The 104,351-nt window shown below is 69.6% G+C and carries 139 protein-coding genes and 35 tRNA genes (2 of these 174 only partly in view); 105 read left to right on the forward strand and 69 right to left on the reverse strand.

The features are described 5' to 3' along the window. The 8 genes from ABZ671_RS00720 to ABZ671_RS00755 all read left to right on the forward strand — a co-directional run. A protein-coding gene (locus tag ABZ671_RS00720; protein WP_357849049.1) for a hypothetical protein crosses the window boundary here: on the forward strand, positions 1 to 265 show its 3' portion. Its footprint begins 101 nt before the window's first position; only the last 265 of its 366 coding nucleotides appear in the window; its start codon lies beyond the left edge, outside the window; it ends in the stop codon at positions 263 to 265. A gap of 123 nt (positions 266 to 388) precedes the next feature. After that, positions 389 to 1,201 (forward strand): hypothetical protein, encoded by an 813-nt coding sequence (locus ABZ671_RS00725; RefSeq protein ID WP_357849052.1) that lies wholly within the window; start codon positions 389 to 391, stop codon positions 1,199 to 1,201. After that, positions 1,198 to 1,599, forward strand: coding sequence for a hypothetical protein (locus ABZ671_RS00730; protein ID WP_357849055.1), 402 nt, complete (start codon positions 1,198 to 1,200; stop codon positions 1,597 to 1,599). The genes ABZ671_RS00725 and ABZ671_RS00730 overlap by 4 nt, the downstream gene beginning before the upstream one ends. Positions 1,600 to 2,016: 417 nt before the next feature. After that, the gene (locus ABZ671_RS00735; RefSeq protein ID WP_357849058.1) at positions 2,017 to 2,454 is read left to right on the forward strand and encodes a hypothetical protein; all 438 of its coding nucleotides are present in this window, start codon (positions 2,017 to 2,019) and stop codon (positions 2,452 to 2,454) included. Between the two features lie 99 nt (positions 2,455 to 2,553). Then, entirely contained in the window at positions 2,554 to 3,492 is a 939-nt protein-coding gene (locus tag ABZ671_RS00740) for an HNH endonuclease (protein WP_357849062.1), read from the forward strand. Continuing rightward, positions 3,377 to 4,888 carry a phage terminase large subunit gene (terL, locus tag ABZ671_RS00745; RefSeq protein ID WP_357850569.1) on the forward strand — a complete coding sequence of 504 codons (1,512 nt, stop codon included), beginning with the start codon at positions 3,377 to 3,379 and terminating at the stop codon, positions 4,886 to 4,888. The genes ABZ671_RS00740 and terL overlap by 116 nt, the downstream gene beginning before the upstream one ends. A gap of 14 nt (positions 4,889 to 4,902) precedes the next feature. After that, positions 4,903 to 5,103 carry a hypothetical protein gene (locus ABZ671_RS00750; protein ID WP_357849065.1) on the forward strand — a complete coding sequence of 67 codons (201 nt, stop codon included), beginning with the start codon at positions 4,903 to 4,905 and terminating at the stop codon, positions 5,101 to 5,103. After that, on the forward strand, positions 5,100 to 7,151 hold the full coding sequence (locus tag ABZ671_RS00755; protein WP_357849068.1) for a DUF935 family protein: 2,052 nt from the start codon (positions 5,100 to 5,102) through the stop codon (positions 7,149 to 7,151). The genes ABZ671_RS00750 and ABZ671_RS00755 overlap by 4 nt, the downstream gene beginning before the upstream one ends. A gap of 9 nt (positions 7,152 to 7,160) precedes the next feature. Here ABZ671_RS00755 and ABZ671_RS00760 read toward each other — a convergent pair whose 3' ends face one another. Next, positions 7,161 to 8,426: a DUF559 domain-containing protein gene (locus ABZ671_RS00760; RefSeq protein WP_357849070.1), complete on the reverse strand. Its 1,266-nt coding sequence runs from the start codon at positions 8,424 to 8,426 to the stop codon at positions 7,161 to 7,163. A 250-nt stretch (positions 8,427 to 8,676) separates the two neighbouring features. On the opposite strand from ABZ671_RS00760, the gene ABZ671_RS00765 reads away from it, so the two are divergent. Continuing rightward, positions 8,677 to 8,910 carry a hypothetical protein gene (locus ABZ671_RS00765; RefSeq protein ID WP_357849073.1) on the forward strand — a complete coding sequence of 78 codons (234 nt, stop codon included), beginning with the start codon at positions 8,677 to 8,679 and terminating at the stop codon, positions 8,908 to 8,910. Between the two features lie 120 nt (positions 8,911 to 9,030). Here the strand turns inward: ABZ671_RS00765 and ABZ671_RS00770 are convergent, their stop codons facing one another. Then, positions 9,031 to 10,143 carry an RNA-guided endonuclease TnpB family protein gene (locus ABZ671_RS00770; protein WP_357849076.1) on the reverse strand — a complete coding sequence of 371 codons (1,113 nt, stop codon included), beginning with the start codon at positions 10,141 to 10,143 and terminating at the stop codon, positions 9,031 to 9,033. Between the two features lie 101 nt (positions 10,144 to 10,244). On the opposite strand from ABZ671_RS00770, the gene ABZ671_RS00775 reads away from it, so the two are divergent. The 26 genes from ABZ671_RS00775 (at position 10,245) to ABZ671_RS00900 (ending at position 32,431) form a co-directional block, all read left to right on the forward strand. Then, positions 10,245 to 10,571 (forward strand): hypothetical protein, encoded by a 327-nt coding sequence (locus ABZ671_RS00775; RefSeq protein ID WP_357849079.1) that lies wholly within the window; start codon positions 10,245 to 10,247, stop codon positions 10,569 to 10,571. Positions 10,572 to 10,574: 3 nt separating this feature from the next. After that, the gene (locus ABZ671_RS00780; RefSeq protein ID WP_357849082.1) at positions 10,575 to 11,900 is read left to right on the forward strand and encodes a hypothetical protein; all 1,326 of its coding nucleotides are present in this window, start codon (positions 10,575 to 10,577) and stop codon (positions 11,898 to 11,900) included. A 440-nt stretch (positions 11,901 to 12,340) separates the two neighbouring features. After that, the gene (locus tag ABZ671_RS00785; protein ID WP_357850572.1) at positions 12,341 to 12,625 is read left to right on the forward strand and encodes an endonuclease VII domain-containing protein; all 285 of its coding nucleotides are present in this window, start codon (positions 12,341 to 12,343) and stop codon (positions 12,623 to 12,625) included. A 58-nt stretch (positions 12,626 to 12,683) separates the two neighbouring features. After that, positions 12,684 to 13,847 (forward strand): phage protease, encoded by a 1,164-nt coding sequence (locus ABZ671_RS00790; protein WP_357849085.1) that lies wholly within the window; start codon positions 12,684 to 12,686, stop codon positions 13,845 to 13,847. Positions 13,848 to 13,849: 2 nt separating this feature from the next. Continuing rightward, entirely contained in the window at positions 13,850 to 14,206 is a 357-nt protein-coding gene (locus tag ABZ671_RS00795; RefSeq protein WP_357849088.1) for a capsid cement protein, read from the forward strand. Positions 14,207 to 14,323: 117 nt separating this feature from the next. Continuing rightward, entirely contained in the window at positions 14,324 to 15,253 is a 930-nt protein-coding gene (locus ABZ671_RS00800; protein ID WP_357849091.1) for a hypothetical protein, read from the forward strand. Continuing rightward, entirely contained in the window at positions 15,253 to 15,765 is a 513-nt protein-coding gene (locus ABZ671_RS00805) for a hypothetical protein (protein ID WP_357849094.1), read from the forward strand. Before ABZ671_RS00800 ends, ABZ671_RS00805 begins: the two co-directional genes overlap by 1 nt. A gap of 75 nt (positions 15,766 to 15,840) precedes the next feature. After that, positions 15,841 to 16,119 carry a hypothetical protein gene (locus tag ABZ671_RS00810; protein WP_357849097.1) on the forward strand — a complete coding sequence of 93 codons (279 nt, stop codon included), beginning with the start codon at positions 15,841 to 15,843 and terminating at the stop codon, positions 16,117 to 16,119. A 2-nt stretch (positions 16,120 to 16,121) separates the two neighbouring features. Next, on the forward strand, positions 16,122 to 16,673 hold the full coding sequence (locus ABZ671_RS00815) for a hypothetical protein (protein WP_357849100.1): 552 nt from the start codon (positions 16,122 to 16,124) through the stop codon (positions 16,671 to 16,673). 53 nt (positions 16,674 to 16,726) lie between these two features. Further along, complete coding sequence (locus tag ABZ671_RS00820; RefSeq protein ID WP_357849103.1) at positions 16,727 to 18,019, forward strand: hypothetical protein; 1,293 nt, start codon at positions 16,727 to 16,729, stop codon at positions 18,017 to 18,019. 92 nt (positions 18,020 to 18,111) lie between these two features. Then, positions 18,112 to 20,778, forward strand: a complete 2,667-nt coding sequence (locus tag ABZ671_RS00825; protein ID WP_357849106.1) for a hypothetical protein — start codon at positions 18,112 to 18,114, stop codon at positions 20,776 to 20,778. A 26-nt stretch (positions 20,779 to 20,804) separates the two neighbouring features. Next, on the forward strand, positions 20,805 to 21,272 hold the full coding sequence (locus ABZ671_RS00830; protein ID WP_357849109.1) for a hypothetical protein: 468 nt from the start codon (positions 20,805 to 20,807) through the stop codon (positions 21,270 to 21,272). 16 nt (positions 21,273 to 21,288) lie between these two features. Then, entirely contained in the window at positions 21,289 to 21,672 is a 384-nt protein-coding gene (locus ABZ671_RS00835; protein ID WP_357849112.1) for a hypothetical protein, read from the forward strand. After that, positions 21,672 to 22,070, forward strand: coding sequence for a hypothetical protein (locus ABZ671_RS00840; protein WP_357849115.1), 399 nt, complete (start codon positions 21,672 to 21,674; stop codon positions 22,068 to 22,070). The genes ABZ671_RS00835 and ABZ671_RS00840 overlap by 1 nt, the downstream gene beginning before the upstream one ends. 110 nt (positions 22,071 to 22,180) lie before the next feature. Beyond that, positions 22,181 to 23,170 (forward strand): HNH endonuclease signature motif containing protein, encoded by a 990-nt coding sequence (locus ABZ671_RS00845; protein WP_357849118.1) that lies wholly within the window; start codon positions 22,181 to 22,183, stop codon positions 23,168 to 23,170. 69 nt (positions 23,171 to 23,239) lie between these two features. After that, positions 23,240 to 23,575: a hypothetical protein gene (locus ABZ671_RS00850; RefSeq protein WP_357849121.1), complete on the forward strand. Its 336-nt coding sequence runs from the start codon at positions 23,240 to 23,242 to the stop codon at positions 23,573 to 23,575. Positions 23,576 to 23,661: 86 nt separating this feature from the next. After that, positions 23,662 to 24,231 (forward strand): hypothetical protein, encoded by a 570-nt coding sequence (locus ABZ671_RS00855; RefSeq protein ID WP_357849124.1) that lies wholly within the window; start codon positions 23,662 to 23,664, stop codon positions 24,229 to 24,231. A 99-nt stretch (positions 24,232 to 24,330) separates the two neighbouring features. Further along, complete coding sequence (locus tag ABZ671_RS00860; RefSeq protein WP_357849127.1) at positions 24,331 to 24,573, forward strand: hypothetical protein; 243 nt, start codon at positions 24,331 to 24,333, stop codon at positions 24,571 to 24,573. Positions 24,574 to 24,575: 2 nt separating this feature from the next. After that, complete coding sequence (locus ABZ671_RS00865) at positions 24,576 to 24,989, forward strand: hypothetical protein (RefSeq protein ID WP_357849130.1); 414 nt, start codon at positions 24,576 to 24,578, stop codon at positions 24,987 to 24,989. Next, positions 24,982 to 25,251: a hypothetical protein gene (locus tag ABZ671_RS00870; RefSeq protein WP_357849133.1), complete on the forward strand. Its 270-nt coding sequence runs from the start codon at positions 24,982 to 24,984 to the stop codon at positions 25,249 to 25,251. The genes ABZ671_RS00865 and ABZ671_RS00870 overlap by 8 nt, the downstream gene beginning before the upstream one ends. Beyond that, positions 25,244 to 25,678, forward strand: a complete 435-nt coding sequence (locus ABZ671_RS00875; protein ID WP_357849136.1) for a hypothetical protein — start codon at positions 25,244 to 25,246, stop codon at positions 25,676 to 25,678. The genes ABZ671_RS00870 and ABZ671_RS00875 overlap by 8 nt, the downstream gene beginning before the upstream one ends. Before the next feature lie 35 nt (positions 25,679 to 25,713). Beyond that, positions 25,714 to 25,962 carry a hypothetical protein gene (locus ABZ671_RS00880; RefSeq protein ID WP_357849139.1) on the forward strand — a complete coding sequence of 83 codons (249 nt, stop codon included), beginning with the start codon at positions 25,714 to 25,716 and terminating at the stop codon, positions 25,960 to 25,962. A gap of 15 nt (positions 25,963 to 25,977) precedes the next feature. Further along, the gene (locus tag ABZ671_RS00885; protein ID WP_357849142.1) at positions 25,978 to 29,856 is read left to right on the forward strand and encodes a hypothetical protein; all 3,879 of its coding nucleotides are present in this window, start codon (positions 25,978 to 25,980) and stop codon (positions 29,854 to 29,856) included. Further along, a complete protein-coding gene (locus ABZ671_RS00890; RefSeq protein ID WP_357849145.1) occupies positions 29,853 to 30,605 on the forward strand; it encodes a hypothetical protein in 753 nt (250 codons plus the stop codon). Before ABZ671_RS00885 ends, ABZ671_RS00890 begins: the two co-directional genes overlap by 4 nt. A gap of 22 nt (positions 30,606 to 30,627) precedes the next feature. Further along, on the forward strand, positions 30,628 to 31,746 hold the full coding sequence (locus tag ABZ671_RS00895) for a DUF5047 domain-containing protein (protein WP_357849147.1): 1,119 nt from the start codon (positions 30,628 to 30,630) through the stop codon (positions 31,744 to 31,746). Position 31,747: 1 nt separating this feature from the next. Next, positions 31,748 to 32,431 carry a hypothetical protein gene (locus ABZ671_RS00900; RefSeq protein WP_357849150.1) on the forward strand — a complete coding sequence of 228 codons (684 nt, stop codon included), beginning with the start codon at positions 31,748 to 31,750 and terminating at the stop codon, positions 32,429 to 32,431. Between the two features lie 37 nt (positions 32,432 to 32,468). Here the strand turns inward: ABZ671_RS00900 and ABZ671_RS00905 are convergent, their stop codons facing one another. After that, positions 32,469 to 32,996 carry a hypothetical protein gene (locus tag ABZ671_RS00905; protein ID WP_357849153.1) on the reverse strand — a complete coding sequence of 176 codons (528 nt, stop codon included), beginning with the start codon at positions 32,994 to 32,996 and terminating at the stop codon, positions 32,469 to 32,471. A gap of 131 nt (positions 32,997 to 33,127) precedes the next feature. Here ABZ671_RS00905 and ABZ671_RS00910 point away from each other — a divergent pair, with 131 nt between their 5' ends. The 8 genes from ABZ671_RS00910 to ABZ671_RS00945 all read left to right on the forward strand — a co-directional run bounded on the left by ABZ671_RS00910 (position 33,128) and on the right by ABZ671_RS00945 (position 37,861). Continuing rightward, entirely contained in the window at positions 33,128 to 33,694 is a 567-nt protein-coding gene (locus ABZ671_RS00910; protein ID WP_357849156.1) for a hypothetical protein, read from the forward strand. A gap of 66 nt (positions 33,695 to 33,760) precedes the next feature. Next, positions 33,761 to 34,915, forward strand: coding sequence for a hypothetical protein (locus tag ABZ671_RS00915; RefSeq protein WP_357849159.1), 1,155 nt, complete (start codon positions 33,761 to 33,763; stop codon positions 34,913 to 34,915). A gap of 78 nt (positions 34,916 to 34,993) precedes the next feature. Continuing rightward, complete coding sequence (locus ABZ671_RS00920) at positions 34,994 to 35,296, forward strand: hypothetical protein (protein ID WP_357849162.1); 303 nt, start codon at positions 34,994 to 34,996, stop codon at positions 35,294 to 35,296. Further along, entirely contained in the window at positions 35,293 to 35,814 is a 522-nt protein-coding gene (locus ABZ671_RS00925) for a hypothetical protein (RefSeq protein ID WP_357849165.1), read from the forward strand. The genes ABZ671_RS00920 and ABZ671_RS00925 overlap by 4 nt, the downstream gene beginning before the upstream one ends. A 5-nt stretch (positions 35,815 to 35,819) precedes the next feature. Continuing rightward, on the forward strand, positions 35,820 to 36,263 hold the full coding sequence (locus ABZ671_RS00930; protein ID WP_357849168.1) for a hypothetical protein: 444 nt from the start codon (positions 35,820 to 35,822) through the stop codon (positions 36,261 to 36,263). A gap of 88 nt (positions 36,264 to 36,351) precedes the next feature. Further along, entirely contained in the window at positions 36,352 to 36,627 is a 276-nt protein-coding gene (locus tag ABZ671_RS00935) for a hypothetical protein (protein WP_357849171.1), read from the forward strand. Beyond that, on the forward strand, positions 36,627 to 37,445 hold the full coding sequence (locus ABZ671_RS00940) for a hypothetical protein (RefSeq protein WP_357849174.1): 819 nt from the start codon (positions 36,627 to 36,629) through the stop codon (positions 37,443 to 37,445). Before ABZ671_RS00935 ends, ABZ671_RS00940 begins: the two co-directional genes overlap by 1 nt. Positions 37,446 to 37,486: 41 nt before the next feature. Next, complete coding sequence (locus ABZ671_RS00945; protein ID WP_357849177.1) at positions 37,487 to 37,861, forward strand: hypothetical protein; 375 nt, start codon at positions 37,487 to 37,489, stop codon at positions 37,859 to 37,861. A 792-nt stretch (positions 37,862 to 38,653) separates the two neighbouring features. Here ABZ671_RS00945 and ABZ671_RS00950 read toward each other — a convergent pair. The 7 genes from ABZ671_RS00950 to ABZ671_RS00980 form a co-directional block, all read right to left on the reverse strand. Continuing rightward, a complete protein-coding gene (locus tag ABZ671_RS00950; protein WP_357849181.1) occupies positions 38,654 to 38,947 on the reverse strand; it encodes a hypothetical protein in 294 nt (97 codons plus the stop codon). A gap of 451 nt (positions 38,948 to 39,398) precedes the next feature. After that, positions 39,399 to 40,604, reverse strand: coding sequence for a helix-turn-helix transcriptional regulator (locus ABZ671_RS00955; RefSeq protein WP_357849184.1), 1,206 nt, complete (start codon positions 40,602 to 40,604; stop codon positions 39,399 to 39,401). A gap of 171 nt (positions 40,605 to 40,775) precedes the next feature. After that, positions 40,776 to 41,150, reverse strand: coding sequence for a hypothetical protein (locus ABZ671_RS00960; protein WP_357849187.1), 375 nt, complete (start codon positions 41,148 to 41,150; stop codon positions 40,776 to 40,778). A 12-nt stretch (positions 41,151 to 41,162) separates the two neighbouring features. After that, on the reverse strand, positions 41,163 to 41,552 hold the full coding sequence (locus ABZ671_RS00965) for a hypothetical protein (protein ID WP_357849190.1): 390 nt from the start codon (positions 41,550 to 41,552) through the stop codon (positions 41,163 to 41,165). 393 nt (positions 41,553 to 41,945) lie between these two features. After that, the gene (locus ABZ671_RS00970; RefSeq protein WP_357849193.1) at positions 41,946 to 42,338 is read right to left on the reverse strand and encodes a hypothetical protein; all 393 of its coding nucleotides are present in this window, start codon (positions 42,336 to 42,338) and stop codon (positions 41,946 to 41,948) included. After that, positions 42,335 to 42,520, reverse strand: coding sequence for a hypothetical protein (locus tag ABZ671_RS00975; protein ID WP_357849196.1), 186 nt, complete (start codon positions 42,518 to 42,520; stop codon positions 42,335 to 42,337). The genes ABZ671_RS00970 and ABZ671_RS00975 overlap by 4 nt, the downstream gene beginning before the upstream one ends. Positions 42,521 to 42,562: 42 nt before the next feature. Further along, positions 42,563 to 43,309, reverse strand: a complete 747-nt coding sequence (locus ABZ671_RS00980) for a metal-dependent hydrolase (RefSeq protein ID WP_357849199.1) — start codon at positions 43,307 to 43,309, stop codon at positions 42,563 to 42,565. 63 nt (positions 43,310 to 43,372) lie between these two features. On the opposite strand from ABZ671_RS00980, the gene ABZ671_RS00985 reads away from it, so the two are divergent. Then, positions 43,373 to 43,648, forward strand: coding sequence for a hypothetical protein (locus tag ABZ671_RS00985; RefSeq protein WP_357849202.1), 276 nt, complete (start codon positions 43,373 to 43,375; stop codon positions 43,646 to 43,648). Here ABZ671_RS00985 and ABZ671_RS00990 read toward each other — a convergent pair. From ABZ671_RS00990 to iscB, 6 genes are all read right to left on the reverse strand, one after another. Next, complete coding sequence (locus ABZ671_RS00990; RefSeq protein ID WP_357849205.1) at positions 43,641 to 45,848, reverse strand: hypothetical protein; 2,208 nt, start codon at positions 45,846 to 45,848, stop codon at positions 43,641 to 43,643. The genes ABZ671_RS00985 and ABZ671_RS00990 overlap by 8 nt on opposite strands. A gap of 14 nt (positions 45,849 to 45,862) precedes the next feature. Beyond that, positions 45,863 to 47,656 (reverse strand): hypothetical protein, encoded by a 1,794-nt coding sequence (locus ABZ671_RS00995; protein WP_357849208.1) that lies wholly within the window; start codon positions 47,654 to 47,656, stop codon positions 45,863 to 45,865. Positions 47,657 to 47,836: 180 nt separating this feature from the next. After that, positions 47,837 to 48,094 (reverse strand): hypothetical protein, encoded by a 258-nt coding sequence (locus ABZ671_RS01000; RefSeq protein ID WP_357849211.1) that lies wholly within the window; start codon positions 48,092 to 48,094, stop codon positions 47,837 to 47,839. Then, positions 48,091 to 48,216 carry a hypothetical protein gene (locus ABZ671_RS01005; RefSeq protein WP_357849214.1) on the reverse strand — a complete coding sequence of 42 codons (126 nt, stop codon included), beginning with the start codon at positions 48,214 to 48,216 and terminating at the stop codon, positions 48,091 to 48,093. Before ABZ671_RS01005 ends, ABZ671_RS01000 begins: the two co-directional genes overlap by 4 nt. 18 nt (positions 48,217 to 48,234) lie before the next feature. After that, entirely contained in the window at positions 48,235 to 50,052 is a 1,818-nt protein-coding gene (locus ABZ671_RS01010) for a hypothetical protein (protein ID WP_357849217.1), read from the reverse strand. Then, positions 50,049 to 51,347 (reverse strand): RNA-guided endonuclease IscB, encoded by a 1,299-nt coding sequence (iscB, locus tag ABZ671_RS01015; protein ID WP_357849219.1) that lies wholly within the window; start codon positions 51,345 to 51,347, stop codon positions 50,049 to 50,051. Before iscB ends, ABZ671_RS01010 begins: the two co-directional genes overlap by 4 nt. 507 nt (positions 51,348 to 51,854) lie before the next feature. On the opposite strand from iscB, the gene ABZ671_RS01020 reads away from it, so the two are divergent. Continuing rightward, entirely contained in the window at positions 51,855 to 52,172 is a 318-nt protein-coding gene (locus ABZ671_RS01020; RefSeq protein WP_357849222.1) for a hypothetical protein, read from the forward strand. Further along, positions 52,169 to 52,945 carry a Helicase associated domain protein gene (locus ABZ671_RS01025; protein WP_357849225.1) on the forward strand — a complete coding sequence of 259 codons (777 nt, stop codon included), beginning with the start codon at positions 52,169 to 52,171 and terminating at the stop codon, positions 52,943 to 52,945. Before ABZ671_RS01020 ends, ABZ671_RS01025 begins: the two co-directional genes overlap by 4 nt. A gap of 60 nt (positions 52,946 to 53,005) precedes the next feature. On the opposite strand, the gene ABZ671_RS01030 is transcribed toward ABZ671_RS01025, so the two are convergent. The 28 genes from ABZ671_RS01030 to ABZ671_RS01165 all read right to left on the reverse strand — a co-directional run bounded on the left by ABZ671_RS01030 (position 53,006) and on the right by ABZ671_RS01165 (position 66,942). After that, a complete protein-coding gene (locus tag ABZ671_RS01030) occupies positions 53,006 to 53,515 on the reverse strand; it encodes a hypothetical protein (protein WP_357849228.1) in 510 nt (169 codons plus the stop codon). Then, positions 53,512 to 54,255 carry a hypothetical protein gene (locus tag ABZ671_RS01035; RefSeq protein ID WP_357849231.1) on the reverse strand — a complete coding sequence of 248 codons (744 nt, stop codon included), beginning with the start codon at positions 54,253 to 54,255 and terminating at the stop codon, positions 53,512 to 53,514. Before ABZ671_RS01035 ends, ABZ671_RS01030 begins: the two co-directional genes overlap by 4 nt. Continuing rightward, complete coding sequence (locus ABZ671_RS01040) at positions 54,252 to 54,524, reverse strand: hypothetical protein (protein WP_357849234.1); 273 nt, start codon at positions 54,522 to 54,524, stop codon at positions 54,252 to 54,254. Before ABZ671_RS01040 ends, ABZ671_RS01035 begins: the two co-directional genes overlap by 4 nt. A 9-nt stretch (positions 54,525 to 54,533) precedes the next feature. Continuing rightward, positions 54,534 to 55,256: a hypothetical protein gene (locus ABZ671_RS01045; protein ID WP_357849237.1), complete on the reverse strand. Its 723-nt coding sequence runs from the start codon at positions 55,254 to 55,256 to the stop codon at positions 54,534 to 54,536. Next, positions 55,253 to 55,945 (reverse strand): NUDIX hydrolase, encoded by a 693-nt coding sequence (locus ABZ671_RS01050; protein WP_357850575.1) that lies wholly within the window; start codon positions 55,943 to 55,945, stop codon positions 55,253 to 55,255. Before ABZ671_RS01050 ends, ABZ671_RS01045 begins: the two co-directional genes overlap by 4 nt. 170 nt (positions 55,946 to 56,115) lie before the next feature. After that, positions 56,116 to 56,511, reverse strand: a complete 396-nt coding sequence (locus ABZ671_RS01055; RefSeq protein WP_357849240.1) for a hypothetical protein — start codon at positions 56,509 to 56,511, stop codon at positions 56,116 to 56,118. After that, positions 56,508 to 57,119 (reverse strand): hypothetical protein, encoded by a 612-nt coding sequence (locus ABZ671_RS01060; protein WP_357849244.1) that lies wholly within the window; start codon positions 57,117 to 57,119, stop codon positions 56,508 to 56,510. Before ABZ671_RS01060 ends, ABZ671_RS01055 begins: the two co-directional genes overlap by 4 nt. Further along, on the reverse strand, positions 57,116 to 57,826 hold the full coding sequence (locus ABZ671_RS01065) for a hypothetical protein (protein ID WP_357849247.1): 711 nt from the start codon (positions 57,824 to 57,826) through the stop codon (positions 57,116 to 57,118). Before ABZ671_RS01065 ends, ABZ671_RS01060 begins: the two co-directional genes overlap by 4 nt. A gap of 38 nt (positions 57,827 to 57,864) precedes the next feature. Further along, complete coding sequence (locus tag ABZ671_RS01070; protein WP_357849249.1) at positions 57,865 to 58,266, reverse strand: hypothetical protein; 402 nt, start codon at positions 58,264 to 58,266, stop codon at positions 57,865 to 57,867. Positions 58,267 to 58,285: 19 nt separating this feature from the next. Then, entirely contained in the window at positions 58,286 to 58,834 is a 549-nt protein-coding gene (locus ABZ671_RS01075; protein ID WP_357849253.1) for a hypothetical protein, read from the reverse strand. Next, complete coding sequence (locus ABZ671_RS01080) at positions 58,831 to 59,136, reverse strand: hypothetical protein (RefSeq protein WP_357849256.1); 306 nt, start codon at positions 59,134 to 59,136, stop codon at positions 58,831 to 58,833. Before ABZ671_RS01080 ends, ABZ671_RS01075 begins: the two co-directional genes overlap by 4 nt. A 1-nt stretch (position 59,137) precedes the next feature. Beyond that, positions 59,138 to 59,332, reverse strand: coding sequence for a hypothetical protein (locus ABZ671_RS01085; RefSeq protein WP_357849258.1), 195 nt, complete (start codon positions 59,330 to 59,332; stop codon positions 59,138 to 59,140). A 127-nt stretch (positions 59,333 to 59,459) separates the two neighbouring features. Next, positions 59,460 to 60,206, reverse strand: a complete 747-nt coding sequence (locus ABZ671_RS01090) for a hypothetical protein (protein WP_357849261.1) — start codon at positions 60,204 to 60,206, stop codon at positions 59,460 to 59,462. A gap of 201 nt (positions 60,207 to 60,407) precedes the next feature. Then, entirely contained in the window at positions 60,408 to 60,863 is a 456-nt protein-coding gene (locus ABZ671_RS01095; protein WP_357849264.1) for a hypothetical protein, read from the reverse strand. Between the two features lie 5 nt (positions 60,864 to 60,868). Further along, positions 60,869 to 61,273, reverse strand: a complete 405-nt coding sequence (locus ABZ671_RS01100; RefSeq protein WP_357849267.1) for a hypothetical protein — start codon at positions 61,271 to 61,273, stop codon at positions 60,869 to 60,871. Between the two features lie 71 nt (positions 61,274 to 61,344). Further along, positions 61,345 to 61,533 carry a hypothetical protein gene (locus tag ABZ671_RS01105; RefSeq protein ID WP_357849270.1) on the reverse strand — a complete coding sequence of 63 codons (189 nt, stop codon included), beginning with the start codon at positions 61,531 to 61,533 and terminating at the stop codon, positions 61,345 to 61,347. Positions 61,534 to 61,628: 95 nt separating this feature from the next. Beyond that, positions 61,629 to 61,922: a hypothetical protein gene (locus ABZ671_RS01110; protein ID WP_357849273.1), complete on the reverse strand. Its 294-nt coding sequence runs from the start codon at positions 61,920 to 61,922 to the stop codon at positions 61,629 to 61,631. A gap of 1 nt (position 61,923) precedes the next feature. Further along, on the reverse strand, positions 61,924 to 62,334 hold the full coding sequence (locus tag ABZ671_RS01115; RefSeq protein WP_357849276.1) for a hypothetical protein: 411 nt from the start codon (positions 62,332 to 62,334) through the stop codon (positions 61,924 to 61,926). Between the two features lie 10 nt (positions 62,335 to 62,344). After that, complete coding sequence (locus ABZ671_RS01120; RefSeq protein ID WP_357849279.1) at positions 62,345 to 62,512, reverse strand: hypothetical protein; 168 nt, start codon at positions 62,510 to 62,512, stop codon at positions 62,345 to 62,347. 6 nt (positions 62,513 to 62,518) lie between these two features. Then, positions 62,519 to 62,785 (reverse strand): hypothetical protein, encoded by a 267-nt coding sequence (locus ABZ671_RS01125; RefSeq protein ID WP_357849282.1) that lies wholly within the window; start codon positions 62,783 to 62,785, stop codon positions 62,519 to 62,521. A gap of 160 nt (positions 62,786 to 62,945) precedes the next feature. Beyond that, on the reverse strand, positions 62,946 to 63,560 hold the full coding sequence (locus ABZ671_RS01130; RefSeq protein ID WP_357849286.1) for a hypothetical protein: 615 nt from the start codon (positions 63,558 to 63,560) through the stop codon (positions 62,946 to 62,948). 19 nt (positions 63,561 to 63,579) lie between these two features. After that, positions 63,580 to 64,008, reverse strand: coding sequence for a hypothetical protein (locus ABZ671_RS01135; RefSeq protein WP_357849288.1), 429 nt, complete (start codon positions 64,006 to 64,008; stop codon positions 63,580 to 63,582). Between the two features lie 42 nt (positions 64,009 to 64,050). Then, complete coding sequence (locus tag ABZ671_RS01140; RefSeq protein WP_357849291.1) at positions 64,051 to 64,440, reverse strand: hypothetical protein; 390 nt, start codon at positions 64,438 to 64,440, stop codon at positions 64,051 to 64,053. A gap of 93 nt (positions 64,441 to 64,533) precedes the next feature. Beyond that, positions 64,534 to 65,130 (reverse strand): hypothetical protein, encoded by a 597-nt coding sequence (locus tag ABZ671_RS01145; protein ID WP_357849294.1) that lies wholly within the window; start codon positions 65,128 to 65,130, stop codon positions 64,534 to 64,536. Between the two features lie 22 nt (positions 65,131 to 65,152). Next, positions 65,153 to 65,392 carry a hypothetical protein gene (locus ABZ671_RS01150; protein WP_357849297.1) on the reverse strand — a complete coding sequence of 80 codons (240 nt, stop codon included), beginning with the start codon at positions 65,390 to 65,392 and terminating at the stop codon, positions 65,153 to 65,155. Beyond that, on the reverse strand, positions 65,392 to 65,754 hold the full coding sequence (locus ABZ671_RS01155) for a hypothetical protein (RefSeq protein WP_357849300.1): 363 nt from the start codon (positions 65,752 to 65,754) through the stop codon (positions 65,392 to 65,394). Before ABZ671_RS01155 ends, ABZ671_RS01150 begins: the two co-directional genes overlap by 1 nt. Positions 65,755 to 65,813: 59 nt before the next feature. Next, the gene (locus ABZ671_RS01160; RefSeq protein ID WP_357849303.1) at positions 65,814 to 66,185 is read right to left on the reverse strand and encodes a hypothetical protein; all 372 of its coding nucleotides are present in this window, start codon (positions 66,183 to 66,185) and stop codon (positions 65,814 to 65,816) included. A gap of 127 nt (positions 66,186 to 66,312) precedes the next feature. Further along, a complete protein-coding gene (locus ABZ671_RS01165; protein WP_357849306.1) occupies positions 66,313 to 66,942 on the reverse strand; it encodes a hypothetical protein in 630 nt (209 codons plus the stop codon). A 103-nt stretch (positions 66,943 to 67,045) separates the two neighbouring features. On the opposite strand from ABZ671_RS01165, the gene ABZ671_RS01170 reads away from it, so the two are divergent. After that, entirely contained in the window at positions 67,046 to 68,308 is a 1,263-nt protein-coding gene (locus tag ABZ671_RS01170; RefSeq protein ID WP_357850578.1) for an RNA-guided endonuclease TnpB family protein, read from the forward strand. Between the two features lie 49 nt (positions 68,309 to 68,357). Here ABZ671_RS01170 and ABZ671_RS01175 read toward each other — a convergent pair whose 3' ends face one another. From ABZ671_RS01175 to ABZ671_RS01275, 21 genes are all read right to left on the reverse strand, one after another. Continuing rightward, positions 68,358 to 69,683, reverse strand: a complete 1,326-nt coding sequence (locus ABZ671_RS01175) for a hypothetical protein (RefSeq protein ID WP_357849309.1) — start codon at positions 69,681 to 69,683, stop codon at positions 68,358 to 68,360. Positions 69,684 to 69,811: 128 nt separating this feature from the next. After that, positions 69,812 to 70,969, reverse strand: a complete 1,158-nt coding sequence (locus ABZ671_RS01180; RefSeq protein WP_357849311.1) for a hypothetical protein — start codon at positions 70,967 to 70,969, stop codon at positions 69,812 to 69,814. Between the two features lie 134 nt (positions 70,970 to 71,103). Continuing rightward, entirely contained in the window at positions 71,104 to 71,670 is a 567-nt protein-coding gene (locus ABZ671_RS01185) for a hypothetical protein (RefSeq protein ID WP_357849314.1), read from the reverse strand. Then, complete coding sequence (locus ABZ671_RS01190) at positions 71,667 to 72,161, reverse strand: hypothetical protein (protein WP_357849317.1); 495 nt, start codon at positions 72,159 to 72,161, stop codon at positions 71,667 to 71,669. Before ABZ671_RS01190 ends, ABZ671_RS01185 begins: the two co-directional genes overlap by 4 nt. A gap of 113 nt (positions 72,162 to 72,274) precedes the next feature. Beyond that, on the reverse strand, positions 72,275 to 72,763 hold the full coding sequence (locus tag ABZ671_RS01195; RefSeq protein ID WP_357849320.1) for a hypothetical protein: 489 nt from the start codon (positions 72,761 to 72,763) through the stop codon (positions 72,275 to 72,277). After that, complete coding sequence (locus tag ABZ671_RS01200; RefSeq protein WP_357849323.1) at positions 72,760 to 73,107, reverse strand: hypothetical protein; 348 nt, start codon at positions 73,105 to 73,107, stop codon at positions 72,760 to 72,762. The genes ABZ671_RS01195 and ABZ671_RS01200 overlap by 4 nt, the downstream gene beginning before the upstream one ends. Positions 73,108 to 73,141: 34 nt before the next feature. Further along, the gene (locus ABZ671_RS01205) at positions 73,142 to 73,345 is read right to left on the reverse strand and encodes a hypothetical protein (RefSeq protein ID WP_357849326.1); all 204 of its coding nucleotides are present in this window, start codon (positions 73,343 to 73,345) and stop codon (positions 73,142 to 73,144) included. Between the two features lie 104 nt (positions 73,346 to 73,449). Next, a complete protein-coding gene (locus tag ABZ671_RS01210) occupies positions 73,450 to 74,091 on the reverse strand; it encodes a hypothetical protein (RefSeq protein ID WP_357849329.1) in 642 nt (213 codons plus the stop codon). 203 nt (positions 74,092 to 74,294) lie between these two features. Beyond that, complete coding sequence (locus ABZ671_RS01215; protein ID WP_357849332.1) at positions 74,295 to 75,176, reverse strand: hypothetical protein; 882 nt, start codon at positions 75,174 to 75,176, stop codon at positions 74,295 to 74,297. A 165-nt stretch (positions 75,177 to 75,341) separates the two neighbouring features. Beyond that, positions 75,342 to 75,950 (reverse strand): hypothetical protein, encoded by a 609-nt coding sequence (locus tag ABZ671_RS01220; protein WP_357849336.1) that lies wholly within the window; start codon positions 75,948 to 75,950, stop codon positions 75,342 to 75,344. 150 nt (positions 75,951 to 76,100) lie between these two features. Continuing rightward, positions 76,101 to 76,415 carry a hypothetical protein gene (locus tag ABZ671_RS01225; RefSeq protein ID WP_357849338.1) on the reverse strand — a complete coding sequence of 105 codons (315 nt, stop codon included), beginning with the start codon at positions 76,413 to 76,415 and terminating at the stop codon, positions 76,101 to 76,103. A gap of 48 nt (positions 76,416 to 76,463) precedes the next feature. After that, positions 76,464 to 76,769, reverse strand: coding sequence for a hypothetical protein (locus tag ABZ671_RS01230; RefSeq protein WP_357849341.1), 306 nt, complete (start codon positions 76,767 to 76,769; stop codon positions 76,464 to 76,466). Between the two features lie 40 nt (positions 76,770 to 76,809). Then, positions 76,810 to 77,187, reverse strand: coding sequence for a hypothetical protein (locus ABZ671_RS01235; RefSeq protein ID WP_357849343.1), 378 nt, complete (start codon positions 77,185 to 77,187; stop codon positions 76,810 to 76,812). A gap of 5 nt (positions 77,188 to 77,192) precedes the next feature. Continuing rightward, entirely contained in the window at positions 77,193 to 77,435 is a 243-nt protein-coding gene (locus ABZ671_RS01240; protein WP_357849346.1) for a hypothetical protein, read from the reverse strand. A 118-nt stretch (positions 77,436 to 77,553) separates the two neighbouring features. Continuing rightward, positions 77,554 to 77,775, reverse strand: coding sequence for a hypothetical protein (locus ABZ671_RS01245; protein ID WP_357849349.1), 222 nt, complete (start codon positions 77,773 to 77,775; stop codon positions 77,554 to 77,556). Continuing rightward, a complete protein-coding gene (locus tag ABZ671_RS01250; RefSeq protein ID WP_357849352.1) occupies positions 77,775 to 78,269 on the reverse strand; it encodes a hypothetical protein in 495 nt (164 codons plus the stop codon). Before ABZ671_RS01250 ends, ABZ671_RS01245 begins: the two co-directional genes overlap by 1 nt. Continuing rightward, complete coding sequence (locus ABZ671_RS01255) at positions 78,266 to 78,409, reverse strand: hypothetical protein (protein WP_357849356.1); 144 nt, start codon at positions 78,407 to 78,409, stop codon at positions 78,266 to 78,268. The genes ABZ671_RS01250 and ABZ671_RS01255 overlap by 4 nt, the downstream gene beginning before the upstream one ends. Before the next feature lie 329 nt (positions 78,410 to 78,738). Beyond that, the gene (locus ABZ671_RS01260; protein WP_357849359.1) at positions 78,739 to 79,203 is read right to left on the reverse strand and encodes a hypothetical protein; all 465 of its coding nucleotides are present in this window, start codon (positions 79,201 to 79,203) and stop codon (positions 78,739 to 78,741) included. Continuing rightward, complete coding sequence (locus tag ABZ671_RS01265) at positions 79,200 to 79,445, reverse strand: hypothetical protein (RefSeq protein WP_357849362.1); 246 nt, start codon at positions 79,443 to 79,445, stop codon at positions 79,200 to 79,202. Before ABZ671_RS01265 ends, ABZ671_RS01260 begins: the two co-directional genes overlap by 4 nt. A 98-nt stretch (positions 79,446 to 79,543) precedes the next feature. Continuing rightward, positions 79,544 to 79,870: a hypothetical protein gene (locus ABZ671_RS01270; RefSeq protein WP_357849365.1), complete on the reverse strand. Its 327-nt coding sequence runs from the start codon at positions 79,868 to 79,870 to the stop codon at positions 79,544 to 79,546. Positions 79,871 to 80,022: 152 nt separating this feature from the next. Continuing rightward, positions 80,023 to 80,568 (reverse strand): hypothetical protein, encoded by a 546-nt coding sequence (locus ABZ671_RS01275; protein ID WP_357849368.1) that lies wholly within the window; start codon positions 80,566 to 80,568, stop codon positions 80,023 to 80,025. A gap of 154 nt (positions 80,569 to 80,722) precedes the next feature. Here ABZ671_RS01275 and ABZ671_RS01280 point away from each other — a divergent pair, with 154 nt between their 5' ends. From ABZ671_RS01280 to ABZ671_RS01350, 15 genes are all read left to right on the forward strand, one after another. Then, positions 80,723 to 80,965 carry a hypothetical protein gene (locus ABZ671_RS01280; RefSeq protein ID WP_357849371.1) on the forward strand — a complete coding sequence of 81 codons (243 nt, stop codon included), beginning with the start codon at positions 80,723 to 80,725 and terminating at the stop codon, positions 80,963 to 80,965. 131 nt (positions 80,966 to 81,096) lie between these two features. Beyond that, the gene (locus ABZ671_RS01285; protein WP_357849374.1) at positions 81,097 to 81,699 is read left to right on the forward strand and encodes a hypothetical protein; all 603 of its coding nucleotides are present in this window, start codon (positions 81,097 to 81,099) and stop codon (positions 81,697 to 81,699) included. Positions 81,700 to 81,839: 140 nt separating this feature from the next. After that, positions 81,840 to 82,607, forward strand: a complete 768-nt coding sequence (locus ABZ671_RS01290) for a GIY-YIG nuclease family protein (protein ID WP_357849377.1) — start codon at positions 81,840 to 81,842, stop codon at positions 82,605 to 82,607. Positions 82,608 to 82,637: 30 nt separating this feature from the next. Beyond that, on the forward strand, positions 82,638 to 83,213 hold the full coding sequence (locus ABZ671_RS01295) for a hypothetical protein (RefSeq protein WP_357849380.1): 576 nt from the start codon (positions 82,638 to 82,640) through the stop codon (positions 83,211 to 83,213). Between the two features lie 13 nt (positions 83,214 to 83,226). Continuing rightward, entirely contained in the window at positions 83,227 to 83,562 is a 336-nt protein-coding gene (locus ABZ671_RS01300) for a hypothetical protein (RefSeq protein ID WP_357849383.1), read from the forward strand. 25 nt (positions 83,563 to 83,587) lie between these two features. Continuing rightward, entirely contained in the window at positions 83,588 to 84,334 is a 747-nt protein-coding gene (locus ABZ671_RS01305; RefSeq protein ID WP_357849386.1) for a helix-turn-helix transcriptional regulator, read from the forward strand. Continuing rightward, positions 84,331 to 84,564, forward strand: a complete 234-nt coding sequence (locus ABZ671_RS01310; protein WP_357849389.1) for a hypothetical protein — start codon at positions 84,331 to 84,333, stop codon at positions 84,562 to 84,564. Before ABZ671_RS01305 ends, ABZ671_RS01310 begins: the two co-directional genes overlap by 4 nt. Beyond that, positions 84,561 to 84,803 (forward strand): hypothetical protein, encoded by a 243-nt coding sequence (locus ABZ671_RS01315; protein WP_357849392.1) that lies wholly within the window; start codon positions 84,561 to 84,563, stop codon positions 84,801 to 84,803. Before ABZ671_RS01310 ends, ABZ671_RS01315 begins: the two co-directional genes overlap by 4 nt. Continuing rightward, positions 84,800 to 85,474 (forward strand): hypothetical protein, encoded by a 675-nt coding sequence (locus ABZ671_RS01320; RefSeq protein WP_357849395.1) that lies wholly within the window; start codon positions 84,800 to 84,802, stop codon positions 85,472 to 85,474. Before ABZ671_RS01315 ends, ABZ671_RS01320 begins: the two co-directional genes overlap by 4 nt. Positions 85,475 to 86,109: 635 nt before the next feature. Further along, positions 86,110 to 86,436 (forward strand): hypothetical protein, encoded by a 327-nt coding sequence (locus tag ABZ671_RS01325; RefSeq protein WP_357849398.1) that lies wholly within the window; start codon positions 86,110 to 86,112, stop codon positions 86,434 to 86,436. A 167-nt stretch (positions 86,437 to 86,603) separates the two neighbouring features. Next, positions 86,604 to 87,140: a hypothetical protein gene (locus ABZ671_RS01330; RefSeq protein WP_357849401.1), complete on the forward strand. Its 537-nt coding sequence runs from the start codon at positions 86,604 to 86,606 to the stop codon at positions 87,138 to 87,140. A 23-nt stretch (positions 87,141 to 87,163) separates the two neighbouring features. Continuing rightward, entirely contained in the window at positions 87,164 to 87,595 is a 432-nt protein-coding gene (locus ABZ671_RS01335; protein WP_357849404.1) for a hypothetical protein, read from the forward strand. Further along, positions 87,592 to 88,377 (forward strand): tRNA(His) guanylyltransferase Thg1 family protein, encoded by a 786-nt coding sequence (locus ABZ671_RS01340; protein WP_357849407.1) that lies wholly within the window; start codon positions 87,592 to 87,594, stop codon positions 88,375 to 88,377. The genes ABZ671_RS01335 and ABZ671_RS01340 overlap by 4 nt, the downstream gene beginning before the upstream one ends. A gap of 230 nt (positions 88,378 to 88,607) precedes the next feature. After that, the gene (locus tag ABZ671_RS01345) at positions 88,608 to 88,877 is read left to right on the forward strand and encodes a helix-turn-helix transcriptional regulator (protein WP_357849411.1); all 270 of its coding nucleotides are present in this window, start codon (positions 88,608 to 88,610) and stop codon (positions 88,875 to 88,877) included. Further along, positions 88,874 to 89,455 carry a hypothetical protein gene (locus ABZ671_RS01350; RefSeq protein WP_357849414.1) on the forward strand — a complete coding sequence of 194 codons (582 nt, stop codon included), beginning with the start codon at positions 88,874 to 88,876 and terminating at the stop codon, positions 89,453 to 89,455. The genes ABZ671_RS01345 and ABZ671_RS01350 overlap by 4 nt, the downstream gene beginning before the upstream one ends. 66 nt (positions 89,456 to 89,521) lie before the next feature. Here the strand turns inward: ABZ671_RS01350 and ABZ671_RS01355 are convergent, their stop codons facing one another. Next, a complete protein-coding gene (locus ABZ671_RS01355; RefSeq protein ID WP_357849417.1) occupies positions 89,522 to 89,776 on the reverse strand; it encodes a hypothetical protein in 255 nt (84 codons plus the stop codon). Positions 89,777 to 89,840: 64 nt separating this feature from the next. Between ABZ671_RS01355 and ABZ671_RS01360 the strand changes: the two genes are divergently transcribed. The 7 genes from ABZ671_RS01360 (at position 89,841) to ABZ671_RS01390 (ending at position 91,512) form a co-directional block, all read left to right on the forward strand. After that, complete coding sequence (locus ABZ671_RS01360) at positions 89,841 to 90,065, forward strand: hypothetical protein (protein WP_357849420.1); 225 nt, start codon at positions 89,841 to 89,843, stop codon at positions 90,063 to 90,065. A 338-nt stretch (positions 90,066 to 90,403) separates the two neighbouring features. Beyond that, positions 90,404 to 90,475, forward strand: a tRNA-Trp gene (locus ABZ671_RS01365). A gap of 234 nt (positions 90,476 to 90,709) precedes the next feature. After that, positions 90,710 to 90,781 (forward strand) — tRNA-Ala (locus tag ABZ671_RS01370). A gap of 228 nt (positions 90,782 to 91,009) precedes the next feature. Beyond that, positions 91,010 to 91,082, forward strand: a tRNA-Phe gene (locus ABZ671_RS01375). A gap of 52 nt (positions 91,083 to 91,134) precedes the next feature. After that, positions 91,135 to 91,209 (forward strand) — tRNA-Glu (locus ABZ671_RS01380). A gap of 140 nt (positions 91,210 to 91,349) precedes the next feature. Continuing rightward, positions 91,350 to 91,420: transfer RNA gene (locus ABZ671_RS01385), tRNA-Gly, on the forward strand. A gap of 6 nt (positions 91,421 to 91,426) precedes the next feature. Then, positions 91,427 to 91,512 (forward strand) — tRNA-Gln (locus tag ABZ671_RS01390). A 121-nt stretch (positions 91,513 to 91,633) separates the two neighbouring features. Here the strand turns inward: ABZ671_RS01390 and ABZ671_RS01395 are convergent. Beyond that, positions 91,634 to 92,137: an Lsr2 family protein gene (locus ABZ671_RS01395; protein ID WP_357849423.1), complete on the reverse strand. Its 504-nt coding sequence runs from the start codon at positions 92,135 to 92,137 to the stop codon at positions 91,634 to 91,636. Between the two features lie 129 nt (positions 92,138 to 92,266). On the opposite strand from ABZ671_RS01395, the gene ABZ671_RS01400 reads away from it, so the two are divergent. From ABZ671_RS01400 to ABZ671_RS01535, 28 genes are all read left to right on the forward strand, one after another. Further along, positions 92,267 to 92,354, forward strand: a tRNA-Leu gene (locus tag ABZ671_RS01400). Positions 92,355 to 92,466: 112 nt separating this feature from the next. Further along, positions 92,467 to 92,541, forward strand: a tRNA-Thr gene (locus tag ABZ671_RS01405). A gap of 182 nt (positions 92,542 to 92,723) precedes the next feature. Next, a tRNA-Gly gene (locus ABZ671_RS01410) sits at positions 92,724 to 92,796 on the forward strand. Between the two features lie 75 nt (positions 92,797 to 92,871). Further along, complete coding sequence (locus ABZ671_RS01415) at positions 92,872 to 93,315, forward strand: HNH endonuclease (protein WP_357849426.1); 444 nt, start codon at positions 92,872 to 92,874, stop codon at positions 93,313 to 93,315. Between the two features lie 40 nt (positions 93,316 to 93,355). Then, positions 93,356 to 93,429: transfer RNA gene (locus ABZ671_RS01420), tRNA-Gln, on the forward strand. Positions 93,430 to 93,434: 5 nt separating this feature from the next. Next, a tRNA-Leu gene (locus ABZ671_RS01425) sits at positions 93,435 to 93,507 on the forward strand. Positions 93,508 to 93,512: 5 nt separating this feature from the next. Beyond that, positions 93,513 to 93,586 (forward strand) — tRNA-Thr (locus ABZ671_RS01430). 90 nt (positions 93,587 to 93,676) lie between these two features. Then, positions 93,677 to 93,753: transfer RNA gene (locus ABZ671_RS01435), tRNA-Met, on the forward strand. Position 93,754: 1 nt separating this feature from the next. Continuing rightward, positions 93,755 to 93,832 (forward strand) — tRNA-Leu (locus ABZ671_RS01440). 173 nt (positions 93,833 to 94,005) lie between these two features. Beyond that, a tRNA-Ala gene (locus ABZ671_RS01445) sits at positions 94,006 to 94,078 on the forward strand. Positions 94,079 to 94,179: 101 nt separating this feature from the next. Further along, positions 94,180 to 94,254: transfer RNA gene (locus ABZ671_RS01450), tRNA-Asp, on the forward strand. A 4-nt stretch (positions 94,255 to 94,258) separates the two neighbouring features. After that, a tRNA-Ser gene (locus ABZ671_RS01455) sits at positions 94,259 to 94,346 on the forward strand. 1 nt (position 94,347) lies between these two features. Then, positions 94,348 to 94,421 (forward strand) — tRNA-Ile (locus ABZ671_RS01460). A 4-nt stretch (positions 94,422 to 94,425) separates the two neighbouring features. Beyond that, positions 94,426 to 94,497, forward strand: a tRNA-Arg gene (locus ABZ671_RS01465). Positions 94,498 to 94,667: 170 nt separating this feature from the next. After that, positions 94,668 to 94,741: transfer RNA gene (locus ABZ671_RS01470), tRNA-Pro, on the forward strand. A gap of 5 nt (positions 94,742 to 94,746) precedes the next feature. After that, positions 94,747 to 94,818 (forward strand) — tRNA-Pro (locus ABZ671_RS01475). Positions 94,819 to 94,823: 5 nt separating this feature from the next. Continuing rightward, a tRNA-OTHER gene (locus tag ABZ671_RS01480) sits at positions 94,824 to 94,910 on the forward strand. A 1-nt stretch (position 94,911) separates the two neighbouring features. Beyond that, positions 94,912 to 94,983, forward strand: a tRNA-Lys gene (locus tag ABZ671_RS01485). A 4-nt stretch (positions 94,984 to 94,987) separates the two neighbouring features. Next, positions 94,988 to 95,059: transfer RNA gene (locus tag ABZ671_RS01490), tRNA-Arg, on the forward strand. A 5-nt stretch (positions 95,060 to 95,064) separates the two neighbouring features. Beyond that, positions 95,065 to 95,136 (forward strand) — tRNA-Arg (locus ABZ671_RS01495). A gap of 42 nt (positions 95,137 to 95,178) precedes the next feature. Further along, complete coding sequence (locus ABZ671_RS01500; protein ID WP_357849429.1) at positions 95,179 to 95,508, forward strand: hypothetical protein; 330 nt, start codon at positions 95,179 to 95,181, stop codon at positions 95,506 to 95,508. 56 nt (positions 95,509 to 95,564) lie between these two features. Further along, positions 95,565 to 95,637, forward strand: a tRNA-Lys gene (locus ABZ671_RS01505). Positions 95,638 to 95,639: 2 nt separating this feature from the next. Beyond that, positions 95,640 to 95,715, forward strand: a tRNA-Met gene (locus ABZ671_RS01510). A gap of 2 nt (positions 95,716 to 95,717) precedes the next feature. Beyond that, positions 95,718 to 95,789 (forward strand) — tRNA-Val (locus ABZ671_RS01515). A 10-nt stretch (positions 95,790 to 95,799) separates the two neighbouring features. Further along, positions 95,800 to 95,871, forward strand: a tRNA-Glu gene (locus ABZ671_RS01520). Positions 95,872 to 95,876: 5 nt separating this feature from the next. Continuing rightward, positions 95,877 to 95,949: transfer RNA gene (locus ABZ671_RS01525), tRNA-Asn, on the forward strand. A gap of 76 nt (positions 95,950 to 96,025) precedes the next feature. Further along, positions 96,026 to 96,097: transfer RNA gene (locus ABZ671_RS01530), tRNA-Val, on the forward strand. A gap of 20 nt (positions 96,098 to 96,117) precedes the next feature. Then, positions 96,118 to 96,191: transfer RNA gene (locus tag ABZ671_RS01535), tRNA-His, on the forward strand. A gap of 317 nt (positions 96,192 to 96,508) precedes the next feature. Here the strand turns inward: ABZ671_RS01535 and ABZ671_RS01540 are convergent. Then, positions 96,509 to 97,096: a hypothetical protein gene (locus ABZ671_RS01540; protein ID WP_357849432.1), complete on the reverse strand. Its 588-nt coding sequence runs from the start codon at positions 97,094 to 97,096 to the stop codon at positions 96,509 to 96,511. Between the two features lie 109 nt (positions 97,097 to 97,205). Continuing rightward, on the reverse strand, positions 97,206 to 98,441 hold the full coding sequence (locus ABZ671_RS01545) for a hypothetical protein (protein WP_357849435.1): 1,236 nt from the start codon (positions 98,439 to 98,441) through the stop codon (positions 97,206 to 97,208). 71 nt (positions 98,442 to 98,512) lie between these two features. Here ABZ671_RS01545 and ABZ671_RS01550 point away from each other — a divergent pair. From ABZ671_RS01550 to ABZ671_RS01585, 8 genes are all read left to right on the forward strand, one after another. After that, positions 98,513 to 98,585, forward strand: a tRNA-Arg gene (locus ABZ671_RS01550). A gap of 8 nt (positions 98,586 to 98,593) precedes the next feature. Beyond that, positions 98,594 to 98,683 (forward strand) — tRNA-Cys (locus tag ABZ671_RS01555). A 193-nt stretch (positions 98,684 to 98,876) separates the two neighbouring features. Next, the gene (locus ABZ671_RS01560) at positions 98,877 to 99,791 is read left to right on the forward strand and encodes a hypothetical protein (protein WP_357849438.1); all 915 of its coding nucleotides are present in this window, start codon (positions 98,877 to 98,879) and stop codon (positions 99,789 to 99,791) included. Beyond that, positions 99,770 to 99,844 (forward strand) — tRNA-Cys (locus ABZ671_RS01565). The genes ABZ671_RS01560 and ABZ671_RS01565 overlap by 22 nt, the downstream gene beginning before the upstream one ends. A gap of 198 nt (positions 99,845 to 100,042) precedes the next feature. Beyond that, the gene (locus ABZ671_RS01570) at positions 100,043 to 102,625 is read left to right on the forward strand and encodes an MXAN_6230/SCO0854 family RING domain-containing protein (protein ID WP_357849441.1); all 2,583 of its coding nucleotides are present in this window, start codon (positions 100,043 to 100,045) and stop codon (positions 102,623 to 102,625) included. A 140-nt stretch (positions 102,626 to 102,765) separates the two neighbouring features. Next, positions 102,766 to 103,017: a hypothetical protein gene (locus ABZ671_RS01575; protein WP_357849444.1), complete on the forward strand. Its 252-nt coding sequence runs from the start codon at positions 102,766 to 102,768 to the stop codon at positions 103,015 to 103,017. Continuing rightward, positions 103,014 to 103,550 carry a hypothetical protein gene (locus ABZ671_RS01580; RefSeq protein WP_357849448.1) on the forward strand — a complete coding sequence of 179 codons (537 nt, stop codon included), beginning with the start codon at positions 103,014 to 103,016 and terminating at the stop codon, positions 103,548 to 103,550. The genes ABZ671_RS01575 and ABZ671_RS01580 overlap by 4 nt, the downstream gene beginning before the upstream one ends. Then, positions 103,550 to 104,351, forward strand: the 5' portion of a protein-coding gene (locus ABZ671_RS01585; RefSeq protein WP_357849451.1) for a DUF6884 domain-containing protein. 455 nt of this gene lie beyond the right edge of the window; the window shows 802 of its 1,257 coding nt (coding positions 1-802); its start codon is at positions 103,550 to 103,552; its stop codon lies off the right edge, out of view. Before ABZ671_RS01580 ends, ABZ671_RS01585 begins: the two co-directional genes overlap by 1 nt.

Below are 104,351 nucleotides of genomic sequence, written 5' to 3' on the forward strand. Positions count from 1 at the left end.
CGCCTCATACGGTCACTCTGGTGGCTCCGCCGGGATCGCCATTCACCAGCTGACCACCCTGCTTCAGCACGGCAACCTGTCACCGCTGACAGATGACCCCGACGAGTGGCATGACGTCTCCGAAATGTCCGGCCATGCGCTGTGGCAGAACCGCCGCAACTCGGAGGCGTTCAGCACGGACGGCGGCAAGACCTTCTACCTGCTCAGCGAACGCGACGGGGACAACCGGCCTGTGCACACCAGCCGATCCCGTACGGCCGCCTGAAAAACGGCGGTGCCGGGCAGGCCCCCCGACCCGCCCGGCACCCGAACGATCCCCCCGAACCCCCATGGTCTAGGTGATCACCGCCCAGAGTAGCCGCACGCTGCCCCGCAGGAGATCAACCCCATGACCGACACCACCCGCCCCTGCATCTCCGACACCCACTGCAAGGGCTACGACCGCACCACCCGGCAACCCGCATGGACCGGCAGCCACCGCGACCCCTACTGCGACCCGTGCCTCGCCGCCGCCAGCCGCGACCTCGGCACCCTGCTGTACGACTGGCTCGACCTCGAACAGCAGCAGATGCCCACCCTGTCGCAGGCCCCGTCCGGGCAGCCCAACCGCCACCGCGACCCGCCCATGCCCCTGCGCGGCGCACCGGAGGCGTTGCAGCGGGAAATCCACCACGCCCTCACCACCTGGGAAACCGAGGTCCGCGCCGTCTGCCGGCTCGCCGACCTGCCGGCGCTCACCCGCCAAGGCCCGGCCGTCCAACGCGCCATCACCATCCTGCGGCCCCGTATCCGGCTCCTCGCCGCCCTACCCGCCACCGACGTGTACCCGACCGGGTGTGAGGACCAGCCCACCGCGGTCACCGGCTGGGAGGCCGTTCAACACCTGCAACGCCTGCGGGCACGCGCACGGGCCATGCTCGGCTGGACCCACCGTTCCCGCTGGGTGCCCGGCGACTGCTGGGCGTGTGACGGCCGGGACACCGACGACCTCGACGGACCGTTGTACCGGGCCGAACCCCGCTACGAGGGCGACGAGTCGCTGGTGTTCTGCGACCGCTGCCAGCAGCACCGGTCGGAGGCCGACTACGACACGTATCTGCTCACCCTGCGCTGGCCGGGCGCCCCCGACCCCGCCGATGAGCAGGCCGACAACCCTGAGCAGGCCGGGGACACCCCGCAGCCGGCGGAGACCACCCCGTGATTCCCGACTACGACAAGCAGACCAACCCGCGCTGGCCCAACCACCTCGACGGGCCCACCCAACGCGCCCGCCGCGTCGCCGGCATGTACCGGGCGCACCTACGCGCCGCCCGCCCCGACCTGAGCGACCAGGCCGACGAGACCGCCGCCAGCTTCGGCGAGACATGGATGCTCGAACGCCCGGAGATCATCGAACCTGACCGGGAGTTGACGACCGCCGAAGCTGCCGCCCTGGTCAACGTCACCCCCCGCACCATCCGCGACTGGGCGTGCCTCGACCGCCGCGACGGGGAGGGGAAGGTGCTCCCCCGGTTCGGGAAACGCGGCCGGGAAACCGTCTACCTCGCGGGGAAAGTCCTCGAAGCCGCCGCCCTCATCCGCGCCCGACACACCCGATAACCGACCCCGGCTTGCACCGACGTGACGCCGCCCGTTACATTCGCGCTGAATCCGTCTGCCCAAATCCCGCCTGACCTGCCGGTTCGGCGGTTCACCCAAACTTCTTACAGGCCCGCCCGACCCCACGGTCCGGCGGGCCTTCGCCTGTCTCTGCCCACGACCCACCTCCCCGGGCGGGCCGGGGCCTCTGGTCGCAACGCCCAAGCGAGACGGACCTCTTCAACGAAACGAACCTCTATGGCGAACCCAAATCCCAACACCACCGGCCGCGACAATGCGCCTAGGTGCAGCAAGCTGCGGCAGCGCGACCGCCAGCCCTGCCGAGCCTTCGCCGTCCGGGGCACCGAACCGCCTGCCTGCCGCAAGCACATGGGTAGGGCCGTTGTGGCGATACGTGCCGAAGAAGCAGTCCGGAGCGTGGTCGTCAACTGGGGGCTCGGCGACACGCATGTAGATCCGGGTGAGCTGCTGCTAAGGCTCGTGTCGCAGTCCGCCGCCCGTGCTGCCGCTTACGCCGCCGAACTGGAAAGCATCGTTGCCGAGAAGGATGGCAAGCTGCGGAAGGCGCTCACCGGCGACACCTACACGGTCACCGCCGAAGGTGACCCGGTGAAGACCGGCGAGTATGTCCGAGCTATTGCGAAGCTGGAAGCCGACGAGCGCGACCGGGCTGCGAACTTCGCCGCGAAGGCGGTTGCGGCGGGCATTGCCGAGCGGCAGGTGCGGCTTGCCGAACGGCAGGGCGCGATGTTGGCCGAGGTGATTCGCCGGATCTTGGGCGATCTCAACCTGACGCCGGAGCAGTCGGCGCGGGTGTCTGAGGTGGTTCCGCGCCACCTGCGGGCGGTCGCGTAAGGCGCTGACCTGGTAAAATCGGACAGACATAACGAATAGGGCCCGGCGGGTGCGCTAACACCCCCGGGCTGTGGCCGACCTGATGGAAGCAGGATCGACATGGCGAAGCGTACCCGCAGGTGCGTGGATTGCAAGACGGACATCAGCAACCGGGGCAACAAGTCGACCCGGTGCAAGCCGTGCCAAGCGGCGCTTAGGGATCAGCGTGAGCGCTTGGACCCCAGTCGCGCTCGCTGCATTGACGACGATGGCACATGCTCCCCGTCTCGACTGAAGCGCGGACGCTGCTCGCGCCACTACTACACGGCGCGGCGAGACAACGGATGGCAGATCCCCCAACAGCCTCGCGCCTGCGCCGCTTGCGGCGTGGTCTTTACCCCGGTGCGCAGTGACGCTGTCTGCTGTTCGTCAGAGTGCAACTGGCGTAAGCAGGACGCACGACGGCGGGCGGTCCTGCCTGCACGCAGTTGCACCACGTGCAGGGCTTGGTATGCCCCGCGACGCTCAGACCAGAAGTACTGCGGGACGGATTGCATCCCCAACCCACGTGTTAGGGCTCATCGCAAATGGGCGCAGGCGAACCCGGGGAAATTCTCGAACGCCTGCAATCGGCGCCGGGTCCGGCTTGAGGCCAACCCGTTCAGCGTCGGGGTCTCCGATAGAGACTGGCGACGCTTGGTTAACCGGTACGGCGGCCGATGCGCGTACTGCGGAGACAAGCCTGACCGCGTCGCGATGGACCACGTTGTTCCGCTGGCCCGGGGCGGCCGTCACGCCATCGGCAACGTGCTGCCCGCCTGCCTGGAGTGCAACTCGGCGAAGCGTGACCTTCTGCTGGCTGACTTTCGCCGCAGGGAGGTTGTGAACGCACCTCGGCGGCGTGCTGCGAAGAAACGACTCGCGGAACGCTTCGGAGGTGAACGTGGCGTCGCCGGCCGCCATCGCTTCGAACAACTCGCCTTGGGAATTCGCTGCGAGCCTGTTCGAAGGGCGTCCCCGCAGGTGGGCGTCACCGCTGGACATGGCGCAGGATCTTGATCGGACGATCGTTCGGACGCCAGCCCTCAACCTGATCAACGACACGTTGGTGAAGCTTGCCGACGGCACGATCGACCGGCTGATGGTCAGCATGCCACCGCAGGAAGCGAAGTCCACCACGATCTCGCGGTGGTTCCCAGCGTGGGTTCTCAGTCAGGTCGACGCCTCTACTCGCTGTATCATGATCTCGTATGCCGACGAGATCGCCAGGCGGTGGGGCGCTGAGGTTAAGCGCGACTTCGAGACGTTCACCGGCGACGACGGGGGGCCTGACCTCGGGGTGCGACTGCGGTCGGATTCCCGCGCTGCGGGGCGATGGCAGGTGGACGGCAACCGGGGTGGGATGTTCGCTGCGGGCGTGGCTGGTTCAAGTACCGGCCGCGCCTGCGACCTCATGATCATCGATGACCCAATTAAGGATCTCGAACAAGCGCAGTCCCTCACCTACCGCGAACGGTTCCAGCGCTTCTGGCAAGGCGTAGCAATCCCCCGCCTCGGGCCAGACGCCCGCGTGGTTCTGGTGCAAACCAGATGGCACGAAGAAGACGCTGCCGGGTGGCTGTTGCAGCACGAGGGCCGCAAGGAAAACGGCGGACGCTGGACGGTCATTAACATCCCCGCACAGGCCGAGGACGGCGTGCCGGACCCGCTCGGTCGTCGGCCCGGCGAGTACATGATCTCAGCGCGCGGCAACCGCGACTGGGAAGGCATCAAGCGGTCTGTTGGCCCGTACGTGTGGGCTGCCCTCTATATGGGTCGTCCCGCCCCTGCCGAGGGTGGCCTGTTCAAACGGCTTTGGTGGCGCTACTACACCCGTTTCGGGGACCGCATCACCCTCGGCACCCAAACCGCGGACCTGCGGGATTGCTGGCGGTTCGCGACGATCGACCTGGCCAACTCCACCCGCACCTCAGCCGACTACACCGTTATTGCCGCGTGGGCGCGCACCATCTCCGGCGACCTCGTGTTGTTGGACATGGTGCGGGCGAAGATCGGCGGCGAGCGGCACTTCGAGCACGCCCGACCCCTGGTGGAGCGGTGGCGGTTGGACACCATCTTTGTGGAGGGGTCGCAGTACGGGACGACGCTGGTGCGGGAGGCCGCCAACTCGGGAGTGCCGATCACCGCGATTCAAGCCGAGACGGACAAGTTCTCCCGTGCCCTGCCGTACTCGGCGTGGGTAGCGTCCGGGCGGGCATGGCTACCTGCCGGCGCGTCATGGCTCGACGTTTGGCTAGCTGAGCACGCCTCGTTCCCGGCCGCCGCGCATGACGACATGGTTGACACGGGGAGCCTCGCGACCAGGGTGGCGATCACCCAGCCCGCCCCGCCGCCGCCGGTTCCGCCGCCACCGCCGGACCCGGACGACATCGACTGGAACAAAGTCGAACTGTAGGCAGGGGGTGACCTGTGGCCGCCCACGACGCCGAGCGCATCGCCCGAGCTTTCCACGAGAGCTACGAGCGGCAGGCCCCCGAGCACGGCTACCGGACCCGCGAGGCCAGCGCGAAGCCGTGGGCGCAGGTGCCGGCGAACAACCGCGCGCTCATGGTCGCGGTCGTGGACGACCTGCTCCGGCGAGGCGTCATCACGCCGGGGGGTGACTGGTGAACGCCCCTACCCGCCTGCTCGGCATGGTCGACGACGCGCAGTACGGCAGCATCGTCACCGACGTCTACGAGCACATTCCCGAACTGCTGTACCCGGCGTCGGTCTGGGTGTACGCGAAGATGCGCCACGACTCCCGGCTGGCCGCCGTCCTCGCCGGCTACAGCTTGCAGATCCGGCGGGCGCAGTGGCAGCTCGACGGCACCGGCTGCCGGCCCGAAGTCACCCAGCTCGTCGCGGACAGCCTCGGCCTAGACGTTGTCGGGAAGGACGACGGCACCGGCCACAAGCTGCGCGGCGTCAGTTGGAATGACCACCTCCGGTCGGCGTTGCGGTCACTGACGTTCGGCCACTACCCGTTCGCCATGCAAGCCGAAATCGGCGACGACGGGCTAGCCCGCCTCGCCGTCCTCGCCGAGCGGCTACCGGCGACGATCACCGCGATCCACGCCGACCCGGCCACCGGCGCGCTACTGGGCATCGACCAGCAGCACACCAACGCCCGGGGCACACCGCAGATCCCCGCCAACAAGCTCGTCTTCTACTCCCGCGACCGTGAGGGCGCGGCCTGGCAGGGCACGTCGCTGCTGCGGGCCGCGTACGCGCCGTGGTTGTTGAAGCGCGAAATGATGCGCGTCAACGCCATCGCTAACAGGCGGTGGGGTGCCGGCGTGCCGGTCATGGAAGCCCAGCCGGGAACCAACCCGTCCCCGGAACAGTTCGCCGCCGCGCAACGCATGGCCTCCGCCGCCCGCGCCGGGGACCAGGCCGGCGCGGCAGCCCCGCCCGGCTTCGTCCTGAAGATCGTTGGCCTGTCCGGCAACATCCCCGACACGCCCGGCTTCATCCGCCTCCTCAACCAGGAGATCAGCTCGTCGGTGCTGATGCCGCACCTCGACCTCGGCACCAGCGAGACCGGCGCCCGAGCCCTGGGTGAAAGCTTCGTCGATAGCTGGACTCTCGCCTTGGAAGCCGAAGCCGAGGCCATCGCCGACACCATCACCCGGCAAGGCGCGGCACGGATCGTCGACTGGAACTGGGGCACCGACGAGCTATGCCCGAAGGTCGTCGTGTCCGGCATCGGGTCGCGGCGGGAGATCACCGCCGAGTCCCTGCAAAAGCTCCTCGCCGCCGGTGCGCTGTCGGTTGACCCGAAGTTGGAAGAGTGGGTGCGGCGGGAGTACCGGCTACCGCAACGCGACCCGGACGCGCCCCGATCCCTGCCGGCCGGACCACCGGCCCGTCTTCCTGACCGGCCCGCCACCCAGGAAGAACCGCCACCGCCCGGCGAGGAAGTAGCCGCCGCCGCACCAAACGGCGTCGACTATCAGGCCCTCGACACCGACTACGCCCAAGCCGTCGAGCAAATCACCGCCGGCTGGGAGACAAAGTCCGGGCCGCTGGTTACCGCGATCGCCGCCGCCGTAGCCGCCGAGGCTGCCGGCGGGGCGTTGGCCGGGCTCGCCGCCCTGGCCGTCCCACCCGCCGCAACCGCAGCCCTCACCGCCCTGGTGACCGGCGGACTACTCGACCTCGCCGTACTGTCGGCGCGACGCGCAGCCGCCGAAGCCGCCCCCATCGCCAAGGTCCGGGTCACCCTCGACAAGGCGACCCGGCAGCGGGTCACCGACACCGCCAACGCCACCGTCAACCTGATCGTCGCCGGCTACCAGTCCGCGGCGACCCGGGTAGCGATCGGGCAGGCCGGCACAGGCAGCACCGTCGAACAGGTCCGCGACGCCATCACCACGGCCCTCGCAGACCTGTCCCGGGCGAAAACGTCCGGCCTGGTTGCGGGCAACGTGTCCGCTGCCGCCGGCACCGTGCAGGGGGCAGCCCGCGAGCAGGTGTTCGGTGACCTACCCGACGGCACCCGGTTCCGGGCGCACGAAGAAGCGGAAGGCCCAAATACGTGTAAACCTTGCCGCAAGGTAAACGGCAAGACCTACGGGTCTCTCGCCGAAGCTCTCGCGGATTACCCTGCCGGCCGTTACCGCCTATGCCTCGGAGGAAGCCGCTGTCGGGGCTTCCTCATACCGGTTACGGCGTAAACCGTCCTTTCACCTCAGGCGCGGCTTCGCCCACAGATGTCCTCGACGGATGCGGCAGATGACCTGTGGTGCCACACCGTACCGCTCGGCAAGGTCGCGTCCCCGCTCGGCGCTGGACCTGATGGTTGCCACGTCTTCCGGGGAGAGCGGCAGCCGGTTCACCTTGGGCTGGCGGACGGGTCCGGGCACATGCGCCCAGGTCTTGCCAGTGAGGATGTTGTAGATGGTGGAACGACCAACGCCGTAGCGGGCGGCGAGGCGCGTGGACGGCTCGTTGCTGCGCCGAATTTCGGCAACCTGTTGCGCTGACAGAACGGCGCGGTGGTTTCGTTCTCCGCAGGGTCGCCCGTTGGGCTGCCGGCCAAGATGCGTCGCACCGGTTGACATTTGCCTCGCTGGTTGAAGCAGTTGCAGGAGATCCGCGGGCGGCAGTGGGCCGGCGAACACCTGGTAGGCATCCAGCCGTCGCCGGATCACCGCCGGGAACGCGGGTGACACGATCTCCGCCTCGGTGATTCTCCAGACCGACAGTCCGCGTCTGGTCAAATCGCGGTTCTTGCGGCGGTCAACGTCGGGGCGCAGACGGTGCCAGTAGTCGCCGTCCGCCTCGACCGCGATGCGTTGACCGATGAGGAAGTCAGCGGTCCAGCGACCAACCTTTGCTTGCGGCTGGTACGCCACACCGTAGTCGTCTAGGTTTCGCCTCACGATGCTTTCGATCGTGGTTTCGGCATTCGATGCTCGGTAGCATTCGACCGAGCAGTATCGACGGACCGTCGCCTCACTGGGCGTGGTTCTAAATTTCCGCTGGCAGTGCAGGCAAGTGATATGGACCGGCGGGCGTCTACATTCCTCGGAGCAGTGACGCCTCGTCTCATGCTGGGAGCGCCGGAAGGCTCTGCCGCACCTCGCGCATGTTTCGTCTCGTCCTCGTGATCGTGAGCAGGCGCGTGAGCAGTGGGTGTACCGGCCCGACATGGAGACGGCAACCGCGAAGGTCTTGCCGCACGCTGGGCACGTTTTGGAGATCCGGTTGAGCGGGGGATGCATCCTGGACCGCAGCTCAGGGTCCTTGAACTTGCATGCCTTGTTGCAATAGACCGCCCTTGTCCGGTTGCGTTTAAGCATAGGTTGTCCGCAGGTCTTGCATGGCCGTGGCGGAAACTTGTTCAGCATCGCTCGGCGTGAGGCGCAAGACTTGCACCTTGTCGCGGTTGGCGTCTTGATGGCGGCACCACAGTCGCCGCATCGGTGTTTGGGCGTAGACTCGCCCATGTCGGTCCCCCTCCTGGGATTCGGCCGGTCCCGGGGCGTTGCAGCGCCGCCGGGACAACTAATAGCTAATTCTACCGCCACTTTGGGCGGTTCCCCGTCTGCTGATAAGCACTTCCGTCGCTTGTCTTGCGATTTGATTCACTGATTGCAAAGGCGGTGACCAATTGTTCGGCTTGGGCCGCTACCGGGCGTGTGAGGGCGGGATCCGCTGCCGGGGCTTCTACTACCCGGTCACCGACTGATGGCCCGGGTGGAGATCACCACCGGCGGTCACAGCATTGTCATCGACGCGGACGGCCCCCTCGATCAGGTCGCCGACAAGGCCCTGCACCTGTGGGATCGGACCCGTGACCCGCGCCTGGACCGGGTGACCGCCACCGGCTTCTCCGCCGTCCTCGAACGCGCCGACGGGCCAACCTACGCCCCCGAGTACGACGGCACCCTCCACCACCCCACCGAGCAAGAGAGGACGGGTGGCGGTTGACATCCTCCTCCGCCCCCTGAAGGGCGGGGATTCCTCGGTTGCCCGAGGAGATTCCTGCTTCATCGGGCCGTGCCATCACCGCTTCCGCGGGTCGGGTCTTACCGGCCCTCCACAGGCGTTTTACCTCTCCGCCAGCCCGGCGGCGAGGATGTTCTTAGCGGCGTTGACATCCCGGTCGTGGGCTGCCCCGCAGTTCTGGCAGGTCCACGACCGGACATTAAGCGGCATGACCTGAGTGATCCAGCCGCAGGCCGAGCAAGCCTTGGACGACGGTAGCCACCGATCAACGACGATCACCGTTCGCCCATACCAGGCGGCTTTGTACTCCAACATGTTCCGCAGTTCCGACCAGGCCGCGTCGGAGATGGCGCGGGCGAGCTTGTGATTGCGGAGCATGTTGCGCACGCTGAGGTCTTCGATCACGACCGTTTGGTTCTCGCGGACGAGTCGAGTGGTCAGCTTGTGCAAATGGTCTCGCCGCCGATCGGCGATACGGACATGAATCCGGGCCACCTTCAGTCGTGCCTTGGCCCGGTTCGCGGAGCCCTTCTCCTTGCGGGACAGGTCCCGCTGCGCCTTGGCGAGCTTGCGCCGGTCGGAGCGCTCGTAGCGAGGGTTGGTGATCTTCTCCCCGGTGGAGAGTGTGACCAGGGCGGTGATCCCCGCGTCCACGCCGACATCGCCGTCAACAGGCGGAAGCGGCTTGACGGTGGGATCCTCCACGAGCAGGGACACGAACCAGCGGCCGGCAGTGTCCCGGGACACCGTGACCGTGGACGGTTCCGCCCCCTCGGGCAGGGGCCTCGACCACACGATGTCCAGTGGGCTGCTCATCTTGGCCAGCGTGAGTCGGCCGTCACGCCAGCGGAACGCTGACCGGGTGTACTCCGCCGACGCCCGCGACTTGCGCTTGGACTTGAACCTCGGATACCGGGATCGCTTGTCCCAGAAGGCAGCGAACCCGGCCTGAAGGTGCCGCAAGGTTTGCTGCAACGGCACCGACGACACTTCATTGAGGAACGCCAGTTCGCCGGACTGCTTCCACTCTGTGAGCCAAGTCGACGACTGCACGTACGTGGTGTGCTGCCTGGCAGTCGCCCACGCCCGGGTACGTGCCTCCAGCGCCCGGTTGTAGACCAGGCGGACGCAGCCGAACGTCCGGTTCAGGTGCTCAGCCTGCTCAGGGGACGGATAGAAGCGGTACTTGTATGCCCGCTTCACCACCTCCGCCATACCTCACATCCTATCACCCGTTTATGTAAGACAGCCTTTGAGGGGAGGGAGCGGTGTTGGCTTCGGCCCCCAGACCACCGAACTGCGATGCCGCCACTCGGATGAAGCCGACCGTCGGACGCATCGTGCACTACACGTCTTTCGGCACCCCCGGCGGCGAGTACCGCAGCCAGTGCCGGGCCGCCATCGTCACCGAGGTCGGCCAGTGGGTCACCGTTGAGGAAACGGACGGCTACAGCCGCAGCGAGGATCGGCCGATCCGCCGCTTGGAGCAGTGGTTCTACGACGACGCGGTGGCGTTGACGGTACTCAACCCCACCGGCCTGTTCTTCAACGGTGCCGGCCCGGTGGCCTGCCGCCACGACGAGCCCCGCGACGGTCACGACCCGGCTGGCGGCACCTGGCACTGGCCGGAACGGGAGGGGTAACGGATGCCCGGAACCGTTGACATGGCCCGCTGGGACGGGGTGGAGCTGATCCGTACTGGCAGGTGGAGCATTTCCACCGGCCAGTGGGATGCCTCCCGCGAGGATCTGGCCGCCGCTGTGGCCGCCATGTCCTGCCCGGCGATCGGCAAACCGATCATCAAGATTGGGCACACGGACACCCGGTTCACCCCGGGTGACGGGGAACCGGCGATCGGCTGGTACGAGAACCTGCGTGTCGCCGACGGCGGGCACACCCTCATCGCCGACCAGGTCGCCCCGGCCTGGCTGACCGACGTGCAAGCTGCGGCTTGGCCGAACCGGTCCGTTGAGGGCACCTACAACGCGCGGTGCGGTCTCGGCCACACCCACCCGTTCGTGTTGACCGCGGTCGCGTTGCTCGGTGTCACCCCGCCGGGGGTGTCGACCCTCACCGCCTTGCACAGCCTCGACGATGTGAAGGCCCTGTACGGGATCGCCGCCGGCCGGGAACCCGCCGAGGGTGAGGTGCGGATCGTCGCAGCGGTGGGCGCCACCGACGACGCCGGGGACGAGGGCGAGGACGATCCGCCGGTGCACACCGGGGCGATGGTCGCCCTCATCCCCACCGAAGCCGACGCGCAACGCCTCGCCGTCGAAGGCGGGGAACCGGTCGACGAGCTGCACGTCACCCTCGCCTACCTCGGCACCGCCGCCGACATCACCCCGGCCGACCGGCAGGACATCATCGCCGCCATCGCCGCCGGCATCGACGGGATGCCCACCGTGCAGGCAGACGCGTTCGCCGTGTCCCTGTTCAACCCCGGCCGCACCGACTGGGATCCATGCATCGTCCTCGGCATGTCCGGGTCGGACCTGGACGTGGTGCACGAGCTGGTGTTAGACGCGGTGGCCGGGGTCAACGTGCCGGATCAGCACAAGCCGTGGCACGCCCACCTCACCCTCATCTACACCCCCGACTCGGGCCGGATCACCGACCTGATCGACCGCACCGGCCCGGTCGTGTTCGACCGGCTGCGGATCGCGTTCGCCGGGGAGCACATCGACATCCCGCTCATCCCACCGAATCCAGATGACCAGTGGGACGACGACGGCGAGTCGGTGGCGGCGGGAATCCCCGGCCACAACCAGTTCAAGCACTACTGGACGGAAACACCCGAGGGGCTGGCCAAGTGGGCTGACCACCCGCACCCGTGGACGTCCCTCTACAAGCACCTGCGTAAGCACGTCGACCCGGAACGGGCGAAGCGCATCGCTTCGTCGTTCTTCCATGCGGTGTTCGGGTTCTGGCCTGGCTCACGAAAGGGCAAAAACCCGGTGGGGCCGGGATGAGGCCTTTGGCCATTCGATAGAATTGCCTTATGCCAAAGGTGCTGAATCCAGCCGTCGGCGGGGCGAAGCGTTGCAGCAAGTGCGGCGAGACCCGCCCGGTGGCCGAGTTCTACGCCCACCAACGAGGCGACGGATTCAGTTCACACTGCAAACCCTGCGTTAGGCAGGCCGCGCGAAAGCCGGCAAGGGTCATAGACCCCGTGCCATGCGCGACGTGCGGCAGCATGTTCACACCCAGAAACCGCCCGGAGATCGCTAAATACTGCACCGAACGGTGCGGGCAGACCGGGAGGCGACGTCGAGACGGGCAACGCCCGGCGACGCCGGCCGTGGTGGACGGCAAGAAGCGCTGCAACACCTGCGGCGTCTGGAAACCGGTGTCCGACTTCACGCCACGCAAGAACCGGGGTGGCGCACCGATCTCGGATTGCCGCCCCTGCATGGCCGTTCGCGGTAGGAAGTACAACGCGAGCGAGCACGGGCGTAACCGACGGTACGCGCTGAGGTATGGCGTGACCGTCGAGTGGTACGAAGCGAAGCTCAAAGAACAAGATGGCCGCTGCGCCATTTGCGGAGCGCGACCCGAAAAGCGTCTCGCCATAGACCACTGCCACGTAACAGGCAAGGCGCGAGGACTTCTCTGTTTCCTGTGCAACAGTGCACTTGGTCGTTTCGAAGACGACCCGGCGAGGCTAAGAAGAGCTCTCGCCTACTTGGAGTCGTAACCCCGGCCCTGACTCCGATTACCGCAACCCGCCACAACCCGAAGGGAGGTGGCGGGTTTTGCGTACGCCTAAACCGGACCTGAAAAAGCTGATCCGGGCGAGCTGGGAATCCGCCGCGCCTGAACAGAAGCTCATCAGCATCGGAAACGACCTGGATCACCTGATCGCCGAGGACAGCGCTGGCCGCCGCCGTGTCGTCCCCATCGGAGTCGGCGCGGACATCCATTTCGGCGATTCGGTCGAGGCCGCAACGGACGGAGACAACATGCCCAACCCCAACCCGTCGCTGGCGGAACGGATCCACCAGGCGTGGAACGCCACCAGCCCGCCGGAGCAGCAGTGGATCGTCGAGGCCGCCCCTGACGAGGTGATCGTCATGGACAACACCGACCGCAGTTTGGTGCGGGTACCGGTGACCATCGACGACGACCAGATCTCGTTCGGCCCGCCGCAGAAGGTCCGCCCGGCCTACGTGCCCGCCGACGACGGGCAGGTGGCCGCGTCGCGGCTGGTGTTCGCGTCGGCGGACGAGTCCCGGCCTGCCGTGGAGCCGGCGCCGCCGGTCGACCCGCCGCCGTCCGGGCCGCCGCCGGTCCACACCCCGGCGCCGCCCGCCGACCCGGCACCCCAGACCGACCCGACCCCCGACCCGGCCGACCCCGGTCCGACCGGCAACCCCGACCCCGCCCCCGACGGCGGGGACAACCCCACCGATCCCCCGGCCGCCGAGCCGGAGCCCAACACCGAACCGAAGGGAGAGGACCCTGTGTCCACTCTGAGCAACGACACGCGCTCGCGGCTCGGCCTACCCGACGACGCCGACGACGACGCCGTCCTGGCCGCCATCGACGACCTGAAGGCCAAGGCCGACAAGGTGAACGCGGCCACCGCCGCGACCGCCGCGACCGACGAGATGAAGGCCGAGATCAGCCGCCTGTCCGGTGAGCTGGCCGGCATCAAGGCGGCGGCGGCGGCCGACACGAAGAAGGCCCTGTTCGAACACGCCGTCCGCACGGGCCGCATCAAGCCCGCCACCCGGGAGAGCTGGGAGAAGCGGTACGACAAGGCCCCCGACGTCATCACCGACATCCTCGCCTCGCTCGCCCCGAACACCGAGTTCCCGACCACCGCCCCCGGCTACACCGGCCAGGAGGCCAGCGCGGAAGAGCTGGAAGACGCCGAAGCCGACAAGCTTTTCGCCTACAACGGAAAGGCCAACTGATCATGGGCGACTACTCCCCCCTGTTCCTGCCCGGCAAGGCGATCACCATGACCGCGTCGGCGGCCGTCACCGGCGGCCAGGCCGTCGAGGTCACCGGCAACATGCAGGTCGGCCCCGGCGCCGCCGCGTCCGCGAAGATCATCGGCCACGCCGGCTACGACGCCCCGTCCGGCGGCGAGGTGACTGTGTACGGGCGCGGAACCGTCCACGAGGCCCCCGCCAGCGGCACGATCACCGCCGGGGCGTCGGTCGTTGCCGCCGCCACCGGCAAGGTCGCCGCCGCCGCCGGCTCGGAACCGGTGCTCGGTGTCGCCCTGACCGCGGCTGCGAGCGGCCGGGTCCTCTACATGGAGTTCTGACCCTCCACCACCTGAGCGGCTAGCCGCTCCCCAGCTTTCTGCTACCTCGGGCCCCACGCCATGCGTGCGGGCCTTTTCTGCGTGCCCGGAAACCGGGCATCCGCGAAAGGACGTGACATGCCCGGAACTTTCCCTCCCAACCCTCCGACTCTGTCCGGTGATCTGCTCACCATTCACCGGCTGCTTCAGTCGCCCCGGCAGGTGTCCCGCCGGCTGCGCACCCTGAAGGATCTGCGGTTCGTCTCGGACCTGATCCTCACCGGGCGGCTGCGCTCGTCCGGCGGTGCCGTGCTGGCCGAGCAGTCGGAGCCGCTGCGCAACGCACGCGACGCCCGCAGCATCGCGCCGGGTGCCGAGTACCCGCGTGACGTGCCGGGCACTGGCACGGCGATCCTCGCCGCCGTCCGCAAGTGGGGCCAGGCGGTCCGGTTGACCGACGAGGAGATCAAGCGCAGCGTGTACGGCGGCCAGGTCGTTGACCGGGCGCTGCGCAAGAGCGTCAACACGGTCATCTCCAAGGTTGACCAGCTGACCTTGTCGGTGGTGGCGGCCGAGGTGACCTCGACCCAGGCTGCGAAGGCAGCGTGGGACGCGTCGACGGCGAGGATGTGGCGGGACATCGCCCTGGCCGCCGCGAAGATCAAGGGCCGCAACGAGGGCTACGTGCCGGACACCCTCCTGATGTCCGACACGAAGGCCGCGCTGATGATGTCGGACGAGATCATCGCCCAGTTGCGGCGTCGGGAGACCCTGGACAACCCGATCTACACGGGTGAGCTGGACTTCATCGGCCCCTACAAGATCGTCACCACTGTCGAGGCGAACCTGCCCACCGACGACGTGTGGCTGTTCGACTCCACCCAGCTCGGCGGCATGGCCGACGAAGCCGAGCAGGACCCCGGCTACGCCACCAACGACAACGGTGTGCAGGTCAAGACCTTCCGCATCGACAACCACGACGCGTGGGACATCCAGGCCCGCCGGCTGACCGTGCCGATCGTCCAGGAGCCCTACGCGGGTATCCGCATCACCGGGACGGCCTCCTGATGGCCGGTCGCTACCGGGTGGTCGGCGTGTGCGCGCCGGCCACCACGGAAACCCCACACGGCATCGCGATCACCTACCACTACCAGGGCTCCTACCTGCCGGCCGCCGCCACACCGGAGGAGATCGAGCATCTGCTGTCGGTGCGGCTGATCGAGCGGGTCGACGCGGATGCACCGTCGGTGCCGGAAGGCGACGACGGGCCCACCGGCGGCGACGAGCAGGTGCCGTCCGAGGACAAGGCCACCGGCGGGGGCGGGGAACCGTCCGCGCAGGAGGAGACCCCCGGCGAGGGCGGGGAACCGGTCGAGCCGGATGAGGCCGTCGCCGAGCAGGCCGAGCGCCGCAAGGCGGCCCGCGAGAAGCTGGCCGCGATGGGCGGCAAGGCCCCCGACGGTCGGGCATCCCACGACGTGCTCGTGGAGTACCTGGCCGCCCAGGGCGGGAGCTATGACGACCTGATCCGCGCGGAGAAAGCGGACCTGGTCGAGATGGTCAAGTCCCGGCAGGGCTGACCCCACTGATGTCCGGCCGCCCGCTACGGGTCGGCGGGCGGCCGGACCCCCACCCCCGTTTGATCGGAGGTCGCCGTGGCGGGTAACCCGCAGCACGTGGTTCTTGTAGCCAACACCGAAAAATTCGTCCACTTCGATGTGAATGCGGGGATGGTGGAAGTCACCAACCTCGACGGCACCGCAGAGGTGTACTTCACCACCAACAACACCTCGGCCACCGTCGCCGGTGAAGGCTGCCACGTCCTCCCCGCCGCCATCAGCTCCCTCGAAATCCCCGACGGCACCGACGGACGCAGCTCGGTGGTACGCCTGCGCTCCACCGGCACCCCCCGCGTCTCGGTCAGGGTGTGGTGACCGTGGGAGCCCGCACCATCTACAGCACCAGCAACCCGCCACCCGTAGCGAAACTCGCCCCCGGCCAATGGCGCACCATCTACGGCTCCATCCCCGGACAAGCCTCATACCCCTCCGGCACCGAACGCGCCAGCCTGATGTTCCTGCCGGCCGGGCTGCGGTTGCAGGCCATGGCCGTGTGGTGCGCCGCCGCCGCCCAAACCCTACGGTTCGGCATCCGCGCCGACGAAAACCGGGGAGCCGGCACCCTGCTCCTCGACACGGGGCCGCTACCCGCCACCGGTGTTGTCATCGCGGCCATCGACTTCGTCGTCCCGCCCGGCCCCATCACGGGCACCCCACTGTGGCTGTCCGTCACCCCGCAGGGCGCGGCCGTGACAATGGCAACCGTGAACGTCGCGTCGGAGTGGCGGGACGCCCCCACCGCGCAACTCGTGGTCGGCGTCCGAGGCTGCCAAGCCCAAGCGGCCGGGCAGGGCCCACTACCCACCACGTTCGTCACCACATCCAACGTGGGCGGTGGCGCCCCGATCGCGGTACAAGCCGCCAACTAACCCTGCCCCTTCCGGCCATCACCAGCCCGCCCGGGTTGATCGTTCACCTTTACATGAGCAGCAAATTGAGCGGCGGCGTCGGCGTCTGCCTCCTGCTGGCCTGCGCCGCGTTCGGCCCCTACCTCGCCGCCGGTGTCCGCACCGAACAGGTAGCGGTCTACGGGGTGGCGCTGCTGGTCCTGCTGTCGATGGTGTGGGCCACCCGCCTACGGCACGCCACCGGCACCGCCCAGGCCGTCGTCCTGCTGATGGCCGTGCAGATCGCGGCGGCCACCGTCGGCATGATCGGCGTCGGGCAGGTGCAGACCATCAGAGCCCCCGGCTCCGCCGTCTCTGGGTTCGACAACCTGCTCCTACCCGTCGCCGTGATCCTCACCGTCGTCACCCTCGTCAACCCGGGCAGGCGACGCGCGGCGCTCAACACGGTGTGCACCGTCGCGGCGGTCGCCGCCTGCACAAACGCGGCGCTCGCCTGGCTGTCCACCACCACCGACCTATCCGCCTGGCTGTCCCCCTGGTGGTCGCACGGCGGCGACCTCGCCGAAAGTGTGCAAGCCAAACAGTCCGAGACCGGCCGCTATGCCGGCATGTTCGTGCAGCCCGCCGAGGCCGGCGAGTTTTACAGCATCGCCCTCATCGCGGCCGTGTACCGGCTGCGGAACCACGCCGCCCTGCTCACCGCCGCCGCAGCCATCATCACTGTCGGCGGACTCCTTGTCGCATCGAAGGTCTTCTTGTTTGTTGGTGCACCCGTCGCGGTCATCCTGATGTTGGCGATGCCCTCCCGGCGCGGTGCTCGCTACACGATGCTGGCCGCCGCCTGTTACGTAATTGCGGTAGCCGCGATTGCGGGTCACCTGGACTGGCTCGGTGTCACCCTGCCGGCGCAGTTCATGGACGACGGCGGCGACCTGAACCTGTTCACAGCGGGCCGGTTCGGGTCAGCGGGGCCGGCAACCGTCGTGACCGGCTGGAAGCTGGTCACCACCTACTCCCCGATCGTCGGGTTCGGAGCCGGCGGCCTGTGGCTCCCGTACGACAACGGCTGGCTAGAGGCCGCAGTCACCGGCGGCCTGCTCGGGGCCGCCGCCTACACAGGCGTGTTCGTCGCCCTGATCGCCGGCTGGTGGCGGTCCCGCCGCCCCGCCGCCACCGCAGAATCGGCGCTCGCCGCTGGGCTGATCGCCGTAGCGGTCGGCACATCCCTCGGCCTGCCGGGCACGACCGCTAACCGGGTCGCGACGGTGCTGTGGCTGCTGCTGGCCCTGCTGCTGTTCGTCAAGCCCTGCCCGGATGGTGCGCCGGGCCGTCACCGCCTACCGGGCCGGGCTGCGGCCGGCGGCTAAGACCCGCCTCTTTCTTCCCTTTCACCGGCCCATGAGCCGGCGCGTAGTCGTGCGCGCCGGCTCCTCGGCATGAACCGAACGGAGGGGAACGCATGGCGCGGTTGACCGGCCCTGACGAGTCCTGCCGGACCGTCTACCTGCGCGACGGGCGTGCCCGCGCCGCCGGCTTCAAAGCCACCCTGTACGTCGATGTCGACTGCATGATCCCGGCAGACGACATCCTCGACCTCGACGGGCAGCCCATCCCCGGCGCGGTCGTCGAGGTCGACGAGTACAGCCGCCTACCGCTGGTGCTGTACCCCGACGGGGTCAAGGCGCTCTACACGACGGTCGCGGACGGGCCGGTTGTGGTGCTGCACGCCGCCTCAAACGAACGGCTGGCCGGCCTCGAAGAGTTGGCCGGCTCCATGCCGGACCCAACAACGGTGATGACGGGGGACCGGAACCTGGCCGAGCTGGCTGACCGGGCATCGGCCCGCCTCAACTTGGGATTGAGTGAGGCGGCCACCAGGGACATCGGCGCGGGTGCTGGCACGATCGCCGCTGGCGACGACTCCCGCATCGTCGGAGCCGCGCAACGGGAGCTGAACCTGTCGGATGTGGCCAGCCCGACACTGGCCCGCGCCAACCTGGGGCTCGGCAACGTCGACAACACTTCCGACGCTGCTAAGCCGGTGTCGGCGGCCACGCAGGCGGCCTTGAACGGTAAGGCCCCGCTCAACAACCCGGCGTTCACCGGCACGGTCACCGGCGTCACCAAGGCACACGTGGGGCTCGGTGCCGTCGACAACACCGCCGACATGGACAAGCCCGTCTCCACCGCCACCCAGGCCGCGCTGAACGGTAAGGCCCCGCTCAACAACCCCACGTTCACCGGCACCGTTTCTGGTGTCACCAAGGCGCACGTTGGGCTCGGCAACGTGGATAACACCTCCGACGCTGCTAAGCCGGTGTCGACGGCGCAGGCCACCGCGCTCGCCGCGAAGCTCACCCGCGGTGAGACGTGGGTGTCTGTCACCGATTACGGGGCGGTCGGGGACGCCCAGTACCTCGACCAGCGGGGCACCGGGGCGTGGGGGTTGGCGAGTTTCGTGCCGCAGGACCCGGCCACGTACGGCCGGTGTTTCACCAATTCCGTTTTCACCGTGCCGGCCACGGACAACACGGCCGCGTTCCGGAGCGCGTGGGACGCGTTGATGGCATCGGGCAAGTTCTCGTTCACACGGCGGGACATCCTCACCGGATATCGCGGGTCCCGGCTGCGGCTGCACATCCCGGCCGGGGCGTACTACATTTCCGACGCGGCGGCTCTGTTCTCGTTGGAGCGTGCCGCCCCGTCAGGCACACCGGTCGGTTTTGACATCACTGGCGACGGCAATTTCAACACGATCCTGTATGTGCGGATTACCGGCAACGGCCCCACCGACTACCTGTTTTATGACAACAACTGGGGTAACGGGGTCAAACTATACGGGCTGACAATCGTCGGTGTCACCGGTAATGAGCGGTTCATTTACCACACGTCGAGCGGCAACTCGAAGCGGTGGAAAATCGACTCATGCACATTCAAGGACTACAAGCAGTTCTTGCAAATCGCCGGTGGTCTAAACGCCGACAGGTGGACCCTCACCTCCTGCACCTGGTCTACCGCCGTAGCCGGTGCGAACCTCCTGACCAACCTGACCAACCCGCAAGCCGTCGGCTTCGACTTCCACTCTCCGAGTATTGTGCACTCAAACGGAGGCAACGTCTTCGATATGGGTGCGGGCGGCCACCTACGAATCTTCGGAGGAACAACCGACCTGTGGGGGAAATCCGCCAACGGTGCTGCCGGCCGATTCGCATACATCCACGGCGATGGGTCCACCCTCGGATACCAAACCATCCCAGCGATCACCGTCAATAACCACAAGTTCGAACTCCACGAAGACGCCGGCCTCGTAGACATCAACTGGAACCAGATCATATTCCGCGACTCCAGCGCCTCACTGCACGCCTCAACCCGCTGGGCCAACGGCCTGAAACACCACATCGCGGCCCGAGGGCGGGGGCAAGTATGGTGGGAAGGCGGCATGTTTAGCGACATGTACGTTGGCCTGTCCGTTGCCGGTGATTGGCCAATATCGACCAAAGCGGCAGTAACAATCCGAAATGCCATCCTTGAAATCCCCGACCTCATCGCCACCCGAGTCGGCTACTACCTCGGATCTGACGGAGACGGGCTAACCACCGACTTCCTCACGACCGTCGGCACCGGCTCCGGTGTCGGGATCGGCCGGATGATTGTGGAGGGGTGCATCCCGTACGGGGCCTCCTACAGCGGAAACCCGTCTACACACATCGCGGTCAACGGCAGCCCGTACGCCGCTCGTTCCTGGTATGCCCGGCCGGCGCAAATCCAACGGCTCATGCACCGGTACGGGTCGGCAATCCAGTTCGGGCTGCCGGCCGAGGGGCAAACGGCGGTCGTGCAGATCCCACCCGGCTGCCACCTTGTGCGGGTGGGAATCGTCAAGCAGGGCACACAGTCCGGCATCGGCAGCAACAGCCGCACCTGGAAGGTATCCGACGGCAACGGCACCGCCCTGGCCACGCTCACGGCGGTAGGCACCGCCTACCACGTGCAGGCCACCTCACCGGAAATCAACCGGACCGTCGTCACCGACAACGACCGCACATTCACCTTGTCCTGCGACCCGGCCATCCCGTCCAGCGTGGGAACGGGCGCGGAAGGCTACTTCTGGGTCGACTACATCTGACCCGACCGTGACGAGGAGGTCATGCTGTGCCGATCCCCGCCGGCCTGGGCAATGCCGAACTGCCCGACTGGGCGCCCGTGCGGGAAAACGTCGCCGACTACGTCCCCCACCGCACCCTGAAGAAGACCACGGCCACGACCACCGCCGGCCAGGACGTGTACGGGCTCACGTTCGACGGGACGACCCGGCCGACCGGTAGTGCGGTGGACCGGCTCATCCGCGACGGCATCACCTACGTGACCGGCCGGCTTCCTGCCCTGCCGGCCGGGCAGGAAGCCACCGCGGGTCTGATCGCCACCCTGTACGCGGCGTCGGCGGTCGAACGGTCCTGGCCGCATGATGACCAGTCGTTGCAGCGGGCCACCGACATGGAGAAGCGGATGGAGAGCCTGATGGCCGGGCTGGTCGAAGCGGCCGGGCCGTCCCGGGGCGACAACCTGCTACCCGCGTGGTCGTTCCCGACGCCGGCCCCTTGGGGCGACGACCTGCTCTAAAAAGGGGGGTGGCGTCGTGTCGGTGCGAGTGAAGGTGCGGGTCAGCCAGGCGGGCATCACCGCGATGATGCACCAAGAATGGCTGTACGAGGAGCTGGAACGCCGCGCGGACCGGGTCATCGCGGTAGCTGCGGCGACCGCCCCGAAACGCTCCGGTGACTACGTGCGCCGGCTCCGCAAGGAACGCATCACGGGGGCGCGTACCGCCGGGGTTCGGGTGGTTGCCGGGGCCGACCACTCCCTCATCCTGGAACGGGGCAGCCGCCCCCACATCATCGAACCGAAGCACGGCGAGGCACTGCACTGGCCTGGCGCGCACCACCCGGTCCGGCGGGTCAACCACCCGGGCACCCCAGCCATGCACATCCTCCGCAACGCGCTCCGCGCGGCGGGCGACTGATGGCCGGCTACGCGGACCCGGAGCTGCTGGTATCCCAGTGGCTTCACGAGCGGCTTGACGGCTGCAAAATGTGGGCCGATCCCGAGCTGCCGCCGGACTGGCCGTTCACCGCCCCGATCGGGCATGTGCAACGCGGCCCGGGTGAGGGCGACACGGTCCTCACCCTGGACTCGGCGCTGTTGGATATCGACTTCTACGCCAAGAACGCCGACCACGCCCGCCAGATGGCGGGGCGTGCCCGCGACGAGCTGCGGCTGCACCTGCCCGGTCACACCTGGCCGAGCGGGGTGACCGTCAGCGCGGTCGGCACCGTGACGGCCCCGTTCTGGGCGCCGGACCCGTCGGTCTACAAGCGGTCTGCCACCTACCGGGTCGTGTTCCACGGCCTCGTGCAGTAACCCGCTGACCTGCGGCAACACGTAGAATCGGACATGCAAAACAAAGATGCCCCGAACGGTGCGCGAACACCGCCGGGGCCGCCGACAACCCGACTGCACCGGGAGCCGACATGGCTGAACGTACCATCACCGTGGTCTGCCGCGACTGCGGCACCACTTTCGACCACATCACCCGCAGCAACAGGCCCAAGCTGCTCTGCGCCACATGCGTCAGAGAAGCGCAGCGCAAAGCCACACGCGAACACAAACGCCGCGAGCGGGCAGCCGCCAGGGTCGAGTACAAGGACTGCCCCCACTGTGGTGTCGAGTACGACAAGCCACGCAAGCGCCCCGGGCGGTGCGCGGGGTGCCGCAAGGCGCACCTACGGGAATACCTAAAGCAGTACCGCGTCGCGCACGCCGGCCAGCCTCGCCAGTTCTTCTGCACCATCTGCGGGGCGAAGATCAACCGGGCGGGCAACAGCGGAAAGCCGCTCTACTGCCCCCCGTGCGCGGAGACGGCGGCACGGTCCGCCAGGCTTCGAGCGGAGGCCAAGCGGACGGAGCGGCGGGCCGCGAAGCTGGCCACGCACTGCTACCACTGCGGCGACGAGCTTCCGCGTCCCTACTATCCCGGCAAGTACCCGGCACGGTGCTTCACCTGCAAACGCCAGCGGCATTACGCCTACAAACGCGCGGCGACGGCTGAGGGCAGGGCGACCGCGAGGTGCACCAACTGCGGGTCGCCGGTGGAGCCCGGTCGTAGGGGCCAGCGGCTCGCCCGGTGCTCAACGTGCCGGCGCGTTCGACGGCTTGAGCAGCAGCGGGCGTACGCCGGGATGCACGGCCACTTCCGCCGGGCTCGGATACGAGGCGCGGACGCGGAGAAGTTCACCAAGGAATCGATCTTCGACCGCGACGGGTGGCGGTGCGCGCTCTGCAACCGCAAGATCCAGCGACGGTTGAAGCACCCCCACCCGTTGAGTGCGTCACTCGACCACACCGTCCCGCTCTCGCGGGGCGGTACGCACACGAGGGCCAACGTCCGCGCTGCTCATCTTCGCTGCAACCTCAAGAAGCACGCTCGGATTGAGAACGTCCAGCTCATGCTGTTCGGCTGACACCACCCCACACATCGAATCAACCCGGCGCGCACCGCCGGGCCTTTGTCATGCCCGGAGGAACCATCCATGGCGCGAACCATCGTCCCTGTCGTCGATGCCCGCAAGGCCGGCGTGGCTATGGCCGCCGAAGCCGCCGCAGACGTCGCCAACGGCAACTTCATTCCCAATGACGGGAAGACGCTGCTGATCGCCCGGAACGGCAACAGCGGCTCGACCGCCCGCACCGTCTCCATCGTCGTCACCGGTGCCATCGACGGCTTCACGGCGGCCCCGCGCACCGTGTCAATCCCCGCGGGTGAGACGTGGGTTCTCGGCCCGTACGAGGTCGTCAACTACTCCGGCACGCTCCAGCTCAATGGCGACCACGCCGAACTGAAGTTCCAGGCCGTCCGCCTGCCCTGACCCTTCCGTCAGACCCGGACCCGCACACGTCCACCGACCCGGCATCGCCTGCCGGGCGCTTCACCATGCCCAAAGGAGAGTGACCCATGGGGGTCAACACCCAGGCGATCCGGGCCTACCAGAACGGCTTGGTCGCGGTCAGCGACTATGGCTCCGGAACTGTCGCCTTGCCCACGAATGGCACGTCCGCCCTTGACGCCGGCATCTACAAGGAGGTCGGCGCGATCACCTCGGATGGCATCACCGAGGCCACGTCGCAGGACACGAACGACATTTTCATGTGGCAGGGCAACGCGCTCGCCGCGTCGCTGCCGGGCGACTACACGAAGACGTTCCAGTTCGCGGCCATGGAAACCACGCTCGTCACCCTCGGGTTGCAGTTCCCCGGGTCGACGATCACCCAGACCGCCGAGGGCGTCACGATCGCCGAGAAGCCGCCCGTGCGTGACCTGCGCACCTGGATCCTCCACGGTGTCGACGGCACGAAGGGTCAGCGGATCGTCATCCCGCTCGGTCAGATCTCCGAGCGCGGGGACGTCGTCTGGTCCAGCCAGGACGTGACGGTGTACCAGTGGACCGTCAAGGCATTCATTGACGGTAGTGGATGCATTGCGTACCGCCACTACGTATCGGCGGACCTTGCCCTGGGTGACTGACCCGGGGCTCTCGTTCTGGTGCTGGCGGGAGTCCGTGCGGGTCGCCCGCCAGCACCTTCCCCACTTTCCTGTCGACCCGCACTAATCGAAAGGACCCGCATGATCACCGCGAAGATCGTCTGCCAGAGCAAGACCGAACCCGGCCCGACAACCCGGGCAGCGGAGGGCGAGGACAACCGCCACGTCATCGTCACGTTCGTCCCCGACTACGCCGACGGCCGCAACAAGGAATGGGCGCTCCACACCCCGGGCCTGTCGCTGACGATGGGTCTCAGGGGCTCGGTCGCCGACCAGTTCCAGCCCGGCAAGGCGTACACCCTCACGTTCAGCGAGGAGGCCTGAACGTGGCTGACAACAGCGCGCACGGGCTGACCGCCGTCATCACCGAACGGCGAGCGTCCGCGCCGCCGCAGGTGCAGCAGGACCGGGCGGAGGCGGTACACCGCCTCGACCGGCTCGGCATGATCGACGCCGCGCAGGGACACACCCCCGACAGTGTGGTGGTCGGCTACGACCTCACCATCGCCGGCATGACCCTGCCGGTCCTCGCCTACGAGGTGGCGTCGACCGAGCTGGGCCCGCAACTGACGGTCACGATGGCGGTGGATCAGGTGACCGTCGGGGGGCCGACCGCCCCCCCAACCGTTGGTGGCCGCCCGTTGCGGCCGGTGCGGGTGTGGGAGCCGCCGGCCGTGGACCCGCGCGCCGACATCCCCGGCTGGCAGCCCGACGAGCAGCCGGAGGCGAGCCGTGGCTGACCGTCCCGCCGGTGCCGTCATCGAGATCATCGAACGGCGCACCGAACCGAGCAACCCCGACCACGCGGCGGCCGACACGATCGTCCCGAACGAGATCCGCCTCAACGGGCAAGCCCTGCTCACCCCGACTGGCCATCCGGTGACGGTCCACGAGATCGCACTCCGCGAACGGGACCTGGTGCTGGTCACCCTGACCCTGTTCGCCAAGCGTGTCGTCATCGGCGTCGAGGAACCGCAGGAGGAGGTGACCGGCCGTGGCTGATGAGTTCGACGACGAGGGTTTCGACCTCGACGCAGCGTGGGCCGAAGAGGAGCGGGAGCCGTTCAAGTTCCGGTGGCGGGGCGTGTGGTGGGTCGTCCCCCACCTCGGCGACCTCGACTGGCGTGCCTCGTCCCTCGCCGACGAGATGGACGTCGACGCCATCCGAGAACTGTTCGACCTCGCGCTCCCTGACGAGCGTAAGGAGGAGTGGAACCGGGTCAAGCAGCCCGCGCCCGCGATGGTCCGCCTATTCAAGGAGTGGACGATGCACTCCGGTGAGGAACCGGGGGAAACGCAGGGCTCCGTGGACTCCTCGCCGAGCACGGGGCCTGCATCGAAGCGGACCTCCACCGCTACCACCAAATCCGGCTCCGCAAAGCCCTCTTCGGCCCGCCGGAAGACCGGTACACCGCGCGGGAACTCCTGACGTTCATTCGGCGGCTGCCCCGCGACTCCGCGCTCATGCGGAAGCTACGCGGGGACGCCGCCGACTGGGACCTGAATGCGGTGCTGCTGGCCCGGATCGACTACCGGCTAGCCGGCGCGAACTGGCAACGCTCCGGCGGTAAGGGCGGCAAGCCGAAACCGTTGGAGATCCCCGGCGCCCGCCGCACCCGACAACAGGCGGCGAAGCCCGCCCAGTCGGGTGAGGACATTGCGCAACGGCTCCGCAACCTGGGGTTGATCCCGCCCGGCGACGCCAAGCAGTAGCGGGGGAGGTCGACTGTGACCTCCCCCGTTGTTGGCCGCGTCTCTGTCGAGATCAACGCGTCCGCGAAGGGCTTTGCCCGTAGCCTGCGCACGGAACTGATCCGCGAGTTCAAGGGCGCCGGCCTGGACAAGGCGCTCCAAGACGCCATCGGCAAGCGGAAGATCAAAATTCCGGTTGAGCCGGACTACGACCACAAAGCCCCCCGGCCCGTACCGCAGGACAACACCCGGGACAACCCCGACCTGCTGATGCGCGCCTTCCGGCAGGACGTGGACCGGCAGCTCCGCGCCCTCGCGAAGCAGGCCGTCACCATCCCCGTCCGCCCGGACACCGACCGGCTCCGCGGTGACCTGGCCACCGCGCTCGGCGACATCGAGCGGCGGCTGAAGGCCAAAATCCCCACGGAGCCGGGTGACCGGCGGGAGTACGAACGGTCCCTGCGGTCGCAGGTTGAGGACGTCGCCCACCGGGTGAAGATGACCCTGCCCGCGCCCACCTTCCAAAAGCCTGTCCGGCCGCCGAAGGTGCAGGTCGAGGTCGACCCGGTCATGTCCGCCTTCCAGGCGACGGTGCGCCGCGAGATCTCCGCCCTCGCCAACCGGGCGGCGAAGATCCCCGTCGAGGCGGACACCAACGGTTTGCGTACCCGGCTGGGCGCGCAGCTCGCCGAAATCCAGCGGCACGCGAAGATGCAGGTGCCGACGGAGCCGGGCGCGCGGGCCGCCTACGAGGCCCGGCTGCGGGCGATGCTCGCCGCCGTCCAGCGGTCCATCCCGCCGATCCGCTCCGACGTCAAAGTTGATGTTGACCGGTCGGCGTTGCGGGCGGCGTTGACCGGGCTGTCCGGGCTCGCTTCGGCCGCCCGGATGGCGTCCCTCGCCGCCGGTGGGCTCGCCGGCATCGGCGCTATCGCCGGTGCCGGTGCGGCTGGTCTCGCCGGTCTCGCCTCGGCCACGGCCGGGGCCGTGCAATGGCTCGGCGCGCTCGTCACCGCCGCCGTGTCCGCCTCCGGTGCCCTGCTCATCCTGCCCGGTGCCGCTGCTGTCGCCGCGTCCGGTATCGCCGCGCTCATCGTCGGCTTCAAGGGCATCGGCGACGCGTTGAAGGCGTCCGGTCAGGCCGCCACCGGCGGCGGCGGTGGTCGGGCGATCGTCGACACGGCCCGGCAAATCGCCCAGGCCGAACGCGGTGTGGCCTCCGCTGAGCGCACCTACCAGGCCGCCCTACGCGACTCGAAGAAGGCACAGGAAGACCTCAACCAGGCCCGCAAGGACGCCGTCAAGCGCATCGAAGATCTTAACCGGTCCCTGCGGCGTTCCCAGCTCGACGAGCGCGAAGCCGCGATCCGGCTGCGGGAAGCCCGCGAGGAACTGGCCCGCGCCGAGGAGAGGGGCAACGACCCGCGTGAGATCGAGCGGGCGCAACTCGCCTACGAGGAGGCCGCGCTAGCGGTCGAAGAGGCCGCCGCTCACACCAAGGATCTGAAGGAAGAGAACGACGACGCCGTCAAGAAGGGCGTCGAAAACTCTGACCTGGTGCAGGCCGCCCTGGAACGGCAGCAGCGGGCCGCCGACCACCTCGCTTCCGCTACGGAAGGGCTCGCCTCCGCTCAGGAGGCGTTGGCTGCCGCGCAGAAGAAAGTCAACGCCGCTGGTGGCGGCGGTGGGGTCAACAAGTTCGCCGAGGCCATGGCGAAACTTGCCCCCGCCGCCCAGGCCGTGGTGCGGGCGATGATCGCGCTTCGGCCGGCGTGGGAGGCCGTGCAGCGGTCCGTGCAGCAAGCCCTGTTCGCGGGGGTTGCTGGCGACCTGACACGGCTGTCCGACTCGGTCCTGCCGACCGTGAAGACCGGGCTTGTCGGTGTCGCCGGGGTGCTCAACGGGCAGATGCGCGCCGGCATGGCCGAACTGTCCACGCGGTCCAGCAAGATCCGGCTCGCGGAGATTTTCACGAATGCGAAGGCCGCGCTGGACGGGTTGACGCCGGCTGTGCGCCCGTTCACCAAGGCGCTGCTGGATATGTCTGGTGTCGGCTCGGAGGTCACCGCCGACCTGACCCGCCAGTTCGGTGGCTTCCTGTCCCGCGTCTCGAAGCAAATGTCGGACATGGCCGCCTCCGGGAAGCTGAAGGAGATCATCGAGAACGGTGTTGCCGCGCTGAAGGCGATCGGCAGGGCCGCCCTGGATCTCGGCGGGATCTTGAAGGGGATCTTCTCCGCCGCCGACCTGGGCGGCGGTAACGGCGGCCTGTTCGGCTGGCTGCACCGACTCAACGAGCTGATCAACTCGATGGCCGGGCAGGGCGTACTGCGGGACCTGTTCGCCGAGCTTGGCCGCATCGGTGACGCGCTGATGCCGGTACTGCTGGCGTTCGGTCGGGCGTTGGTGCCGGTGTCCAAGGCCATCGGTGATCTTGCAGTGGCGTTTGCGCCAGCCCTGATCACACTGCTCGGGTCGCTCGGCGGCGCTCTGGCGTCCCTCGCCCCCGGGCTGATCTCCCTCGCCCCACTGGTGTCCACCCTCGCAGCAGGACTACAGCCCCTCGCGGACATCCTGGTCGGCCTGGTGCAATCCGCCGCGCCAGGCATGAACGCTCTCCTCGGCGGGCTCGTGGATGGGCTGAAGCTACTAGCCCCGGTCGCCCCGATCGTGGGTAAGGCCCTCGGTGACCTGATGCAGGCCCTCGCCCCCCTGCTGCCCATGATCGCGTCGGGGTTGGCGAGCGGGCTCACCGTCGCCGCGACAGCCCTGTCCACCCTGTCCGCCGAACTTGGGCCGGTCATCGGGCAGATCTCGACCATGTTCGTCGGGGTGATGAAAGAGCTACTACCCGTTCTGATCCAGTGGGGAGTAACCGTCCTGCCCATCGCGGCGAAGGCCGGCGTAGCCCTCGCCAAGGCCATCGCACCACTAGCGCCGGTCCTGGCCCAGATGGCGGCGCAATTCGCCGGGAAACTCGCCGAATACCTGCCCAAGTTCGCCGCCACCATGGCCAAGCTTGTACCGATCATCGCCGAGGTGGCGATGCAACTCGGTAAGGGGCTCCTAGACGCGCTCCTCATGCTCGCCCCGCACCTGCCGGAGATCATCGACGCGGGCCTGCAACTGTGGCTCGCGTTCGCGCAACTCCTGCCGGTCCTGCTGCCGCTACTGCCCCCGCTGGTCCAGTTGGCCACGCTGGCGATGAACGCCGCGTTGCAGTCCGGTGCGCTGCGCGTCGTCCTCGGCGCGCTGACCGGCGCGCTCAACGTGGCCGGCAGCGCGGTCCGGTTGATCACGGGTTTCATCCGTGGGCTGCTCAGCCCGGTCGACACGGTACGGGGAGCGATCGGCCGGATGGGCGACGCGTTCCGCGATGGTGCCAGCCGGGCCGGGCAGGCAGTGCGAGACCTGGCCGGGCACATCGGAGGCGCGTTCGCCAACGCCGGCAAGCTGCTGTACCAAGCCGGCCGCAACATCGTGAACGGGCTGATCAACGGCATCCGAGACATGTTCGGGGCGCTGCGCGACGCAGCCGGCCGGATGACGGGAATCATCAGCGACTTCCTGCCGCACTCCCCCGCCAAAACCGGCCCGCTGTCCGGCTCGGGTAGCCCGTACCTGTCGGGGCGGTCCATCTCCCAGATGGTCGCCTCCGGTGTCACATCCAACCTCGGCGTCGCCAAGTCCGCTGCGGCGGACCTGGCGGACCGGTTCGCGATCACTCCCCCACCGCTGACCGGGCTCGCCGGTCTGGCCGGGCTGGACCTGCCCGACGGGGGCGACCACCCAACCCAGGTGGAAATCCCCATCTACATCGGGGACGAGGTGGTGCGGGTGGTCCGCACCGAGATCAGCAGCAGTAACCGGGGCATCCGGCGGCGGGCGACGGCGGGATCGGGGGCACGGCGATGACCATGACCCTCGCCTACGACACAGGGTTGTCGCGGGTGCGGGTGTCCGTGACCGGCCTCGCCGGGGTGACGACCGTCGAGCGGTCGGCGGACTTGGTGCGGTGGACGACGGTTCGGGGTGGGGTGTCCCTCACCCCGACCGGCGGCACCATCAGCATCGACGACTACGAGTTCACACCTGACGTGGCGAACACGTACCGGGCGTCGGGGCAAACCGCCACGATCACACCCGCCATCGACAGCGTGTGGATCAAATCGTTGGCCCGGCCATTCTTGAACCGGCCGGTGCGGGTGGTCGGCTGGGACGACACCACCAGGCCCGCCCGCGCCGGGGTCTTCGACATCATCGGCCGCAGCATGCCCGTCGCGGTGACCGAGGTACGCGGCTCCCGCCGATGGTCGATCGACATCCTCACCCTCACTCGCGACGAGGCCACCGACATCGACATGCTGGCCGCGTCCGGAGACACAGTCCTGGTGCAGGTGCCGTCCACATGGCCGTCACGCGGCGGCTACGTCGCCATCGGCGACACCACCGAAGCGCACCCGCAGCGGGGCAGCATCGAACGGCTGTGGACGCTGCCGCTGACCGAGGTCGCCGCGCCCGGCCCCGACGTGGTGGGCGCCAGCTCCACCTGGCAGACCGTCATCAACGGGTACAGCCGGTGGCAGGACGTCATCACCGCCAAGCCGAGGTGGGCGGACCTGCTGGAACTGGTCGGCAACCCGACCGACGTCATCGTCTCCTAAACCAGGGTGCGGGGGTGACCGGGTGCGGCCCGTCTCCGCGCGTTTTCTGCGCACCGTCCGGGGCAGCCACGAAGTCGTGTGCGAAGCCCGAGTTGTGTCCCCCGGGCAGACCGGCGTCAACCCGACCGGCACCCTACTCAGTCTGCTCGACGGTGATGTGGAGATCGACGGCACCGCCGACATTCGTTCCACCATCGACATCACCATCAACGGGCGTGGCATGTGGCCCACGCAGGCGTCGTCGCTGCTCACCCCGTACGGCAACGAAATCCACGTCCGCCGGGGTATCCGCTACGGTAACGGCACCACCGAATGGGTGTCGTTGGGCTATCACCGCATCAACACTCCCGCCCAGGAGCAGGCACCCGACGGGCCGATCCGCGTCGCCGCCACGGACCGCATGTGGGGGCTCATCAAGGGCCGGCTGGTCAACCCAATTCAGTTTGGGCCCACCGCGACGCTCGGGTTCATCGTCTCCACCCTGGTCCGCGAGGTGTACCCGTCGGCGGTCATCGAGTGGGACGACAACACCAGCCTCATCCCACTGTCCCGGTCACTGACGGCCGAGGAGGAACGGTTCGAGTTCCTGGCAGACTTGGTCCAGTCGGCGGGAAAAATCTGGTACTGGGATCACCGGGGCGTGCTGGTGATCCGTAAACCGCCGCAGACCACCAACCCTGCGTTCACCGTCAGCCACGGCGCGGACGGCGTCCTGGTCGAACTGTCCCGGGAACTGACCGACGAGGAGGTCTACAACGGGGTGGTGGCGACCGGGGAGGCCGCGGACACCGCCTACCCGGCGCGGGCCGTGGTCGTGGACACCAACCCGCAGTCACCCACGCGGTGGGGAGGCCCGTTCGGGAAGGTGCCACGCTTCTACAGCAGCCCGTTCCTCTACACGGACACGCAGGCGCAGGCGGCGGCGGCGGCGATGCTGACCCGGTCCCTCGGCCTGCCCTACAGCGTCGACTTCAGCATGGTGCCCAACCCGGCGCTGGAACCGTACGACCCGATCCTCGTCACCTATCCCGGCCGGTCGGAGACGCACGTCATCGAGCGGTTGACGGTGCCGCTGACCGCCAGCGAGCCGATGACCGCGTCAACCCGGGAGCAAACCCTTATCGCGCTGGGGGTGATCTAGCGTGCGGGGCGACGACCTGGTACCGCTGTTGACTGCCCCGGATTCGACGCCGGGCCTGGGCTACCGGCAGGGCGTGGTGCTGGCCTGGAATCCGTACACGACGGAGAACACGATCGATGTCGCCGGTGCGGTGATGACGAACCTGTCGATCCTCAACACCAGTGAAGCGTTGCTTCTGGCCCCCGGCGACGTGGTGGGGATTCTGACTGCCGGGCCGTCATGGTGCATCCTCGGCCGGCTCACCATTCCCGGCACAGACGCGGCAGCAACCGCGATGCGTGCGGTCAGCGACCAGATGGTCTCCGACACCAACGAGTGGTTCGATAGCCTGACCGCCCCGACCGGCGGGTACGTCGACCTAGCCCACGTTGGTCCGCAGGTGACCGCCACGATCAGCCCCGCCCGGAAGGCGCTGGTGCTGATCGGCGCCCGAATGTCCGGCAACTCCCCACTGGCTGCGTCGATGTCTTTCCGAGTCAGCGGAGCCAGCAACATCAACCCGGCGAGTTGGCGTGCAGCGGACGTGTCGATCTTGGCTGGAGGGGTTTGCACACCCGCCAGGGCCGTCTACTTGACCTCTGCGAATGGTTTGCAGGCAGGCCAGAACACGTTCACCGCCAAATATTCAGTCACGAATGGCACAACCCTGTTTACCGACCGGACGATGGTGGTCTGGCCCATGTGACCGCCCTGCGTGCCGGGACGCGATGACTTGGGCGGGGCTAGGAGATGGGTATGACCGTAATGTTGCGGTCGGCCGCTACCAGGGCGTGCTCACCGGACGCGGCCGATCGGTACTTCGCGGTGAAGGTGTTGACGCCGGGCCGCAACCCGTCCGCTGTCGTCAACAGGATCACGAACGCGCCTCGATAGCCGTGGTCGTGACGCAACGCCCGCATGTCCGATGCCCTGACAGCTGACGCCCCGCTGACCTCGAAACTCATGCCGCCCTGGCCGCCGCCACCGTTCAGGTGCGCGGAAAGGATCACCAGTACCCGGGCTGGCGGGTCAACGTTCACGGTGACGGACGGTCCCGGGGTGCGCATGTCCACGTACGCGTTGCCGGTGTCGCCCACCTGCTCGATGTCGGCCACTGTGGCCGATCCGGTATGAGCCTGCACCACCCGGGCCGTCGGTGCGTCGGCCGGTTGCGGCTTGGCGGCGGTGCGCCCGCCGATGGTGACCCCGGCGGCCAGTCCGATGGCGATGCCAGCGGCGGCGGCGATCGCCCACTTCCCCGGGATGGTCACAGACCCGCCCTGCCCGTGGGCGTGTGTCGACCACCCCACCGCACCCGAACCCACAGCCCCTTTCGCATTACGTTCCGTGTCGGTTTGCATCCGGCGAGCGTATCGGACCCGTACCAAAACGGAGGAAACCGTTGGGCACCACACCCACCTATGGGCTGCGCTACCAGGACGTCACCGACCCGCCCAACGGGCCGCTGCTGGGCCGCAACCTCGCCGAGGACGTTGAGGCGCAGATCAAACGCATCGACGCGGCCAAGCCGCCACAGTCGCGGCGGGCGTACAGCGTCACGACGCAGACGAACATCGGCACCGCCGACGTGGCATCGCTGACCTTGTCCGGCATGGTTTTCAAAGCCGGGTGGGCGTACCGGGCGTCCGTGCGGGGCATGGTGTACGGCACCACCAACGCGCAGGTCCATTTCCGGCTGCGTAAAAGCAACGCGTCCGGCGCGGACTGGGGCGAGTACGGGCGTGTCACCTGCACCGGCGCGAACCCCGGCAACGGGGCGATGGTCAGCGGCTCTCTGATCCTGCTGCGGTCGGCCGGCACGGACCTCACCACGGATGTTGCGCTGGTCGTGTCCGCGTCCACGGGTACCTGCTATGTGTTCGCGGGCGCGACGTCGCCGCGTTACCTGCTTTTGGAGGCGGTCGGGCCTGCCGCCGACTACATCGGTCTCGGCGTGGATGTGACCTGACCGCCTTGCCGTCCGCGCTTCGAGTCCGCGCCGGGGACGTCCCGGTCTAGTGAGGAGAAAAGATCCATGACGACGCTGTACGCGGACCTGTCCCACCACGACTGGGGGCGTGCGAAGGGCGAGCTGGACTGGGCGGCCATCCGCAAGGCCACCTCGCCGGTGCTGTGTCTGCGGGTCACCTACGGCGACCCGAACGGTTTCAACCCGGCCAGCCCGCACGCCGCCGAGATGGCGCGTGGCGCGAAGGCGGCAGGGTTCGACACGATCGGCGGCTACCACAACCTGATCAAGGGCGATCAGGCCTCCACCAACCGGCAGGTCGACTACCTGCGCCGCGCCCTCGACGGTGCCGGCGCGGTGTGGGCGATGCTCGACGTCGAGCGGTACCCGGAGCTGGTCGCGAACGGGCTGTGGCCGCGCTGGGATGACGTGCGCCGGTTCGTGGACCGCTGGCACGCGGTCGACAAGCGGGTGTTGGCCGTCTATCTGCCGCAGTGGATCTGGTCCGGGCATCTCGGCAAGCCCGACTTGCGGGGGCTGCGCGGCCCCCTGGTGGCCAGCAACTACGGCACCAACCCGGCCAGCTCCCCATCCGGGGTGTACTCGGCCCGGGGCGGGGACAGCGGGCCGGGCTGGGCCGCGTACGGCGGTGTCACCCCGTCGATCTGGCAGTACGGCTCCAACATCAACTGCCCCGGCGCGTCGAAGCAGACCGACGTCAACGCATTCCGGGGCAGCCTCGCGCAATTGCGGGCGCTGCTCACCGGACCGGTCGCCGGACCGCCCGCCGGGCCACTCACCGGCCCACCTCAGAAGGAGAACGACATGCCCACCGCCAAAGAGATCGCGCAGGCCGTATGGCGCTACGACCCGGACGACGCCAAGGACCCGTCGGCGCTGGTCAACCCGCCGTGGAGGAGCGACGCGAAGACCAACCCGACCGTCAAATACAGCTTCGGTCTCGGCGATATCTGGAACCGGGTGCACGACCTTCAGGAGGGTCAGGCCGCCTCCCGGCTGCGCGACGAGGCGATCCTGCGGGCGGTCACCGGCGGGGCCGGCGCGGACCAGCTCCTCGCCGAGATCCGGGCGGTCGGCGCCCGGGTCGACGACCTGGCCGAGCTGGTGCGCGCCGCCCAACGCGGGGAGCTGGCCGCCGACGAGGTGGTGCGGCTCATCGGTGAGCGGCTGACCGCCCTCACCACCCGGCAGCAGACCTGACGCGGCGTCCAACGCGCCGTAACTGAACCAACCGAGACCCCCGGGGGCGTGATGTGCACCCACCAATGGCTTATCCCGGTGACGATCACCTCCCACCTGCTGATCGCCGCCTCCTACTGGGCGATCCCACTGCTCGTACTGCCGTACCTGCACCTAACCAAGCCGGTCAACAGGCTTGGCGTGCTGTTCCTGCTGTCCGGGGGAGCAACACACGTAGCGGCAACAGTGGACTTCGGAAGTCACGCCTGCTCAATGTGGTGGACGCTGCTACGCGCCGGTCACGCGGTCATGATGGTCGCGTTCGTGATCGCGTTTTGGCGTCTGCTGCGGGCAGCGTCCCGGCTGCGGCGCGGGGAGGGGACGAGCGGGAGCAACCCGTGACCGGGCCGGGACCGGCCGCCGGCCTCAACGCGCTCGACCAGTTCGCCGCAACCCTGGACGCGCTCGACGCTCACCTCACGGCGGCGGGCACGGCCATGCGACGGTCGGAGCACAACCGGCTGTCGCTGCTGCACCTGCACGCCGCCGCCGCGGCGGTCGTCGCCCCCCTGTTCGCGAGCATCGGCCAGGCGGGTATGCAGGGCCCGTCGTGGACGATCATTCGGCACATTCCTGCCGCCCCGTACAGTCTCGCGGTACTGCTCGGCGTGGGCGGTGTGATCCTGGGCGTCGCCACCTGGTTCCGGCACCGGTCCGCCGAGATGGTCGGGTTGGGACTGCTACTGGCCTGGTATGTGATCATCGCCGGGTCGTTCGGCGGCGCGGTGCTGCTGTGGCTGGCCGACGGGTCCCCGCCCGGCCCGCGTCCGCCCGCCTACCCGGCGGGGGTGTACGCCCACCTGGCGGTGATCATGGCCGTGCATTTGCGGACCCTGTGGCGGATGCGACGGCCCCGGTGACGTGGATGCACATCGCCGTCCGGGTGATCACCATCGCCGGCCCGTGGAGCGACGCCGCCGTCATCGCCGTCCCCCTAGCCACCGTCATCGCCACACTGATAGGAGGCGTCGGCACATGGCTGGTGCGCCGCCAATCCCGGTCGACAGACGCTGCCGCAGTCCGCAAATCGACGGCGGAAACCACGTCGATTGAGGTGGCTACGGCGCGGGAGCTTATCGCCGAGGTGCGGGGGATGCTCGACCAGCAACGCGCTCACTATGAGCGGCTGGTCGCGGGTATGCAGGGCGAGATCAAAGGGTTGACGGAGCGGGTCGCCACGAACGAGGAGCAGCAGCGGGCGTTGCGGTCCGCGTTCGCCGCGCATGAGACGTGGGACCGGGATGCGGTGGCGCAGTTGCGCATGGCCAGCCCGGATTGGCCGGATCCGCCGCCGGTCAGCCTCGATTAGCTGCTGCGCCGCCACAGACGGCAAACCCTGAAGCCCCGGCCAACCATTCAGGGCTTGGCCGGCTCCCTTGAATCAGAGAGAGACCCACATGTCCGTGCCCATCATCCGATCCGTCACCGCCTACCCGGACACGGTGCAGCGAGGCCAGGCCGCGCAGGTCACGATCGACGCGGTCGACCCGGACGCCCGGGTCGTCACCCTCACCGGCCGGGTCAAAGACCCGGCCGGGCATGAGGCGACCGCCGTCACCGTCCTCACCGTCGGCAGCGGCCCGCTCACCTACGAACTCACCACGGACGATCCGGCAGTCAAGATCGTCGCAGACCCGGCGGCACCCGGCCAATTCACGGTCGTCCCGGTCTGATGGGCCGCCCGGTCACCCTGACCGCCCGGGTCAGCAACCAGGCCGGGCACACCGCAACCGCCGCCGCGCGGATCATCCTGCCGCTGCTGGTGGGCATGGACGCCCCCAACGGGGCCGAGTGGGCAACCGCAGTCAAGGACTACTCGGGGATCACCTACAGCCGCGACTTCGGGTCGCCGACGACGCTGACCGCGCTCGGGGCCGGCAAGTGGGTGCCCCTGCCGCGCGGCGCGATCATGCACGTCTCCTGGAAAGGCGACACCGACCAGCTCCCCGCCTGGCTGAAAGGCCTCGACCGGCCGGTCTACCTGACCTGGTATCACGAGCCAATGGGCAAAGTGGACCCGGCCACCTACCGGGCCATCGCGACCCGCATGGGGCAGGCCATCGCCGCCCACCCCAACCGCAGGTGGGTGCTCGGGCACGGGCCGATCGTCACCCGCTACTGGCTGGACGAGGGCAAAGGCAACCCGGCCGACTGGGCGTACCCGGGCATGACCCACTACGGCATCGACTGCTACTCGCAGGACACCGGAAGCTACTGGCCGGCGGCCCGCATGTTCGGGACCGCGTTCGCGAAGGTGCGGGCCGCGTTCCCCGGTATCCGGCTGCTGGTGCCCGAATACGGGCTTGTCCGCACCACCGGCGACACGAGCGGCGCCGGCCGGGCGCAGGCGATCCGCGAGCACATCGGCTGGCTGCGCCGGCAGGACGACCTCGAAGCGGTCGCCTACTTCAACAGCTCCGTCTTCCCGCAGTTCGTCCTGTCCCCCACCTCACCCGAGGCGCAGGCGTGGCGGGACATGCAGGCCCTCTGACCTGCCTCACCAACCCGCCCATCATCCGAAGGAGTGAGCCCATGGGCTCCGTCGACATGCCCGAACTGCCCACCTACCTGCTCACCCCGAGCCTGGCCGGTGTCCTGTCCATCATCCTGACGTTCGTGCTGCCCCTCGTGGCCGCGCTGTTCATGCGCCGGTCCTGGTCCGCCGGGTCGAAGGGCCTGGTGCTGCTCGCCGTCTCGGCCGTGAAGACGTTCCTGGAAGCGTGGCTCGCCGCAGTCAACACCCACGTCGGGTTCAACTTCGCCGGGGCCGCCTACGCCACCCTCGTCACGTTCGGTGTGGCGGTGGTCGGCTACTTCGGTTTGCTGCGGGACACCAGCGTGCAGCGGGCCGCCATCACATCCGGGCCGGTCAGAGACCCGGCCGTGCCGCCGAGCCGGCTGGTCTAGCCGGCCCGCCTGAGCTGGTGCCGCTGCTTCCTCCCCAGGGAGCGGCACCAAACCGAAGTGCCCCACCCCCGACCGGGGGTGGGGCACTTCTTCGCGTTGTTCAAGGCGTCGGCTCGGCCCGTAGCTCGGCGTCGGCGCGCAGTCGGCGCAGCGTCGGGGTTCGTCGTCGCAGCGGCGGTGCCGGGCGGCGAGGGTCCGCCAGTGCTCGAAGTCCACGACCGTTGGTACCCTGATCGTGCGGGTGCGATGCCGAGAAGCGCCGCCGGCCGGAGGACAGCGAAGGGCCACCCGCGCTAGCTCCCAAATGAATCACCGAGGCCCGGCATGGGGTGGGGCCACGGCGCACCAGGGCTCCCGTGCCGGCCCGCGCCAACCCGGGGCGCGTGAGCGCCCAAACCGTGCCGGCGGTGGGTCCGGTGCCCTGCTGCGGGGCAACGAGCAGCCGGACGGCCCGCTCTCCTACGGGAGGGCGGGCCGCTTTCGTCATGTCGAGGCGCGACCGCCTATGCCACACACTCGCCCGAATCGCCCGACTCGTCAGGCGGTAGGCCGCCGCCGCTTCTTCCTGGGCACCGGCGTCGCTACCGTGGCCGCACTCCCGCCGTCCGGCCCGCAACCCGGCTCCACGCAAACGCATTTACCGCCGTACGGCTTCAACTCCCGATCCCCTATACAACGGTGCCGACCACCAACCTCAGGCATCGCGCAGCCCATGCACCGGCCCGACTCCCCCGGCCGCATTGACCTCACCTCGGGTGGGGACACCGGAAAAACCCGATCAGCCACGCCCCGTCACCGTGCCCATCCGACGATCCGGGCGCGCAACTGCCCCTTCGGCTGCGGCGGCAAATCAACCAAAGCCCGCGCATACAGCAGGTCGAGGTAGAACAGCAGACCGGGCCGGTCACCGGAGTACGCCTTGACCAAACTCGCGCGGGCAGCCGCGCATGGCCACTCAACGTCCTGCCCGCACCCACGGCACCACCACAGTCCGGGGGACGGCAGGTGGTCGTCGCCGATCCGGGTTTCGAGCGACTTGTAGGCGCGGGCCGCAGCAGCCGACAGGCGTTCCTCCCGGGTGGCCACTACTGGTCCCGGTCGAGCTGGCCGGGGGTGATGATCGGGGCCACCGTGGGAATCGGCGGCGGGCCACCCCAACTGGGGTCGCTGGTTTCGGTCTGCTCGGGCGGGCAGGCGCCACCGCGATGGGGGTACGCGGTTGCCGGTCCGGTCTGGTCGATCTGCGGTCCCGGCTCCGCCTTGCGTCGCCGTCGGAATGGCCACACCGCGTTCCCCCTCCACCAGACGACCCGCGCCCCGGCCGGGGCGGGGGTGGGCGGCGGCGGTGTCGCTCACATCGCTGGAAACGGAAACTCACCGCCGCCGCCCGCTACGGGCTGCTCGGCCGTCGATGCGGGACGGGGGGCCCGCACCGGCAAAGCCGGGCATCCGCATACGGACCGTAACGAGGCGGGCGCGATGCGAGTGCCCCACCCCGGGGCAGTACCCCGGGGTGGGGTAGTCGGCCGGAAGGGGGTTAGGCGATCCCGACCCGGCCGGCGAGCAGCCGCAGATCCGCGCGGGTCGTCGGCGTCTCCCGGGTCAGCAACTCCCGCACGATCGAGCGCATCAGCAGATTCAGGCGGGACTCCTCCGGCACGTCCCGGTCCGCGCGCAGCAGCATCGTGATCGCGGCCAGGTCTTCCCGCCGGGACGCGTAGGCGCGGGCCAGATGCGTGTAGTGGGAGTGCCTGCGCTCCACGGACGGAGACGCGGTGACGTCGACCCGTTCGCCTACCCGGATGGTTTCCCCGTGCCGGGACAGCTCCAACGCGGCAGCCGTCCGGTGAATCGCGGTGTTGGTGGGGCCGAAGAACAGCCAATGGTGGGTGGTGTCCCCCGTGCGGGCGGCGATCCGGTCGGCGGCGTCGAGCATGTCCCGGGCCCGCCGCTCATCCCGTAGCCGGGCGTGCTGGATAGCCGTGAGCAGGTGCAAACCACCGAGCGTGGACAGGACCACCGGGTCGCCGGGCAGGCCGCCGCTGGTGATGTCGGCGATGGCCTCGGTGCACACGTCGATGGCCTGCTCCGCGTGCCCCCGATTCGACAACACCTGCCCCAAATTCCACGCGGCCGACGCCCGGTACGCCGGATCGTCCGTCTCGTAGGCGGCGGTCAGGGCGCGGTCGGCGGCGATGGCCGCCAGGTCGTTGGCGCCCACCCGCTTCGCATAGGACCTCACCAGCAGGTACAGGTCGGCCGTCGCCCGTTGGGCTTCGCGCCGTTCCTGCCCGTCCAGGCCGGCGACCGCGGCTCGCGCCGCGTGGATCAGCCCGGGAAGGACCGGGGCGGTGTGCGTGTACCGGTGTGGGGACTGGTGCCAGGTGGCCCAGGCCAGGTGGACGGCGGTACGCAGCTCGGCCGCGTCGGGCGGGTCGACGGTGGGGCGGTAGGCGAGCATCGCCGCCCGCAGCGCCGGCACCGACTCGTGTTCGGCTGGATCATCGGGGAGTAGGCCCATGGGCAGGCCGGTGAGCCGTTCGAGGTCGCGGACGCCGAGGACGCGGGCGATTTCCAGCCAGTCGGCCAGGCTGCCGGGTGACCGTTCGCCGGACTCCCATTTGCGCCAGCAGCCGACGCTCTTACCGATGAGCGCGGCGGCGGCGTCTTGGGTGAGGCCGCGCCGCCGTCGGTACATTTTGATCCGCCGGCCGGGCGGCATGGGGTCGGTGTCTGGGTCCATGGGTACCTCCCGCGCGAGGTGTTGTCTTCGACGGTACGCCGGTAACGTCAACGAGCAAGGGGGTCCCCCGGGTCGTCGTCGGTGTCCCACGGGTCGAATCCGCCCCGCGCCGACGTGCCCTCGTATCCAGCCGCCGCTGGATCACGGCCAGCTCGTCTCCGTGCCCCACGGTCACCGTTCCCCGAGGGCCTTCAGCAGACTCATCCGGTCGATGCCGGCCCGCTCAGCCGCCTGCTTCTTGTACCCCCGCCGACCCTTCGGCGGGTTGTCCCGCACCAGCATCACCGCCATCCACGTCGCGGCAGCGAACGCCTCGCGTTCCCGGCTTCGTGCGTCGATCAGCGCCCGCCCCGCCTCTTCCGGCGTCGTCTCCCCGAGCAGGTATTGCACGACGGCGTATAGGGCCGCGTCGCGCTGGTCCTGCTGGTCGGGGTGGGGGTACATCTCGGCGATCGGCGCGACCTCGGCGGCCACCCGCTCGATCTGCTCGGCGGTCAGCTCGTCGGCGGCCGGGCCCAGCCAGGCCATCAGCTCGTCGCTCTGCATGGTGCTCTCCTGTCAGTCGTCGAAGGCGGGGGTGTCAAGGAAGCTCGCGAGGAAGGCTTCCTTCTCGTCGAGCAGGGCGAGGAAGTCGTCTCCGACCGGGGTGACCGAGATGATCGCGGTCGGCCGGACTAGCAGCTCGTACTCCCCGTCGACCGGGCGGGCGTCGGCGATCTCGTCTGCCTCGACCTCGACGATGACCCAGCCGCCGTCGCGGACGTTCAGTGCGCCGGCCATGCCGCTCATCAGGTACTCGGCGAGGTCGTCCAGGTCGGCGCAGACCGACACGCCCTCGCGGGTGAGTGCGGTGTTGCCGTTGTAGGCGTGGGAGAACTGGTAGCCGGGGTCGAGCAGTTCGTTGACGTCGCGGGCGGCGGTCTGGACTCGGTAGTAACGCTCGCTCATGTAGACGAGCCTACACGACTCGTGTAGATCCGTCTACACGAGAGGCGCAAAAGTCGCGTCATCGGGTCTCTCTCTGACAGGTATTTGACGACACCGGCCGACCTCGTTGACCCTTCCAGCCGCAAACCGCTACCGTCACACCCATCCCCGCCGACGCGGGGGTGAACCAGTGGCCCAAGTTTGGCCACACCTTCCCCACACACGTGGGGGTGACCCATCGCTGAGCACCCGGTGCGTGACCGGGCACAGCTTGTCCCCGCCAATGCGGGGGTGCACCACCCCCGACCCAACGGGTCGGGCTCCGTTGTGACGATGCAGGTCGCGCGACGTTTGCGCAGCACGGACAACGCACCCCCGACCCATCAGGGCCGGGGGCTCCGTCGTCTTCGGGGGTCAGAACGCGAGAACCGGACCGCCGCCAGCAAGCCCCGCATACAAGCCGGGCTGCCCGGTGAGCACGTCCACCCCGAGGTCAATCGCCGCGAGGACGGCGGAGGCCGCGTCGAACCGGCCGACGGTATCGCAAGTGACCGCGAGAGCACGCCACGATCCCGGGTCGGGTGCGATGACCACCGTGATCGGGTGGTTGACGAGCAGGTCCAGCCGGTCCGGATCGGCGGTCACCCGCTTCGCTTCGGCCAGGCACAGGACAGGCAGACCGACAACACAGCCAGGCTCGTCGGCGACCTCGGCGATGATCTCACCCACGGCAACCGATCCGCGCGTGAACGCGAGGACCGCAGAGGTGTCGAGGACGACTTTGACGGCCGGTTCGTCGTCGGTCACGCGGCGCGAGCCGGCAGACCGAGCTGGGTACGCAGGGCGGCGTCCAACTCCGGGGTCCACCGCTCACGGGCCGCGCGCAGCCGTTCCCGGGCGCGTTCGATGCCCTCCGGGGTGACGACGATGCCGGCGGCGGCGAGGATGTCGTCGCCGGTCGTCTCGGTGTCGGGTCGCTGATCGGCCATACCCGGCAGGATACCCCCGGACCGGGCCGCGCGGGTGGCCTATCAGCCGGCGGCTAGGTAGCCGGCGCAGGCGAGCCCGCACACCACCAGCCCCCACCACACCACCCGCTCGCTGGTGTGGCCGGTGCTGAACCGCAGCGCGTGAGGTATCCCGAGGTGGGTCCACCGGCAGCCCCGCACGTACCAGGGCCAGGCGAGCGGCACACCAGACAGGGTGCACCCGTCCCCCAATGTGTGGGCGAGGGTGCCCCACCCGGCGGGCACACCAACCCACCACCACGACACCGGGGCGGGGGCGAACGCCGCTGCGGCTGCCGTGACCAGCACGGTGACCGCGAAGGCGACGTGCCGGCGGCGTTGCCGGTAGGGCAGTACCGCCCGGACCGCTAAACCCGTGCCGATCCACACGACGGTGAGCCCGCCGGCTGGTCCGGCCAGCCACCCGGCCACGCCGGCCAGCACACCCACCAGCACCGCGAACACGCCCGTGTGGGTCAGGCCGCGGTGGCCGCCTCGGGGCGGGCGGGCCGCGCAATGCCGGCATGATCGGCCGAGCAGCCACCCCGACAAGGCCTGCACCCCCTCGGCGGTGACCTGGGTGACCGGGCCGAGGGTGTGGGCGATCGTCGACTCCGGATGATCAATGTCGGGGATGAGAGCCGTGCCGGCCGCGACGACCGCGCCCACCGCCACCGCGTACCCCGACGGCGGGCAACCAGCTGCAGCGAGCCCAGCGCAGCCGGCCAGCCAGCCGGCCGCCCCGCTGACCGCGTGCGTGCGGCCTAGCACACCGACACACCGGACGGAAGGAACATGATGCGGAAAGTCGCACCTATCTGCCACACTCCACCCATGACGACAGTGACGTGGGACCGCGACCAGGACCGCCAGCGGTGGCTGGAACGGTTGACGGCTGCCGTCACCGAGGCCACCGACAGCGGCGCCACACCCGATGAGGTGGCCGCCGCTGTCGACGCTGGCACGCTGGCGGCGGCCGAACGCGCCCAGATGCGCGCCGGTGTCCCCGTGCCCCGCCGCCCTGCCGCCGAGGCTGACCGGCCGACGTTCGTGCCGGAGCCCGGGTCGGCGCTCGCCGCCCTCATGCGCCGCACCGGCCAGCTCATCTGATCAGCCGGTAGTAGGGGCCGCGCTGCCCCGAGTCGTCCCGTTCCACCTCGCCGCGGTCGCGTAGCGTCGCCAGGATTTGGCCGCTGCGCGACCGTGTCACATCAACGCCCGTTTCCTCGGCGATCCGGCGGCGGATCTCCGCGTCGGTCAGCCACTCGTCGCCTGCCTGCCGCAGCACCATCAGGATCAGCTCCTTGGCGGTGGTCTGCGTGCCGTCAGTGGTGGCCACCGGCACCAGGTCCGTGCCCGGCGTGGCAGGGCGGGGGGTGGGGGTGAACACGTCCAGGGGGCCGACCTCCCGTTGACGCTGCGCCGGCACCACCGGGGCCGGGGCGTGGCCGGCGGCGGCCATAGCCGGCTCCGGCTCCCGACTGCGGTCGAACTTCCGCGTGTCAAGAAGCCACTTCTCCAGATGTGTTCCCGGCGCGGCTACGGTCGGCTGGTCGGGGACATGCTCCCGCTCCACCTCGTCGTCGTCGAAGTCGACCTCTTCCCCGCGCAGCTCGGCGAGCTGGCGGGCGGCCCGATCCCAGCGGCCGGCATAGGCGCGGCCTTCCTCCACGTCCCGCATCACCGGGTGGCGGGCGATGTCGGCGTGGTCGCGGGGGTCCTTACCGCCGAGCACATCCCGCACGGTCACCCGGGCGGCGACCTTCTGCCCGCGCTCGTCCAAGTCGGGGCGCAGGTGCGCGGTGGCGATCGAATGCGCCTCGATCATTTTGGGGGTGACATTGTCGGTCTGGGTGATCACCGGCCCTTCCCCCGCCTCGGGGAAGTTCACGTACATCCTGCCGTTGGGCATGGGCCCCTTGCAGCGGGGTTCCGCGCCGAGAACGTGCCCGTACTCCTCTGGCAGCGCCATGCGCAGGCACACCATCACCGCCATCGCGGTCTTCAATGCGCGGTCGAGTAGGTCCGAGGTGCCTCGCAGGACCGACATGACGACCCGGCCGCCTTCGGCGCGGCCGATCTGCGCCGCTTTCGTGATGCCCATCTTCACCAAAACGCCGATGAGCGTCGCGGCCTGGGCGACCTCTGCGCCCTCATCAGTGATGAGGATGATCGCCGGCAGGTCTTTGTCGACGGGCAGGACGCTGCTGTTGGCGGCCTTCTTCCTCCGCCGTGCTTCCGGGCTGACCTTGCGGTCTTTCATGACGGCCCGGAACACCGCGACCATGACGGCCGCCTCGTATTCGTCGTCGGCGACCCAGTCGACCACCGGCTTGACGGCGAGGCCCTTCGCCCACATCTCCACCCACGGCCAGCCGACGCCGCCGCCGTTGAAGTCGATCACCCAGACCAGGGCGTTGACCCACCGGGCCATCCGCATGATCACGCGGTGAAGGAACGTCGTCTTACCAGCGCCGGTCATCCCACCGACCAGCATCGACTTTTCCCGCAGGTTCGCGGTGACGTAGCCGCCCTGCGGTAGCCGGGACAGCTCGATGTCCTCGTTGATCGACGAGGGAGTGGTGTCCTCGCGCGCCTCCCGGTACTCGGTGAGGCAGTCCCGCAACATCACTTCCAGGACCACGATGCCCTGATGCGATCCCGGCTTCGCCCGCACCGTGCAACCTAGCGGGAGCTTCGCCTTTTCAGCGATGGTTCCGCTGCCGGTGTCGAAGCGGTTGAAGTCCAAGTCATCGGGGATTTCGGCGTAGACCCACTCGCCGTCCTCCGGCACGTCCCACGGCTTGACCCGCAGGACAGTCACCGGTCGTTTGAGTGCGCGGCGCAGCACATCAGCCCACCACGCCTCACGGGATGTGGGGGCAGGCGGGACAGCCGGGGCGGCCTGTTGCTGCGGCAGGCCCCGGACGATCCACTCGGCTGGTGCCAGCCACCGCTCGAACACGGCGACAGCAGCAGCACCGGCCCCGAGGAGGATGACGGCGGTCCACGACCAGCCGGCGGCGGTGATGTACGACGTCCAGACGCCGCCGAGCACCGCGGCTACCGCCCGGTGCACGGCGGCCCTGCCCCGTTCGCCCATCACGCTGGCCAGGGCGGCGAGGACAGCGGAGAGGAGGCCGGCGCCCAGCGGAAGCGTCCACGCCCACCCGATCGCCCCCGACTCGGCACCCTTCCATAGCAGGTATGCCGCGAGGAGCACGATGACCGTCCAGGCGATCACCCACCGGGCACCGCCGTGACGGATCAGCACCCGCTCCGGTACGACCTGCCGCCTCTCAACTGTCATCGTCATCGGGTGCCTCAGCTGTACTGCTCGTTGTAGGCGACGTCGGCGCGCTTTTCCCGGTGCACCCCGCCACGGAGGCCAGCGGCGCGGTCCCGATCGTCCGAGTGTCGGCCGTCAAACATGGGTCCCACTGTGTCCCCCTCCGAGGCCGCCGCCACAAGTTCCGCCACCACCTGCTCGTAGTCGCTGCGCGCCTTCTTGACCCTGGACCTGATGGCATCCACGGCGGCGACTACGGCCTTGTCGGCGGGCAGATCGTTCTCTCCCACGTTGTAGAGGTTGTCCAGAGTTCGTTCGACTGCCGCGAGGTGATCGCCCTTCTGATTCATGCCGGTGACCACCTCTCGGATGACCTCTCCGAGGGGGGACAGGCCAGTTCCCCATGCCTGGAGGCTGATGTCGCTGTAGTCGCTCATGCTGTGGTTCCTTCCTTGTTGGCCCCCGGTCGGGGGCGTGGCCTTGGCTGGTTCGGGGCGTTGCTCGCGCCGGTGGGGTGGGTGGTCTTCTTGCCGGCCGCTGCTCGGCCGGTTGTGGTTGTGGCTGGCGGGCGGGGGTGTGCCTGGGGCTGCGGTCGGGCGGGCGCCTGCGGTGGCGGGTGGGCGTGCGCCCGGGGTGGCTGCCGGGCGTGCGCCCGGGGTGCCCGGCGGGCGGGCGGGGTTCGTCGGGTCGGGCTTGCGGGTGTTGGCGTTCCGGGCCGGTGCGGGTGCGGGTGCGGCGGGGCCGGGCTGGCGGCCCGCGTCGTGGTCGGTGTCGTCGTCGGTGCCGCGGTTGCGGCGGTCGTGGAAGCCGTCCAAAAAGTCGCGGCCGGCGCGGCGCATGAACCCGGGCCGCTTCTCCTGCCCGCCGCCGGTGCCGCCGCTGTTGGCCGCGGTGGTGTTCTGCTGGCTGCCGCGTCCGCTGCCTCCCCGGCTGCCCCGGCGGGTTTTGCGTCGGCTGGTCGATGAGTCACCGCCGCCGCCCGTACCGCCGCCGCCGTCGTTGCTGCCGCCTCCACCGCCTCCGCTGCCGGGGCGGCGCAGGAACGCCGGAACCCGCAGCCGGAACCGGCCGCCGTCCGACCCCCGCCCGCCGCCGCCACCGGCAGGGCTGCCGCCGCTGGTCGTACCGGTGGCGGACCCGCCGCTGCCCTGCCCGCCGCCGGGGCCTCGGCCGCCGCCGAGCCGGTTACGCAGTCCGCTGAGCAGGCCGCGCAGCCCGCCGTGTGGGGCGCGGTGAGCACCGCCACGACCGCCACCGTCGCCGCCGCCGTCGCCGCCACCGGTGCCGCCGGTACCGCCGGCTGGTCCGCCATGGTCGCCGCCACGGGCCCGCCGCCGCAGGCGACCGAGCAACCCGCCACGGCCACCAGCACCGGCACCGGCACCGCCACCGGCACCGCCGTCAGCCCCGCCACCGGTGGTGTTGGTGCCCGCCGGCCCGCCGTCGCGCCGCCGCCGCAGCCAGCCGAACAAGCCGCCAGCCCGGCCGCCGTCCTTACCGCGCCGCCGCTCGGCCCGGCGGCGGATGGACTTCCCGGCCCGCCGCCAGGCGAGCGCGGCCCCGAACAGCAGCCCCAGCAGGGCCAGGTTCAGCCCGACCGCCGTCAGCGGCCCGAAGGTGAGCAGCACCCACAGCTGACCGCCGAGCAGGATCAGGCCGGTGGTGACGAGGACGTGCGTCGTCAACACCTTCGCCATGATTTTCGCGACGAGGGGGTGGACCTGCTTGACGCGCACCTTCGGCTCGGGACCGCCCGGGGTCGGGCCGGTCGTGACGGTGTGCGTACCGGCCGCCTGAACTGTCGTCGGCGCGGCGGCCGGACCGGTCACGGCACCCCCAACCGGCCCCGCAACGGTCACGCTCGGTGACACGTCAAGAGGGGTTGACGTCAAGGGGTCGACAGAAGAGGGAACACCCCCCGTTGAGCGCTGGGTGTCCGCCTCAGCCCCCGCGTCAAGTGGGGTTGACGCCCACCGCGTCAAGAGGCTGCCGATACTCACAGTTACCTCCTAGTGGAACAGGCTGGTGAGCCAGCCGAAAACGGTCCTGAACGCGTCGATGATCCAGTCGGCGGTATGTGCGATGGGCCCGTTCGTCCTGGCGATCAGCACACCGAACAGGATTGCCAGGGCGACACCGAGCAGGGACGGACGGGCACGCCACCACCAGATGACGACGGCAACCAGGCCGATCGCAGCGATGACGCCGGTGCTGATCCCGGGCGCGTGCGCGGACGCCTTCCCGGCGGCGAGCATTACCCCGGTCATCGGGCGAGTTCCCTGGCGATGGTGCCGGTGATGGCCCCGGTGAGGATCGCCGAGACGAGGACGAATTCCCAGCCCACCCCGGCGATGCGCTGCCGGAGCGTGGGCCTACTGGTGACAGACATGGGTGGTGCCTCCTTCGGTCAGTGGTGCAGTGCAGTGCCGTTGGTGCCGGACAGGGCCGGCTGCTTCGGGTCAGAGATCGGGACGGCCGGCAGCGTGCGCGCGGTGTGCTTGGCGCGGTGGGCGAGCCACCGGCGGATCGTGGGCGCGGCCACCCCCGCCTCGGCGGCGGCTTCGTCCTGGGTGCGGCCGGCGTCGACCGCCGCGAACGCGGCGAGCTGATCCGGGTCCCACGGCGGTTCGGTCGGCCGCCGCCGGCTGGTCGGGCTACCGCCACGACTGTCGGTCGTGGTGCCGCCGCGACCGGCCGCCACCCGGCCGCCGCCGCCGCTGATTGCGGCGGGTGCGGCGGCGGTTTTCGCGGCGGTGCGGGCCGCCGCGATGGCGGTGTCCCGCTCGGCGGCGGTCCGGGTGATGGCGGCGGTCAGGTCGGCCCGCTGCTGCTCGGCGGTGGCGGTCGCCTCGGCCAGCCGGCGGCGAACCTCGGCGGCCTCGGCGGCGGCCCGGTCGGCGGCTTCCCGCGCGGCGGTGATCTCGGCGCGGGCCTGGCCTGCCTGCTCGCGGGCAGCGGTCAGGTCGGCGTCAAGCCGGTCGGCCCGCTCCCGCAGCATCGCGGCGGCCTGCTCGGCGGCGGACACCTGCCGGGCGGCGTCGAGGCGGACCTGACCAAGGGTGGCGGTCAGGTCGGCGGCCTGCCGTCCGGCTACGGTGGCCTGCTGCTCGGCGACCTGCCGGGCGGCGCGCTCCCGCTCGGCCTCGTCGGAGGCGGCCTCGAACAGGGCGGCCGTCTCGGCGAGCTGCCGGCCGACTGTGTCCAGCTCGACCCGGGCGGCGTCGAGCTTGGCAGCCGCGTCGGCGCGGACCTGGTCCAGCTGGACGGCGGCCTGCTCCCGCACCCGGGCCAGCTCGGCGGCCGACGTGTCCCGCAGGTCGACAAGGGTGGCGTCGATCTGCCGGACACGCAGCCACGGGTTGACCCGCGCCCACCCGACGGCCGGTACCCCGCCCGCAAGCCGGTCGACCTGGTAGCGGCGTACCCGCTTGGCGCGGCGCACCGTTTCGAGGTGCGCGACGGCGTGACGCACGGACCCCCACCAGGCGACCTGCTCCGGGGTGGCGTCGGCGGGCAGCGGCCGGGGCGGGTGGTTCTCCCACGCCAACCATGCGCACGCGGTGTTCGGGAGGTATGTGATCCAGCGGAGGCCGAACGGCGGCCGAACGCGGGGGGCGCGCTTGGCGGTGGTCGACTGGAACAGGTCCAGCAGTTCGTGGAGGACACCCATGGACACGAGCGCGAGGTAGCCAAGGATGACGGCTGCGGCGATCGAGCCGGCGGTCCCGTCGAGGCCGTGCCAGAAGCCCATAGCCGACGACATGAGGGTGGACGACACCACGATTCGGAATGCGCGGCCGGTAGGGCGGCCGACCAGCGCTGCGGTGAACATGAGCACGGCGAAGACGACGGCGGTGCCGTCGAGGGCGGCGAAGATCAGCCATTCCCGGCCGCCGTGCCAGTGGACGGTGTCTCGGGTGAAGCCGAGGACGTTGATGCCGGACGCGGCGAGGATGCAGCCCCACAGGGCAGCGGCGAGTACGACGGCGGCAATGAAGAGGCCGCCGAGTTTCTGCCCGGTCTTCGGCGGGTTGACCTCGTACGCCTTCATGAGCCGGTGCCGCATGACGGCCAGGACGATGAACAGGCTGATGGCGGTGGTGAGCCACGCCCAGCCGGGGACGGTGTTGAGTGCGCCGGTGATCGCGGGTAGCGGGTTCCATCCGGCGGCGGGTGCGGGTTCACCCGGCACGCCACCCGGCATGAGGTCGTCTACCACGGTCACGATCGCTCCTGCTCTCGGGTGTAGGCCCATCCGTCGGCGCGTTGCAGCAGCCGGACGTGCCGGTGATTGATGCCCTGTACAAGGGCGTGGCTGGTGCGGATGTTGAAGCGTCCGGTGGTTCGTACAGCGACCCGACCAATGTGCCGGCCCTTGTTCTTGCCGGCTGGCACGACGGCGCGTACTAGGTCGCCGGTTTGGAAGCCGCGCACGGTTTTAACTCGGGGTAGCCGCAGCCGAGGGAAGCCGTGTCGGTCGTAGCATGTGCGGGCGTACCGGCCGCGTCCGGTCGCGGTGGCCACCAGCACCCGCCCCGGGCAGGACCGCACAGCGGTGAGATTCCCGACGTGTAGGGCGTCGAGGGTGTGGGTCTTTGGTGCGCCGGTCTGGTGCCGGTTCCACTTGGTGCGCCCACCGGTGGCTACCTCAACCGGCAGGCCGGTGGCGGCCAGCGCTTGCCACAGCGCCCGCCGGGTTGTCGACACGGCCGCGGCGTCTCGCAGCGGCAGTTTCGCTTGGCGTCGGATCCGAGCCAGCACAGCGGGCCGGTCCGCAAGGAAGACGTCGACCGGGGTGGCGCCCTTTGCCTGGTTACACGGGACACAGGCCAGGGTCAGATTCGACACCCGGTCCGAGCCGCCACGGGCACGCGGCACAATGTGGTCGATGTTCAGCGGCACCCCGGCTACGCCGCAGTAGGTGCACTTGCGTCCCCACTTGGCCAGCAAATACTCGCGGACCTCGTACCCGTGCAGGGTGCCGTGCTGGTACTCGACCCCGGCGATGTTCGGGTTCTGCATGACCTGGGGGTCGAACGCAACCCGCTCAACGTGGACCTTGCAAACGGGTGCCCAGCAGCGCAGCCGGTCGACCCAAGCCATGGTGTTGTCGACCCGGTGCCGTAACGACGGCGCTAACCACCCGTCCGACTTGCGGCGGTTCATGAAGCGGGGTGCGCGGTAGCGCAGGTTCCGTGACCGGCGGCCACGGCGGGCCGCAGCGCGGGCGGTGAGCCTGTCACGAATCTGCCCGCCCCGATGGCGGACTTCGATCGCGAACAGGCCGGTCCGAACCGTGTTGTCGGCGCGGAAGACGGCGATGCCGGTGAACTTCGAACCCGGGTCGATGCCGAGCTCAACCCCGTCCACCTGCGAGTCGGCTACCTCACGGTCCCCGAGTCGGATCACGAACGGGGTGTGCCGGTGTACCACCGCACGGCCGGCGGCGAGCAGCTTCCGGGCACGGGCCGGGGTGCAGGGCTGTAGCGGCCGGTGGTGTCGGTCGACAACGAACACCACCGGATGGGTGTGGGCCGCAAGGCCCTCGCCGGTTCCCGCCGAAGCGGGTTCCGGGTGACGCCGGCCTAGGCCGGTCTCCCCTCGCCCATGTTGCGCACCGGCTGCCTTGCGGCGTCCGTGTCCCGTTTCGTGGCTTCTCGGGGCCGTGTCTGCTGACGCGGATTCCAGGGTCCGGGGCTGAGGAAGCACCCCGGAGTGGGTCTTCTGACCTGTGCGCAACGTAGATCCCTCCCTTCAGAGGTTTCTGGGGCTGGTCAACCGCCACGACGAACCGAGCACGCCCGGCCTACGGGGCCGAGAGGTTGACCGGCGTTCCTCCTTCTCGCACTCCACCGTAGCAGGGTTTTGGACAGTCGGGCTAGTCGGTACAAGCGGGCGTGTCGGGATGTTAGGGTTGGTCGGTATACCGTAAGGAGGTGAGTTGCCCTGACGTCCATGACCGCGCCTGCATTCCTCGCCCTACCCCCGGCCGTAAGATCACGACCAACGGAGACGAGGGGGTGGCGTGTGGGCTCGGACGATCGGGTCGATGAGCAGCAACAGGCCGAGATCGAACGCCGCCTGCACCAAGGCGAATGGTTGAAGATCGGCGAGCTGATGGTGCTGTTCGCCAACCCGAACGGGAAGCCGCCAGCCCGGTCGAGCGTCGACCGGTGGCTCACCAGCGGGGCCAGGTTCGGGAAGAAGCGGGTGCAGATCCGCTACATGTACGACCCGTCCGGGGAGCGGATCGCCCACCCCGAGGACATCGCCGTCGTGCTCGCCGAGTCTCGGAAGATCCGCTCAGCGGACTACCCCGAGGGCATCCCCGACACACAGTCATGACCTCAGACTGGGACGTCGGTCTCGCAGCATTGCAGGACTACGCCGCCCGTCGCGGCTGTCGGCTGCCGGTCAGGCACCCGCTCGCTGGCTGGCTGGCCCGGCAGCAGCAGCGGCGGGACCTGGACGACGAGCAGCAGGCAGCGCTCGCGACCGCCGTCGAAACCTGGGAGCGTCTGCCGACCGCGCGGTGGATGAGCGACTACCGCCGGCACACAGCTGTCCTCGGTGACCTCGACGGGCACACCGTCCGCGAGGTGCACGCAGCCCGGCAGTGGATGAACATCCAACGCGAGCGGGTGAGTGAGCTGCCGGCCGGGGCGGTCCAGCTGCTTCCCCCGCCGCCGGCGTCCGAGGAGGATTCGTGGCGGGACCGCGTTGCGCTGGTGTCGCATTCCCTGGCCGGGGGGATCTTGTCGCACGCCGACCGGCGGTGGTTGAAAGAGCAGCACCGTAACCGTGATCGGCTCGCCGGCTGGCAGCAGGACATGCTGCCCCGCCTACCGTCGCCGGCTCGGCAGGCTCACCGCCGCAACACGGTGGGGATTACCAGCCGGAACGCGGCCCGGACACAGGCCGCCGCCGGCCGGACGGCCGAGCAGGCGCGTGCCGCCCTGGCTGCCTCGACCTGCCGTGCCGAGGACGAGCAGGTGCTACGGGTGCGGGTGGAGCATCCGGCGGCGAGTTTGCGGGAGCTGGCCGCCATGCTCGGGATGACTAAGGACGCGTATGGTGCCGCGCTGCGGCGGGCGTTGGCGGGTGCGGATCGGACCTGACCCCCGGGCAGCAGAATGCCGGCCACCCGCTCGGGGTGGCCAGCATCGTCGTCTCTGCGGTCAGCGGTGGAAGAAGTCTCGCCACGTCCAGCGGCGCGGCGGCTCCATGCCGGCGGCGAGGAACCCGGTCGGCTGTGGTGCGGGGGTGTCCAGCCAGGCCGGCAGGTCGGGCACGGCGGTGGTGAACGGCTGCCACTCCCCGAACATGACGTGGCGGGACACGGTCCGCGCCGCCGTGGCACCAGGTTGGTTGCCGTACAGCCGGCCCCGCGTACGAAGGTCGGCTTCCGCCCGGCTCTCGGCCGGCTCGTACTCGAACCGCCCGTCCTCCCACTCGTAGCGGGTGCCGAAAACGTTCCCGGTCTCGCCCCACGGCCCGTACTCCTCGTTCCGGTACACCACGGCGGCGGTGCCCGGGAATGCGCGGTTGATCCGGTCGGCGTCGTAGATCGCGGCGAGCAGGTCCCGGCAGGGCTCGTAGACGCGCTGCCCGTCCGGGGTGGTCACGACGATGCCGAAACCAACCGTCGCCGTGGTGGTGTCCGCCGGGGTGATGGTCATGCCGTTCACGACGGCTCCCCCTGGTAGATGTCCTGCCCGCAGTCGTGGCCGGTCGGCGTCTTGAAGTACGTTTCGAACTCGGCCTGGCTGTTCGTCAACACCGCCTCCGCACCCGCGACCGGCGACCCGCCGAAGTAGGTGCACATCAGCCGTTGGCCGCCGGTAGCCAGACAGCGGGCCTGCCCGCAATGCTCCGCGTGCGCGGCGCCGGCCTTGACGTTGCAGCCGCCGCACTGCGGGGCGTGGTCGGTCACGGTGGGCAGGACGGCCGGGTCGGCGGTCACGCCGAGCGCGGTCAGATCGATACGGGTGTACTCGCCCACCTCGACGCCGTCATCGTTGGCGCGACTCATGCCGATGACCTGTGCGATGAGCCGGCCGTCTTCCCACACCACCGCGAGAGCGCCCCGCCCGCCGCCGCCGACCGGCCACCAGAAACCGGACAGTGCGGCGGCCGGGTGGTCGTCGGGCACGTTCAGCGAGTGCGTCGACCGCCACAGGTCCCGGTTACACACGGCCTCGGCGGAGTGGACGCTGTTGTCGGCGTTCCACTGCCACGGGGACTCTTTCAGCAGGAACCCGACGTAGGTTCCGGTTCGGTCGGCGGCGGCCATCGCCGGGTCGATGCGGCGGGCCTGGTAGACGGTGCGGACCGGACGTTCGGGCAGGTCCACGGACAGGATGACGTACCGGCCGCACAGGCTCCGCCACACACCGGGGGCGCTGTTGGCCCAGATCAGCTCGGTCATACCTCGTCCTCCGCCGGCTCAGACAGCAGTTGGTAGTTGATGACGACCACGGTGCCAGCCGGGTAGTCCATCGCTTCGGCGATGGTGACTCCGAACTGCTGGGCGGCCTCGAACGTGGTCACCCGGGTACGGGTGCCGACCGCGTGGTTACCGAATCCGACGGGTCCGAACCTGCCGCCCTGGGCGTAGGCCACGAAGTACACGTAGGGGAACTCGCCGTCCTGGCCGGGCTCGTTGGTCTGGTTGGTCTGCTCGGGCTGGTCGGTCATGATGCCTCCTCAATCGATGTGGTCGGGTTGGGGTGTTCCTGTCGTCGCGCACCTGCTGCACAGGGCGGCACTGTTGCTGAACACGGCCAGCCGGCCCACCCCCTTACCCGCGCCGCAGCCGGTGCAGCCGCGACCGGCCCGGGGAAAGACCCAGGCGACGACCCTCGGGTTTGTCGGCCCGTGCGGGGTCACCGCGGCTTCTACCCCGTCCGGGCCGACGTGCCGGCAGCCGATCTGCGCGAGCGCGTTCCGCAGATCGGGGACGGTGGTCCAGCCGTTCGCCGACGGACTGCCGCCGGGGGCGGGGTCCCACGCCACCCCGGCCGGCGGGTACCGGTGCCGGCCGGTCTTAGGCCGGGGGGCGGTGGCGAACAGCCGCCAGTGGTAGCCGTCGCGGGATGCCGTCGCGGTGAGATCGGTGCGGCTGCCGCTCTTCTCCACCCGCACCCGGGCCACGGTGAGGGCTTCGCACCAGCGCAGGAACTCGACCGGCGAGTAGGCGAGGACCACGCTGATGGTGGCCGCGTGCAACACGAACGGGCCGAGCGGGTCGGTGATGTCGTAGCCGTCGGCTCCGAAGTCGTACACCTTGCCGCCGCTGGTGCCGGTGACCTCAATGTGCCCGGCCCGGAGCCCGTGGCGGGCCATCAGGACGGTGGTGTGCTGCCAGGCGTCGAGGACGGCGCGGGTTTCCGGGCCGCTGGCGATGTCTAGGTGCTGGTCGTAGCTCATGATGCGTCGCCGAGGGTGTCGCCGAGCATGTCCCGGTGGGCGGCGAACACCCGGCCGCCGAAACTGTCCGCCAGGTAGCGGACCAGCCCGTCGTAGGTGTCGGCGTAGACCCAGGCGGCGCGGCGGGCGTCATCGGCACCAGCCACGGCCGGGAACTGGCCGGTCGGGTATCCGCCGAGGTGGGTGCTGGACAGGACGGTCACCATCCACGCCTCGTCGGAGGCGCGCGGGTCGGGCACATACCGGGCCGGGTAGGTGGACCACGAGCCGCCCACGGTGAGGCCGGTTTCCTCGGCCAGTTCCCGGCGGGCCGCGTCGAACGGGTCCTCGCCCGGGTCGACGTGGCCGCCGGGCAGCGCCCAGCCGTGCCCGTCCGAGCGTTCCACCATGAGCAGCCAGCGGCGCCCGTCGGGGTCGGTGAGGGTGACGAGGGCGTCGGCGCAGGCGGCCTCACCCCAGTGGCCCAGCTCGTTCCGGCCGTACCGGACGCCGGTCGGGGCGTTCGGGTTGACCGGGCGGCCGTCGACCACGCGGAAGGGGATGAGCGCGTGGGCCTGCCGTTGCGTCCAGTCGATGAGGGTGGGGTCGGTTGTCGCGTCAGCCCAGCCCTCGGCGACGCCCCGGCCGAGCACATCCGGGTGGGTGTATTCCCGGGCCGGGCAGTCTTCGGTGACCGCCGAGCCGTAGATGGTGTTGCCGCAGCGCAGGACGGCCCGGCCGCAAGCGGTGCAGGTGTACCGCTCATTGCCGGTGGTGTCCTCGACGACGGTGTGGCCGCGCTGCTCGGCGAGGCGGACGGGTTCCCGCTGCCAGGCCAGATCGGCGGCGTACTGGTCGTCGAGGTGGGCGGCGAAGTCACTCACCGGTCGACCCCCTCCTCGCCGAGCAGTGCGGCCAGGATGTCGTCGGCCTGCTGGTACGCCGGCTGCTTGTCGACGTGCTCGGGCCGGTTGTCCCACGCGTCGGCGCGGCCGGCCCGCTGCGCCAGCTCGGTGCCGGCGAGGTGCAGGTGCCGGGCGAGCCGGTCCCGGGCGGTCCGCATGTCCAGCAGCCGGAACGGCTCCACCTCCGGCGCGTCATACACGTCGACCTGTGCGCCCCGGCGGATCAGGAACACCGCCGCGTCGGACTCGGCGAGCTGGGACCGCAGGTAGTCGATGACCGACTCATCGCCCGTGAGCCCGGTCGACCAGCCCGCACTGCTCTCCCCCTCGTAGAAGCCCTGAACGTCCCACCGTTGTCCTTCATTCGTCATGACGACGGCTCCTCATCCGCGATGCTCGACAGTTCGAGGTGGTAGATGGTGGTACTGCCGGTCGGCACGGCGGTGGTGGCGTCGACCTGCCGTAGTTCCCCGTCCTCGGCGAACAGGACGCCCGGGGTGAGGGCGGAGACAGGCACAGGTGCCCCGGCGACGGTGACCATGTGGCCGCCGTCGTAGATGGCGCAGCCGTCCCCTTCGGTGTGCTCACTACTGGTACGGCGGCGGTTCTCTGCCTGGTCGGCGCAGTTTCCGCAGCGGCCCTGCTCCGAGCCGTCGGCGGTCTGGTCGTACACCTCCCGGCAGCCCCGGCACACCGCCGGTTCCTGGAAGCCGTCCAGCCGGAGGTGAAGGTCTGTGCACGGCCCGGCGATCAGGGTCATGCGTGGACGCCGCTGCGACATGACGTCGGCCTGGTGGAGGGTGACCTCGTCGCCGAGGTCGACGTCCAGGGCGGTGCCGCCGATGTCGCGGATGGTGTTGATCGCGCTGGTGAGGTCTGCGTCCGGGGCGATGTGGAAGGTGACGATCATCGGGACGTCGATGGTGAACGCCAGGTCGTCATCGACCAGGGCGAGCGTGTGAGTGGTGGGGTCGGTCATCGGTCGGCCTTCTCACGGTCGCCGTAGGCGATGGCGAGCACCTGATCTACGGCGTCCAGGTATCGATTCCGGTCCGCCGCCCACTCTTGTCCTCGGCCGCCGTCGGTGAGCACCCATGCGGAATCGGCCAGCTTGTCCCACGCTGCCGGGTCGCGGCCGTCACGGACCCACAGTGCCTTGGCGGCATCTTCGCGGATCTGCTGCTGGTCCGGGCCGTAGTCGAAGGCGATCACGTTTTCGGTGCACACGCCGTCTCGGTTCCATGCCCGGATGACGAGCTGGTCGTCGCGGGCCGGACCGTCGCCGGGCAGACCACCGGTGATGGTCACCGCGGTCATGTCCCGGCGCCGCTCATCCCAGCGGTCGGCGATGCTCTTGCCGGCGTGGAACCTCCTCCGCTCGTCGCGTTCGGTGTCGTTCTCCCCCGCGTGGGCGGCGAACCCGAACCCGGTCAGGAGCATGTTGCCCGGCTTGAGCCGCACCACGAGTCCCTTCCCGCGGTCGCTGGACCACGGGTCGATCCGGTGGACGGTGAGACCTGCCGCCACCTTCGGTGGGCTGTCGACGTACGTGAGCCGGTCGGTGAGGGTGATGCGCCGGCCGTGGGAGAGCAGGTTACGCACGCGTTCGGCAATCGGGTCGATGGTGTCGAGGGCGACCATGGCGTGCAGGTGCCGCTCGCGGAGGATCCGATCGGTCGGGCTCATGTCACAGCTCCTTCGAGTTGAAGCGGTAGGGGTTGCCCTCATTGCCAGTCAGCAGGGCGCGGGCGGCAGCCTGCACGCGTGTCTTCCGCGAGCTGTTGGCCGGGCAGTGCGGTGGCCAGCCGGACGGGCGTGGCGTCGTGTGCCTGCTCCATTGCCGTGTCGAGGCCTGCGGCGGCGGCGATCGAGTGGCAGGCAACCGCGACGTATTCGGCGACGAACTGCCGGAGCTGCGGGTCGGGGATGAGTGCCCACGGGCCGTTTTCCAGGATGCCGGCGATGGTTTCTGCCGCGTCGGCGAGCTGCTTCTCCGCGAGGGCGAGCCGGGCGTCTTCCGTCTTGTCCTGGTGGGCGAGGGCGGCGCGGACGGCGTACAGCATCCCCATCGTGTCGGCGGAGCCTCGTTCCCACGCGTCGAGGGCGGCCTGCTCGGCACCGTTCAACGGTTTACGGCACATCGGGTCAGCCCTTCAACGGTTGGCCGTCGCGGATCTTCCGCCACGGGCTGGTCAGCTGGTAGTCGTCCTCGTAGCGGACGGTGGTGCGGTGCATGACTGCGGTGCCGGTGACGCCGTACGCCTCGCGGGTCGGCTCGTTCATCGAAGCGACGTGGGTGGCGATGCTGTCGGCGATGATGGCCGCGTGTTCGGCGTCGCCCGCCGACTGATACCGGGTCGTGCCGTTCCTGATGACGGCGGCCGACCATTCTTCGGTGACCTCGGTCGGTTTGTCGGTGCGGCCGGTGCGGAGCCGGGCGGCGTACTCGGCTTCTCGCTGGACGGCGTTGCGGACGTCGGCGTCGTACTGATCGATCAGGCCTGCGAGGTCGTCGGTGTCCTCGACTGGGCAGCCGGCCCGGCGCAGGGCGTCGCGGGCCTTGCCGATGATGCCGGCCGCGCTCTCGACCAGGTTGGCGAGCTGCCGTACGTCTCCGGTCCTGAACTGGTCGGGGTTGGCGCGGAACCGGGTGACCAGTTCCCAGGTGGCGTGGGTGTCGACGGTGACGGTCACTTCCCGCCCTCCAACGCCTCGGCCTCGGCGAGTAGCCGGGCAGCCTCGGCGCGCTTCTCGGCGGCCTCCGCCTGGCGGGCGTCCATCTCCTGCTTGTACGCCTCAACGTCGGCCAGGGTCGGGGCGACACCAGCCCGGAAGCTCTGCCCGCGCATGAACGCGTTGCTGTAGACCTGCTTCGCCCCGAGCAGTTTGAATGCCCGTGCCTCGGCGATGTGGCTGTCGCCGACGCTGTCGCTGTCGAGCTGGCCGTCGATGTAGAGCGCGGCCCAGTCGTCGGCGTAGTGGATTTCCAGTTTCATGTCACTGTTCCTTCGCAGTTCTGGTGGGGACGCGGGTCATGGTGCCGCCTCGGGTGAGCACGTCATCGATTTCGGCGTCGGTGAACGTGTCGTCCGCCTGGTTCACCCAGTAGTCGGCGCGGGCTTTGGTGATGGTGGTCCAGAACGTCTGGATCTCCGTGCCGGGTGGGAACTCCTTCGCGGTTTCAGGTGCCATGACCCGCGACCTCCTAAATTCGATAGCTTTTACATCTACCAACATACGGCATGGATGCCCCCACGTCCACGAAACACACACGACCGGCCAGCCCGAAACTTCACCCAGCCACCCCGGCGCCCCGCCCTCAGCCGGGGTTCAGCTCGGCGTGCGCCGGGTCATGCGTGTAATCCGAGTCGCGGTCGCGGACCCACCGGTCCCCGCCCTCATGCCGCAGCCGGAAGTTGCAGCGGTGCTGGCCGTGCCCGTCCGGGCAGGCGTACGCGCCGACCGGCACCGCCATGTCCTCCCCGGCCGCGACGCGCAACGCCCGCAGCTCATGCAGCGCGGCCACGGTCTCGGGGTCGCCGTGGTAGGTGATCCGCTGCTGCGACCGCCGGTAGTGGTCCTCGACCGCTACCCGGTCCGCCGCGGTGTAGTAGTCGGCGCTCGCGACGCTGCACCGGTATGCGGTGCCACTCCCACCGCCCATGCCGCCGACGGTCATCTCTGCCCCGCACACCCGGCACGGGCCAGGCTCAACCGGAGTGTGCCGGCCGATCAGCAGCGACAGGTCGACCGGGGACATGCGGTTGTCAGGCACGGTAAACACGCTCAGGGCGGCACGGGCCCGGACGATGATCTGGTTCAAGGTCACGGTGCGGCGGAGGAGAGCACCCGGCCCGGCCGGCTCGTCCAACATCACCAGCCATTCGGCGAGCGCACGCAGCGGTGGCGTGTTCCCGTTGGCCAGGTCGGCGGCACGGATGATCTCGGTCATGTGGGCCAGGTTGTCGACGGTGAGACCGGTGCCGTCAAGCCAGCCGTTGCCGGCGAGCGCTTCGACAGCAGGGTCCGGGTGGCCCGCACCGTCGGCGTCGGTTTGGTCAGCCACGGTCGGCCTCCTCGCCGTCGTTGCAGGTGCAGTCGTTGAGGATGCGCCCGCAGTCGCCGCAGTACGTGGGGCTGCCTTCGCCTCCGCATGTGGAGCATTCCCATCCGGGGGAGGATTCGCCGTCCCCGTTGCAGTCTGGGCAATCGCCGCTCGGGGGCTCGCTGGTCGTGCCGGTGATGGTCTCTTCCGTATAGCGCATGGTCACTCCTCCTCCGGGAGTTTTTGGCCGGCGAGTAGGCCGGCGTCGGAAAGGTCACGGGCCATCCGCTCGGCCGTGGGCGGGTCGTACCGGCAGGCGAGCACGGCGGCTGCTTCGTCGAGCAGGCCAGCACCGGCACGGGTGCCGCCGGTGAGGTAGCCGGCCCGGTGCAGGTCGTCGGCCGCCCCGTAGGCGTGATCCTGGCGGCGGGTGCCGTCGAGGTGGCGGGCGAGGATCGCGGCGGCACGGCCGACGGTCAGGTTGGCGAGGGTGCGCCGGCCGTGGTCGGTGAGGTGCCGGGCGGAGTAGGCACCGGGCGACAGGAGCCCGCACCGGACCAGGGCATCGGCGGCTTTCCGGTCGGCCGGGGACATGCTCTCGGTGACGTGGATGAGCCCACGGTTGTCGGCGGCCAGGGCGAGCAGTCCGGTCTGCCGGTCGGTGAGGTGGACGGTCACGGCGTTCACCGCAGGGCCTCGATCCTCTTGCGGGTGGCGGCGATGGCCTGTTCCACCTCGGCGAGCAGGGCCAGCGCGGCGTCCACGTCCGTGACCTGCGTGCGCTTGCCGGTCAGAGTGGTGCCGATGGTGCGGCCCAGGTTCCGCAGGCGGATACCGGCCCGGGTGGCGACCACCTCCGGGTCGTCCACCCGCCGCACGCGGGCGCCGACGGTCGACCAGGTGTCGCTGGTCTTGCCGAGCTGCTTGCCGTCCCGCACCCGCCAGCGGGTGTCGTTGTCGAGGACGACCTGCGTGGCGGTGGCGTGTTTGACGGTGCGCAGCTCGACGCCAGTGCCCCGGCCGGCGTCGGTGTGCAGGACGGCGACGCGGGTGCCGGGGGTGGCCCAGTTGAGATCATTGCTGGTCATGGTGCTCATCTCCGAGTCTCTGGTTCGGGTCGGGCATGGTGCCCCGGCCGTGCGGCCGGGGCGGGGCCGGGTCAGGCCCCTGTGGTGGCGATGAACGCCTTGGTGAACCAGCGCGCCCCGTAGCAGGGCAGGGTGATCAGGTAGCGGGTGCCGAGGGTGGGGCCGTTGTCGATGACGTCGATTGTGCCGGTCATGTTGGCGGCGAAGCCGCGGGTGATGGTGACGGTCTGGCCGGTCTGGAAGGTGGTGGTGGTGGTCATCGGAACCCCTTAACTCGGTAGCGCTTACAACTACCAATGTAGGCCAAGAGTCCCCCCACGTCCACGACATCTACCAAATTCCCCCGCCCCGATTTTCAGCCCGCCACCACGTCGTGCTCGGCGAGCACCATCCGACCCGCCTCGGTCAACTCCCACACCTGCGGCGAATAGATCGACCGCCCGGTGGCCCGACCGGTGCGCGCAAGCCGAGGCTCTGCGGTGGCAAGGTCGTTGCAGGTGCGGGTGACGGTCTTGTCCGACCCGCCTGCCCTCCGGTGCACATCCCGCGTTCTCTCGCCCTTCCCCCAGCCCCGGTGCCGCTTCACCTCCCCGGCAGCGATCGCGCGCATGACGGCAAGACGGGTGGCGGTCATCTTGAGCGGCGCCATGTCACTCCCCATCCCCGGCGGCCGGGTCGACCCAGCGGCGGGCGGTGACCTGGTGGCCGGAGTTGGTGCGGCGTACCTGGGCGGTGTCCCAACCGGCGACGAGATAGCCGACGCGGACCTGCTCCGGGTCACGCTCGTCGTTGTGGCCGACCGTCGTGCTGTCGGTCTCCATCCGCTTGCCGATCAGGTCGGGCCGGGCCGGCAGGGTCGCCCCGGACACGCGGACCGACGTGTGAGCCATGAGGTCCATGACCTGCCCGGCGGTCAGGTCAACCTCGACGAGCGTCAGCCCGGACATGCGGTCGGTGACGGTGAGGTGTCCCCGGCGGCCGGTGTGGCTGTTGTAGGGGTAGGAGAGCTGGACGGAGACGTCACCGGGGACGGGCTCGCGGTCGAAGTCGTCGGCGGTCATGGCTGGCCCCTTACTGGTGGTCGCGGATGGCGGCGGTGCGGACGGTAGCGCGGGTGCGCTGCCGGCGGGGCCGGCTGTCGCGGCGGCCGGCGGCGTTGGAGCGGCGGCGTTCCTGGTCGGCGCGCACGTACGCCGGGTTCGGACCCATGTTCGGGATGGTGTTGGTGGTGGTGGCCATGACGGTTCAGTTCCCCTCGGTGTGCAGGATGCGGGCGGGCGCGGCGACGATCGAGGAGACGGGCGTCAACACCCACCGGTTCGCGTAGTCACGCGGCAGCCGAGCACCGAGGTCGTAGCAGACCATGTCCCGGCCGGCGAACACGACGTATTCCGGGTTCGTCGCGGTCACCGTGACCACCAGACAGTCACCCTCGTCGGCGGCGATGGTGCGGCCGGCGGCCCACTTCCGGTCGTTGGTGCGGATGTTGACCTGGATGGCGGTGGTGTTCACGGGTGCCCCTTAACTCGATAGCGCTTACATCTACCAATCTAGCCCATGGCCGGCCCCACGTCCACGACATCTACCAAATTCCTTACCCGACCCCAGTCCAGGAACCTATGCGTGGCCGGGGCGGGGCGGTGGCAACGGCGAGTACGGGCCGGTCAATGAGTCAGACCTTCCCGTCGGGAAACAGCCGCCGGGCGAGCCACCACAGTCCGCCCATCGTCGCGACGAGTAGGACGGTGAGACCGAACAACGCCACGGCCCCGACCATCAGCCCGGTCTCCCCGGTCACGGCGAACAGGACGACACCGGCAATGAACGCGAGCGCGTACAGGCCGGTGATGACGAACGCGCCCTGCTTGATGTCGTTGTCGATGCGGTTCTTGGGTTCGGCCGACCGTGCTGCTACCTGCGGCACCGAGCCAGCCCGCCGGGCGCGTCGGGCCCGACCACGGTCGGCTTCCCGCAGGATCGCCCGCGTCCTGTCGCTACCCGGGTCGCCGCCGCTGGCCAGGTAGCGGGTTTCCATCGACTCCCCCTCGCGCGGCATCCGGCCCGCCATATCAGCTGCGGTATCAGCGATTTCCCGGGCCGTGAGGCCAACCGCGCGGGCCACCTCTTCCACCTCGCCAACGGCGGGCGCGTACGCGGAGGTGAGTGCCTGCACCTCCTCGGGGTCGAGCACCCGCCCGGACGGCAGGGTGACCTGGCCGCCGAGGAAGTTCGCACCGGCGAGCATGCGCAGCGCGGCCACGTCGCGCGGGTCGAGCTTTCCGTCCATGGCGCTTCTCCTTCGGATGTCAGTCGGTGAGGCGGTTCTCGACGGCCTGCCGGATGATCACGAACACATCGTCACCAACCGACTGGTCTCGGGCGACCAGGCGCAGGATGTCGTCGCCGGTGATCGGGGTGAGCGGGTCGCACACCCGCTGGTGCACCCAGCACCGCCAGTCGCCGATCCCCGCGCCGGTCCACAGGTGCCACACGCCGGTGATGGGGTCCTGCCACCAGTCCCGGCGGGCGGCCGGCGTAGGGCGCATCCGGTCGGTGATCTGCCGGGCGTACCAGCCGGAGGCGATCCGGCGGCGGGCCTCAGCCTGGGATGCCTCGGCGAAAGCGAGCTGGGTGGGCAGGTGGACGATCCGCCACGGCATGTACCCGCCGACACGCTGCAACGTCCACTCGCGGTCGCGGAGGCGGATCAAACGTCCGGGCTGGCTGGCGGCCATGGCGGGTCTCCTGTCCGGGTCAGCGGGTAGGCAGGGCAGCGGTTAGCGCGTCGCGCGCCGGGCGATCGTGTCGGCGGACGGGGCAATCGGGTGACAGGCGATGCAGACGCCATCGCGCTCGCTCTCGAAGAGGCCGGTCCGAACCTCGCCGACGTCCTCGGGGTTCATCAGCTTGCCGCACTTGCAACGGCGCTTGGCGGCCGTCGCCACGGTGAGCCCGGCGGCCGGGACGCCTCGAAGGGTGGCGTCCAGGCGGGCGAACGATGCGGCCCGTGCCGCCCGGAACTGGGCGGTGTAGTCGGCCGGGGGGGGGGGGGCGCACTCGGCCAGGATCTCCTGCGGGGTGCGGCAGGGGACGTCGGCGGGGTGGTACTCGCCGCACTCGTCGCACTCGGCCGACTTGGCGGCCCGGGTCTGGTACTTCGTGGTCATCTCGAACCCCCAAGTTGGTAGCACTGACATCTATTAAGATAGGCCATGATTGGGCCCGCGTCCACGACATCGCCAAATTCCCCAGGTGTGTCCTCAGGCCGGCACCGGAGCCTTCACGTACAGGTCCCGGTACTCAGCCCGCGACCACACATCACAACCCGGGTCCTCGCGGAACTCCCACCGCCACCACACCGCCCCCGACAGGCGCACACTCCCGAAGATGTCCACCGGCGCCGACGGCTGGTAGCCGGCCAACGCCTGCACCACCAGCGACGCGTCACGGTCAACCCTGTCCCGGCGCGGCAGGTACACGACCACGCCCTTGCCTCGCCGCAGCCCAACCGACGACGTGGCCGCCTTACACCCCAGCCCGGCGGAGATCACCACCGGCAACACCTTCGCCACCACGGCCCGCACGTCGGCGAAGTCCGCGCACCCGATGTGCAGCTTGTGCCCCGACCACGAATCCGGGGTGGCCAGCGGCTCCCACGCCCGGGTCGGCATCGTCTCGGCCAGGTCGTGCCAGGTCCGCAGCTCCGACACCGCCGCGTCCACGATCCCGCCCACCTCGACGTCGGTCAGGTCGGCCGGGTCACCCGGGGCCGCGATGTCGGCGGCCAGCTCGGTACCCCGGCACTCCCACCACTCTGGGGCGTCCGGGCCGGCGGTGATCGTGGGCTGCATGACCATTCGGGGCCACCTCCTCACAGGGCTATCGGGTCAGCTCGTCGATCTCGCAGCGCATCTCCGCGCCCACGTCCTCCACCAGACGCCGCGCACGGTCCGCGACCAGCTCCCCGCAACCGCGGACCTTCGCCCGCGCGTAGGCGGCTGCGCCAGCATCGGCGGTCGCCTCGGCGAGGCTGCGGCTGCCGGTCCAGCGGGCCACGATCGCCCGTTTGACGGCGAGTAGGGCCGGGCCGGGCATGTCGTGCAGGTTCCGGCGGGCCATCACGAGGCCGTGGCCTGGTGTGGTCCTGCCGGCGCGGGGTGGGCGAGCGCGAGGCGCAGGGCGGCGGCGGCGTGGTCCAAGGCCGGGCCAGCATCGGGGCAGGAAGCGCGGCCGGCGGCGCGGGCGGCAGCGATCAGGCCCATGCCGAACTCGACGGCGATGCCCCGCTGCTCGCCGGTGACGTCGGCCAGGTCATCGGCGACCACGGGCGCGGGCATCGGGGCATAGCCGAGATAGGCGCGGATGGCGTGAGCGGTGATCTGGCGGGCCGCGTTGGTGGTGCTGCCGGCCTCGACAAGGAGGGCGACGAGGTTGTAGCCGACGGCGGTCTGCATGGCGGTGAAATCGGCGGTGACGGTCATCGTGGGTTCCTCCGTGGTCGGGTTGGGCCGCCACCCGGCCGGGTGGCGGCCGGGTGGGGTCAGTCCTGGCCGGGCCGATAGGAGCGGGGGTGCACGCCGCCGAACTGGGTGCCGTTGATGGTCACGTCACCCCAGCCGCTGCCGTTGTTGGCGTCGTTGAGCAGGTCGGCGAGCTGGGCGGCGAGGGCCTTGGCCTGCTTGGTCTTCTGCGGGCCGTAGGGCTCCTCGTCGGGGCCGAGTACCCACGCGGGGTCGACGTTGGTCACGGCGATGTCGACCGACCAGCCACCGGCGAAGGAGTGGGCGCGGACGCTGACCTTGGCGTTGTCGGGGAGGGTGAGGGTGCCGTTGGTGCGGGCGGTTTTGATGGCGGCGCGGGTGGTGGTGGCGATGGCGGCCCAGGGGGTGGGGGTCTTGGTGGTGGTGGTCATGACGTCCTCCGTAACTCGGTAGCTCCTACAACTACTAAGTTACCGTAGGACGCCACCCACCACCACAACATCTACCAAATTTGCTCGGCGTGTCACCCGAACAGGCGACCACCCCGGCCGGAGTGCGCTACAGCGTCACCCCGGCCGCGATCACCACACCCGCAGCCCGCCCATACTCCCGGGCCTCCGCCTTCGTGATCTCCCCAGCGAACGCCAACGCGTTCACCACCGCCGGCATGTCACGCGGATGCTTCCGCCGCAGCTCCACCGCCTGGGCCAGCAGCCGCGCGTCGAACTCCGCCGCCGGCTCGCCCGGCCGCACCTCGACCGTCACCACGTTGCCGCGCCGCCGCACCGGCCCGCCCGCAGCCTGCGCCTGAACGTCCACCCGGCGCACCCCACCACGACCGCCGATCCCATCGCCCTTCTGCCGGCGGGGATGCCGCTCGAACCACTCCTCGATCTGCTGCCCCCGCTCCAGGTCCCACCACGGGGCTTTCCCCACGTAGCCGTCCTCTTCCGGGAACGGATCATCGGCGTACTTGCCCCGCCTGGTCCCGCCCGACTTCAGCGGGATCTCCTCCCGCGACTCGAAACGGTGCTGCGAGATCGTTTCCGGGCGCATCGACTCGACGCCCTGCACCCTCGCGCCAATCGCGGCAACGTCGGAGCGGGTGAGGAACGGGCGGTCGGGCATTTCGGCTCCCTCGGGGAAGTCGTCGGTGTCGCCCGCACGATACTCGGTAGTGCTGCTCACTGCGGTTGCCTCCGGGTGTGTTGTGGGCACGTTAACGGCGTCCCCGCCGGGATTGCTCTGCCGTTCAGGGCGGCGAGGAATAGTGCCCGTGGGTGTTTCAGCCATGATCGTCCTTTCTGGTAAGATTTGCGGTGTGAGGTCGGCGTACCGGTGCCGGGCGTACCCGACACCCGAACAAGCTGCGGTGTTGAACCGCACGTTCGGGTGCGTGCGCGTGGTGTGGAACCGCACCCTCGCTGCCCGGCACGCCCGCTATCACGCCGAGGGCAAGTCGACCTCCTACGCGGAGACGGACCGGGCTCTCACCGCTATGAAGAAGCTGCCCGAGCTGGCATTCCTCAACGAGGTCAGTGCGGTGCCGTTGCAGCAAACCCTGCGGCACCAGCACACGGCCTTCACGGCGTTCTTCACCAAACGCGCCAGGTATCCGCGCTTCAAGTCTCGGCACGGCCGTCAGTCGGCGTCCTTCACCCGGGCGGCGTTCCGTATGCGTGACGGGGCGTTGACGCTCGGCAAAACCCCCGGCGTGCTGCGGTACGTGTGGTCGTGGCCCGACGTGGACGTGACCACCGTCGACCCGACGACGGTCACCGTGTCGCGTGACCCGGACGGCCGCTGGTTCGTCACCTTCGCCGTTGACGTCGAGGCACCCGCCGCACCCGAACCCACAGGGCAGGTTGTCGGCGTCGACCTGGGGTTGAAGGATTTCGCGGTCCTGTCCCAGCCGGTACCCGGTCTGACCGACGATGAGGGCCGGATCGCCCACCCGAAACACATGGAGCGCCGGGAACGGCGGCTGAAGCGGTACCAGCGGATGATGGCCCGCAAGCAGCGGGGTTCCGCGAACCGGGCCAAGGCCAAGCGGAAGGTCGCCCGCGCCCACTCCCGCGTACGTGACGCCCGCCGGGACTTCCTCCACAAGACCAGCACCGGCTTGGTGCGCCAGTTCGACGCCATCGCGGTCGAAGACCTGAACGTGGCCGGCATGGTCCGCAACCGGTCCCTGGCCAAAGCGATCTCCCGCACGGGTTGGGGCGAGTTCCGCACCTTGCTCAGCTACAAGGCGCACCGCGACGGCCGGCACCTCGCCGTCGTGGACCGCTGGTATCCGTCGAGTAAAACCTGCTCGGCGTGCGGGCATCTGCTCGCCAAACTCTCGCTCAGCACACGTCATTGGACGTGTCCGGGCTGCGGCACCCTGCACGACAGGGACATCAACGCCGCTAAGAATCTTGTTGTCGCCGCCGGGCTGGCGGAGACGGTAAACGCCTGCGGAGCGGACGTAAGACACGGGGGACCTCCTTCCGTGCGGTCTGCGGTGAACCAGGAACTCTCTCGGGTGACCGGGGGATCCCCTTCTAAGTAAGGGGCGATGCCAACTCCGTGTGTGTTGTCGCGCGCGTGACCGGGGGTGTTCAGGTCGTTGGGGCGGCCGGCGGCTGGTCACCGGCCCGCCGGTCCGTGGCGTCTAGCACGGCCAGGACGTCGGCCAGGCCACTGTCCGGCCCTGTCACGACCGCCGCCCGGTGCAGGGTGTCCATCCGCCGTTTGATCTCGTCCAGCGCGGCGTCCGACGCGCGGCGGGCACGGAAGTACCGGCGGCCCTCGTTCGGGTTGAGGTGCTGGGCGCGGGCCATCTCGTCCCGGCAGATCACGGCCAGCTGCACCAGCGTGGCGTCGGCGAGTACGACGTCCCGGCCGTCGACCCGGACCACGGTCGGCGGCTCCTCGGCCGGGCTGGACTCCGTCTCGTCCGCGGCTTCGGCGGTGTCGTCGAACTTGTCCCGGTAGACCGCGTCGTCGGCCTCGGCCGCGTCGATGTCGTCGGCCTCGGCCTGCTCGATCTCCTCCGCCTCACGGTTGCGGCGCACCCGGTCTTCCGCCTCCTCCCGGGACAGGCCGGCGCGCATCAGCCGCGCCGTGTCCAGCACGTCCAGGCAGTCACGGCAGGTCACCCCGGCCCGCTCGGAGGCCACCCGGCCGGTCAGGGTGCAGACCGCCTCGCCGCAGGCGGTCTCGCCCTCGCGGGTGTCCCGGGCGTAGTGGCACGGCACGGTCTCGTCGACCACCCGCACCTCATCCGCGTACCGGACGTGCGGGTTCGACAGGTGCTCGAACCGGAGCACCACCGTCGGGTCGGGTGCTGTGCGGGTGACGCCGATGACGGTCGCCCGGTCGCCCCGCAGCCCGTCCCCTTCGGCGACGGCCACGACCAGGGCGCCCACCCCGAACTCGCGCCCGTCCACGTCCCGCACCACGGCCGGCGGCTCGACGTGTTCGACCACCGCGGCCTCGTCGTCGGCGTCCGTGCCGGCCCGTCGGGTGTCCCCCGCCGGGGCGGCCTGCGGCTCCCCGTCGTAAGGGGCCTCGCGGCGGGCGAACTTGCGCAGCTCGGCGGTCAGCTTCTCCCGGTACGCGTCGTAGGCGGCCCGGCAGCCGGCGTGGGTGACCTTGTCGATGTTGGTGGCGGTCTTGGTCTGCTCGGTGACCTTCTCGCCGCAGACGGCCTTGCCGTCGACACCGAACCCGGTGTGCAGGTGCACCGGCACCTCCCGGCCGATGGCACGGATGCCGGCGTCGGTGGCCCGGTGGTACGGGAAGCTCTCCGTCTTTTCGACCCAGCCCTCACGCTCACAGACGGTGTAGCTGGCCTGGTTGCTGCGGACGCTTGACCTGGTGCCGTCGTGGAAGTAGGCGATCATGGCGGCCTGGGCGGGTGTGGGCTTGGCGGTGGCGGTCACGGCGTCCTCCGGCTGATTTCGGTAGCGGTTACAACTAGCACGATACGGGACGGGGGCCGGGCGAGCAATAACATCTACCAAGTTTGCGGTAGAGAATTGCCCACCCGACCCCCCAAGGGCCGCGCCCCTCAGGCGAGCACCTTGCACCGCGTCAACACAGTCGACTTCGCACCCTGGTACTCGTCGTGCTTCTTCACGGTGCCCTTGATCCGGTGGACCGCGCCGGCCGTCTCACCGAGCGCGTCGTTCGAGGCGAACCACTTGTAAACCCGCTTGTCGTCGCCGACCAGCGTGTAGATCATCGTCGTACCCCACCCGCCGGGGATCGGCCGGATCGACTTGACCCGCACCGTCAGTTCCAGCCGCTCACCGGGGGTGCCGACGTGCTCGTTGACCAGCTCCTCGGCCTCCTGGCGGCGGATCAGGTCCCGCTCCATGGCACGCGCCCACGCCTGCGGCGCGGAGGCCAGCAGGCCGACGTTGCGGGCGCCCGCGGTCTCGGCACCGGCGACCGCCTTCATGTTGTGGACGTACTCGGTGTCACCCGAGAAGTCGTCGCTGAGCAGCCAGTCGCGGATGATCCGGGCCTGCTCGGCGGACCGCTCGACGTAGGGGCGCAGCTTGTCGCCCAACTTCCGGTCACGCTCGCTGCGCGGGTTGGGGTCGAGCACCGCCATCACGACGGACCGGGTCGGTGTTCCGTCGTAGCTGCTGGCCGGCACGAACCCGAAGGCCTGAATGGCGGCCCAGGCGACGGCGAGGATTGTGTCGATCGTCCAACGCTTCTCGTAGTACCCGCCGCCGGCCAGGAGGTGGTCGACCTCCTCCTGAACCTCGTCGGTTGAGAGGAAGACCGGGCGGCCGATCCAGCCGAGGAAGTCTTTGATGCAGGTGCTACCGACCTGGCGCTGCTCGCCGGCCTCGTCGCGCACGAGGTAGGTGCCTTTGCGGTGCCGCTGCTTGCGGCAGTGGTCGCACCAGCCTTCGCGGAGGCCGTCCCGGTCGACTTTGTCGACGCCGGGGGCGGTGCGGACGATCAGTCCGGCTTCTGCGTCGAAGTCGAGGGTGGCGATGAACTTCCAGCCGGCGTAGCTGGGGGCGTCGCCGGTGATGGTGGTTTCGTACCAGATTTCTTCGATCTCGAAGCCGAGGGCGTCGGTCTTCTTCTTGGTGACCTTCTCGGCCTGGACGTCGAGGCGACCGGTGAAGCCTCGCTTCTCAGCGCGTGCGTTGATCTTTGCGATCTTGTCCTGGGTCGCGACCAGTTCGCCGTAGGTGATCAGCATGACTGCCCCCCGATATCGGTAGCTCTTACAACTACTAAGTTAGGCCATGGGCGGGCACCTGTCCACGACAACTACCAAATTCCCCCCAGAAGTTCCCCGCAGGCACACCCCACCACCCCCGACCCCCAGGACGGTCACCCCCGCACCCTGCGCACCGCAGCCTCAGCGGCAGCCCGGCGGGAGCCGAACGCTCGACCCGGCATCGCAGGGTGAGTGAAGAACACCTCCCCCACCGCCTGACGCTGCCGGTGCCCCAACCGGTGCGACGCCGCCCGGTTGGCCCGCTGCTCGTCGGTGTACCGCTGGAAGTGCCGCACCGTCCGCCGCATTTCAGCCCGGACTGCGGCCGGGTCCAACCCCGGCGGCGTGGGTCGCCCGATCGCAAGGTCGAACCGGCCGCACCCGCAGCCGTCCACACCGCACTGCCCGTTGCCCACCCCGGGCGCATGCGAGTAGTCGGCCAGGGTCGAGGCGTGGGAGGCGCACAGGTGCCGACACCGGCACACCCGAAAGTCGTTGTCCTCGATCCACTCCCCCGGGCCAGCCGGCGGGCCGGTCTGCCAGGCCAGCCACCGGCCGGCGGTGTACCGGTGGCAGATCAGCACCACCTCGCCCGTGGCCTGGTCGCGGATCTCCACCCGGTCGGCGGGCAACGCGTCGCCCAGCTCGTACCGGGCTTGCGCCGGCGCTGGGGCGGTCATCCGGCCTGCACCAACGCCCGGCAGCCGGAGTGGACGTAGCCGTGTGCTTCCCGGCCGCGTGCGCTCCACCGCTCGTACCGCACCCACTCGTCGTCGGCGACCGACGGGCAGGCGCACCACCTGGTCGTCTCCGCTGCGCGGCCGTCTGCGGTCAGGGTGGCCTGCTCGTGTGCACCGAGCGCGGCACGCCAGGCGTCGGAGCCGGCCGGGCCTGCGGCGTTGGCCCGCTGGGACGTCTCGGCGGACCAGCCGCCGTGCATCTTCACCAGCCCGTCCGTCGTGGTGCCGAGGTCGGCGGCGAGGATGCGGCGGGCCTGGGCGACGTGCAGCGGCGCCCACTCGCTGCCGTCGCGGACCTCGATGGTGTGCAGCTCCCGGCAGTGGCCGCTGGTCTCGATGTTGGCGGCCCACGTTCGGGCGGCGGCCTCGCTGCTGAACTCCCGCGTGTAGTCGGCGCAGACGGCGCGGTGGGTTTTGGTGGTGGTGCTCATGTTGACCCCCTCCGAAGGACGGTAGTGGTTACAGCTATCAAATTACCGGATGGGGGTGCCTCGGACCAGCGAAACGCCGAACACCCCGACCAAACACCGCCACCGCGCAGCGCTCATGCGTCACGTCCGATCAGGCGGGCATGGATACGGTCACGGACAACCGACAACCGCACACCCAGCGACCGGACACCACCGACACCAGGTATCCGGTGGTCGGGGTCGACCGCCCACGCCTCATCGAGCAGCGCGGCCACCTGGACGAGGTCACCGGCCTGCAATGCCTGCTGCGCCTCGTCCACGATCCCGTCGACCCGAACGGTGCGAGCCTCCGCGTCGGCCTTGGCCTGCTCCGGCGACCGCTCAACCACGGCCGGGTCCTCGTCGATCACCTGCGCAACCGCCTTCCACACCACGCGCCAGTCGTGCCGGTCGGCCAGCCGCCGGCCAAGCTCCCCTTCGGCGAGGTAGCGGGCGACGTCCGACCGGGAACCACCGATCAGTGGTGAGGCGAAGATGCCCGGTCCGGTGTCGGCGACGGCGTTACGTACCCGCTGCTGGTCCTCGGGTGACATGCCGGCCAGCGTCGACGCCGGGGCGGTCATGCCTGCCCCCGGTGGCCGCACCGGTACAGGGTGTCGATGGTCGCCCACGACTTGCCGGACCGGTAGGCGCGGGCCGCCGTGAGGGCCTTGTCGTAGTTGCCCCAGCCCGGTTCGCAGGCGACGGCGTACACGTCGACGCCGAGCTGCCCGGGGGTGGTGGGGTTGGTGATGCGCTGCCCGTCGTTGTCGAGGGTGCGGCGCACCACGTAGCCGGCGGTGTTGGTGGTCGAGTGGCCGTCGCACCGGAGGGCGTCCCCCTGGTCGGTGGGGGTGTAGTCGGCCACGGTCAGGTCGCCGATGCGCTGGGCGCGAACGTCGGGGTCGTGGATGAGTGTGGCGGTCATGGGTGTTCCCTCCTCGGGGTTCCGGTGCGGGCGGCTAGTTGAGCTGGAACAGTTCCCGGCCTTCGCAGACGGCCACGACGGGGCCGGTTTCGAGCTGGACCATGACCTGGCCGATGGGTCCGCGCGGGAGGACCGTGGCCAGCCGTGCCGGGCCGGTGCCGGCGTTGCGGAAGATGACGGTCATGCCCGGGTTGAGGGTGTGGGGGTTGGCCCTCTTGTGTTCGGTGGTGGTGGTCATGACGCCCTCCGGCAGCTCGGTAGCTCTTACATCTACCAAGATACCGGCTGAGGGTGGCCGGGACCAGCGAAACCACGAAACCCGACCCAAATCGTCCGAACAGGTCAGCGACCCTCAGCCGTCAGCCGCGCCCGCTCCGGGCACGGCACCACCTCACCGCACACACACCGGCCGTCCAGCTCGAAATGCTGCTCCGGACGGGTGCGGTACTGCTCGACCCGCCGGTGCCGGGGGTAACCGGCGGCCGGGGCGTGCTCCCACACCAAGTGGGACACGATCGACCAGGCGGCCGAGCCCCGGCGGTCGCAGTAGTCGATCGCCTTGCAGGTGAAGGGCTCGCCGGGAACACCGTTGTGGAGTCGGGGATCAACCCGGTCGAACGGGTCGCCGGTGTCGTCGGGTCCGTCGCCACGGAACGCCGAGTGGCATACGTGGGCCGACCACAGGCCGGCGTGCTCGCCCACGGGGCCGACCTTGCCGGTCCACCCGAGTGTCCGGCCATTGTCCGCGCGGACCACGTTCCACCCGCCGCCCCATTCCCGACGGGTGAAGCGGACCAGCAGCACGACGTCCCGCGAGGGGACAGGGCTCGGGTCGAATCCGACCAGGGCCAGGATGCCGGCCGGCAGGGCGGGCGGTGGGGTGTCGTGCGGGCAGTGCCCAATGTGGCACAGGTGGCCGGCGTGCTCGGCGTTGAGCTGCGCCTGTAGCTGCCGGATGGCGGGCTTGTGGGTGAGGCGGGCCATGGTCTTTCTCCTCGCGGGTCGGGTCGGTGGTCAGGAGCGGCGTTCGTGGTCGGCGCATTCGCGGCACAACCAGCCGCCGATGCGGCCGATCCAGCGGCACCACTCGGTGAGGCGGCAGCGGTCGCACTGGCGGTTCTCGCTACGGGGCATGACGGTCTCCTTGGGTCGGGTGGCCCGCCCCGGGTGGGGCGGGCCGGGGTAGGTCAGCGGCCGAGCTTCTTCTTCGCCTTCACCTCGGCGGCGGCCAGGATGTCGTCCGCCTGCTCGCCGAGCTTGGCGGCCAGGGCCTCCGCGATCTGCCGCGCGTGCCAGCGCCGCCCGTCGCCACTGTTGCCGCCCCGCTCGGCGTACAGCGCCCAAAAAAGGTGGGAGCCCATCGCGATCTGCGCGGCCCGCACTGTCCGCAGCGTGTCTCCGTCGACCCTCAGCACCGCCCCGTCGGGGGCGCCGATCAGCTTCGGGTCGGTCAGGCGGGCGGCCTGCTCGGCGGCAGCCTTGGCGGCCTTGGTGGTCGCGGCGGCGGCCCGGTCCCGAACGGTCCACTCGACCGGCGCGGCCGGGAAGCAGACGGTGCACAGGATGTGCGCGTGGCGGTCGAAGCGGGTGATCGCCTGCTCCATCGTGAGGCCGGACAGTTCGGGGTTCCAGCCGAAATCGGTGCGCAGGCCTCGCTTGTTGCAGGTCTGACAGGACATCGAGGAGTGGATGTGGCCGCCGTTGTTCTGGACGGTGAAGAACCGGGACCAGCCGCCCCGGCGGTTGAACTCGGCGTTCAGGACGTCGGCCTCGGCCTCGATGGCGGCGAGGGCGGTGACGGCGGTGTCGTACTTGGCGGCCATGTCGGCGAAGGTCTTGCCGTACATCACGTTGTACTCGTCGCCCCGGTTACGGCAGGCGGCCAGTGCCTCGGCGGTGGTGGCGGGCCACTCCTTGCGGGTGCGGGTGACGTAGTTGGGGCGCTCGCCGAGGCCGTAGTGGAGGCCGACGACCGCGATCTCGACTTTCTGCTCGGCCTGGTTGGCGCGGCGGTAGATGTCGGCGAGCTGGGTGTCGATCTCGACCGGGGTGGCGGTGGTGATGTCCATTGCGAGCCTCCGTGCTCGGTAGCGATTACATCTAGTAAGTTACCGGCTTAACCCCACCCTGTCCACGACATCTACCAAATTTTTCCCGCGTGTTTCCCCCAGGCACGACGAAACCCCCGAGCAGCGCCCGGGGGTTTCGTAGGTGCGGCTCGCCGGCCACCCGCATCACGCGAGGTGCAGCCCCCACTCGTTCGAGACACCGCCGTAGAACCGCTTGTCGAAGTAGTCGGTCTGGACGTCCGACCCGTCATAGTTGTACGAGTCCATCACCTCCTTGATCGCGCGGGCGAACGCCTGCAACGCGGGCGTCGGCACCAGGCGGTACCGGCGGTCGATGTAGCTGTCATCCGGCTCCTCGGTCCAGCCCCACTCGTCGGGGATGTTGGTGAGCCGCACGTCGATTGAGTTGCCGTGCCTGGTCCGGACGCTGACCTTGATCCCGGTCGGGGCGTCCCCGATCGGGTCGGCGACCTTGACGGCACCGGGGGTGGCGGTCATCTTCGCGAGCTTGCGCGCCAACTTCACCTCAGCGCGGATCAGCTTCGCGATGTCGGTGAGGGGCAGGTGGCGGGTGCCGGCGTACTTCTCGCCGTACCAGCGGTCATACGGGGTGTAGCTGCTGCCGGCCACGGCGGTCTGCTCGGCGAGGAGCTTGCGGAAGCGGTCGAGCATCCGCTGTGCGGCGGCGCGCTCGTGTTCGGGGGTGGTGGCGCGGTTCGGGTCGGCCAGGGTTTCGAGTGCTGCGATCTTCGCGCGGATGGTCTGAACGTCCATGCCAACCCCTTAACTCGGTAGCGGTTACATCTACTAACCTACCGGCCGCGATCGACCCCGTCCACGACATCTACCAAATTCGCCCGGCATGTTCTCGCGCGCAGCCGAGCCCCCGGGCAGCACCCGGGGGCTCGCGGTGGCGCAAGAAAGTCAGCAGCTCGCGAGGCCGAAGAACAGCCACCCCGCGATGCCGGTCGACCCGTCGGCGGCAACGGCAATGGCCCCGGCCGGTCCCCACTTGTCGCGGATGCGCGGGTCGTCATCCCGCACCAGACGCGAAGCCAACGCCTCGGCAAGTTCGCGTGGCGTGGGCTTACCTTCGATGACGATGTAGTCGTCCTTCTCCGCGAGGGTGCCGGTATATCCCCGGTGGCCGTACTCGTGGCGGGCCTCTTCACAGGCGTCGCGGAACGCCTCGGCCGGGTCGGCTCCGTCGGCGTACTGCTGGAACTCGTCTGCACCCACTGGGCACCTCCTGTGCTGGTTGCGGTTGGACTGCGTGGTCGGTCAGGGTCAGGCGGCGGCGAGGGCGTCGCGGTAGGCGACGTCGAACGGGATCACGCCCATGGCGGCCTCGTAGTCGTCCTGGGCGCGGGCTGCCCAGTAGCCGCGGTCTTCGAGGGCCCGCGCGGCGGCCAGCTCGGCGCGGTAGTCGGCCTCGGCGGCGGCCTCCTCCTGGTAGCCGATGATGTGGCAGTCGCGGACGGCGGCGACGTCGAAGTGGCGGGTGACCTCGTCGGGGTGGTGGTTGCCGCAGCGGACGCCGGTCGTGGTGATGGTGGGGTAGCCGAGCCAGTCGCAGGCGGTGGTGTAGTCCATGACGCCCTCCGTTATCTCGATAGCGCTTACCTCAATCAAGTTACCGGCTGTCGGGTGGCCCGTCCAGCGAATCCCCGAAACCCGGCCCCGCGTGTCCCGCACACCCCGGACACAACTGCCCCACCCACCCCTCCATCGCAGCCTCCGCCACCGCCTCCTCCGCCGTCTCGAAATGCTCCCCCTCACCACTGCCAAACGGGACCTCGCACAACGAGCACCACAACACCAGGCACGGCCGGTCAGCCCGGTACGGCAACGGCGGCTCCTCCTCCAACCGCCCCGCCAAAACCCACAAGTCGGCGATCGCCGCGAAGAACTGCGACCCCTCCCCGCCCACGCTGTGCTGCTCCTCCGGCCCGTCGTCACCGTCCTCGACAAGGAGCAGCCAACACGGTTCGGGCAGGGATCGGACGGTCACAGCGCTCAGCCCTCGTCGACCGTGACGGCGTCCCAGGCGACCGTCATCGTCTGCCCGTGCCGGCGCACCGTCGCCTCGGCCGGGGTGGCGTCGACCGCCCACCAGCCACGGCCGGCGTTCGCGACGGCCAGCATCACCGGCTCCTGCCGGTCGAGGGCGGCGCACACCCGGTCGGCGGTGGTGGGCGCCGGGGCCGGTCTGCTGCGGCGGTGGCGGGTGCGGATCAGGGTCGTGGTCGGTGCGGTCATCAGAGTCCTCCTCGTTGCGTGGTTGGTGGTGCACGGCGGCCAGGGTTGGCGGTCGTGCGACGGATCGGTGGCCCCCGGCGCAGGCTTTGCGCCGGGGGACCGTGGCCGGTCGGGGTCGTTAGCGCCGTGCCCTGCGACGCCACACCGGGTCGAGCGCCAGGTAGCCGACGATCCCGGCCGCGAAAACCGGCAGCGCGCCGGGAACCTGCCAGGTGTCGACGTGGATGGTCAGCAGCGACAGGCCGGTGGTGAGCTGCACGAACAGCAGCAGCACGCCGAACAGCATCACGGCGGCCGACACGGCGGTGGCGGCCCGCAGGAGCCGGGTGGCCAGGTCCATCACCGGCCACCCCCGATCCCGGTCAGGGCGGACGCGGCGGCCCGTGCCCCGACTACCGGGGTCACCGCCTCCCGCAGCTTCACGATCAGTTCCGGGTTGCGGGAGCCGGCCGGGTCGGCGGCGATCTGGTCCAGGACGCACCCGGCGGCCAGCTCGATGCTGGGGGCTGCGGGGTGCCGGCGGATGCCGTGCGCGGCCGACCAGTCGGCGTCCGATAGCGCCCGGTACAGGTTGGCCTCGTACGTGAGGGACATCCGCACGCTCTGCTTCTCGTCCGGCAGCCACCGCACGCCACCGTCTGCCTGTTCGGTGGCGATGGCGATGCATGTGGTGGCGGTCGCCAGGTTCAGCAGCGTCCGTGACCGGTCGGCCGGGCGGGCGGTGCGGGCGAGGGTGTGCCGGAAGCGGCGGGCGGCGGTCTGGTGGATGTTCAGCCGGTAGCGGGTGCGCCGCTGCTGGACCCGCCGCCGCCACCAGCCGGTCAGGCCGGTCACCGCTTCTTGCCCTTCGCGGCGTCGGCGAGGGCCTGCCGGGCTGCCTCGACATCCTTCGCGGCCTGCGGGCCACCGATCGCCTCGGCGAGCTTCTGCGCCTCCTCGTACTCCTTGCGGAGCCGTTCGATATCTTGGGCCATGGCTGGCCCCCCTTTCGGGTTGGTCGGCCACCCCGCCGGGCGTCGCAGTCGCCGATGTGCGGGGTGTCCTCGTGGTCGGGGACAGCGGGGGCGGCCGGGGCCGTCGGAAGCTTGTGGCCGCCCCCGCGCGGGGCTACTTCGTGCTGGTCTTGGCGTTGGCCTTGGCCGCCTCGACCGCCCGGGACGGGGACAAGTCGCCGTACGACTTGCCGCTCTGCCGGGGGTCGGTGTTCTGCTGCTTGCTCATGTGGGCCTCCATCACGGGTTGGGTTGGTCTGTGTTGACCCCGCGCGGGCCGGGAAAGCTGGTTCCGGCCCGGCGGGCTCACGTCACAGGCCGTGGGTGGCGGCGATACCGGCGGCGGCACCGGCGGCGAGGAGGAACACCACTCCCGCCAGCCTCCCGACTAGCCGGCGCAAGCGACGCTTCCGCCGGTAGGCGACGATGTCCGCGCTGGCCCGCATGTAGCCGGCCCGGTAAGCGGCGGTGTTGACGGCGTCCGCGCTGTGGATGTCCCGCAGCGCCCGCGCCTGGGCGAGGGCGTCCCGGCCGGCGTCGGTGAGGGCCAGCACCGGCCTGCCGTCGGGGTCGGCGGCGCACACGCCGTACCCGGCGTGGATGGCGACCCGCGCCCACCAGTGCATGTCGAGCGTCCACCGGCCCTGTACGGCGGCCACCTGGTAGCTGTCGGCGGCGGCGAGCAGGGCGGCGAGCTGGGGGCGGACCCGGCCGGCGGCGGCTTCCCGCCCGTCGGCGCAGATGCCCCGCGCGATGAGGTTCACCGCGGTCATCACGCCCACGCCCCTTCGAGCCGCGACGCGGCGATGGCGGCGGTCTTGGCGGTGTGCCGGGACGGGCGGCGCATCTTCTGCCGGCGAACCTTCGGCTCCCTGTCGACGGTGTCGTTCAGCTCGTCCCCGTCTGCGGCGGGCTCCGGCTCGTCCCCGGCGGCCGGGACGATGACCAGCTTCGGCCGGCGGGTCTCACGGGCGGCGGTGCGGTTGGTGCGGCGGGCGGTGACAGCGAGAGCAGCCATGACAGTTCTCCTCAGAACATGGGTTTGGATGGCGCATCGGGTTTGGTGGTGCAGGGGCGGCCCCGACCCCTTATGGCGGGGCCGCCCGAAGGTTTGGGTCAGTAGCCGAGGTCGGCGCGCAGGCGGGCGAGCAGCCCGTCCCGGTCGAATCCGGTGGCGGCGTCGGCCAGGGGCTCGATCAGCCGCATGGCCGTTTCCGCGTCCGTGACGCGGGGCTCGTAGCCGGGGCGGCCCCGGTAGTCGTTGGCGATGCCGGCGAGCGCCTCGGTGATCTGCTCGGCGATCTGCTCGTCGTCGTGCCCGGCCTGCCGTCCGTTGCGGACGATCCGGGCCACCAGGGCGGCGTCCTCGGGGACGCCGAATGTGAGCGTGTCGAACACGGTGGTGGTGTGCTGGTCGCCGGGCTGAACGAGTGTGCTGGTCATGTCGGGGGCCTCTCCCGATCGGGGGCTTGCGGGTGGTGTTGGTAGCACCGGCCCGCTCACCGGTAGTTGTTACATCTATCAAGTTACCGGGGGTGCTCCCCCCTGTCAACCAACTCGCCGAAACACGCCCAAAAACGGGAACCCCACCCGGATCACCCGTCCACCCGCACCGCAGCCAGCCCACGCCGGTTGAGCGTCAGGTAGTCGATCCGCGCACTACGCCCCACGTAGGTCAGAGTGCCGTAGCCCTGCCGCTCCAACGCGTTCAACGTCGACCGGCTGATCCCGCCACCGGGGCGGACGATCCCGTCACGGTGCCGGTTGATGGCCCGCTGCCCGGCGTCGGTCAGGTCGGCGAGGTGAGCGCCGGCCATGGTCGGCCGGACCTGCCGAAGCTCACCCAGCGCGGCGAGGGCGTCGAACGCGTTGGGCTCCGGCTCCGGCTGCGGCTCCTCCTCGGCCGCCTCGGGCTCCGGGTCGGCCGGGTGCTCGGCCCGGTACAGCACCGCGTAGCCCTGCGCGATGAGACGGGCAACCTGCTCGTCGTCGTAGCTGCCGCAGTTGTCCTCAACCCGGTAGGTGCCCTGATAGGTGGTGACCGTGAAGACGTCCTCGCGGACCCGCTGGACGGTGATGGTCACCCGGCCATCGGGGGTGATGTAGGTGAGCGTCTGGTTGATGTCGAGCGTGTTGCTCATGTCGGGGGCCTCTCCCGATCGGGGTTCCCGGGGGTGTTGGTAGCACCGGCCCGGTCACCGCTAACGCTTACATCTACTAAGTTAGGCCACGCGTTTGCCCATGTCAACCGGTTTGGCGTACGTGTTGGCAACCAGGTTGGTGTAAGGTTGGGGCATGACCGACCACGAGACCCAACTACGGGAGAAAGGCGCGGCGTTTGAGCAAGCCCGCGCAGAGGCGGAACGCATCGTCGCCACCCCACGAGACGAACTCATCCAAGCAACACGCCACGCCTACGCCGATGGCGTGAAGAAGTCGACCATCCGCCGGTGGATGGGCCACGTCTGGTCCGACACCTGGGTCGACAAGATCCTCAAAGACGTCGAGCAGAAGCCGAAGACCGACCAGCAGGACTGACCCGCCCGCAGAAGCGGGTGCGGCCCGGACGGCGCTACCAACGCCGCTACCCGGGCCGACTAACCCAGAGAGGCCTGGGCCGTGCACGAGACTAGCAACACCAACACGACGCCCGCACCAGGCGGACGGCGATGAAGCGCATCCCGCGCCCGGACGACCCGGACAAGCCGTTCATCGTCCGGTGGAACACCCTCGCCCGCATCCTGCTCGTCGAAACGTCGATCAAGTACGTCGCCCGAGCAGCGATGGACTTCGCCGACTACGAAACCGGCGCCAACTGCTACCCCAGCAGCGAACGGCTCGCCCGCGAGACCGGCTACAGCGTCGTGACCGTGAACAACGCGTGGAAGGTGCTCCGCACGCTCGGCATGGCGCACCGGGTTGCCCATGGTGTCCCCCACCAGCGACTCGCCGACGAGTACCAGCTACTCATCCCCGACACCTGGTACGCGCTGCCCATCCTCGGGCCGCACGGCCGCAAGTTCACCTGCGCCGGCTGCGGCAAGGTGTTCAACCCCCAATCGACCACCGAGTTCGACGACAAGGACAGGCTGAACTTCGTCCTGACCGGAGTGTGCTTCTGCGCTCCTCCTCGGGCGAAGAAGGGCCGCGCCGGGCTGTCGTGCCGGGACAGGTTCGATCAGCGGGAGGAGGCCGCCGGCAGGCGGGTGTGGGCGGATCTGGGTGACGACCGGTGGAAGGTGTTCCGGACGGCACGGGGGGACGACTGGTGACCGCCGGGGATACCCAAAGTCAGTTTCGGTACCCAAAGTCAGTTTCGGTAGATACCCAAAGCCACTTTAGGCATATGGGCAAAGTGACTTTGCCACCTACCCAAAGTCACTTTCTGCCACCTACCCATAGGGACCAACCCATGACACCAACCCATCCGACCGACCCCGCCCCGCTGCGCGGCGCGGGCCGCGAGCCGGATCAAAATCCCAAAGTCAACCTCTTCCCTGCCGTGCCTCCCGAACACGACGTCCGTCGTCCCGAAGGCCAGCAGTGGCGGCAGCTCATCGAACGGTGCGCCATCGCCGCACTAGTGCGTGGCGGGCTGCCGCTCGTCGCTGCGGCAACCAAGGACTTGCGGCCCGCCGACTTCAACGGCGACCACCAGACGGTCTGCGAGGTGCTAGCAGCGATGGGCCACGACCGCGTCGAGGTGACCGGCCAAGAACTCGCCGCCCGGCTCGGTGACCGGGTCGACGGCTTACTGCTGGCCAGCATCGTTGCCGATGTCGACCGGATCCGGCCAGGTGAGACACCGGACCCGGTGTGGTTGCAGCACCAGAGCCTCAACGACTTCTTACACGAGCTGCGCAGCGACGAGACCGCCCTCTACCTGTGGTACGACGCTGACAACGTGCTCATCTACATAGGGATCACGGAGGACTTGGCGTCCCGGCAGAACCGGCACGCCAAAAGGTCATCGTGGGCCGCGTTCGCTGCTCATTGTGAGGTGCGGCGGCGCCCGTCCCGGCCAAACGCTGAGCAGCTTGAACGGGAGTTGATCCGCGAGCTACGTCCCCTGTTCAACGTTCAGCACAACGACACGCCCGAGGCCCGGCAGCGACTCGTGGACTACCTGATCAAGCATGGCCGTACCGACCTGCTCGCCCCGAACGTCTCACGCGGATAACCCCCGCCAACCACCAACCCGGAGGACACCATGACCGACCCGACTGCGAAGCTGACCACTACCGCCGGCTACCGGCTCGACTACATCGTGACCGCCGAAGCCTGGCACGCCCGGCTCGGCGAGGACGCCAAACTCAACATCCGTAAGGCGTCCCTCGGCGGCGGGGTGTTCTGGGAGTTCGCCATCGTCGCCAAACCCAGCCTCGGCCCCGACGCGATCAAGCTGGAAATGTTCGACGACGCGTTCGCCGCGCTCACCGACGTCGCCCCGCTGTTCGCCTCGCTGGCCGCTGAGCAGCCGAGCGGCTTGGACGAGGTGCGGGTGATCCTGGACCGGCTCGGGTTCGTCGACTCCACCGACCGCACCGGACCCGACACCGACGACACGGAGCCGCAGGAAATGACGACGGCAGACCTCGAACCGCTTCCCCGCTGCGACCAGCACGGCACCATGGCCCTACGCCCTGCCGCCCGGCAGACAGCCGACCCGCCCTGCCCCGGCTGCGACTGCTGCACCCTCAACGGCTGCTACAACGCCGACAGTGCTGACTGCCCGCAGGACGGGGCCGGCTACTCAACGTGCCCGTGCACCGAGAACGACGACTGACGGAGGTAACCCCATGACCGACAGCCCGAAGCCGACCGTCGGCCGCTGCGGCGACCACGCCCCCACCATTCCCACCACCGGCGCGCCCATCCCGCCCGCCGTGTGCGCGCTGCCGCACGGCCACGCCGGCTGGCACCGCTCCGACAACGACGCCGAGTGGAGCCGGGCCGCAGACGGCGACCTGCCGCTGATCCTCGCCGCCGTCGACAACGCCCTCCGCAACGGCTCGCACATGACCGGCGGCAACCTGGCATTCGACATGCTGTGCGACCGGCTCGGTGTCGACCGGGATCAGCTCGTATTCCGGCCCGACTGGGCTGCCACCGTCCCCGACGTCTCGCGCGGCTGACCGACCACGAACCGGAGGTAACCCGATGACCGGCATCCCGAAGCCGACCACCGAGACAATCAGCGACGCCGTGGTGGGCAGGATCCGCAAGCACCGCAGAGCCGCAGACATGACGCGGGCCCAACTCGCGCAGCGATGCGCCGCTCTCGGATCCCCCGACATCACCGAAGCCGCCCTAGCGAACATCGAGACCGGGCGGCGAGACGCGGACGGTCAGCGACGGCGTGACCTCACCGTCGACGAACTCATCGTCCTAGCGGACGCGCTTGAAGTAGACCCGTCCCAACTGCTGTTCGGAACCACGCCGCTGAAAACAGTCGACGATCACCACTCCCCCACGACCCCCGATGACCGCTACAAGGCTGGCGATCGCTGGCTTGAGCAAGCCATCGACGCTTTCGCGGCTGGCAGCGACCCCCGCGCTGCCGCCGCCGCCCAGATCGCTACCGCCTACTTCACATCCGCCGAGGCATGGATTCACGAACCTCGTAGGGCAGGAAAGCCCGCCAGCCTGCCGGTGACCACAAACCCGGCGGCAGTCACCGCCACACCCCGACCCAAGCGGCGGCGCCGCACCACCACGCCGGAGCTACTGAAGGAAGCGGCCCGGGTGTACCGGCAGGCTGTCGAGCGGGGGCATCCGCCCACGGTTGCCGTCGCGGAACACTTCAACCTGTCGCATCGCAGCGCAGGCCGTTGGGTGTCTCAGGCTCGTGAGGCCGGCGACCTCGGGCCGGCGCACAGCACCCGTGCAGGCGAGGTGACGGCGTGAGCAGCCCGGACTGCCGCGGCGGCTGGCCTGACGCCGTACTGGCGGCAATGGTGGAGGCTGTCGGCCGCGCTCACGCCCTGCTCGCCCCCGCCGTCTCGCGCGGCGCGCGGGCCGACGACGGGGGTGCGCTGGTTCGTGTGCCGAGGTTGTCGGACGCGGTCGACCTGGCGGCGTTGCCGGCCGACGAGTTCGCCGACGCGGTGGCCGAGTATGCGGTGGTGACAGCGTGACCGCCGCGACCATTCGGGCCGCCGACGGGCATGAGGTGATCGGTGTCCTCGCCGGCAGCCTCCCCACCCCCATCACCCCGCACCGGTTGGCCCGGGTGCAGGCCGGCGCGACCCGTGGCGAGTTGCCGTTGCTGGCCCGCCGGCTGCTCGATACGTTGCCGTACGACCAGGCGGCGCGGGTGTGGACGGAAGCCGCCCGCGCCGCCCACCGCTACCGGCGGAAGGAGCCGGCCCGTTGAGTACCCCGCCGATTCCCGCGTCGTGCGCGCACCGGCCCGTCGTCGGCGGCCTGGCCGCCCCGTTCGTGAACATTCGCCTCGCCGACGGTGGGGTGGACTTCCGCACCCCACACCAGGCCACCTACGAACGGTGCTGGCGGGAGAACCTGTGCCAAACGTGCGGTGGTCCGCTCGGCCGGTTGGCGGTGCTGTTCGGCGGCCCCAACCAGCTCGCCGCCCGCACGTTTGATGAGCCGCCGCTGTGCCCGCCCTGCGCGGTGTACGCCTCCCAGGCGTGTCCGATGGTGTCGGGCCGGCAGGCGCGGTACGCGGACCGGGAGCGGTTGTCTGAGGGCCGCCGCGGTCATGTCTGCCCCGACACCAACTGCGGTTGCGGCGGGTTCGTGGCGTCGGATCCAAGCGCGGTGGATGCGGCCGGGGAGCCCGCCCACGCCTGGTACGCCATCTATGTTCAGACGGGCGGATGGCAGCTCACCGGCAACACGGTGCGCGTCCCGTGCTCGGACCGGGGCTGCCTACACGATCGGCTGCTGGTCAACGGGTGCGTGCTGACTGTGGAGCCGCGCAAGGTGGTGCTGGTGTCGGTGCCGGGTGAGGGCAGGGTGTGGCGCCGTTTGGACGCCGACGAGATCACCGCGATCACGTCGACCTGCGAGCGGAACGCGGCATGATCGACGCCACGCGCCTGCGGCTGGTCGGGCCGTTCATGATCCCGCCGCGTCTCCGCGCCCGCCGGAAGCCGCAGCCGTGCCGGTGCCCGAACCATGGTGTCGGTGCCCGGTGAGCCTGGCCCGGATGCCCGTGACGGTCGGATCGTTGTGGCGTTAGGAGGAACACCATGACCGACAGCCCGAAGCAAAAGTGCGCCGAGAAGGTTCGGCTAGCCAGCCAAAGCGCGGCGGACCGGTGGGCGAACCGCGCCGCCCAACGGTACGGGAACCGGGAGCAGTCATACCACTGCCCGATCTGCGACGGATGGCACACCAGGACCGTCGACAAGCGCCACCAGACGGTCACCCGCTTCTACGAAAACCGAGGTTGGACACCGCCCGACTTCGAGGCGCGTGGCCGCAAACGTCGCAGGTACCGGGCGAACCGAACCCGCCGCAGGTTCGAGGAGGCCGGCGGGCGGTGCGTCCAATGCGGGAAGCCGGGGATTTTGGCGACGGAAGATGAGGCTTTGGCGGAGGCTGCGGTGTCGGGGGATCACACCGCACCTATCCCGGCCTATCGGTGTGACCCGACCAATGCGGTGGTGTGGCACGTTGTCACCGACGCCTTCCGGCCGGGTGATCTGCCTGGCCGGGTGAGGGTCATCGCCTACCACCTGCTGCTGGCCGGGTCGGGCCCGGCGGTGGAAGTCCGGTCGTTGCTGCGGGCGGCGGGGGTTGCGCCGGACGTACCGGGCGACGACGACTACCGGCTGCGGCTGGCGGTAGTGAGGGCGATGACCCGGCTTGTCGGGTTGGGTGCGATCGACTGGGTGGACGACGGCGGTGACGTGGTGCGGGTGGTGGATGCCGGCCTGCTGCGTCGGGTGTGTCAGGTCGGCGTCAGACAGGCCGCGAAGGATGCCGCCGAGGCGTGCACGCCGGCCGAGGACGACACCGGCAGCGCGGGGGCGGGCTCTTGACGGTCGCTCGGATGCCGGACCGGTCGAGGTCACCCCGGCAGGTGCGGCGGCAGTTGCGGCGGGAACTGGACCGTGAGGTCGCCGATGAGGTGGATGTCGTGGACACCATCGGGGAGCATGATGTAGCTTGGTAGACGTAACCGCTATCGAGATCGGGAGATCACCGCATGGGACTCGACATCGCCGCCTACAGCCACCTCAACCACATCGGCAGACACGAGAAGGACCCCACCCAGAACGAGGGCGAGCCCGGCGGTCTCGACGACTGGTGTCACTACGACGACCACGTCCAGGCGTACGCCTACGACACCTTCCCCGCGTCATTCCGGGGCATCCCTGTCCTCGGCACGAAGACCACCCACGGTGCGAAGCTCATCACGGGCGGCTGCTACGAGATCACCACCGCGACCAAGCGGCACAAGTTCGCGGCCGGCTCCTACGGCGGGTACAACGCCTGGCGGGCCGACCTTCAACAGCAGTTCAACCCCGACCTCGACCCGGACGGCCCGTTCTACGAGCTGATCTGGTTCGCCGACAACGAGGGCTGCATCGGGCCCGAAGCGGCGCGGGACCTGCTCGCCGACTTCGAGCGGCACGCCGCCGACTACCGGAGCCCCGAGGGGTGGGGCGAGGACGGCCGCTACACCAACTGGACCCGCGCGTTCAGCCTGGCCGCCAACGGTGGCCTCGTCCGGTTCCACTGACCGGCCGACCGACTGGAGTTGCCGTGACCGGCTCGACCACCCAGCTCGCCGACAACCCCGCCGCCAACACAACAACCGCCCAGATCAGCCCCGACACCAACGAGGTCACCGACGACACCGACCAAGAGGCCCGCCGAGCCGCGCAGGCCGCGACCGCCGACGTGCGGGCGCTGACCGAGGCACGCACCCCCGACGACATCTGGGCCGCCGCGAAACGGCTCGGCCAACTCATCACCGACCGGGCCGACGCGGTCCGGCAGGAACGGTGTGACGCCCGCAACGCCCGGCGGCGGGCCCGCTACCGGGCCAACCCGCCCAAACGCAAGCCGAAGGCCACGGTCATCGTGGACGACGACCTGGACGTGGAGCCCGGCTGCCGCTGCCATGTGGTGCAACGACCGCCGTGCGCGTGGTGCGAGGACGGCGGCGACGTGGAGACGGAGGGACAGCGGTGACCGACAACACCAGCCTCGGCGACCGCATGAAGGGATATGAGCAGGCAACCCGCCTGGTGCTGCCTCGCAGGACGTACACCCTGATGCGGGTGGACATCCGTGCTGCGCACGGCTACCTGCGTGGTGCCGTCAAACCCTACGACGAGCAGTTCATGGCCGACATGGACGCCGCCGCCGAGGCACTGTGCCGTGAGGTGTCCGGCGCGGTGTTCGCGTTCACGCAGTCCGACGAGATCAGCGTCCTCGCCTGCGACTTCGCCGCCCCCGGCACGCAGCCGTGGTTCGGTGGTGTCGCCGCGAAGATGGTGTCGATCTCGGCGGCGGTCGCCACGGCCACCCTGAACGCCCGCCGGCCCGGCATGGCCCTGTTCGACTCGCGGGTGTTCACCATCGCCGACCCGCGAGAGGTCGCCAGCTACTTCGTTTGGCGGCAGCGTGACTGCGTCCGCAACTCGATCACGATGGCCGCGCAGGCGCAGTTCCCGCACAAGCGGCTACACGGGGTGAACACCGGCCAGATGCAGGAGATGCTGCGGCAGGAAAAGGGCATCAACTGGAACGACTACCCGGACGGCTGCAAACGCGGCCGGGTGGTGGTGAAAGCGTCGGGGGTTCGGCCGGTGACGTTCGTCCACAAGCACACCCGGGAGGTGCAGACCGTGGACGCGTTCCGCTCGTGGTGGGAGACCGGGCCGGCACCGCATTTCACGGCCGAGCCGGGCGGGTTCCTCTCCGAGGTCGTTCCGGTGATGCCTGGCCTGCGAGACCCGGTAGCGGCGTGACCGGCTGGTGCTGGTCATGGCGGGCTGCCTGTACGAGCTGTGGAATCGCCTGCGCCGGGGCCGATGAGCTGCGTCAGGGTAGGGGCACGGCCGGTGGCTGATCTCGTGTTCGACCCGCGCACCGAGCGTTGCCCCGCCGCAGAGGAGGCATGACCGCCCGTGCGGGTTTCCGACATCGGCGGCGGGTTGGTCGACAGGAATGTCGGCATCCGCTAGTAAAATGCCGGCACATGGGCACACTCTCCCCACATGAAGAACGCTTCGCCGCCAACGTGGCGCAGGTGCGCCGGGCGCGCGGCATGTCCCAAGAAGACCTCGCCAACCAAATCGGCATGGGCCGAACCGCGGTCGTCGCGATCGAGGCAGGCGGGCGCCGCATCCGCCTCGGCGAGGCCTGCCAGATCGCGGACGTGCTCGGCGTATCCCTCGCCGAGCTGATCGGCGACCAGCCCATCACCATCCAACTCCCCGCGTCCACGATCGGAGCCGGGACGGCATGAGCGACGAAGCGTTGCCCATCAGCGACGACGAACGCGCCGACCGGGAATTGCGCATCGCAGCCGCTAAGGGTGTCGCACGCCATGTGAGCGTCGGACTCTGGCCGGCAGCGGTCGGTGTGGTGATGGCCCTGGCCTCGGGGACGCTGACGGTCATCGGGTGCGTGCGGCTGGGCTGGTGGGCTCTCATCCCGGCCGGCTACTTCCTGGCGGCTTTCGTCGTCAGCACGGTCAGCTTCGGCAAGATACGACGCAGGGCCGCCGAGCGGCAGGCCGGGCCGCTCGGCGAGCAGGTCGACGAGCTACGCGAACGGTGGGAGCGAACCCGGAACCAGTCGTGGCGGGCCCAGTTCAACAAGGGATTCTGGCGGAATCTACTGGCGTACACCCTGCCGAAGGTGCCGTTCACGGCGTACGGGCTGGCCTTGTGGTGGCCGTTGCCCGCTGCTGCGGCGGTAGCTGCCGTGCCCGTGGTGTGGGCGGTTGTCTCTCGGCTGATACCGAACCGGCGTTTGGACGCCGCGTTGTCGCTCATGCTCCCCCCGAGGGGCCCGGACGGGCTCCCCACGCCGGAGGTGTAACGAAATGCGGCTGGACGGGCGTTAGTCACAACAAACGGGCGGGCCGGAATACCGATGGCCCGGCGGTCAGCGCGGTCGCCCGCTGCCGAGGAGCCGGCCGACGAGCGGGCCCAGCACTGCGTTAGCCGACCAGCCGCACAGTGCGGCGCCGATGACCATGCCAACAAAGATGATCACGGTTTGGGTGTGCGGGCTCAACCCGTCCCCGAAGAACCGGACGGGCAGGGACACGGACAGCAGCAGCACAGCCGTCGTGATCATCGCAATGTTGGCGAGGACCAGGACGGCCACCAGGACAGCAAGGGCGCGGGATAGTCGCATTTGGCCGATGATGCAACCAGTGGCCGGCGCGGGCCGGCTGGCAACGCCGAGAGAGAGATGTCGGGTGGACGACAACGCGCAGGCAGACGGGCTGATCTGGGTTGTCCTGCCCCGGGCAACGTGCGGCCTGGTCGTGGCCGACGGGGTGGTGGTCGACGCGCCCCCGTACCTGCGGCGGGTGAAAGGCAGCCACGCCCGCCGGGTGTGGCGAGAACTGGCCGGGCAGGCTCAACAGCTCGTGTGGCTACCCGGCCAGCCTGGACGGAACTTGCCGGAACAAATTCGCTAGAAGTCGTTGCTATCTGGCCTGGTCATGCCCTACGGTTGGCGTAGCGGCACCCGCCGCACACAGGCCGGACAGGCTAAACCCATTGCCGACCCGACCACGAACCACCTAACGTCAACAACAAGCCGATCAATCAGGGAGTAGCCGGTCATGATGCGCCACCAGCACCTCGAACCGCAGCGGTTGTCGCCGCGCGGCGGGTGGTGCACGGCCATCACCGCAAGCTCCGTCGACAACTTCAAGGCCCTGGGCAGGTGGCGCGGCTAGCGCACAACGCGATCCGCGAGCCGCCCACCCACAAGGGACCGGGCGGCTTTCTCGTTTCAGGACAACAACTGCATAGGGGTGTAGCTCAGCGGCAGAGCAGCGATCTCCAAAGTCGTGACGCGCAGGTTCGAGTCCTGTCACCCCTGCTTACGCTCCCGGCCTCCGGGCTGGGCTCGGCGATGATCATTGAGAACTACACAGCGGATGGCATATGTGACACCCGGTCGGGGCTTACCCCCCGGCCAGGGTGAACGCGGGTCGGATACACCGTTAGTCGGAACGCCACCCCCACGGGTGGCGGATACACCGGACAGGAACGACCCGCGCATAGCGATCACCCGGCCGGCGGCAGCAACCGCCGCCGGCCGGGATGGTCACATGGGGTCGTAGCTCACCTGGCAGAGCACCGGTTCGGCAGACCGAAGAAGGGGGTTCAAGTCCCTCCGACTCCACGCGAAGGTGTGCCGCGAATTCGTCGGGCTGACCACCCGGCGGGCGGCTGGTCCCCGCCCCGCAAAGTGCGGGCAGACGGCACACCCCACAGACGGTGCGGGCGTACGACCGCGCAAGTCGTCAGGCGTGATCCCGTTTGACTCGGGTCCGGTGAAGCGGTGTCAGGGTGGCCACCCTGCCCGTAGAGGGTTCGACTCCCGGCACGATGCCCACAGCCTGGCGCACCTGCCCACCTAGCTCAGATGGCAGAGCATCCGAGTGAAATTCGGAAGGCCCAGGGTTCAAGTCCCTGGGTGGGCACGCTGGCGGGGGAACCTCCCGGGCGAGGCACCCGGCCCCCGCCCAGCTCCACCGGCCGTTGGAGCTGTCTGGAAAGCTCGCCACGCTCTCAACGTGGAGATCACGAGTTCAAATCTCGTACGGCCGACGCACCTGCCTCGCCCACGGCCCCTGTCGTCGGCGCCGGCATCAAGGTCCGCACTTCCAACCGGGCTCATAACCCGGCTCTGGACGACCTTGCCCCTGTCAGGAGGGGAGCCGAGTGAAGCCTGATAGGCGGGTCACCTTGCGGTACTAGCTCAACGGCAGAGCTGCACCCTTCCAAGGTGAGGATCGGGGTTCAATTCCCCGGTACCGCTCAACGTTGGGGAATGGTGTAACTGGCAACACGCCCGACTTTGGTTCGGGAGACGGTGATCCGCTCGTGCAGGTTCGAGCCCTGCTTCCCCAGCTCATCCCCCGGGAAACGGAGAACGGCCTTGCCGTTGCAGCGGCAAGGCCGTCATTTCCCCGGGTGAACAGGAGGTGATGTGTCAAGTGTCGAGCAGCATAGCGCGCCCGACGTGAACTCGTCAGCTTCCGCCGGTCGAGAACCTGGCCGCCGGTACCGGGCTGGCCGCCGGAGCCGAACGCGGCGCGGGCACCACCGGGCGGGCTACAGGAGCCGCCGGTTGGGCCGCCGTCGCCGGTCGTGCCGGTGGTACCGCCGGGCGGGCCGCAGGCACTAGCCCGAGCTGGTGCTGCTTATACGCGTCCACCACATCGGCCGGGATACGTCCCCGCCTGTTCGCTGGCCTTCCCGCCTTGTCCTCGTTCCGCGTCCACCACTGGCGGACCAGCCGGCGGAATGCCTGCTGCTCGGCTTCCCGGGCGGTCGCGGACGTTGCGGACGCACGCGGTGGGCGGATGGGTCGGGCGGCGGCAACGAACGGCGCGAGGGCCTTTTCCAGCGCGGCCCGGTTGGGTTGAGAGAGGTCGATGACATATTCGGTGCCCTGGTGGCCGAACTGGACTTCGGCGGCGTCGGGTTCGCCGGTGATGTCGTCGAACACTTGAACGATGGTTTGTTTGGCCACGGTTTCCCCTTACTCGTGGAACTTCCGTCGTGCAAGTTGCGTTCCGCGAACCGTAGCCGAGACGTGAATGCTGGTCAACGTTTCTGGTCTCGCCGACACAGCTATCACTCACCTCGCCCAGAACCACACGCGCTCGTGGTGGAACACGGTAGACACCCCGGCTTCAAGTCCCGGTGCCCGCAAGGGCGTGAGGGTTCGACTCCCTCCGAGCGCACCAGATGCCTCGCTCAGACCACGGGAATCGCACGGCCGGTCGACCCGGCACCAGCGGGACCAAATCGCCCACCGAGGCGAGAGGTGCGTTCCCGCCCAGTGGGAGAGGCAACCACGCCGTCGTAGCTCAGGTGGCAGAGCCGCGCAATGGTAGTGCGCAGGTCGGGGTTCAACTCCCCGCGACGGCTCCACACCCCCGGAAAATGGCTGACCCCGGGGGGCTTGAATCAGAGGCCACACCCGGGGTGCACCCGGGTGTGGATAGCAAAAGGCAGGCCGCCGGACCCCCGAAGGGGCACACCGGCAAACCGGTGCCCGGCGCGGACGACGGCCCGCGCGAACCACCCTACAAGCCGGCTCATACCGGCCACACGCGGACGTGGCGCAGCAGGTAGCGCGCGACGTTGCCAACGTCGAGGCCACGGGTTCAACTCCCGTCGTCCGCTCGCGTGTCTCTTTGACAGAGACAACGAGACACCGCCACACCACCCGGCCACAACAACCCGAGAGGAGGGAACCAGGTGGACGCCGTACTCGTCATCAACGCCGACCTCGGACCCCTCCACCGGGTCACGGTCGCCCACGCGATCCGAATGCTCTGCCGGCAGGTCGCGGAAATCCACGAAGCCGAACCCGACAAGGTGATCGGCGTGTTCCCCATGCCGAAGGTGGTCCGCCTCGTCCGGTACGTAGTCACACGCTGGCGGTACACCTCGGGGCCGGCATGGTCCAAGTCGGGTGTCCTGCACCGGGACGGCCGGCGCTGCGGCTACTGCACTGGTCCGGCCGGCACCGTCGACCACATCCTCCCCCGCTCCCGGGGAGGCAAGAACACCTGGCGTAACACCGTCGCCGCCTGCGCCGCCTGCAACCAGGCGAAAGGCGACCGGACACCGGCCGAGGCCGGTATGCGGCTGCTCGTTGAGCCGGCCGTGCCGTCCTGGTCGACGACCGCGCGGCGGTGACCCGGGCCGGCGGACCCCATCACGGTTCGCCGGCCCCCGATGCGGGCTGGTGCAACTGGCAGCACACCCGGTTCTGACCCGGGAGGTTTCGAGGTTCGAGTCCTCGGCCCGCAGCTCACGCCCTCGTAGCCCAGAGGTAGAGGCACGACGTTGAGGACGTCGACAGGGTGGGTTCAAGTCCCGCCGAGGGCACTCATGCCGGTGTAGCTCATGTTGGTCGAGCACCCCACTTGTAATGGGGAGAACGCAGGTTCAATTCCTGTCACCGGCTCAGAGAGGGCTCGGACGTGGAGAATCGTGGAGCATTCGCCAAGAAATTCCCGTCGCTACACGTCCGAGCCCCCGGATGAGGACTGTACCCGCCGACGTAGCTCAGCAGGTAGAGCGCCGCCCTCATAAGGCGGAGGTTCCGGGGTTCGAAACCCCGCGTCGGCACCACGCCCCGATAGGCAAACCTGGCAAAGCCGCTGCGTTTAGGCCGCAGAGTGTGCGGGTTCGACTCCCGCTCGGGGTACCAACAGGCTGGTCACGGGCCTGGCGTGACGTCACCGGCGGGTGGCGGTGAGCGAATCCGTGGAACCCGGCCAACGCGCGACGGACGCGGTCACGTCGAACCGGGAAGCTCGAAGGTGGGATGGGGCCACCGCCCTCGCGAGGGGGAGACGTCGGTTCGAATCCGGCCGAGCACCTGGGCTCTTAGCTCATCGGGTAGAGCACCTGCCTTGCAAGCAGGAGGTGGCCGGTTCGAGTCCGGCAGGGTCCACTCACCGATCGGCGCGACGGTAGGCAGGTCGCGCCCAGCCTGGCCGGGGCCCGTTAGCCCCGGAACCCGGGTCGCTCCCGGGACAGCGCCGATCGGTCCATGCCGGCGCAGAGCAGCTAGGAGTGCTCGCCACCCTGTCAAGGTGGAGACCGCGGGTTCAAATCCCGTCGTCGGTGCAATGGAGGGTTCGCCATTGGTACGGCAGACGGACTGCTAATCCGTTGCGGGCTTCGGCCCGTTGTGGGTTCGACTCCCTCACCTTCCGCCAAGTCGTCGTAGCTCAGCAGGTCGGAGCGCTTCCCTGATAAGGAAGAGGTCGGCGGTTCGAACCCGCCCGGCGACACCTCGCCCCCGTAGCTCAGTGGATAGAGCAGCGGTCTACGGAACCGTGAGCGTGCGTTCGAATCGCGCCGGGGGCACTCGCACCACCGCGTCAGGGCAAAGTGGTGGTGGTCCCGAAAGGGATATCGGCGGTGTGCCCGCCAGCGACAGCCGGACCCATCCACCGGCTAACTCGGGTAAGTGGCACAGGGAGGTACCGAACGCTAACCCTCCCAGGGGATACGGCTCCGGCCTACGTCCCCACCATCGGGGTATGGCCCAGCTTGGCAGGGCGCGCGTTCGGGGGACGCGAGGTCGCCGGTTCAAATCCGGCTACCCCGACTCAACGGGTACTAGCTCAGGGGTAGAGCGCCGCGCTTGGGACGCGGAAGCCGGGCGTTCGAGTCGCCCGTACCCGACTCGTGGAGGGTTCCGGCCCGTGGGGGCCAGCCGGTCTTGAAAACCGGAGGGGGGTGCAAGCCCCGGCGTTCGACTCGTCAACCTTCCGCCAAGCCCCCGTAGCTCAGAGGCAGAGCATCCGACTCTTAATCGGAGGGCCGGGATTTCAAAATTCCCCGGGGGCACTTCGCGGTACGTGCGCTGGACGCGCTTCTCGGCCTTCTAAGCCGTGTGTGCCAGGTTCGATTCCTGGGTGCCGCACTCTTGCCCCGCTAGCTCAGTGGATAGAGCACCGCCCTCCTAAGGCGGGGGCGCTGGTTCGAATCCAGCGCGGGGCGCGTCTCACACCCTCGCCTTGTCTTGGCGCTACGCTACCTCTCGTGGACGTAGCACGGATCAGGCGGCAGCTACGCGCCCAGCTCGTCCGCGAAGCGACTACGAAGTTCGGCAGGTGGGACCGCAGGGCGAAAGAGCCGATGCGCTGCAAGGCCGGCGACTACGAGCGGTGGCGGACCCCGGACCTGGCCAAGACCAGCATCGACAAGGTCATCATCGACGGCCTGGACAACGCGTTAGCGCTCGCCAAGGAGCTTCAAAGGTTGGGCTCCGGACCGTTGGAGCCCTACGTGTGTCACCGTTCGCGGACTGGGCACTACCACCTGCGTACCCGAGAGGCGCGCAAGAAGCGAACCCGGCGCGACAACCCGTAACGCCGATGCGGCTGCCTTCGGGCGTCGCGACCCCGGCCGGTGGCCGGCAGAATCATGGGCCGCTAGCTCAATGGCCAGAGCTGCGGACTTTTAATCCGAGGGTTCGGGGTTCGAGTCCCCGGCGGCCCACTTGCGGGATAGAGGAGTTAGGTCGTCCTCGCCGGGCTCATAATCCGGAGATCGCCGGTTCAAATCCGGCTCCCGCTCCCGCCCCGGTAGCTCAGCGGGAGAGCACCGTCTCGACAAGGCGGGGGTGGCTGGTTCGACACCAGCTCGGGGCACGCAAGACATGGCGCGTTCGGCTATGGGATAGGCCGTGAGGTTTTCACCCTCGCAGAACGGGTTCGAGTCCCGTACGCGCTGCTCATTCCCTCGTAGCTCAATTGGCGGAGCAGGCGACTGTTAATCGCAAGGTTGCTGGTTCGATCCCAGCCGAGGGAGCGGTGACGGGGCCGGGTACGGGGCGTCAGCCCTCCCCGGCGGTGAGTGGTCCACCAGGGCCGCCCGTCATCCCCACGCCCGTGTAGCTCAGAGGGAGAGCGTCGCTCTTACAAAGCGAGGGTCGGGAGTTCAAATCTCTCCGCGGGTACTGGCCTTCGGGCCGCGAGTGTGGCTGTAGCTCAATGGCAGAGCGGCGGGTTGTGGTCCCGCAGGTGCCGGTTCGACTCCGGCCAGTCACCCCAACGTTGAAGCTAAGCGGTATTCTAGGGGCGAGGGTCGGTCCAGGCAGCCAGGGTCAAGGCCCGGCGGGTGTGCGCGGAGGGCTGCTGCCGCGATAGAGGTTAGCGCTCCCGCCGGTCGCCGGCCTTCTTCTCTTCTCCGGGGTGGTCCCCGGTCATGCGCGTCGTGGGCGGCGGCACGCCCCCCGGACTGTAAATCCGGCGCTTTCGGGCAGACCTGGGTCGGCACCAGGGACGCGCACCAAACCCGTAGCTCATCGGTGGATACGGTGAGCGGCGGCCCCGAACTACTGGTGGGGCCGCCGCTCGCGCTTGCCTGGTCAGCGTCGCGCGATGAGGGGTTCCGCCGGGTAGCCCTGCTCTACGCACACGGACTCGGCCGGGTAGTGAGCCTTGATCCGGGTGGCGTCGCGTTGCGGGTCGGCGACCTCTGCCACAACGCACAACCCGATCCGCACGTAGGTGCTGTGGATGGTGACGCCGTGGCGCTGCCACCAGGCGGTGTCGGCGCGGACCTGCGCGATCCACCCGTCAAGGGCCTTCGCCGAGTACCGGGCGTCGATGCTTTTGATCGTGACGTCGGGCACCATCTTGCGGACTGCGGCGTCGAGTCCTGCGGCGGGAGCGACGCGGTGGACCATCAGAACGTTGGCGGGTACGTCAACGCTGGTGCCTGCGAACGTGTCCGGCCAGCGTCGGGCGGCGGCGTTGTTGACCGCCTCGGCGGCTTCCGTGAGGCGCTGCTGCCACGGCCAGTACGACTGTGCCGGCTCGGGCGTGGCCGGCTGCGGCGGACGGGTCACGGGCGGCTGCGGCTGCGGTGCGGCGGCTGACGCGACGGGTGTTGCGCACCCGGCCGGTAGAGCCAGCAGTGGCAGGGCCAGCAGCGCGGCGAGACGTCTGAGCATGTCAACCTCCTCGACGGCGGCACCCTGCCGCCCATACCGGGTTCAACGAGCCGGCCGGGGGCGGGACGCATCCCACCCCCGGCCGGCTCGCCCAGGCACTCCCGGGCCGTCAGCTCGTCTTGATCGTCCCGTGGACCCGCGCCAGTGCCTGCTGAGCGTCGATGAAGTGCCCGCCCTTGTAACACACCCTGCCGCTCTCGCCGGTGCAGGTGGTCGTCTTGTAGGCGCCGTATCCGGAGGACAAGATGCCCACCGCGGTCACGCCGTCGGGCCGGATGGTGTACGCCGGCGCACCGGAGTCCCCTTCCCCAATCATCGGTTTGTTGTCCACCGATACGAACCTGATAAGCGGACCGATGCTGCCGTTGTTCACGCCGATGGCGACGACCTGGCCGCCGCATGTGACTCCGCTGCGGCTACCGGACACGCAGACCAGGTTGCCGAGGCCGACGGTGTTGACCGCCTTGACCGACTTGTAGAGGTTGGATTGGACGCCGCCGTCCCAAATGTGCCCGGTGGTCGCCGGGAACGTGATCGTGGCGACGTCCGTCGCCACGTTGCGCTCCCCAATCACGCCCATCTTCCGGCCGCTGGAGTCGAACACGGGCAGGCCGCTGGAAGTGGCGCAGTGCGCCGCGTACAACATCGCGCTGCGGCCGTCGGGGTAGTTGATGGGGAAGCCCGCCGTGCACGTATCGGTCCGCGCACCGGCCTTGTACGGCGGGGCGTCAGCCTGCCGCGACAGCGGTCGCGGCTGCTCGATGGACTCGCCCGCGAACGTGACGGCGACGGTGGAGGTGGCGATGACCTGCGCGGCCAGGGTGGGGTCCGTCTGCCCGGGATTCCAGGTCACCGTGATGCCGGAGGCGTCGGACTTGGGCTCCACCTCATAGAACTTGGTGGTGGAAAGGCCGGCGATTCGGGTGACCTCGCTGGCCAACTCCGTCTCCGTGTACGCGGCGGTGAGCACCGTGATGGGGGTGATCGCGTTCTGCGTGTTGATCGCGGCCTGCGTGGCGGGCTTCCGGGCACCCTTCCACCTCAGAACCGTGGCGGAAGCGGTCGGGTCGGCGATGGCCGACCCGTAGCCGGTGTCCCCGGCGGAGTCGGCGGCGACGCGGATCGCCGCCACGGCGTCGTTCCTCTTGCTTTGTTCGGCGAACAGCGCTTCCCAGGTGGGGAAGCCGCCGGGGATCTGGTCGGCGGGCGGCTGGGGGTCGGCGAGGGCGGGGCTGGTGGTGGGGGCGGTGGTCAGTGCGAGGGTGCCGAGTAGTGCGGCAGCAAGCAGTTTGCGCAGGTGCACGTACGGGTCCTTCCTGGTGAAGGTGGGTGACCGCCTGAGCATCGGGCCTGGTTGTGAACGTGGATGGATTTGGTGTTAACGGGTTTTGTCGGGTTTGCGACCGACGTGCCCATGCCCCCGTGGCGCAGCGGAAAGCGCACCCGGTTCCGGACCGGGGGGTCGCAGGTTCGATTCCTGCCGGGGGCGCGTCTTGGCCTCGCGTCGGTCCGGGTGGGCCGCCCCGCCTGCAAAGCGGGTGATCATCTTCCGTGGTGGGAGCGCAGGTTCGAATCCTGCCGGGGGGGGGGGGGCACGCAGAGGCCATGCAGCGAGTTGGACGGTGCAAAGCGGGACGGTAGAATCAGGGGCGTGACCAGCTATTTTGCGACGGCCCGGAAGCCCGCCACACTCGCCTACCTAGCCGGCTTGCTCGAAGGAGAAGGGTCATTCATGTCGCCGCCCCCGTCTGCACCGGAGCAGTCCGCCGTGGTGCTGTCGATGACCGACGAAGACGTGGTGGCCCAGGCCGCGACCCTGGTCGAGGCGAATTACCGTCGCACCCCGGCTCGCCAGCCGCACCACAAGGACGCCTTCACCTGGCGGGTGCGGGGGCGTCGGGCGGTCGAGCTGATGCAGGCGCTGGAACCCCTGATGGGCAAGCGCCGCCGCGAGCAGATCGGGCGTGCGCTCGCCGCAGCGAAACCAGGCCCAAACCGGAAGCCGTACCTGACCGAAATCGCCGAGATGGCGGAGATGAAGGGTAAGGGGGCCCACCGGGCAGAGATCGCGACCCGGTTCAACGTCCGCCCGAAGACGGTCAATGCTCTCCTGCGTGGCGACTGGCGACCGATGGAGCTGGTGCATGCCCACACGGCGAGAATCGCAGAGATTGAGGATGCCCTGGCGTCCGCCGTCGGAGCCGACACCGACATCGCCTGGCTGGCGGGCATCCTTGAAGGTGAGGGTTGCTTCTCGACGGGCGTCGCTCTCCGGATGACCGACCGGGACGTGGTTTCGCGGGCTGCTGGGCTGATGGGCGCGACGGGTGTCAACGTAGCCCGACGGGAGCAGGAGCACTGGAACGACATCTGGTACACCCGTATCTACGGAGAGCGGGCTCGCCAACTCGCCGAGCGCATCAGCCCGGCCCTCGGTGCGCGACGACAGCGCCAGGTCGAGGCGCTTTTGGTCGCAGGCCGGACGGCTCACGGGCAACCCCGCCGCACAGGCTCCAAGCGCCCTACAAGGCTTACAGTGCCGCCGGAGAGGTTGTCGCGCAACATCGAGATCGCGCGCCGGATGGCGGCGGGCGAAAGCGGACCGGTACTCGCCCAGGAGTACGGCATGACCCACCAGAACGTCTACTACATCGCGAGCAGGTACCGCGACCAGATCGTGTGCCCGAGTGGCTAGGGCCCCGCCTGCAAAGCGGGTGGACGTCGGTTCAAATCCGACCACGATCTCCAACGTCGTGCCATCCGCTGTGGACCCGCCATGGCATATCGCTAGACACAACAACTAGCAGGATGCTACGGTCTGACCTGCGGGGCCGGCTCCCCGGATGTGCTTCCTTCTAACCCTTTCAAATGGCTGAGAACTAGCGCATCCAATCACCGGCCCCGCATTTTCATGCCCGTACCACCCCGGAAGGCCAGGTGACCGTCATGGCGACCACGACCCGCACCCAGCACGCCCCGACCCGGACCGTCACCCTGGCCCGGGTCCTACTGCACCGCCGCGCCACCGTGTACGTCCCGCCGACCGGCGACCCGATCAACGTGGCGGCCGAGCCCGGTATCGCCCTGCTCGAAGCCGACCTCGCCGACCGGGGCTGGCTGCTGTCGGTGGGTTTGCGGGCCGCCCTCACGCGGCTGGACACCCCCGACCTGGCCGCGTTCGGGTCGGCGCTCCTCGCGGACTGTGATGACCTCGTCGGCGGCGACCGCGACCACACGCCGCTGTTCCGCCGGTTCCCCGACCGGGTCCCCCACAACACGCTCGGCCTGTACGTGGATCGCATCCTCGCCGCGTGGTTCCAGATGATGGCTCTGCCGTGCGTCCTATGCTTCGCCGCCGGCACGGTTCGGCCGGTGAACCCGTGCGCGCACCTCGTCTGCACGGACTGCTTCCAGGCCGCCGACTACTCGGCCTGCCCGATCTGCTACCGGGCGCTCGACCGCGATGACCCATTCCTGACCGCCGGCCAGCCCGCCGACGAGCCGGCCGTGCGCCGGCCGGTGGACGCTGCCGGCCCGACCCGGCTGCGGGTACTGCACCGAGGCAGCGACATGCCCGCCGACGCGCGTGCCGAGCTGCTGGGGCTGCTGGCCCGGCCGGGTGCCCTGCCGCCGGGCGAGGTGGACGACCTGGGCGTGCTCCTCGCCGCGCAAGACCGGACCGACCTCACCTGGCTGCCCGCCACGGTGCCGGGCCGGGAGACGAAGGCCCGCCTGCTGTCGTGGCTGCTCGACGAGCCGACCCCGGCCACCCTCGACAAGGTGACCGACCTACTCGACACGGCCACGGACGTGCTGCGCCTGCTGGTCGCCCGCTCGGGCGGTGAGTCGCTGATCGACCGACCCCGCCTGGCACCGGTGGCCCGACCGCTACGCCGTGCCCTGCTCGCCGCCCTTGACCGGATCACGGTGCCGCAGTTGGTGGAGGACATGCGCCGGCACCGGGGGGCGTGGATCGCCGTCGGGGAGCGGCTGCACCCGGGCGAGCACGCGCACCGGTGGCCCCGGATCGCCACGGCGTTCACGGCGCTGCGCGGCACCGACCTGGATCGGCATCCGGCCGGTGAAGCCATCGAGTGGGTTGCTTCGAGCTTCCCCGGGGTGCGGATCGCCGGCCAGCGGGTTCGGGTGGCGCACCGGGCGGCCCGGGTCGAGCAGGCGTTGGCCGACGGGAACGCCATGACGGCGGTCGCCAACCTCACGTCGCGGCCGGGTGAGTTGCTGCGCCGCGCAGACCACCTGCTGCGTCTCGCCGGCCGCGCCGACGGTGACGCGGTCATCCACGCGATCGGCCGGGCCGCCGAGCAGGCCGCCCCGGCAGTCGTCCTGTCCACGCTCGGGGAGATCCGCACCCGACACGAGGATCGGCAGCGTCGGGTGTTCTTCCCCGCCGGACGCACCGGCACCGCGCACGTCATCGCCGACGAGCGGCCACGGCTGCCGCTGCTCACCGTCGGGCAGACGGTGGGGGTGCTCGGTGACGCCATCCTCACCCGGGCCGCCGCGTTGCCGCCGGTCGACCGGGCGGTCATCGACCGCGCGTTGGACAAGGTGATCGCCCCGTTCGCGGAGCGCACCGCCTCCCGCGCACTGGTCACCCTGGCCCGGGGGTCGGTGCTGCCGATCCCCGACGGGCGGGTGGTCCGCCTGTTTACGCATTGGATGGAGTCGGACGAGCGGGTCGACCTTGACCTGTCGGTGGCCGTGTACGACGACCAGTGGCGGCACGTCGGCACCTGCGACTACACGAGCCTTCGTCTGCCGGGGGCGACGCACTCGGGGGACTTCACCAGCGCTCCCGCGCCGCGTGGGGCGTCGGAGTTCATCGACCTCGACGTGCCGACCCTCGCGGCCGGGGGTGGCCGGTGGGCGGTGGTGTCGGTGCTGTCGTACAACAACGTGCCGTTCACCGGGATGGCGGAGGCGTTCGCCGGGTTCATGGTCCGCGACCAGACCGCCGAGCACGGGTCGGGTGCTCGGTCGCCGTTCGACGCCCGTCAGGTGGAGCAGCGGTTCGACCTGGCCGGGCCGGGCAAGGTGACGATCCCGATGGTCGTGGATCTACAGTCGCGGACGATGCGCTGGCTGGACGTGGCCGCCCGGGTCACCGGCACCAACCACGCTGTGCACCGGCACCACCACCAGTTCGCCGAGGTCGCCTCCGCGTTGGTGGAGTCGTTCGAGGCCGGCGGTCGGGTGACCCTCGGGGAGCTGGGCCGCTACCTGGCTGCCGCTCGCGCCCGTGAGGTGCTGGTCCGCGACGGTGACGGCCTGCGGCTGCTACGGCGGGGTGAGGGCGAGTCGGTGAAGGCGTTCCACGCCCGGCTGCGGGACGAGCCGGGCGAGCCGGCCACCGTGGAGGATGCCGCGTCGGCGGGGTTGCAGTTCGTGGGCCGCGGTGACCTGCCGGTGCCGGACGGCGCGGAGGTGTACGCGCTGCACCCGGCGGGGTTGGATGCTTCGCGGGTGCGGTTGCTGGCGGCGGCGGACGTGGCCGGATTGCTGGCGTAAGACCGACGGCGGAGCCCCTGACCTGGCGGTTGGGGGCTCCGCCGTTTCCTGCGCGAATTTGGTAGATGTCGTGGACGGCGGGGTGCCCGTGGCCTACATTGGTAGATGTAACCGCTACCAAAAATTCTTCGGAGGTTCCCATGGCCGACTTCACCGCCCTCGCCGCCGCCCACCGCGCTGCCGTCGCCGAAGCGGTCACCGCCGGCCACGCCCTCACCCTCGCCCAGCACAACCACCGCGCCGCCGGGGGCAGCGTGACCCCCGAGCGGCGTGCCCAACTCGCCGCCACCGCGTCCACGGCGGAGACCCGCTACCGGGAGGCGTGCGAGCGCGCCGACCAGGCCAACGCGGCGGCCACCGCTGCCAACCCGAACGCGGAGGTATCGCGGTGACCGCCGGCAGGAACCTACCCCGGCCCACCGCCGAGGCGCTTCACGCCTACCGCGACCTCGCGGGTGATCTGTCGCAGTGGGCGCCGACGGTGCACCGCCTCGTCAGGGAGCGCATCGCCGCGCTGATGGAGGCAAACGGCCGCTGGGAGCACCCGACCGAGACCGCCGAGGAGTACGCCCAGCGGGTCCTCGCACACGGTCAGTTCCCTTTCCCGCAGGGGGTGTGCCTGTATGACGACGACAACCACAACAGCAACATCAGCTACGAACACATCGACGTCGGCTACGGAGTCACCGGCGACGAGGTCACCCGAATCACCTACACCGGCTGGTACCCGCATTGGAAGTGCGACGGCCAGTCGTACGAGCGGCGCACCGCGACGATCCACTGCCCCGGCTGGCTAGTCACCGACCTGGACGGGGTAGACCGGTTCCGCCGGCAGACCGCCGACATGTGCGAGGCGGTGCGGCGGGAGCGCGCCGACGAGGACGCCCGGATTTCCGCGTTGATCGACTCGTTGGCCGACGGCTGATGTTCGAGGGGATCACCTACGTCATCCCCTGCGGCGGGGCGAAGCTCACCCGCCGCGCGCCCGCCCGGGACCTGTACCTCGGCTCCCTGTTCCGGCACACCCTCGACAACGCCGAACGGTGCGCCCGCCTCGACACCGAAACCCTCGACCAGCCGGCGCGGGTGCTGATCCTGTCCGCGAAGTACGGCCTAGTCGAGCTGGACGAGGTGTTGGAGCCGTACGACCTGCGCATGGACGCCCCCGGCTCGATCACCGCCGACGCGCTGGCAGCGCAAGCGGGCGCCCTAGGCATCGACTGGGGTGCCGAGGTGTACGCGCTGCTCCCCCGCCCCTACCTGGCCCGCTTAGACGAGGCGTTGCGCAGCCTCGACGTGTGGGTGCAGGACGTATACGAGGCGTGTGGCGGTAACGGGGATCAGCGGCACGTCAACGCCGTCATCGGCCGCCCACCCGTCACCGCGGCCCCTGCCGAGCCGGACGGGCCGGGGCCGGTGGTGTGGCTGGGTGGGGACGTGTCCGCCCTGTGGTGGGGTGTGCGGGTCCTGGTGTCCTACGTGCGCCTGCGCGCGGTGAAGACCCCGCCGGTCGCGGTCGAGGAGTGGCTGTTGGACTCGGGCGGCTACGACCAGCTCATGCGCCACGGCGGGTGGACGGTCCCGGCCGTCGAGTACGCGGCGGACATCCGCCGGTACGGGCGGGAGATCGGCCGGTTGGTGTGGGCAGCGCCGCAGGACTGGCCCGCCTCCCGTGGAGCCCTGGCCCGGACCGGGCTGACCGAGGTCGAACACCAGGAGCGGACGG

Source organism: Micromonospora sp. NPDC006766 (assembly GCF_040636055.1).
Classification (GTDB): domain Bacteria; phylum Actinomycetota; class Actinomycetes; order Mycobacteriales; family Micromonosporaceae; genus Micromonospora.

Coding starts and splice junctions, on each gene's coding strand:
- ABZ671_RS00725 (WP_357849052.1), top strand. CDS start 389: ATGACCGACACCACCCGCCCCTGCATCTCCGACACCCACTGCAAGGGC.
- ABZ671_RS00740 (WP_357849062.1), top strand. CDS start 2,554: ATGGCGAAGCGTACCCGCAGGTGCGTGGATTGCAAGACGGACATCAGC.
- ABZ671_RS00760 (WP_357849070.1), bottom strand. CDS start 8,426: ATGGGCGAGTCTACGCCCAAACACCGATGCGGCGACTGTGGTGCCGCC.
- ABZ671_RS00770 (WP_357849076.1), bottom strand. CDS start 10,143: ATGGCGGAGGTGGTGAAGCGGGCATACAAGTACCGCTTCTATCCGTCC.
- ABZ671_RS00775 (WP_357849079.1), top strand. CDS start 10,245: ATGAAGCCGACCGTCGGACGCATCGTGCACTACACGTCTTTCGGCACC.
- ABZ671_RS00780 (WP_357849082.1), top strand. CDS start 10,575: ATGCCCGGAACCGTTGACATGGCCCGCTGGGACGGGGTGGAGCTGATC.
- ABZ671_RS00785 (WP_357850572.1), top strand. CDS start 12,341: ATGGCCGTTCGCGGTAGGAAGTACAACGCGAGCGAGCACGGGCGTAAC.
- ABZ671_RS00795 (WP_357849088.1), top strand. CDS start 13,850: ATGGGCGACTACTCCCCCCTGTTCCTGCCCGGCAAGGCGATCACCATG.
- ABZ671_RS00800 (WP_357849091.1), top strand. CDS start 14,324: ATGCCCGGAACTTTCCCTCCCAACCCTCCGACTCTGTCCGGTGATCTG.
- ABZ671_RS00805 (WP_357849094.1), top strand. CDS start 15,253: ATGGCCGGTCGCTACCGGGTGGTCGGCGTGTGCGCGCCGGCCACCACG.
- ABZ671_RS00820 (WP_357849103.1), top strand. CDS start 16,727: ATGAGCAGCAAATTGAGCGGCGGCGTCGGCGTCTGCCTCCTGCTGGCC.
- ABZ671_RS00825 (WP_357849106.1), top strand. CDS start 18,112: ATGGCGCGGTTGACCGGCCCTGACGAGTCCTGCCGGACCGTCTACCTG.
- ABZ671_RS00840 (WP_357849115.1), top strand. CDS start 21,672: ATGGCCGGCTACGCGGACCCGGAGCTGCTGGTATCCCAGTGGCTTCAC.
- ABZ671_RS00845 (WP_357849118.1), top strand. CDS start 22,181: ATGGCTGAACGTACCATCACCGTGGTCTGCCGCGACTGCGGCACCACT.
- ABZ671_RS00850 (WP_357849121.1), top strand. CDS start 23,240: ATGGCGCGAACCATCGTCCCTGTCGTCGATGCCCGCAAGGCCGGCGTG.
- ABZ671_RS00855 (WP_357849124.1), top strand. CDS start 23,662: ATGGGGGTCAACACCCAGGCGATCCGGGCCTACCAGAACGGCTTGGTC.
- ABZ671_RS00860 (WP_357849127.1), top strand. CDS start 24,331: ATGATCACCGCGAAGATCGTCTGCCAGAGCAAGACCGAACCCGGCCCG.
- ABZ671_RS00880 (WP_357849139.1), top strand. CDS start 25,714: ATGCGGAAGCTACGCGGGGACGCCGCCGACTGGGACCTGAATGCGGTG.
- ABZ671_RS00890 (WP_357849145.1), top strand. CDS start 29,853: ATGACCATGACCCTCGCCTACGACACAGGGTTGTCGCGGGTGCGGGTG.
- ABZ671_RS00915 (WP_357849159.1), top strand. CDS start 33,761: ATGACGACGCTGTACGCGGACCTGTCCCACCACGACTGGGGGCGTGCG.
- ABZ671_RS00930 (WP_357849168.1), top strand. CDS start 35,820: ATGCACATCGCCGTCCGGGTGATCACCATCGCCGGCCCGTGGAGCGAC.
- ABZ671_RS00935 (WP_357849171.1), top strand. CDS start 36,352: ATGTCCGTGCCCATCATCCGATCCGTCACCGCCTACCCGGACACGGTG.
- ABZ671_RS00940 (WP_357849174.1), top strand. CDS start 36,627: ATGGGCCGCCCGGTCACCCTGACCGCCCGGGTCAGCAACCAGGCCGGG.
- ABZ671_RS00945 (WP_357849177.1), top strand. CDS start 37,487: ATGGGCTCCGTCGACATGCCCGAACTGCCCACCTACCTGCTCACCCCG.
- ABZ671_RS00955 (WP_357849184.1), bottom strand. CDS start 40,604: ATGGACCCAGACACCGACCCCATGCCGCCCGGCCGGCGGATCAAAATG.
- ABZ671_RS00960 (WP_357849187.1), bottom strand. CDS start 41,150: ATGCAGAGCGACGAGCTGATGGCCTGGCTGGGCCCGGCCGCCGACGAG.
- ABZ671_RS00965 (WP_357849190.1), bottom strand. CDS start 41,552: ATGAGCGAGCGTTACTACCGAGTCCAGACCGCCGCCCGCGACGTCAAC.
- ABZ671_RS00975 (WP_357849196.1), bottom strand. CDS start 42,520: ATGGCCGATCAGCGACCCGACACCGAGACGACCGGCGACGACATCCTC.
- ABZ671_RS00985 (WP_357849202.1), top strand. CDS start 43,373: ATGACGACAGTGACGTGGGACCGCGACCAGGACCGCCAGCGGTGGCTG.
- ABZ671_RS00990 (WP_357849205.1), bottom strand. CDS start 45,848: ATGACAGTTGAGAGGCGGCAGGTCGTACCGGAGCGGGTGCTGATCCGT.
- ABZ671_RS01000 (WP_357849211.1), bottom strand. CDS start 48,094: ATGACCGGGGTAATGCTCGCCGCCGGGAAGGCGTCCGCGCACGCGCCC.
- ABZ671_RS01005 (WP_357849214.1), bottom strand. CDS start 48,216: ATGTCTGTCACCAGTAGGCCCACGCTCCGGCAGCGCATCGCCGGGGTG.
- ABZ671_RS01025 (WP_357849225.1), top strand. CDS start 52,169: ATGACCTCAGACTGGGACGTCGGTCTCGCAGCATTGCAGGACTACGCC.
- ABZ671_RS01035 (WP_357849231.1), bottom strand. CDS start 54,255: ATGACCGAGCTGATCTGGGCCAACAGCGCCCCCGGTGTGTGGCGGAGC.
- ABZ671_RS01040 (WP_357849234.1), bottom strand. CDS start 54,524: ATGACCGACCAGCCCGAGCAGACCAACCAGACCAACGAGCCCGGCCAG.
- ABZ671_RS01045 (WP_357849237.1), bottom strand. CDS start 55,256: ATGAGCTACGACCAGCACCTAGACATCGCCAGCGGCCCGGAAACCCGC.
- ABZ671_RS01055 (WP_357849240.1), bottom strand. CDS start 56,511: ATGACGAATGAAGGACAACGGTGGGACGTTCAGGGCTTCTACGAGGGG.
- ABZ671_RS01060 (WP_357849244.1), bottom strand. CDS start 57,119: ATGACCGACCCCACCACTCACACGCTCGCCCTGGTCGATGACGACCTG.
- ABZ671_RS01065 (WP_357849247.1), bottom strand. CDS start 57,826: ATGAGCCCGACCGATCGGATCCTCCGCGAGCGGCACCTGCACGCCATG.
- ABZ671_RS01080 (WP_357849256.1), bottom strand. CDS start 59,136: ATGAAACTGGAAATCCACTACGCCGACGACTGGGCCGCGCTCTACATC.
- ABZ671_RS01085 (WP_357849258.1), bottom strand. CDS start 59,332: ATGGCACCTGAAACCGCGAAGGAGTTCCCACCCGGCACGGAGATCCAG.
- ABZ671_RS01100 (WP_357849267.1), bottom strand. CDS start 61,273: ATGACCAGCAATGATCTCAACTGGGCCACCCCCGGCACCCGCGTCGCC.
- ABZ671_RS01105 (WP_357849270.1), bottom strand. CDS start 61,533: ATGACCACCACCACCACCTTCCAGACCGGCCAGACCGTCACCATCACC.
- ABZ671_RS01110 (WP_357849273.1), bottom strand. CDS start 61,922: ATGGCGCCGCTCAAGATGACCGCCACCCGTCTTGCCGTCATGCGCGCG.
- ABZ671_RS01115 (WP_357849276.1), bottom strand. CDS start 62,334: ATGACCGCCGACGACTTCGACCGCGAGCCCGTCCCCGGTGACGTCTCC.
- ABZ671_RS01120 (WP_357849279.1), bottom strand. CDS start 62,512: ATGGCCACCACCACCAACACCATCCCGAACATGGGTCCGAACCCGGCG.
- ABZ671_RS01130 (WP_357849286.1), bottom strand. CDS start 63,560: ATGGACGGAAAGCTCGACCCGCGCGACGTGGCCGCGCTGCGCATGCTC.
- ABZ671_RS01135 (WP_357849288.1), bottom strand. CDS start 64,008: ATGGCCGCCAGCCAGCCCGGACGTTTGATCCGCCTCCGCGACCGCGAG.
- ABZ671_RS01140 (WP_357849291.1), bottom strand. CDS start 64,440: ATGACCACGAAGTACCAGACCCGGGCCGCCAAGTCGGCCGAGTGCGAC.
- ABZ671_RS01145 (WP_357849294.1), bottom strand. CDS start 65,130: ATGGTCATGCAGCCCACGATCACCGCCGGCCCGGACGCCCCAGAGTGG.
- ABZ671_RS01150 (WP_357849297.1), bottom strand. CDS start 65,392: ATGGCCCGCCGGAACCTGCACGACATGCCCGGCCCGGCCCTACTCGCC.
- ABZ671_RS01155 (WP_357849300.1), bottom strand. CDS start 65,754: ATGACCGTCACCGCCGATTTCACCGCCATGCAGACCGCCGTCGGCTAC.
- ABZ671_RS01160 (WP_357849303.1), bottom strand. CDS start 66,185: ATGACCACCACCACCAAGACCCCCACCCCCTGGGCCGCCATCGCCACC.
- ABZ671_RS01170 (WP_357850578.1), top strand. CDS start 67,046: ATGATCGTCCTTTCTGGTAAGATTTGCGGTGTGAGGTCGGCGTACCGG.
- ABZ671_RS01180 (WP_357849311.1), bottom strand. CDS start 70,969: ATGCTGATCACCTACGGCGAACTGGTCGCGACCCAGGACAAGATCGCA.
- ABZ671_RS01185 (WP_357849314.1), bottom strand. CDS start 71,670: ATGACCGCCCCAGCGCCGGCGCAAGCCCGGTACGAGCTGGGCGACGCG.
- ABZ671_RS01190 (WP_357849317.1), bottom strand. CDS start 72,161: ATGAGCACCACCACCAAAACCCACCGCGCCGTCTGCGCCGACTACACG.
- ABZ671_RS01195 (WP_357849320.1), bottom strand. CDS start 72,763: ATGACCGCCCCGGCGTCGACGCTGGCCGGCATGTCACCCGAGGACCAG.
- ABZ671_RS01200 (WP_357849323.1), bottom strand. CDS start 73,107: ATGACCGCCACACTCATCCACGACCCCGACGTTCGCGCCCAGCGCATC.
- ABZ671_RS01205 (WP_357849326.1), bottom strand. CDS start 73,345: ATGACCACCACCACCGAACACAAGAGGGCCAACCCCCACACCCTCAAC.
- ABZ671_RS01210 (WP_357849329.1), bottom strand. CDS start 74,091: ATGGCCCGCCTCACCCACAAGCCCGCCATCCGGCAGCTACAGGCGCAG.
- ABZ671_RS01215 (WP_357849332.1), bottom strand. CDS start 75,176: ATGGACATCACCACCGCCACCCCGGTCGAGATCGACACCCAGCTCGCC.
- ABZ671_RS01220 (WP_357849336.1), bottom strand. CDS start 75,950: ATGGACGTTCAGACCATCCGCGCGAAGATCGCAGCACTCGAAACCCTG.
- ABZ671_RS01230 (WP_357849341.1), bottom strand. CDS start 76,769: ATGGACTACACCACCGCCTGCGACTGGCTCGGCTACCCCACCATCACC.
- ABZ671_RS01240 (WP_357849346.1), bottom strand. CDS start 77,435: ATGACCGCACCGACCACGACCCTGATCCGCACCCGCCACCGCCGCAGC.
- ABZ671_RS01245 (WP_357849349.1), bottom strand. CDS start 77,775: ATGGACCTGGCCACCCGGCTCCTGCGGGCCGCCACCGCCGTGTCGGCC.
- ABZ671_RS01255 (WP_357849356.1), bottom strand. CDS start 78,409: ATGGCCCAAGATATCGAACGGCTCCGCAAGGAGTACGAGGAGGCGCAG.
- ABZ671_RS01265 (WP_357849362.1), bottom strand. CDS start 79,445: ATGGCTGCTCTCGCTGTCACCGCCCGCCGCACCAACCGCACCGCCGCC.
- ABZ671_RS01270 (WP_357849365.1), bottom strand. CDS start 79,870: ATGACCAGCACACTCGTTCAGCCCGGCGACCAGCACACCACCACCGTG.
- ABZ671_RS01275 (WP_357849368.1), bottom strand. CDS start 80,568: ATGAGCAACACGCTCGACATCAACCAGACGCTCACCTACATCACCCCC.
- ABZ671_RS01280 (WP_357849371.1), top strand. CDS start 80,723: ATGACCGACCACGAGACCCAACTACGGGAGAAAGGCGCGGCGTTTGAG.
- ABZ671_RS01285 (WP_357849374.1), top strand. CDS start 81,097: ATGAAGCGCATCCCGCGCCCGGACGACCCGGACAAGCCGTTCATCGTC.
- ABZ671_RS01290 (WP_357849377.1), top strand. CDS start 81,840: ATGACACCAACCCATCCGACCGACCCCGCCCCGCTGCGCGGCGCGGGC.
- ABZ671_RS01295 (WP_357849380.1), top strand. CDS start 82,638: ATGACCGACCCGACTGCGAAGCTGACCACTACCGCCGGCTACCGGCTC.
- ABZ671_RS01300 (WP_357849383.1), top strand. CDS start 83,227: ATGACCGACAGCCCGAAGCCGACCGTCGGCCGCTGCGGCGACCACGCC.
- ABZ671_RS01305 (WP_357849386.1), top strand. CDS start 83,588: ATGACCGGCATCCCGAAGCCGACCACCGAGACAATCAGCGACGCCGTG.
- ABZ671_RS01330 (WP_357849401.1), top strand. CDS start 86,604: ATGGGACTCGACATCGCCGCCTACAGCCACCTCAACCACATCGGCAGA.
- ABZ671_RS01345 (WP_357849411.1), top strand. CDS start 88,608: ATGGGCACACTCTCCCCACATGAAGAACGCTTCGCCGCCAACGTGGCG.
- ABZ671_RS01350 (WP_357849414.1), top strand. CDS start 88,874: ATGAGCGACGAAGCGTTGCCCATCAGCGACGACGAACGCGCCGACCGG.
- ABZ671_RS01355 (WP_357849417.1), bottom strand. CDS start 89,776: ATGCGACTATCCCGCGCCCTTGCTGTCCTGGTGGCCGTCCTGGTCCTC.
- ABZ671_RS01540 (WP_357849432.1), bottom strand. CDS start 97,096: ATGCTCAGACGTCTCGCCGCGCTGCTGGCCCTGCCACTGCTGGCTCTA.
- ABZ671_RS01545 (WP_357849435.1), bottom strand. CDS start 98,441: ATGCTCAGGCGGTCACCCACCTTCACCAGGAAGGACCCGTACGTGCAC.
- ABZ671_RS01560 (WP_357849438.1), top strand. CDS start 98,877: ATGACCGACGAAGACGTGGTGGCCCAGGCCGCGACCCTGGTCGAGGCG.
- ABZ671_RS01570 (WP_357849441.1), top strand. CDS start 100,043: ATGGCGACCACGACCCGCACCCAGCACGCCCCGACCCGGACCGTCACC.
- ABZ671_RS01575 (WP_357849444.1), top strand. CDS start 102,766: ATGGCCGACTTCACCGCCCTCGCCGCCGCCCACCGCGCTGCCGTCGCC.